This window comes from Stenotrophomonas riyadhensis, from assembly GCF_040256885.1.
Taxonomy (GTDB): Bacteria; Pseudomonadota; Gammaproteobacteria; order Xanthomonadales; family Xanthomonadaceae; genus Stenotrophomonas; species Stenotrophomonas riyadhensis.
Genome location: NZ_CP155568.1, coordinates 951,610 through 1,058,711 on the forward strand (window position 1 = coordinate 951,610; position 107,102 = coordinate 1,058,711).

The 107,102-nt window shown below is 66.8% G+C and carries 117 protein-coding genes and 2 tRNA genes (1 of these 119 running past the window's edge); 56 read left to right on the forward strand and 63 right to left on the reverse strand.

Features of this window, described 5'->3' with window-relative positions; translation table 11 throughout:
• Positions 1-21 precede the first annotated feature (21 nt).
• Positions 22-114: transfer RNA gene (locus SriyCCGPB3_RS04395), tRNA-Ser, on the reverse strand.
• A 144-nt stretch (positions 115-258) separates the two neighbouring features.
• On the opposite strand from SriyCCGPB3_RS04395, the gene dnaX reads away from it, so the two are divergent.
• From dnaX to SriyCCGPB3_RS04415, 4 genes are all read left to right on the forward strand, one after another.
• The gene (dnaX, locus tag SriyCCGPB3_RS04400) at positions 259-2,307 is read left to right on the forward strand and encodes a DNA polymerase III subunit gamma/tau (RefSeq protein ID WP_180854058.1); all 2,049 of its coding nucleotides are present in this window, start codon (positions 259-261) and stop codon (positions 2,305-2,307) included.
• A 6-nt stretch (positions 2,308-2,313) separates the two neighbouring features.
• Positions 2,314-2,634, forward strand: coding sequence for a YbaB/EbfC family nucleoid-associated protein (locus SriyCCGPB3_RS04405; protein WP_004154630.1), 321 nt, complete (start codon positions 2,314-2,316; stop codon positions 2,632-2,634).
• Between the two features lie 134 nt (positions 2,635-2,768).
• Positions 2,769-3,368, forward strand: a complete 600-nt coding sequence (gene recR, locus SriyCCGPB3_RS04410) for a recombination mediator RecR (protein ID WP_110711279.1) — start codon at positions 2,769-2,771, stop codon at positions 3,366-3,368.
• 67 nt (positions 3,369-3,435) lie between these two features.
• Positions 3,436-3,795: a histidine triad nucleotide-binding protein gene (locus tag SriyCCGPB3_RS04415; RefSeq protein ID WP_014036181.1), complete on the forward strand. Its 360-nt coding sequence runs from the start codon at positions 3,436-3,438 to the stop codon at positions 3,793-3,795.
• Positions 3,796-3,884: 89 nt separating this feature from the next.
• Here the strand turns inward: SriyCCGPB3_RS04415 and SriyCCGPB3_RS04420 are convergent, their stop codons facing one another.
• From SriyCCGPB3_RS04420 to SriyCCGPB3_RS04435, 4 genes are read right to left on the reverse strand one after another with little or no spacing between them, the layout of a single operon-like run.
• Positions 3,885-4,412 carry a Slp family lipoprotein gene (locus tag SriyCCGPB3_RS04420; RefSeq protein ID WP_088024728.1) on the reverse strand — a complete coding sequence of 176 codons (528 nt, stop codon included), beginning with the start codon at positions 4,410-4,412 and terminating at the stop codon, positions 3,885-3,887.
• A complete protein-coding gene (locus tag SriyCCGPB3_RS04425; protein WP_350259902.1) occupies positions 4,409-6,358 on the reverse strand; it encodes a transglutaminase TgpA family protein in 1,950 nt (649 codons plus the stop codon). Before SriyCCGPB3_RS04425 ends, SriyCCGPB3_RS04420 begins: the two co-directional genes overlap by 4 nt.
• Positions 6,351-7,265: a DUF58 domain-containing protein gene (locus tag SriyCCGPB3_RS04430; protein WP_350259903.1), complete on the reverse strand. Its 915-nt coding sequence runs from the start codon at positions 7,263-7,265 to the stop codon at positions 6,351-6,353. Before SriyCCGPB3_RS04430 ends, SriyCCGPB3_RS04425 begins: the two co-directional genes overlap by 8 nt.
• Positions 7,266-7,297: 32 nt before the next feature.
• Entirely contained in the window at positions 7,298-8,251 is a 954-nt protein-coding gene (locus SriyCCGPB3_RS04435) for an AAA family ATPase (RefSeq protein WP_350259904.1), read from the reverse strand.
• 42 nt (positions 8,252-8,293) lie between these two features.
• Here SriyCCGPB3_RS04435 and SriyCCGPB3_RS04440 point away from each other — a divergent pair, with 42 nt between their 5' ends.
• A complete protein-coding gene (locus tag SriyCCGPB3_RS04440; RefSeq protein WP_350259905.1) occupies positions 8,294-10,129 on the forward strand; it encodes a glycosyltransferase family 39 protein in 1,836 nt (611 codons plus the stop codon).
• Positions 10,130-10,247: 118 nt separating this feature from the next.
• On the opposite strand, the gene SriyCCGPB3_RS04445 is transcribed toward SriyCCGPB3_RS04440, so the two are convergent.
• Positions 10,248-10,817 carry a Maf family protein gene (locus SriyCCGPB3_RS04445; protein WP_110711288.1) on the reverse strand — a complete coding sequence of 190 codons (570 nt, stop codon included), beginning with the start codon at positions 10,815-10,817 and terminating at the stop codon, positions 10,248-10,250.
• A gap of 113 nt (positions 10,818-10,930) precedes the next feature.
• Here SriyCCGPB3_RS04445 and SriyCCGPB3_RS04450 point away from each other — a divergent pair, with 113 nt between their 5' ends.
• From SriyCCGPB3_RS04450 to SriyCCGPB3_RS04530, 17 genes are all read left to right on the forward strand, one after another.
• Positions 10,931-11,440, forward strand: a complete 510-nt coding sequence (locus SriyCCGPB3_RS04450) for a YceD family protein (RefSeq protein WP_094001990.1) — start codon at positions 10,931-10,933, stop codon at positions 11,438-11,440.
• 107 nt (positions 11,441-11,547) lie between these two features.
• Entirely contained in the window at positions 11,548-11,742 is a 195-nt protein-coding gene (gene rpmF / locus SriyCCGPB3_RS04455) for a 50S ribosomal protein L32 (protein ID WP_004154640.1), read from the forward strand.
• A 91-nt stretch (positions 11,743-11,833) separates the two neighbouring features.
• Complete coding sequence (locus SriyCCGPB3_RS04460) at positions 11,834-12,811, forward strand: beta-ketoacyl-ACP synthase III (RefSeq protein WP_049434317.1); 978 nt, start codon at positions 11,834-11,836, stop codon at positions 12,809-12,811.
• Positions 12,812-12,889: 78 nt separating this feature from the next.
• Positions 12,890-13,672, forward strand: a complete 783-nt coding sequence (locus SriyCCGPB3_RS04465; RefSeq protein WP_110711290.1) for a serine/threonine protein phosphatase — start codon at positions 12,890-12,892, stop codon at positions 13,670-13,672.
• A 160-nt stretch (positions 13,673-13,832) separates the two neighbouring features.
• Entirely contained in the window at positions 13,833-14,777 is a 945-nt protein-coding gene (gene fabD / locus SriyCCGPB3_RS04470; RefSeq protein WP_032127764.1) for an ACP S-malonyltransferase, read from the forward strand.
• Between the two features lie 82 nt (positions 14,778-14,859).
• Entirely contained in the window at positions 14,860-15,603 is a 744-nt protein-coding gene (gene fabG / locus SriyCCGPB3_RS04475; protein WP_110711292.1) for a 3-oxoacyl-ACP reductase FabG, read from the forward strand.
• A 152-nt stretch (positions 15,604-15,755) separates the two neighbouring features.
• Positions 15,756-15,995 (forward strand): acyl carrier protein, encoded by a 240-nt coding sequence (gene acpP, locus SriyCCGPB3_RS04480; protein WP_005408313.1) that lies wholly within the window; start codon positions 15,756-15,758, stop codon positions 15,993-15,995.
• A 143-nt stretch (positions 15,996-16,138) separates the two neighbouring features.
• Positions 16,139-17,401 (forward strand): beta-ketoacyl-ACP synthase II, encoded by a 1,263-nt coding sequence (gene fabF, locus SriyCCGPB3_RS04485; RefSeq protein ID WP_110711294.1) that lies wholly within the window; start codon positions 16,139-16,141, stop codon positions 17,399-17,401.
• A 134-nt stretch (positions 17,402-17,535) separates the two neighbouring features.
• Positions 17,536-18,900 (forward strand): aminodeoxychorismate synthase component I, encoded by a 1,365-nt coding sequence (locus SriyCCGPB3_RS04490; RefSeq protein ID WP_350259906.1) that lies wholly within the window; start codon positions 17,536-17,538, stop codon positions 18,898-18,900.
• A 155-nt stretch (positions 18,901-19,055) separates the two neighbouring features.
• Positions 19,056-20,117 carry an endolytic transglycosylase MltG gene (gene mltG / locus SriyCCGPB3_RS04495; protein WP_110711298.1) on the forward strand — a complete coding sequence of 354 codons (1,062 nt, stop codon included), beginning with the start codon at positions 19,056-19,058 and terminating at the stop codon, positions 20,115-20,117.
• Complete coding sequence (tmk, locus tag SriyCCGPB3_RS04500; protein ID WP_110711300.1) at positions 20,114-20,779, forward strand: dTMP kinase; 666 nt, start codon at positions 20,114-20,116, stop codon at positions 20,777-20,779. Before mltG ends, tmk begins: the two co-directional genes overlap by 4 nt.
• Positions 20,776-21,732 (forward strand): DNA polymerase III subunit delta', encoded by a 957-nt coding sequence (locus tag SriyCCGPB3_RS04505; RefSeq protein ID WP_350259907.1) that lies wholly within the window; start codon positions 20,776-20,778, stop codon positions 21,730-21,732. The genes tmk and SriyCCGPB3_RS04505 overlap by 4 nt, the downstream gene beginning before the upstream one ends.
• Complete coding sequence (locus SriyCCGPB3_RS04510; protein WP_004146965.1) at positions 21,729-22,082, forward strand: PilZ domain-containing protein; 354 nt, start codon at positions 21,729-21,731, stop codon at positions 22,080-22,082. The genes SriyCCGPB3_RS04505 and SriyCCGPB3_RS04510 overlap by 4 nt, the downstream gene beginning before the upstream one ends.
• A gap of 189 nt (positions 22,083-22,271) precedes the next feature.
• A tRNA-Val gene (locus SriyCCGPB3_RS04515) sits at positions 22,272-22,346 on the forward strand.
• An 86-nt stretch (positions 22,347-22,432) separates the two neighbouring features.
• Positions 22,433-22,651, forward strand: a complete 219-nt coding sequence (locus tag SriyCCGPB3_RS04520; RefSeq protein WP_350259908.1) for a hypothetical protein — start codon at positions 22,433-22,435, stop codon at positions 22,649-22,651.
• Between the two features lie 98 nt (positions 22,652-22,749).
• Entirely contained in the window at positions 22,750-23,028 is a 279-nt protein-coding gene (locus SriyCCGPB3_RS04525) for a hypothetical protein (protein WP_197639274.1), read from the forward strand.
• A 172-nt stretch (positions 23,029-23,200) separates the two neighbouring features.
• Positions 23,201-24,040 (forward strand): DUF3800 domain-containing protein, encoded by an 840-nt coding sequence (locus SriyCCGPB3_RS04530; protein WP_350259909.1) that lies wholly within the window; start codon positions 23,201-23,203, stop codon positions 24,038-24,040.
• A gap of 204 nt (positions 24,041-24,244) precedes the next feature.
• On the opposite strand, the gene SriyCCGPB3_RS04535 is transcribed toward SriyCCGPB3_RS04530, so the two are convergent.
• A complete protein-coding gene (locus SriyCCGPB3_RS04535) occupies positions 24,245-24,652 on the reverse strand; it encodes a hypothetical protein (RefSeq protein ID WP_350259910.1) in 408 nt (135 codons plus the stop codon).
• 565 nt (positions 24,653-25,217) lie between these two features.
• Between SriyCCGPB3_RS04535 and SriyCCGPB3_RS04540 the strand changes: the two genes are divergently transcribed.
• Both SriyCCGPB3_RS04540 and SriyCCGPB3_RS04545 read left to right on the forward strand, forming a co-directional pair.
• Complete coding sequence (locus SriyCCGPB3_RS04540) at positions 25,218-25,598, forward strand: tautomerase family protein (protein WP_350259911.1); 381 nt, start codon at positions 25,218-25,220, stop codon at positions 25,596-25,598.
• A 71-nt stretch (positions 25,599-25,669) separates the two neighbouring features.
• Positions 25,670-26,068, forward strand: coding sequence for a hypothetical protein (locus tag SriyCCGPB3_RS04545; protein WP_350259912.1), 399 nt, complete (start codon positions 25,670-25,672; stop codon positions 26,066-26,068).
• 67 nt (positions 26,069-26,135) lie between these two features.
• On the opposite strand, the gene SriyCCGPB3_RS04550 is transcribed toward SriyCCGPB3_RS04545, so the two are convergent.
• The 15 genes from SriyCCGPB3_RS04550 to SriyCCGPB3_RS04620 all read right to left on the reverse strand — a co-directional run bounded on the left by SriyCCGPB3_RS04550 (position 26,136) and on the right by SriyCCGPB3_RS04620 (position 38,925).
• A complete protein-coding gene (locus SriyCCGPB3_RS04550; protein WP_350259913.1) occupies positions 26,136-27,209 on the reverse strand; it encodes a phage late control D family protein in 1,074 nt (357 codons plus the stop codon).
• The gene (locus SriyCCGPB3_RS04555; RefSeq protein ID WP_153856505.1) at positions 27,200-27,415 is read right to left on the reverse strand and encodes a tail protein X; all 216 of its coding nucleotides are present in this window, start codon (positions 27,413-27,415) and stop codon (positions 27,200-27,202) included. Before SriyCCGPB3_RS04555 ends, SriyCCGPB3_RS04550 begins: the two co-directional genes overlap by 10 nt.
• On the reverse strand, positions 27,399-27,866 hold the full coding sequence (locus SriyCCGPB3_RS04560) for a phage tail protein (RefSeq protein WP_110711312.1): 468 nt from the start codon (positions 27,864-27,866) through the stop codon (positions 27,399-27,401). Before SriyCCGPB3_RS04560 ends, SriyCCGPB3_RS04555 begins: the two co-directional genes overlap by 17 nt.
• A gap of 2 nt (positions 27,867-27,868) precedes the next feature.
• Positions 27,869-30,316: a phage tail tape measure protein gene (locus SriyCCGPB3_RS04565; protein WP_110711314.1), complete on the reverse strand. Its 2,448-nt coding sequence runs from the start codon at positions 30,314-30,316 to the stop codon at positions 27,869-27,871.
• 120 nt (positions 30,317-30,436) lie between these two features.
• Positions 30,437-30,727: a phage tail assembly protein gene (locus tag SriyCCGPB3_RS04570; RefSeq protein ID WP_005412456.1), complete on the reverse strand. Its 291-nt coding sequence runs from the start codon at positions 30,725-30,727 to the stop codon at positions 30,437-30,439.
• 80 nt (positions 30,728-30,807) lie between these two features.
• Positions 30,808-31,311 carry a phage major tail tube protein gene (locus SriyCCGPB3_RS04575; protein ID WP_110711318.1) on the reverse strand — a complete coding sequence of 168 codons (504 nt, stop codon included), beginning with the start codon at positions 31,309-31,311 and terminating at the stop codon, positions 30,808-30,810.
• Between the two features lie 2 nt (positions 31,312-31,313).
• A complete protein-coding gene (locus SriyCCGPB3_RS04580) occupies positions 31,314-32,513 on the reverse strand; it encodes a phage tail sheath C-terminal domain-containing protein (protein WP_110711320.1) in 1,200 nt (399 codons plus the stop codon).
• 107 nt (positions 32,514-32,620) lie between these two features.
• Entirely contained in the window at positions 32,621-33,205 is a 585-nt protein-coding gene (locus tag SriyCCGPB3_RS04585) for a hypothetical protein (protein ID WP_350259914.1), read from the reverse strand.
• 4 nt (positions 33,206-33,209) lie between these two features.
• Positions 33,210-34,727: a tail fiber protein gene (locus SriyCCGPB3_RS04590; protein WP_350259915.1), complete on the reverse strand. Its 1,518-nt coding sequence runs from the start codon at positions 34,725-34,727 to the stop codon at positions 33,210-33,212.
• A 7-nt stretch (positions 34,728-34,734) separates the two neighbouring features.
• On the reverse strand, positions 34,735-36,036 hold the full coding sequence (locus tag SriyCCGPB3_RS04595) for a phage tail protein I (RefSeq protein WP_350259916.1): 1,302 nt from the start codon (positions 36,034-36,036) through the stop codon (positions 34,735-34,737).
• The gene (locus SriyCCGPB3_RS04600) at positions 36,029-36,925 is read right to left on the reverse strand and encodes a baseplate assembly protein (protein ID WP_350259917.1); all 897 of its coding nucleotides are present in this window, start codon (positions 36,923-36,925) and stop codon (positions 36,029-36,031) included. Before SriyCCGPB3_RS04600 ends, SriyCCGPB3_RS04595 begins: the two co-directional genes overlap by 8 nt.
• A gap of 2 nt (positions 36,926-36,927) precedes the next feature.
• Positions 36,928-37,266: a GPW/gp25 family protein gene (locus SriyCCGPB3_RS04605; RefSeq protein ID WP_005408332.1), complete on the reverse strand. Its 339-nt coding sequence runs from the start codon at positions 37,264-37,266 to the stop codon at positions 36,928-36,930.
• A gap of 52 nt (positions 37,267-37,318) precedes the next feature.
• On the reverse strand, positions 37,319-37,909 hold the full coding sequence (locus tag SriyCCGPB3_RS04610) for a phage baseplate assembly protein V (protein WP_153856503.1): 591 nt from the start codon (positions 37,907-37,909) through the stop codon (positions 37,319-37,321).
• Complete coding sequence (locus tag SriyCCGPB3_RS04615; protein WP_153856502.1) at positions 37,906-38,460, reverse strand: hypothetical protein; 555 nt, start codon at positions 38,458-38,460, stop codon at positions 37,906-37,908. The genes SriyCCGPB3_RS04610 and SriyCCGPB3_RS04615 overlap by 4 nt, the downstream gene beginning before the upstream one ends.
• A gap of 117 nt (positions 38,461-38,577) precedes the next feature.
• Positions 38,578-38,925 (reverse strand): hypothetical protein, encoded by a 348-nt coding sequence (locus SriyCCGPB3_RS04620; RefSeq protein WP_153856501.1) that lies wholly within the window; start codon positions 38,923-38,925, stop codon positions 38,578-38,580.
• Between SriyCCGPB3_RS04620 and SriyCCGPB3_RS04625 the strand changes: the two genes are divergently transcribed.
• Complete coding sequence (locus SriyCCGPB3_RS04625) at positions 38,924-39,124, forward strand: hypothetical protein (protein ID WP_153856500.1); 201 nt, start codon at positions 38,924-38,926, stop codon at positions 39,122-39,124. The genes SriyCCGPB3_RS04620 and SriyCCGPB3_RS04625 overlap by 2 nt on opposite strands.
• A gap of 80 nt (positions 39,125-39,204) precedes the next feature.
• On the opposite strand, the gene SriyCCGPB3_RS04630 is transcribed toward SriyCCGPB3_RS04625, so the two are convergent.
• The 7 genes from SriyCCGPB3_RS04630 to SriyCCGPB3_RS04660 form a co-directional block, all read right to left on the reverse strand.
• Positions 39,205-39,690, reverse strand: a complete 486-nt coding sequence (locus SriyCCGPB3_RS04630) for a glycoside hydrolase family 24 protein (RefSeq protein WP_180854069.1) — start codon at positions 39,688-39,690, stop codon at positions 39,205-39,207.
• Positions 39,687-40,037: a hypothetical protein gene (locus SriyCCGPB3_RS04635; RefSeq protein ID WP_110711331.1), complete on the reverse strand. Its 351-nt coding sequence runs from the start codon at positions 40,035-40,037 to the stop codon at positions 39,687-39,689. Before SriyCCGPB3_RS04635 ends, SriyCCGPB3_RS04630 begins: the two co-directional genes overlap by 4 nt.
• Positions 40,034-40,462, reverse strand: a complete 429-nt coding sequence (locus SriyCCGPB3_RS04640; protein WP_228756442.1) for a Mor transcription activator family protein — start codon at positions 40,460-40,462, stop codon at positions 40,034-40,036. The genes SriyCCGPB3_RS04635 and SriyCCGPB3_RS04640 overlap by 4 nt, the downstream gene beginning before the upstream one ends.
• Before the next feature lie 356 nt (positions 40,463-40,818).
• On the reverse strand, positions 40,819-41,202 hold the full coding sequence (locus SriyCCGPB3_RS04645; RefSeq protein WP_125428585.1) for a hypothetical protein: 384 nt from the start codon (positions 41,200-41,202) through the stop codon (positions 40,819-40,821).
• 154 nt (positions 41,203-41,356) lie between these two features.
• Positions 41,357-41,986 carry a hypothetical protein gene (locus tag SriyCCGPB3_RS04650; protein WP_180846504.1) on the reverse strand — a complete coding sequence of 210 codons (630 nt, stop codon included), beginning with the start codon at positions 41,984-41,986 and terminating at the stop codon, positions 41,357-41,359.
• A gap of 40 nt (positions 41,987-42,026) precedes the next feature.
• A complete protein-coding gene (locus tag SriyCCGPB3_RS04655) occupies positions 42,027-42,254 on the reverse strand; it encodes a hypothetical protein (RefSeq protein ID WP_180846503.1) in 228 nt (75 codons plus the stop codon).
• A 152-nt stretch (positions 42,255-42,406) separates the two neighbouring features.
• Positions 42,407-44,743: a VapE domain-containing protein gene (locus tag SriyCCGPB3_RS04660; protein ID WP_350259918.1), complete on the reverse strand. Its 2,337-nt coding sequence runs from the start codon at positions 44,741-44,743 to the stop codon at positions 42,407-42,409.
• Between the two features lie 724 nt (positions 44,744-45,467).
• Between SriyCCGPB3_RS04660 and SriyCCGPB3_RS04665 the strand changes: the two genes are divergently transcribed.
• From SriyCCGPB3_RS04665 to SriyCCGPB3_RS04680, 4 genes are all read left to right on the forward strand, one after another.
• Positions 45,468-45,722 (forward strand): hypothetical protein, encoded by a 255-nt coding sequence (locus tag SriyCCGPB3_RS04665; RefSeq protein ID WP_153856496.1) that lies wholly within the window; start codon positions 45,468-45,470, stop codon positions 45,720-45,722.
• 211 nt (positions 45,723-45,933) lie between these two features.
• On the forward strand, positions 45,934-46,320 hold the full coding sequence (locus SriyCCGPB3_RS04670) for a DUF2946 family protein (protein ID WP_153856590.1): 387 nt from the start codon (positions 45,934-45,936) through the stop codon (positions 46,318-46,320).
• Between the two features lie 130 nt (positions 46,321-46,450).
• A complete protein-coding gene (locus SriyCCGPB3_RS04675; RefSeq protein ID WP_153856495.1) occupies positions 46,451-48,589 on the forward strand; it encodes a TonB-dependent receptor in 2,139 nt (712 codons plus the stop codon).
• An 11-nt stretch (positions 48,590-48,600) separates the two neighbouring features.
• Positions 48,601-50,106, forward strand: coding sequence for a PepSY domain-containing protein (locus SriyCCGPB3_RS04680; protein WP_350259919.1), 1,506 nt, complete (start codon positions 48,601-48,603; stop codon positions 50,104-50,106).
• 9 nt (positions 50,107-50,115) lie between these two features.
• Here the strand turns inward: SriyCCGPB3_RS04680 and SriyCCGPB3_RS04685 are convergent, their stop codons facing one another.
• Positions 50,116-51,249: an MFS transporter gene (locus SriyCCGPB3_RS04685; protein ID WP_153856493.1), complete on the reverse strand. Its 1,134-nt coding sequence runs from the start codon at positions 51,247-51,249 to the stop codon at positions 50,116-50,118.
• 11 nt (positions 51,250-51,260) lie between these two features.
• Positions 51,261-52,037, reverse strand: a complete 777-nt coding sequence (locus SriyCCGPB3_RS04690) for a DeoR/GlpR family DNA-binding transcription regulator (RefSeq protein WP_153856492.1) — start codon at positions 52,035-52,037, stop codon at positions 51,261-51,263.
• A gap of 159 nt (positions 52,038-52,196) precedes the next feature.
• Here SriyCCGPB3_RS04690 and smqnr point away from each other — a divergent pair, with 159 nt between their 5' ends.
• Positions 52,197-52,844, forward strand: a complete 648-nt coding sequence (smqnr, locus tag SriyCCGPB3_RS04695; protein ID WP_121504026.1) for a SmQnr family pentapeptide repeat protein — start codon at positions 52,197-52,199, stop codon at positions 52,842-52,844.
• Positions 52,845-52,847: 3 nt separating this feature from the next.
• On the opposite strand, the gene SriyCCGPB3_RS04700 is transcribed toward smqnr, so the two are convergent.
• Both SriyCCGPB3_RS04700 and SriyCCGPB3_RS04705 read right to left on the reverse strand, forming a co-directional pair.
• Positions 52,848-53,522, reverse strand: coding sequence for a class I SAM-dependent methyltransferase (locus tag SriyCCGPB3_RS04700; protein WP_110711356.1), 675 nt, complete (start codon positions 53,520-53,522; stop codon positions 52,848-52,850).
• A gap of 87 nt (positions 53,523-53,609) precedes the next feature.
• Positions 53,610-54,308, reverse strand: a complete 699-nt coding sequence (locus SriyCCGPB3_RS04705; protein ID WP_153856491.1) for a glutathione S-transferase family protein — start codon at positions 54,306-54,308, stop codon at positions 53,610-53,612.
• Positions 54,309-54,408: 100 nt separating this feature from the next.
• Between SriyCCGPB3_RS04705 and SriyCCGPB3_RS04710 the strand changes: the two genes are divergently transcribed.
• A complete protein-coding gene (locus tag SriyCCGPB3_RS04710; RefSeq protein WP_329893387.1) occupies positions 54,409-55,368 on the forward strand; it encodes a LysR substrate-binding domain-containing protein in 960 nt (319 codons plus the stop codon).
• Here SriyCCGPB3_RS04710 and SriyCCGPB3_RS04715 read toward each other — a convergent pair.
• Positions 55,307-56,686, reverse strand: a complete 1,380-nt coding sequence (locus SriyCCGPB3_RS04715) for a PLP-dependent aminotransferase family protein (RefSeq protein WP_110711361.1) — start codon at positions 56,684-56,686, stop codon at positions 55,307-55,309. The genes SriyCCGPB3_RS04710 and SriyCCGPB3_RS04715 overlap by 62 nt on opposite strands.
• Before the next feature lie 130 nt (positions 56,687-56,816).
• On the opposite strand from SriyCCGPB3_RS04715, the gene SriyCCGPB3_RS04720 reads away from it, so the two are divergent.
• The 3 genes from SriyCCGPB3_RS04720 (at position 56,817) to SriyCCGPB3_RS04730 (ending at position 59,637) form a co-directional block, all read left to right on the forward strand.
• A complete protein-coding gene (locus tag SriyCCGPB3_RS04720; protein WP_101765038.1) occupies positions 56,817-57,680 on the forward strand; it encodes a DMT family transporter in 864 nt (287 codons plus the stop codon).
• A 158-nt stretch (positions 57,681-57,838) separates the two neighbouring features.
• Positions 57,839-58,720: an SDR family NAD(P)-dependent oxidoreductase gene (locus SriyCCGPB3_RS04725; RefSeq protein WP_350259920.1), complete on the forward strand. Its 882-nt coding sequence runs from the start codon at positions 57,839-57,841 to the stop codon at positions 58,718-58,720.
• A 38-nt stretch (positions 58,721-58,758) separates the two neighbouring features.
• Entirely contained in the window at positions 58,759-59,637 is an 879-nt protein-coding gene (locus SriyCCGPB3_RS04730; RefSeq protein WP_153856488.1) for a LysR family transcriptional regulator, read from the forward strand.
• 13 nt (positions 59,638-59,650) lie between these two features.
• Here SriyCCGPB3_RS04730 and SriyCCGPB3_RS04735 read toward each other — a convergent pair whose 3' ends face one another.
• A complete protein-coding gene (locus tag SriyCCGPB3_RS04735; protein WP_153856487.1) occupies positions 59,651-60,550 on the reverse strand; it encodes a LysR substrate-binding domain-containing protein in 900 nt (299 codons plus the stop codon).
• Between the two features lie 107 nt (positions 60,551-60,657).
• Between SriyCCGPB3_RS04735 and SriyCCGPB3_RS04740 the strand changes: the two genes are divergently transcribed.
• Positions 60,658-62,175: an MFS transporter gene (locus SriyCCGPB3_RS04740; RefSeq protein ID WP_153856486.1), complete on the forward strand. Its 1,518-nt coding sequence runs from the start codon at positions 60,658-60,660 to the stop codon at positions 62,173-62,175.
• A 97-nt stretch (positions 62,176-62,272) separates the two neighbouring features.
• On the opposite strand, the gene SriyCCGPB3_RS04745 is transcribed toward SriyCCGPB3_RS04740, so the two are convergent.
• Together SriyCCGPB3_RS04745 and SriyCCGPB3_RS04750 are read right to left on the reverse strand one after the other, a co-directional pair.
• Positions 62,273-63,658, reverse strand: coding sequence for a sensor histidine kinase (locus tag SriyCCGPB3_RS04745; RefSeq protein WP_153856485.1), 1,386 nt, complete (start codon positions 63,656-63,658; stop codon positions 62,273-62,275).
• Positions 63,636-64,319 carry a response regulator transcription factor gene (locus SriyCCGPB3_RS04750; RefSeq protein WP_153856484.1) on the reverse strand — a complete coding sequence of 228 codons (684 nt, stop codon included), beginning with the start codon at positions 64,317-64,319 and terminating at the stop codon, positions 63,636-63,638. Before SriyCCGPB3_RS04750 ends, SriyCCGPB3_RS04745 begins: the two co-directional genes overlap by 23 nt.
• Before the next feature lie 152 nt (positions 64,320-64,471).
• On the opposite strand from SriyCCGPB3_RS04750, the gene SriyCCGPB3_RS04755 reads away from it, so the two are divergent.
• Entirely contained in the window at positions 64,472-65,650 is a 1,179-nt protein-coding gene (locus SriyCCGPB3_RS04755) for an efflux RND transporter periplasmic adaptor subunit (protein WP_153856483.1), read from the forward strand.
• Positions 65,651-65,654: 4 nt separating this feature from the next.
• Positions 65,655-68,756 (forward strand): efflux RND transporter permease subunit, encoded by a 3,102-nt coding sequence (locus tag SriyCCGPB3_RS04760; RefSeq protein ID WP_350259921.1) that lies wholly within the window; start codon positions 65,655-65,657, stop codon positions 68,754-68,756.
• A 270-nt stretch (positions 68,757-69,026) separates the two neighbouring features.
• On the opposite strand, the gene SriyCCGPB3_RS04765 is transcribed toward SriyCCGPB3_RS04760, so the two are convergent.
• A complete protein-coding gene (locus tag SriyCCGPB3_RS04765) occupies positions 69,027-69,431 on the reverse strand; it encodes a GFA family protein (protein WP_153856481.1) in 405 nt (134 codons plus the stop codon).
• Positions 69,432-69,602: 171 nt separating this feature from the next.
• On the opposite strand from SriyCCGPB3_RS04765, the gene SriyCCGPB3_RS04770 reads away from it, so the two are divergent.
• Both SriyCCGPB3_RS04770 and SriyCCGPB3_RS04775 read left to right on the forward strand, forming a co-directional pair.
• On the forward strand, positions 69,603-70,577 hold the full coding sequence (locus SriyCCGPB3_RS04770) for an Lnb N-terminal periplasmic domain-containing protein (RefSeq protein WP_097048700.1): 975 nt from the start codon (positions 69,603-69,605) through the stop codon (positions 70,575-70,577).
• The gene (locus SriyCCGPB3_RS04775) at positions 70,577-72,598 is read left to right on the forward strand and encodes an esterase/lipase family protein (protein ID WP_153856480.1); all 2,022 of its coding nucleotides are present in this window, start codon (positions 70,577-70,579) and stop codon (positions 72,596-72,598) included. Before SriyCCGPB3_RS04770 ends, SriyCCGPB3_RS04775 begins: the two co-directional genes overlap by 1 nt.
• Positions 72,599-72,683: 85 nt before the next feature.
• On the opposite strand, the gene SriyCCGPB3_RS04780 is transcribed toward SriyCCGPB3_RS04775, so the two are convergent.
• The gene (locus tag SriyCCGPB3_RS04780) at positions 72,684-74,105 is read right to left on the reverse strand and encodes an MFS transporter (RefSeq protein WP_153856479.1); all 1,422 of its coding nucleotides are present in this window, start codon (positions 74,103-74,105) and stop codon (positions 72,684-72,686) included.
• A gap of 29 nt (positions 74,106-74,134) precedes the next feature.
• Between SriyCCGPB3_RS04780 and soxR the strand changes: the two genes are divergently transcribed.
• Positions 74,135-74,569, forward strand: coding sequence for a redox-sensitive transcriptional activator SoxR (gene soxR, locus SriyCCGPB3_RS04785; protein ID WP_094002028.1), 435 nt, complete (start codon positions 74,135-74,137; stop codon positions 74,567-74,569).
• A 73-nt stretch (positions 74,570-74,642) separates the two neighbouring features.
• Here soxR and SriyCCGPB3_RS04790 read toward each other — a convergent pair whose 3' ends face one another.
• Complete coding sequence (locus tag SriyCCGPB3_RS04790; RefSeq protein ID WP_094002029.1) at positions 74,643-75,245, reverse strand: short chain dehydrogenase; 603 nt, start codon at positions 75,243-75,245, stop codon at positions 74,643-74,645.
• A 100-nt stretch (positions 75,246-75,345) separates the two neighbouring features.
• Between SriyCCGPB3_RS04790 and SriyCCGPB3_RS04795 the strand changes: the two genes are divergently transcribed.
• Complete coding sequence (locus SriyCCGPB3_RS04795; protein ID WP_153856478.1) at positions 75,346-76,221, forward strand: LysR family transcriptional regulator; 876 nt, start codon at positions 75,346-75,348, stop codon at positions 76,219-76,221.
• Positions 76,222-76,281: 60 nt separating this feature from the next.
• Here SriyCCGPB3_RS04795 and proC read toward each other — a convergent pair whose 3' ends face one another.
• Both proC and SriyCCGPB3_RS04805 read right to left on the reverse strand, forming a co-directional pair.
• Positions 76,282-77,103, reverse strand: a complete 822-nt coding sequence (gene proC, locus SriyCCGPB3_RS04800) for a pyrroline-5-carboxylate reductase (protein WP_153856477.1) — start codon at positions 77,101-77,103, stop codon at positions 76,282-76,284.
• Between the two features lie 18 nt (positions 77,104-77,121).
• Positions 77,122-77,799, reverse strand: a complete 678-nt coding sequence (locus tag SriyCCGPB3_RS04805) for a YggS family pyridoxal phosphate-dependent enzyme (protein ID WP_324187345.1) — start codon at positions 77,797-77,799, stop codon at positions 77,122-77,124.
• 87 nt (positions 77,800-77,886) lie between these two features.
• Between SriyCCGPB3_RS04805 and SriyCCGPB3_RS04810 the strand changes: the two genes are divergently transcribed.
• The 4 genes from SriyCCGPB3_RS04810 (at position 77,887) to SriyCCGPB3_RS04825 (ending at position 82,025) form a co-directional block, all read left to right on the forward strand.
• Positions 77,887-78,924 carry a type IV pilus twitching motility protein PilT gene (locus SriyCCGPB3_RS04810; RefSeq protein WP_006422551.1) on the forward strand — a complete coding sequence of 346 codons (1,038 nt, stop codon included), beginning with the start codon at positions 77,887-77,889 and terminating at the stop codon, positions 78,922-78,924.
• Positions 78,925-79,002: 78 nt separating this feature from the next.
• A complete protein-coding gene (locus SriyCCGPB3_RS04815; protein WP_049400675.1) occupies positions 79,003-80,166 on the forward strand; it encodes a PilT/PilU family type 4a pilus ATPase in 1,164 nt (387 codons plus the stop codon).
• 122 nt (positions 80,167-80,288) lie between these two features.
• Positions 80,289-80,930, forward strand: coding sequence for a hypothetical protein (locus tag SriyCCGPB3_RS04820; RefSeq protein WP_153856476.1), 642 nt, complete (start codon positions 80,289-80,291; stop codon positions 80,928-80,930).
• 111 nt (positions 80,931-81,041) lie between these two features.
• Complete coding sequence (locus tag SriyCCGPB3_RS04825; RefSeq protein WP_153856475.1) at positions 81,042-82,025, forward strand: aldo/keto reductase; 984 nt, start codon at positions 81,042-81,044, stop codon at positions 82,023-82,025.
• A 66-nt stretch (positions 82,026-82,091) separates the two neighbouring features.
• Here the strand turns inward: SriyCCGPB3_RS04825 and SriyCCGPB3_RS04830 are convergent, their stop codons facing one another.
• Positions 82,092-82,991: a LysR family transcriptional regulator gene (locus SriyCCGPB3_RS04830; protein ID WP_110711393.1), complete on the reverse strand. Its 900-nt coding sequence runs from the start codon at positions 82,989-82,991 to the stop codon at positions 82,092-82,094.
• A gap of 302 nt (positions 82,992-83,293) precedes the next feature.
• On the opposite strand from SriyCCGPB3_RS04830, the gene SriyCCGPB3_RS04835 reads away from it, so the two are divergent.
• The 3 genes from SriyCCGPB3_RS04835 (at position 83,294) to SriyCCGPB3_RS04845 (ending at position 84,852) form a co-directional block, all read left to right on the forward strand.
• Positions 83,294-83,506, forward strand: coding sequence for a DUF4287 domain-containing protein (locus tag SriyCCGPB3_RS04835; RefSeq protein WP_005408372.1), 213 nt, complete (start codon positions 83,294-83,296; stop codon positions 83,504-83,506).
• 95 nt (positions 83,507-83,601) lie between these two features.
• Positions 83,602-84,051 (forward strand): GNAT family N-acetyltransferase, encoded by a 450-nt coding sequence (locus SriyCCGPB3_RS04840; RefSeq protein WP_153856474.1) that lies wholly within the window; start codon positions 83,602-83,604, stop codon positions 84,049-84,051.
• Positions 84,052-84,144: 93 nt separating this feature from the next.
• Positions 84,145-84,852, forward strand: coding sequence for a YitT family protein (locus SriyCCGPB3_RS04845; RefSeq protein WP_088028269.1), 708 nt, complete (start codon positions 84,145-84,147; stop codon positions 84,850-84,852).
• A gap of 73 nt (positions 84,853-84,925) precedes the next feature.
• Here the strand turns inward: SriyCCGPB3_RS04845 and SriyCCGPB3_RS04850 are convergent, their stop codons facing one another.
• Both SriyCCGPB3_RS04850 and SriyCCGPB3_RS04855 read right to left on the reverse strand, forming a co-directional pair.
• Complete coding sequence (locus SriyCCGPB3_RS04850; RefSeq protein ID WP_153856473.1) at positions 84,926-85,468, reverse strand: DNA-3-methyladenine glycosylase I; 543 nt, start codon at positions 85,466-85,468, stop codon at positions 84,926-84,928.
• Entirely contained in the window at positions 85,465-87,252 is a 1,788-nt protein-coding gene (locus tag SriyCCGPB3_RS04855) for a DUF4153 domain-containing protein (RefSeq protein WP_153856472.1), read from the reverse strand. Before SriyCCGPB3_RS04855 ends, SriyCCGPB3_RS04850 begins: the two co-directional genes overlap by 4 nt.
• A 91-nt stretch (positions 87,253-87,343) precedes the next feature.
• Here SriyCCGPB3_RS04855 and SriyCCGPB3_RS04860 point away from each other — a divergent pair, with 91 nt between their 5' ends.
• The 4 genes from SriyCCGPB3_RS04860 to SriyCCGPB3_RS04875 all read left to right on the forward strand — a co-directional run bounded on the left by SriyCCGPB3_RS04860 (position 87,344) and on the right by SriyCCGPB3_RS04875 (position 89,991).
• The gene (locus SriyCCGPB3_RS04860) at positions 87,344-87,910 is read left to right on the forward strand and encodes a YqgE/AlgH family protein (protein ID WP_014036231.1); all 567 of its coding nucleotides are present in this window, start codon (positions 87,344-87,346) and stop codon (positions 87,908-87,910) included.
• A gap of 19 nt (positions 87,911-87,929) precedes the next feature.
• Complete coding sequence (ruvX, locus tag SriyCCGPB3_RS04865; protein ID WP_180846525.1) at positions 87,930-88,397, forward strand: Holliday junction resolvase RuvX; 468 nt, start codon at positions 87,930-87,932, stop codon at positions 88,395-88,397.
• 16 nt (positions 88,398-88,413) lie between these two features.
• Positions 88,414-89,364: an aspartate carbamoyltransferase catalytic subunit gene (locus tag SriyCCGPB3_RS04870; protein ID WP_014036233.1), complete on the forward strand. Its 951-nt coding sequence runs from the start codon at positions 88,414-88,416 to the stop codon at positions 89,362-89,364.
• Between the two features lie 135 nt (positions 89,365-89,499).
• On the forward strand, positions 89,500-89,991 hold the full coding sequence (locus SriyCCGPB3_RS04875; RefSeq protein WP_153856471.1) for an REP-associated tyrosine transposase: 492 nt from the start codon (positions 89,500-89,502) through the stop codon (positions 89,989-89,991).
• A 102-nt stretch (positions 89,992-90,093) separates the two neighbouring features.
• Here SriyCCGPB3_RS04875 and SriyCCGPB3_RS04880 read toward each other — a convergent pair whose 3' ends face one another.
• A complete protein-coding gene (locus SriyCCGPB3_RS04880; RefSeq protein ID WP_153856470.1) occupies positions 90,094-90,909 on the reverse strand; it encodes a prolyl oligopeptidase family serine peptidase in 816 nt (271 codons plus the stop codon).
• A gap of 136 nt (positions 90,910-91,045) precedes the next feature.
• On the opposite strand from SriyCCGPB3_RS04880, the gene SriyCCGPB3_RS04885 reads away from it, so the two are divergent.
• On the forward strand, positions 91,046-91,954 hold the full coding sequence (locus SriyCCGPB3_RS04885; protein WP_162622010.1) for a hypothetical protein: 909 nt from the start codon (positions 91,046-91,048) through the stop codon (positions 91,952-91,954).
• Positions 91,955-91,964: 10 nt separating this feature from the next.
• Here the strand turns inward: SriyCCGPB3_RS04885 and SriyCCGPB3_RS04890 are convergent, their stop codons facing one another.
• From SriyCCGPB3_RS04890 to SriyCCGPB3_RS04960, 15 genes are all read right to left on the reverse strand, one after another.
• Positions 91,965-92,231: a hypothetical protein gene (locus SriyCCGPB3_RS04890; protein WP_110711404.1), complete on the reverse strand. Its 267-nt coding sequence runs from the start codon at positions 92,229-92,231 to the stop codon at positions 91,965-91,967.
• 63 nt (positions 92,232-92,294) lie between these two features.
• Positions 92,295-93,656 carry a magnesium transporter gene (mgtE, locus tag SriyCCGPB3_RS04895; RefSeq protein ID WP_110711405.1) on the reverse strand — a complete coding sequence of 454 codons (1,362 nt, stop codon included), beginning with the start codon at positions 93,654-93,656 and terminating at the stop codon, positions 92,295-92,297.
• Between the two features lie 187 nt (positions 93,657-93,843).
• Positions 93,844-95,613 (reverse strand): phosphoenolpyruvate--protein phosphotransferase, encoded by a 1,770-nt coding sequence (gene ptsP, locus SriyCCGPB3_RS04900; RefSeq protein WP_164162768.1) that lies wholly within the window; start codon positions 95,611-95,613, stop codon positions 93,844-93,846.
• Positions 95,614-95,615: 2 nt separating this feature from the next.
• On the reverse strand, positions 95,616-95,885 hold the full coding sequence (locus SriyCCGPB3_RS04905) for an HPr family phosphocarrier protein (RefSeq protein WP_046983647.1): 270 nt from the start codon (positions 95,883-95,885) through the stop codon (positions 95,616-95,618).
• Positions 95,878-96,270: a PTS sugar transporter subunit IIA gene (locus tag SriyCCGPB3_RS04910; protein WP_350259922.1), complete on the reverse strand. Its 393-nt coding sequence runs from the start codon at positions 96,268-96,270 to the stop codon at positions 95,878-95,880. The genes SriyCCGPB3_RS04905 and SriyCCGPB3_RS04910 overlap by 8 nt, the downstream gene beginning before the upstream one ends.
• A gap of 303 nt (positions 96,271-96,573) precedes the next feature.
• Positions 96,574-97,458, reverse strand: coding sequence for an RNase adapter RapZ (gene rapZ / locus SriyCCGPB3_RS04915; protein ID WP_153856467.1), 885 nt, complete (start codon positions 97,456-97,458; stop codon positions 96,574-96,576).
• Between the two features lie 27 nt (positions 97,459-97,485).
• Positions 97,486-98,436, reverse strand: a complete 951-nt coding sequence (gene hprK, locus SriyCCGPB3_RS04920; protein ID WP_005408388.1) for an HPr(Ser) kinase/phosphatase — start codon at positions 98,434-98,436, stop codon at positions 97,486-97,488.
• Entirely contained in the window at positions 98,433-98,885 is a 453-nt protein-coding gene (locus SriyCCGPB3_RS04925; RefSeq protein WP_110711411.1) for a PTS sugar transporter subunit IIA, read from the reverse strand. Before SriyCCGPB3_RS04925 ends, hprK begins: the two co-directional genes overlap by 4 nt.
• A gap of 21 nt (positions 98,886-98,906) precedes the next feature.
• Entirely contained in the window at positions 98,907-99,224 is a 318-nt protein-coding gene (hpf, locus tag SriyCCGPB3_RS04930) for a ribosome hibernation-promoting factor, HPF/YfiA family (RefSeq protein WP_004147311.1), read from the reverse strand.
• 58 nt (positions 99,225-99,282) lie between these two features.
• Positions 99,283-100,704 (reverse strand): RNA polymerase factor sigma-54, encoded by a 1,422-nt coding sequence (locus SriyCCGPB3_RS04935; RefSeq protein WP_350259923.1) that lies wholly within the window; start codon positions 100,702-100,704, stop codon positions 99,283-99,285.
• A gap of 39 nt (positions 100,705-100,743) precedes the next feature.
• On the reverse strand, positions 100,744-101,463 hold the full coding sequence (lptB, locus tag SriyCCGPB3_RS04940) for an LPS export ABC transporter ATP-binding protein (RefSeq protein WP_010483646.1): 720 nt from the start codon (positions 101,461-101,463) through the stop codon (positions 100,744-100,746).
• A complete protein-coding gene (gene lptA, locus SriyCCGPB3_RS04945) occupies positions 101,463-102,014 on the reverse strand; it encodes a lipopolysaccharide transport periplasmic protein LptA (protein WP_350259924.1) in 552 nt (183 codons plus the stop codon). The genes lptB and lptA overlap by 1 nt, the downstream gene beginning before the upstream one ends.
• A gap of 104 nt (positions 102,015-102,118) precedes the next feature.
• Positions 102,119-102,694 (reverse strand): LPS export ABC transporter periplasmic protein LptC, encoded by a 576-nt coding sequence (gene lptC / locus SriyCCGPB3_RS04950; RefSeq protein WP_164162975.1) that lies wholly within the window; start codon positions 102,692-102,694, stop codon positions 102,119-102,121.
• A complete protein-coding gene (locus SriyCCGPB3_RS04955; RefSeq protein WP_350259925.1) occupies positions 102,691-103,239 on the reverse strand; it encodes a KdsC family phosphatase in 549 nt (182 codons plus the stop codon). The genes lptC and SriyCCGPB3_RS04955 overlap by 4 nt, the downstream gene beginning before the upstream one ends.
• 66 nt (positions 103,240-103,305) lie before the next feature.
• The gene (locus SriyCCGPB3_RS04960) at positions 103,306-104,307 is read right to left on the reverse strand and encodes a KpsF/GutQ family sugar-phosphate isomerase (protein WP_110711422.1); all 1,002 of its coding nucleotides are present in this window, start codon (positions 104,305-104,307) and stop codon (positions 103,306-103,308) included.
• A gap of 54 nt (positions 104,308-104,361) precedes the next feature.
• On the opposite strand from SriyCCGPB3_RS04960, the gene SriyCCGPB3_RS04965 reads away from it, so the two are divergent.
• The 3 genes from SriyCCGPB3_RS04965 to SriyCCGPB3_RS04975 are packed head-to-tail and all read left to right on the forward strand — an operon-like array spanning position 104,362 to position 106,208.
• Positions 104,362-104,592, forward strand: a complete 231-nt coding sequence (locus SriyCCGPB3_RS04965; RefSeq protein WP_005408396.1) for a BolA family protein — start codon at positions 104,362-104,364, stop codon at positions 104,590-104,592.
• Positions 104,593-104,613: 21 nt separating this feature from the next.
• On the forward strand, positions 104,614-105,885 hold the full coding sequence (gene murA / locus SriyCCGPB3_RS04970; RefSeq protein ID WP_350259926.1) for a UDP-N-acetylglucosamine 1-carboxyvinyltransferase: 1,272 nt from the start codon (positions 104,614-104,616) through the stop codon (positions 105,883-105,885).
• On the forward strand, positions 105,882-106,208 hold the full coding sequence (locus tag SriyCCGPB3_RS04975; RefSeq protein ID WP_049459898.1) for a hypothetical protein: 327 nt from the start codon (positions 105,882-105,884) through the stop codon (positions 106,206-106,208). The genes murA and SriyCCGPB3_RS04975 overlap by 4 nt, the downstream gene beginning before the upstream one ends.
• A gap of 130 nt (positions 106,209-106,338) precedes the next feature.
• On the opposite strand, the gene SriyCCGPB3_RS04980 is transcribed toward SriyCCGPB3_RS04975, so the two are convergent.
• Positions 106,339-107,022 (reverse strand): DUF3108 domain-containing protein, encoded by a 684-nt coding sequence (locus SriyCCGPB3_RS04980; RefSeq protein WP_110711426.1) that lies wholly within the window; start codon positions 107,020-107,022, stop codon positions 106,339-106,341.
• Between the two features lie 2 nt (positions 107,023-107,024).
• On the reverse strand, positions 107,025-107,102 hold the end of the coding sequence (locus tag SriyCCGPB3_RS04985; protein WP_110711428.1) for a DUF3108 domain-containing protein. The gene runs 744 nt beyond the window's last position; the window shows 78 of its 822 coding nt (coding positions 745-822); its start codon lies beyond the right edge, outside the window — the gene reads right to left on this strand; its stop codon occupies positions 107,025-107,027.

A 107,102-nucleotide genomic window follows, 5' to 3' on the forward strand; every position in this document is an offset into this window, starting at 1 on the left:
TCAGGGGCTTAGTTCGCAACTTGGCGGAGAGAGGGGGATTCGAACCCCCGAAGCGCGGTTTAGACGCTTACACACTTTCCAGGCGTGCTCCTTCAACCACTCGGACACCTCTCCGGATCCCTGCCATCGGCAAACGCCTCAGCAGGGGCGCAGATTCTAGCGGGCTGCGCGGCACTTCACAAGCACCCCGGTCAGGAACCTGCGAAGGACGTGCCGGAGGCGAGGGGGCTGGACAGGCATGGCACAATGGAACATCCGATGGAAAACGGTGGCCTGATGTCCTATCTCGTCCTTGCCCGCAAGTGGCGTCCGAAGCGTTTTGCCGAGCTGGTGGGCCAGGAACACGTGGTCCGTGCGCTCAGCAACGCGCTGGACAGCGGCCGGGTCCACCATGCGTTCCTGTTCACCGGCACCCGCGGCGTGGGCAAGACCACCATCGCGCGCATCTTCGCCAAGTCGCTCAACTGCGAGCAGGGCACCAGCGCAGACCCATGCGGTCAGTGCGCGGCCTGCCTGGACATCGACGCCGGCCGCTACATCGACCTGCTGGAAATCGACGCCGCGTCCAACACCGGCGTGGATGACGTGCGCGAGGTGATCGAGAACGCGCAGTACATGCCCTCGCGCGGCAAGTACAAGGTCTACCTGATCGACGAAGTGCACATGCTGTCCAAGGCGGCGTTCAACGCGCTGCTGAAGACGCTGGAAGAACCGCCGGAACATGTGAAGTTCCTGCTGGCCACCACCGATCCGCAGAAGCTGCCGGTCACCGTGCTCAGCCGTTGCCTGCAGTTCAACCTCAAGCGACTGGACGAGGATCAGATCCAGGGCCAGATGACCCGCATCCTGGCGGCCGAAGAGATCGAGGCCGATGGCAGCGCGATCGTGCAGCTGGCCAAGGCCGCCGACGGCAGCCTGCGCGATGGCCTGTCGCTGCTGGACCAGGCGATCGCCTATGCCGGCGGCGCGCTGCGTGAGGACGTGGTGCGCACCATGCTGGGCACCGTCGACCGCACCCAGGTGTCGGCCATGCTCGATGCGCTGGCCGAGGGCGATGGTCCGCGCCTGTTACAGGTGGTGGCTGCGCTGGCCGAATTCTCGCCGGACTGGAGCGGCGTACTGGAAGCGCTGGCCGAAGGCCTGCATCGCATCCAGGTACAGCAGCTGGTGCCGGGTGCCGCAGCGGCTGCCGAAGGCCTGGACGCGACGGCGTTCGCCGAGCGCCTGCGTCCGGAAGTGGTGCAGCTCTGGTACCAGATGGCCTTGAATGGCCGCCGCGATCTGCCGCTGGCGCCGAGCCCGCGCGCCGGCTTTGAAATGGCCGTGCTGCGCATGCTGGCATTCCGTCCGGCCGCAGCGGTACCGCCGGTACCGAAGTCGGTGGAAGGTGCTGCGGGTGGCAACGTTGCCGGTGGTGGCAGTGGAATCGGTACCCAGGAGGCGCCGCCGGCTGCTGCCGCAGCGTCGGCCAGCCCCGCCGTGGCGCAGGTGGCCGCTCCGGTGCAGGCCGCGCCGCGCGAACCTGAACCCGAACCTGAGCCGGCTCCGCAACCCGAACCGGACCCGACGCCGGAGCCCGAGCCGGTTCCGGTGGAAGAGCCGGTGTCACCGCCACCGGTAAAAGCCGAAGCGCCGCCGCCGACCGCCAGCGCAGAGACCAACGACGACCTGCCGCCGTGGGCCACCGACGAAGCTGCGGCCCGCGACGAGGCGCTGGCGGCGGAGATGTCCGGCCCGGACGCCGCCATGGCTGCGCCCTGGCACGAGCCGCCGGCCCTGCCGGTAGCAGCGCCGGCCGAAGCGGCGCCTGCCGAGCTGGAGCGCCCGTTCCGTGCCGATGGCATCGCCATCGCGCCGGTCGAACCCGCGCCAGTGCAGGAGGCCGCGCCGCTGGAAGGTGTCAGTGATCTGGCCAGCGCCGAGGACTGGCTCGATCTGGTCGCCAACAGCGGCCTGAGCGGCCCGTCGCGGCAGTTGGCCGCCAACGCTGCTTTCATCAGCTGCCAGCACGGGACCTTGAAACTGGGCCTTTCGCCCGGATTTGAATACCTGCGTTCGGAGCGCGCGCTGGCCGCCTTGGGCGAGATGCTGGAGAAGGCCCTCGGCCAGGCGCCGAAGATCCTGGTCGAGACCGTGGAAATCGAACACGTTCCGGCTGAGACCCTGCACCAGCGTGCCGACCGCCAGCGTGGCGAGCGGCAACAGGTGGCAGAGGCTGTTTTCATGGACGATCCGGAAGTGCAGGTGCTGATCCAACAGCACGGTGCCCGGGTTGTTTCCGATTCCATCCGTTCTTTTGACGAGTAAGACACTATGCGCGGCAACATCGCCCAACTGATGCAGCAGGCCCAGAAGATGCAGGAAAACCTGCAGAAGGCCCAGGAAGAAATCGCCAAGATCGAAGTGACCGGCAGCGCCGGTGGCGGCATGGTCAGCGTGACCCTGACCGGCGCCAAGGAATGCCGCAAGGTGCGCATCGACCCCTCGCTGGCCAGCGACCCGGAGATGCTGGAAGACCTGATCGCCGCCGCCTTCAACGATGCGTCGAACAAGATCGATGCCGAGTCGAAGTCGAAGATGGGTTCGGCCACCGCCGGCATGCAGCTGCCGCCGGGCATGAAGCTGCCGTTCTGATTTCTGGCGGGGCGCCTGTCGCAGCAGGCGCCCCGTAGCGTCGAGCTTGCTCGACGGCTCCACCCCCCAGTCGAGCATGGCTCGACTCTACACGTAGCCGTCGAGCCTGCTCGGCGCCATCAAAGCATGCCGCCGTGTCCGCACCCCTGCTTGAACAATTGATCGACGCACTACGGGTGCTGCCTGGCGTAGGCCAGAAGACCGCGCAGCGCATGGCCTACCACCTGCTCGAGCGTGAGCGCGAAGGTGGCCAGCGCCTGGCCGAAACCCTGGCGCTGGCGGTGGAACGCATCGGTCACTGCGCGCAGTGCCGTGACTTCAGTGAAACCGAGCTGTGCCCGACCTGCGCCAACAGCAGCCGCGAACGCAGCCAGCTGTGCGTGGTTGAATCGCCGGCCGACCGCCTGGCCATCGAGAACGCCACCGGCTTCCGCGGTGTCTACTTCGTGTTGCAGGGGCGTCTGTCGCCGCTCGATGGCATCGGCCCGCGCGAACTGGGCCTGGAACAGCTGGAACAGCGCCTGGCCGAAGGTGAGGTGCAGGAGTTGATCATCGCCACCAGCGCCACCGTCGAAGGTGAAGCCACCGCGCACTACCTGGCGCAGCTGGCACGCGCACGCAGGGTGCAGCCCAGCCGCCTGGCGCAGGGCCTGCCGCTGGGCGGTGAGCTGGAGTACGTCGATCGCGGCACGCTGTCGCACGCGTTCGGGACGCGCAGCGAATTCCGCGATTGAGCGAAGGCCAGGCATGGCCTGGCGCGGGCGGCCTACAATGCGGACGACATTCCCGCCGAGGCCGACCATGAGCAACGAAACCCTCTTCAGCAAGATCATCCGTCGCGAGATCCCGGCCACCATCGTCTACGAGGATGACGAGGTGCTGGGCTTCAAGGACATCGCACCGCAGGCGCCGGTGCACGTGCTGTTCATTCCGAAGAACGAGATCATCCCGACCCTGGATGACCTGCAGCCATCGCAGGCGCACCTGATCGGCAAGCTGGCGCTGGCTGCCGCCGAGTACGCGCGCCGCGAGGGCTTCGCTCAGGACGGCTACCGCATCGTGATGAACTGCCGCGAGCATGCCGGGCAGACCGTGTTCCATATCCACATGCATCTGCTGGCCGGTGCGCCGCTGGGGCATTTCGGTACCCCGGGGCGTTGAGCGCCCGGCATCCACGCGCGGTGTGAACCCACTGGATGAAAAAAGGCCGCCCGAGGGCGGCCTTTTCCGTCATGCCTGTGCGGTGGCGATCACCACCAGCCCCAACGGCCGTAGCCGCCCCAGTACGGGCCGTACGGACCCGGGCCCCACGGGCCATAGGGGTAGGGCACCACGTCAACCTGGCGCTGTTCCGGCCACAGGTAGATCACGTCGGCCGACAGCTTCGGCAGGCGGTAGTCGTAATCACCGATGCGGGTGTTCTGGTAGCCGTCGATCTTGCCGATGAAGGTCACGTCGCGGCCGGCCTCGAACACAGCCGGGTCGTAGAAGCCGGCACGGCAGGCGATGAAGCGGCCGTCGCTGGCGTCGGATGAAGTGGTATTCGGGCGGCCACTGCCATTGAGCGGGCGCGAGATGATCTGGAAGCAGGTCTCGCCCTGGCCGGGCTTGGTTTCGATGATGCGGCCGCCCCAACGGACCGGCGTGCCGACCTGCTGGGTGGCGACCGAGTCGCGCGGGGAGACCAGGCTGAACTGTCCCTGCAGCGGCTTGGGGGCCGTGGCGCAGGCCGACAGGGCCAGCGTGGCCACAGCGGTAAGAAGGAACTTGGTGTTCATGGGGAGGCTCCGGAAGTCGGGCGATGCCTGCGCAGGTCCCGCAATAATGAAGCGAGGTCGGTGCAAGTTCCAGCGTAACGCGCATCAGCGAAACGCTGGCTGAGCGCGAGCAGGGCGGGATCGGGGTGCTGGGCGTGCACCCGACGCGCCCAGTCCCCCGCGGTTTCATGGGGGTGCCGGGCCCGCCCAAGGCGGGCATAGCGTCGGCCCAGTCCATGCCAGGCACGCAGCAGGGGATCACGTTCGCGCTCGCCGCGGGCCAGCAGCCAGGCCATCCACGCCAGTGCCAGCAACGCAGCGACCACGAAGCCGGTGACCAGCTGTCCCGGCCCGAGCTCGTCCAGCCCGAATGGCTTGAGCAGTTGCTGCTGGCGGCGTGCATCGAAGGACAGTACCAGGTCGTTCCAGCCGCGGCGCAGCCAGTCGCCCATCTGCCCCAGCTGCAGCCAGCGCTGCTGCAACGGGCTGTCAGTGCCGGCCTGCAGGCGGTCGTCGAGGGTGTCGAGGATGCGTTCCGGTGCCACGGCGGCGGTGGGATCGATGCGCACCCAGCCACGCTGGGGCAGCCAGACCTCGGCCCAGGCGTGGGCGTCCATCCGGCGTACGACCCAGTAGTCGCCAAGGCGGTTGCGGGTGCCGCCGGCAAAGCCGGTCACCACGCGTGCCGGAATGCCGGCGTTGCGCATCAGCACCACGAAGGCGGCGCTGAAGTGTTCACAGAAGCCGGCCTTGTAGCCGAACAGGAACTCGTCGACCGGATCGCGTCCCGCCGGCGGCGTTTCCAGCGTGTAGGAGAAATCGGTGGTGATCCATTGCAGCGCGCGGCGGACGATGGCCTCGTCATCGCTGCCCGCGTCCTGCCGCCACTGATGGGCCAGGGTCGCCGTACGTGGATTGAAGCCGGCGGGCAGCTGCAGTGTGGCGCGGCGCAGGTAGGGCGACAGTGAGCTGTCGAAGCGTTGCGGTGGCGCCGAATGCAGTCGCCAGCGACTGAGCGAGGCCAGCGAACGTTCACTGCTCAGGCTCATGTCCGCGTCCAGCGTGCTGCCTGCAGGGGCACGGCTGGGCAGGTCCAGCGCCACCAGCTGGCGGCGGTCGGTGGGCTCGTAGTCGATCTGGTAGTCCCAGCCCTGCGCACCAGCATCGACCACTGCCGCGGGCCGTCGCGCGCTGGCCCGGTCGCGCGTCCAGCGCCGGCCATCGAAGGCGGTCAGTACCGGCCCGCGCCAATAGCGCTGCGCCGGCTCGGGCACGGCACCGAAGAACTGCACGCGCAGCGCCGGGGTGTCATCGGCCATCAGGTCCAGCCATTGGCCGGGTTCCATGCTGTCGGACAGCCCCGGTGTGCCGACGGCGCGCTCGGGAACGCCCCACAGCGGCGTTGCCAGGCGCGGGAACAGCCAGAAGCAGGCGAGTGCCAGTGGCAGGCCGATCGCCAGCAGGCGGCCGACCCCGCGCAGCTGCCCGCGCAGTGGCAGGCGGCCGGCATGGCCTTCATCCTGGGCCAGGCGTTGCAGGGCGAGCAGCGCGCTGACCCCGGCCAGCGCAGCCAGCGCCGTGGTCAGCGGCCCCTGATCAAGCAGGAATGCCGCAAACGGCGAGAACAGCGCGAAGCCGAGCAGGCTGCGCGCATCGCGCAGGCTGCGCAGTTCGCTGGATTTGATCGCCAGCATCGCCGCCAGCAGGGCGCAGCCGGTATCACGGCCGGGGCGCACCATGCCCATCTGCCAGATGATGGCGGCGAGCATGGCCAGCACCAGCAGCAGGCGCACCGGCATCGGCAACAGCGTTCGCCATGACAGGACCGCCGTGACGATTGCCGCCGCTGCGATCACGCCCGCCAACAGCGGTGGCAGCTGCAGCAGCAACGGCAGCAGCGCCAGCGCCGCGCTGGCCAGGGTCCAGTTGCGGGTCGTGCGGTCGAGCAGGAGAGTGGGTTCAGTCATGCGGCATCAACGCCAGCGCACGCAGGCACAGGTGGTGGTGGCTGGCGCCCTGGCCGGGGCCGAAAGGAGGATGTGCTGGCAGCAGCAGGGTGTAGCGGCGGCCTTCGCGCTCGGCCATGTCCACCCAGCGTGCCAACCGCGCGATGCGTGCTTCATGGCCCAGCGGCGCCAGCGTGCGCCAGTCCAGAAGGACTTCGATGCCGATCGGCTTTTCATATTCGCGAACCAGCAGGCTGTCGCGGCGCGCCGAATGCTTCCAGGAAATGCTGCGCGGGGCATCGCCCGCGCGGTACGGCCGCAGCTGGTACAGCTCTTCGCCGCTGGCATGGGCGCGGGTGTGCAGCGGATCGCTGCCGCTCTCCGGTAGCGCGGGGCTCAGTGCTTCGGCCAGTGGATAGACCAGCAGTGGCTGTTCCGGCCAGACCCACGACCATGCCCGCACCAGGCCCAGCGGCTGTGTGGTGGACAGGCGGATGCGCGGCAGCTCCAGCCAGCCGCGGCGCTCGCTGGGTACCTGCAGTTCCACTTCGCCGCGGCCGTGGGCAGGCAGTGAGGTCCAGGCCTCGCTGTCGCCCAGTTGCAGGTGCAGGCCGTGACGTGCACGGGGATCGCGCAGTGACAGGTCCACGCGCAGGCGCAGCGGCTGCCCGGCTGGAACCGGTTCGGCGGAGATCGCGTCGATCTGCACGCCGGACAGCTGCAGGTGCGCGGCGATGGCACTGGCGATCGCTGCGGCTGCCAGCAGCAGGGCCAGCAGCAGCGCCGGGTTGTTGTTGTAGTTCAACGCGCCCAGCAGCATTGCTGCCAACAGGGTGGCGACGAACAGGCCGAAGCGGGTGGGCAGTACGTAAATGCGGTGGCGGTCCAGCCGCTGCGGCAGCGCTTCGGGCCTGCGCGGTCGAGCCATCAGCTGCAGTCGTGCCCAGCGCGTGGCCACGCTCAGTCGACCGCAACGGTCTGCAGGATCGCGCGTGCCAGTGCCGGTCCCGAGCTGGACTCGGCTTCCGCCACCAGTCGGTGACCGGCCACCGCCACGAACAGGGTCTGCACGTCTTCGGGCACCACATGGCCGCGCCCCAGCAGCAGTGCATGTGCCTTGGCTGCGCGCAGCAGCGCCAGGCCCGCACGTGGTGACAGGCCCACGCGCACACCGGCATGCTGGCGGCTGCGGGTCAGCAGCGCCTGCACATAGTCGATCAGCGCGTCGCTGGCATGCACCTGGTTCACTGCGTCGCGCAGCGCGCGCACCTGGGTGTCATCCAGTTTCGGTACGGCACGCGCGATCAGGTCGCGGCGATCGGTGCCGCGCAGCAGCTCGCGCTCGGCCTGCGTGCTGGGGTAACCCATCGCCAGTCGCAGCAGGAAGCGGTCCAGCTGCGAATCCGGCAGCGGGAACGTGCCGGACAGATCCACCGGGTTCTGCGTAGCGATCACGAAGAAAGGATCGGGCAGGGCGTGGGTCTGTCCATCCAGGGTGACCTGTTGTTCGGCCATCGCCTCCAGCAGTGCGCTCTGCGTGCGTGGCGGCGCACGGTTGATCTCGTCGGCCAGCAGCACATGGGTGAACACCGGGCCCGGGTGGAACTGGAACTGGCGGCTGCCTGCTTCATACACCGAGACGCCGAGCACATCGGCGGGCAGCAGGTCGGAGGTGAACTGCACGCGCTGGAAGCCGAGGCCGAGGCTGCTGGCCAGTGCATGCGCCAGTGTGGTCTTGCCCAGGCCGGGCAGATCTTCGATCAGCAGATGGCCGCCGGAAAGCAGGGCGACGAAAGCCAGCCTGACTTCCGGCACCTTGCCCAGTACCAGTGCATTCACCTGATCCTGTGCCTCCCGCAGGGCCTGACGCAGTTGATCGGTTAGCATGCTGGGATTGGGGGACGAAGCTGTCATGATCGTCTCAGATCTGGAATCCACACGATTATCCATAGAGCAATGCAAGGCGAACAGCGCGCACGAACGATATTTCTCTGGTTATGGACGCTGGTCACAGCGGCCAAGCTGGTGGTCGCTGCGCGCCTGCCGCTGTTCGTCGATGAAGCGTTCTACTGGCAGGAAGGCCAGCACCTGGCGGCCGCGTATTCGGATCTGCCCGGGCTGACCGCATGGCTGGCACGGCTGGGCGTGGAGATCGGTGGCCATCATGTGCTTGCCCTGCGCCTGCCGTTCCTGGCCATCGGCGCGCTGCTGCCATTGCTGGTGGTGCGCACGGCCACGCGCTGGTTCGGCAATGTGGCCGGATGGCAGGCGGGCAGCCTCACGCTGCTGATGCCGTTGTCGGCGACGCTGGGCCTGCTGGCAGTGCCGGATGTGCCGATGGCGCTGGCGGCAGTGATCTGTCTGCACGCCGGCGCGCGGCTGCTGCACAACGTCGACGCATCGTCGGCGATGAAGCTCGCGCTGGGCCTGGCGATCGGTGCGCTCAGCCACTATCGCTTCATTGGTGTCATCGGCGTCGGCTTCATCGCACTGCTGGCGCTGCCGCAGGGGCGGCGCATGCTGGGTGATCCACGCGTGTGGGTGGCACTGGCGGTGGGCGTGCTGGCATGGCTGCCGCTGCTGGCGTGGAATGCAGACAATCACGATGCCGGCCTGAAGTTCCAGGTGGTCGAGCGCCATCCCTGGACATTCGAGTGGGGTGGGCTGTGGTTCCTGGTGATCCAGCCGATGCTGGTCACCCCGATCCTGTGCATGGCGATGTGGAAGGTGGCGCTGGCCGGTACCCGCAGCGGCGGTGGCGCGCGCGTGCAGTGGCGCTACTTCGGGCTGGTGGGGGGCGTTTCCACGCTGGGCATCTTCCTGCTGGGTTTCTTCACCGACGTCGAGCGCATCAGTTTCCACTGGCCGCTGCCGGGCTACCTGGCGTTGCTGGTGGCTGTGCCGGTGGTGCTCAACGGCTGGCCGCGCTGGCTGCGGCGCACCGGCTGGTGGCTGGCAGGCGCAGGCATGGTGCTCGCGTTCGGCTACTACCTGATGGCGTCCACGCCTTCGTTGCGCGAAGAGTTGGCGGGCAGCAAGTACTACCCGCGCAATTTCGCCGGCTGGCAGCCGTTGGCGGTCGCCGTGCACGACGAGTTGCGCCAGATGCCGGAGGGAGCGCGCGTGCTGGCGGGCAACTTCAAGGTTGGTGCCGAACTTGGGTTCCAGCTTGGCAACGGGAATATTGAAGTGTTGCCGCATCCGCTCAATGACAAGCATGGACGCACCGCGCAGCTCGCGCAGTGGGGCTTGTTGCATGAAGGCGAGCGCACGGTGCCGATGCTGTTGGTCCTGTCGCCCAGCGATCAGCGCTATCGCGAACTGCTAGAGCGCTATCACGCCATCTGCGAGCAGGTGGGGCCATTGCCCGCGCCGCGGGTGGTCAGCAGCGACCATGGGTTCCAGCGTTTCCTGCTGTTCCGGTTGCCGGTGCAGCGGGCAACCGGGCCGTGTGTGACCCCGGCGATGGCCTGGCTGGATGCACCCGCCAATGGCGAGACGGTGTCCGGCATGTTCGCGGTCAAGGGCTGGGCGTTCAAGGACGGTGTCGGTCTGGCACGGGTTGAAGTGCTGGTGGATGGCCGCTCGATCGGTGATGCGCGCTATGGACGCGCCTTCGATGTGCGCCAGACCTGGCCGGACAGCACCGACCCGCAGCATCCCGCAGTCGGCTTCGATGCCTCATTGGACACGACGACGCTGGCACCAGGGCGGCATTGGCTGGGCCTGCGCCTGTACGGCCGCGATGGCAGCGTGGAGGCGTGGCAGGAGCAGCCGTTCGAGGTTCGTTGACGCCTGCTTTTGTGGAGTCGAGCCATGCTCGACTGCTTTTCCCGGGCCGCCTGCCATCTACAGCAGAAGCAGTCGAGCATGGCTCGACTCTACAGTTCAAGGTGGTGCACCCCGCAGTTCAGGGCACCGCGAAACCTGCCTTGCGCAGCAGTCCGCACACCGCGATCAACGGCAGGCCGACCAGCGCGGTCGGGTCGCGGTTGTCGATCGCTTCGAACAGGCTGATGCCCAGGCCCTCGCATTTGAAGCTGCCAGCGCAGTCCAGCGGCTGTTCGGCGGCGACATAACGGGCGATCTCATCCCGTTCCAGCGCGCGGAAGCGCACTTCGGTCAGGTCGATGGCCGTGAACGAATCTCCATCGCGGCTGAGACAGACGGCCGTATGGAAGCGCACGGTCTGCCCGGCCATCGCCGCCAGCTGAGCATGGGCGGCCTCGACCGTGCCGGGCTTGCCCAGCGACTGCCCGTTCAGGTCGGCCACCTGGTCCGAGCCGATCACCCAGGCGCCCGGATGGCGGGCAGCCACCTCGGCGGCCTTGGCCGCAGCCAGGCGCGTGGCCAGAGCCTGCGGGGCCTCGCCGTTCAACGGGGTTTCATCCACCTCCGGGCGGGCGCAGTCGAACGGCAGGCCCAGCCGTTGCAGCAGTTCGCGGCGGTAGCGGGAGGTGGAGGCCAGGACCAGTGACATGCGACAATACCGGGGCAGGGCGCGGCAGTCTGGCCCGTCCGCAGTGCCAGCGGCAAGTCCTGTATGGCGGGCATTTGACAGCCGCCGCCCCGATCCTTAGTATTCAGCGGCTTATGTCCGCGAACGTGCCCGAAACGCTGGATGCCTGGCGGATGGTTGTAGCGCGAAGGCGCTTCGACGGTCAGGTCTCCCTGGCTGAATTGACCCGCCTGCAGGGGTTGGTCGCAGATACCGACGGCGAGTGTGCCTACTCGCTTGAATTCGGTCGCGACGACGTCTTGCGGGTATCCTATGTGGAACTGACCATCGACACCGCGTTGCCGCTGACCTGTCAGCGCAGCATGCAGCGATTCCTGTTGCCGGTGAAGGTGACCCAGAGGCTTGGCCTGATCCGCGACGAGGACGAGGAATCGTCCTTGCCGGAGGAATACGAGGCGTTGCTGGTGCCGGAAGACGGCCAGCTGCGTCCGTTGGACCTGGTCGAGGATGAGTTGGTGCTGGCAGTGCCGGTTGTACCGCTGTCGCCCGATGGCGAAGCAGTCGACAAGGACTGGGCGCCGAGCGAAGAAGAAACGAAGAAGGCCAACCCGTTTGCGGCGTTGGCGGCACTGAAGAAACAATAGCAGCCGGATTGTCGTCGGCGGCTGCGGCGAAAGCGAAAGTGTGCTGGGCGCTGGCGTCCTGCGCGACGATACGACGAAGCAAATCGAACCGAGTTTGGAGCAATCCCATGGCTGTGCAGAAATCCCGTGTCACCCCGTCCCGCCGCGGCATGCGTCGTGCCCATGACGCCCTGAGCGCCAAGCAGCTGTCGACCGACCCGACCACCGGCGAAGTGCACCTGCGTCACCACATCACTGCCGATGGTTTCTACCGCGGCAAGAAGGTCATCCAGACCAAGACCTCGGCCGTCGAAGAAGATTGATGTGCCGGGAAGGCCGCTGCCTCCGGGCAGCGGCCTTTGCCTTCTTTCCCGGGCGTGCCGGTGATCGGCGGCCCGCGCAACAGGAAACATGATGAGCAAGCGGATCTACTCGAGGATCGCGGGCACCGGTAGCTATTTGCCGGAAAAAGTCCTGACCAACGCCGACCTGGAAAAAATGGTCGAAACCTCGGATGAGTGGATCCAGTCGCGCACCGGAATTCGTGAACGGCACATTGCGGCCGAAGGCGAAACCACCAGCGACCTTGGCTACAACGCCGCCCTGCGCGCGCTTGAAGCCGCAGGCATCGATGCCTCGCAGCTCGACATGATCGTGGTCGGTACGACCACGCCTGACCTCATTTTCCCGTCCACCGCGTGCCTGATCCAGGCAAAGCTCGGTGTGGCCGGATGCCCCGCCTTCGACGTCAACGCCGCCTGCTCGGGTTTCGTGTTCGCGCTGGGCGTGGCCGACAAGTTCATCCGTTCCGGCGACTGCAAGCACGTGCTGGTGATCGGCACTGAAACGCTGACCCGCATGGTCGACTGGAACGATCGCACCACCTGCGTGCTGTTCGGCGATGGTGCCGGCGCTGTCGTGCTCAAGGCCGACGAAGAAACCGGCATCCTCAGCACCCACCTGCATGCCGATGGCAGCAAGAAGGAGCTGTTGTGGAACCCGGTCGGTGTCTCGACCGGCTTCAAGGATGGCGCCAACGGTGGCGGCACCATCAACATGAAGGGCAACGACGTGTTCAAGTACGCCGTCAAGGCGCTGGACTCGGTCGTGGACGAGACCCTGGCCGCCAATGGCCTGGACAAGTCCGACCTGGATTGGCTGATTCCGCACCAGGCCAACCTGCGCATCATCGAAGCCACCGCCAAGCGCCTGGACATGTCGATGGACCAGGTCGTGGTCACCGTCGACAAGCACGGCAACACCTCGTCGGGCTCGGTGCCGCTGGCGCTGGATGCCGCCGTGCGTTCCGGCAAGGTCGAGCGCGGCCAGCTGCTGCTGCTGGAAGCCTTCGGTGGCGGCTTCACGTGGGGTTCGGCCCTGTTGCGCTATTGATAGTGCAAGTTACGACAACGTGAAGCTTTGTCGTTACGGCCCCTCTGGGGCCGTAACGCGTTTTAAGGAGGACCTGTCATGGTTGAGCCCATCGTCATCGAAGGGCAACGTGCCTGGCTGAAGCAGTACGGCAAGGGAAGCCGAGCAGTGGCCCTGGGCCTGCTCAATTTTGTTGCCCGCCGTTTCCATCTCGATGCCCTGCGCCCGCCACCGCACCGCGGCGGTGATGCAGCGCGCGAAACCGAAGCCCGTCGCCTGGGGGAACTGCAGGCGCAGGGCGTGAACGTGCCCGACGTGCTGGGCACCGGCCATGCCGCGCTGGTGATCGGCGACAACGGCAATTCGTTCAATACCTGCCTGCGCCAGGCCGATGAGGCCGGTCGCGACCGGCTGGTGATGGCGGCGATGCAGGCCATTGCCGAGGCTCATGGACGCGGCGCTTATTTCGGCCAGCCGCTGCCGCGCAACCTCACCTGGGATGGGCAGCAGGTGGGCTTCATCGACTTCGAGGAAGATCCGCTGGAAGTGATGGATCTGTCCGAAGCCCAGGCCCGCGACTGGCTGATGTTCGGCTATGGCGTGGCCAAGTACTACGCCGATCGCCCCGAGCACCTGCAGGCGATGATGGCCGAGGCGATGGGCGACGTTCAGGCGCCGGTACGCGAGCACGTGCACGCGGTCAGCGGCCGCCTGCGCAGCCTCGCCCGGGTCTGCATGAAGCTGGGTCGTTCAGCGCGTGCGCTGGCCCATTCGATCTTCATCACCCATGGCGCCAGCACCACCGGCGTGTTGATGCTGGTGGGCCTGTGCGTGGATTTCCTCGCCGACGGCGATCTGGACGTCCTGCAGCTGTTCTGCTGATGGCTGATAGGGGTCAGATCCCTTTTCCGCAGGAAAAGGGATCTGACCCCGTTGGGCTTGCCCGGCCACCCACCATACGCGTGCATACGCGCACGTACAGACGACACGGCATGTTCCCCCTTATCATGGCCCGCTTCGATTGCAACAAGCGGATGACCGCGTGACCGTATCCACCCTCGCTTTTGTCTTCCCCGGCCAGGGCTCGCAGTCTGTGGGAATGGTGGCCGAGCTGGCCGAACTGCACCCGCAGGTGCGTGAAGCCTTCACCGAGGCATCCGATGGTGCCGGCGTCGACCTGTGGGCGCTGTCCCAGGGCGGCCCGGAGGAAATGCTGAACCGTACCGAATACACCCAGCCGGCCCTGCTGGCCGCAAGCATCGGCGTGTGGCGCGCCTGGAACGCCGTGGGCGGTCCGCGCCCGTCGGTGCTGGCCGGTCACAGCCTGGGCGAGTACACCGCGCTGGTCGCGGCTGGCGCGCTGAGCCTGCATGACGGTGCGCACCTGGTGCGCCTGCGTGGCCAGCTGATGCAGGAAGCCGCACCGGCCGGTGTCGGCGCCATGGCCGCCGTGCTCGGCGCCGAAGACCAGCTGGTGCTGGACGTCTGCGCTGAAGCGGCAGGCAGCCAGGTGGTGGTGCCGGCCAACTTCAACTCGCCGGGCCAGATCGTGATCGGTGGCGACGCCGATGCGGTTGACCGTGCGCTGGCACTGCTGGCTGAGAAGGGCGTGCGCAAGGCGGTCAAGCTGGCCGTCAGCGTGCCCTCGCACACCCCGCTCATGCGCGAAGCCGCCAACCGCCTGGCTGAAGTGATGGCCGGCCTGGCCTGGCAGGCGCCGCAGCTGCCGGTGGTGCAGAACGTTGACGCCAAGGTGCATGACGGCATCGACGCGATCCGTACCGCGCTGGTCCAGCAGCTGTACCAGCCGGTGCAGTGGACCGGGTGCGTGCAGGCACTGGCCGGCCGTGGCGTCACCCGGATCGCCGAGTGCGGCCCTGGCAAGGTGCTGACCGGCCTGGTCAAGCGCATCGACAAGGCCATCGACGGCCGTTCGCTGGCCACGCCGGGCGACTTTGAAGCTGCCCGCGAGGCATGGTCGGCCTGATCCCCCTTGTTCCTGCCGACCGTACCGGTGGCCGCTGCACGCGGCACGGGTGCGGCGGCCGCCCCAGCCTGAGGAAAACATCATGAGCAAGCCCCTGCAGGGTGAAATCGCACTGGTCACCGGTGCCAGCCGTGGCATTGGTGCCGCCATCGCCGATCTGCTGGCCGCCCAGGGCGCCACCGTCATCGGCACCGCCACCACCGAATCCGGCGCCGCTGCGATCGGTGAGCGCCTGGCTGCCCACGGCGGCCACGGCCGCGCGCTGAACGTCACCGACGTGGCTGCGCTGGACAGCGTGCTGGACGGCATCGCCAAGGAATTCGGCCCGATCTCGATCCTGGTCAACAATGCCGGCATCACCCGCGACAACCTGCTGATGCGCATGAAGGACGAGGACTGGGCGTCGATCATCGACACCAACCTGACCAGCGTGTTCCGCACCAGCAAGGCGGTGATGCGCGGCATGATGAAGGCGCGCAAGGGCCGCATCATCAACATCGCTTCGGTGGTGGGCGTGACCGGCAATGCCGGCCAGGCCAACTACGCGGCCGCCAAGGCCGGCATCATCGGCTTCAGCAAGTCGCTGGCCAAGGAAATCGGTTCGCGCGGTGTCACCGTCAATGTTGTCGCACCTGGCTTCATCGACACCGACATGACCAAGGCGTTGCCGGAAGAAGCGCGTACCGCGCTGATCAACGACATCGCCCTCGAACGCCTGGGTTCGCCGGAAGACATCGCCCATGCGGTGGCGTTCCTGGCCAGCCCGGCTGCCGGTTACATCACCGGTGAAACCCTCCATGTGAACGGCGGCATGTACATGCCGTAAGCAAGGGGCGCAGGGATTGCGCCGCAAGTGGTTGATCTGCCGGGTTTTTTGCTGCGATGCAAGGCCGCGCCGGTTTCCACTACACTATCCCACGGCCATCGCCTTTGATGGCGACCACTTTTGAACCACAACTCCATCTGGAGCGAGATCCCATGAGCACCATCGAAGAACGCGTCAAGAAAATCGTCGTCGAACAGCTTGGCGTCAAGGAAGAAGAAGTCACCAACAGCGCATCGTTCGTCGATGACCTGGGCGCTGACTCGCTGGACACCGTCGAGCTGGTGATGGCCCTGGAAGAAGAATTCGAGTGCGAGATCCCGGACGAAGAAGCCGAGAAGATCAGCACCGTGCAGGCCGCCATCGACTACGTCAAGGCCCACGTCAAGGCCTGATGTCAGACGGCAGTGCGCGTGCGGGTTGATCCTCGCCGCGCACCGCACCCCATGGGGCCGCTGTTGCGGCCCCGTGTGTTTGGGCATCACATCGAAGCAAACCGAGTTACCCGTAGAAATCATCCGGGTCAGGAGAAACAGCAATGAAGCGTCGCGTCGTCGTAACCGGCCTGGGTATCGTCTCGCCGTTGGGCAATGATCTGGCCAGCAGCTGGGAAGGCATCACCCATGGTCGTTCGGGCATCGGTCCGCTGACCAACGTTTCTGATGCCTACCTGGATCGGTTCACCACCAAGATTGCAGGTGAGGTCAAGGGATTCGACATCACCGCCGACAATGAACTGTTCGGCAGATTCCGGGTCAGCGGCAAGGATGCCAAGAAGATGGACCCGTTCATCCATTACGGCCTCGGTGCCTCGTTCATGGCCCTGCACGACTCGGGCCTGGAGATCACCGACGCCAATGCCGAGCGCATCGGTGCCATCGTCGGCGCCGGCATCGGCGGCCTGCTCGGCATCGAAGAGCAGACCATCGAGTTCCACGAGGGCAAGAAGATCTCGCCCTTCTACGTGCCCAAGACCATCATCAACATGCTGCCGGGCCAGCTGAGCATCATCACCGGCCTGAAGGGCCCGTCGTTCTCGGCGGTGTCGGCATGCGCGACCTCGAACCATTCGATCGGTACCGCGATGCGCATGATCCAGTACGGCGATGCCGACGTGATGGTGGTCGGTGGTGCCGAACGTGGCTCTTCGCCGACCGCCGTGGGCGGCTTCTGCGCGATGAAGGCCATGAGCACCCGCAACGATGCCCCGGAACAGGCCTCGCGCCCGTGGGACAAGGACCGTGACGGCTTCGTGCTGGGCGACGGTGCCGGCATCCTGATCCTGGAAGAGTACGAGCACGCCAAGGCACGTGGCGCGAAGATCTACTGCGAACTGGCCGGCTTCGGCGCCAGCTCCGACGCGTACCACATGACCGCACCCAGCGAGAACGGCGAAGGCGCCGCACGCTGCATGGTCATGGCCATGAAGGACGCCGGCGTGACCCCGGAACAGGTCGGTTACCTCAACGCGCACGGCACCTCCACGCCGCTGGGCGACCTGGGCGAGACCATGGCGATGAAGACCGCCTTCGGCGACCACGCCTACAAGATGATGGTCAGCTCCACCAAGTCGATGACCGGCCACCTGCTGGGCGCTGCCGGCGGCGTGGAAGCGATCTTCTCGGTGATGGCGCTGCAGGACAACGTGATCCCGCCGACCATCAATCTGCAGCAGCCGGGCGAAGGCTGCGACCTGGACTACGTGCCCAACGAAGCACGCCAGGCCAAGGTCGACGTGGTGATGTCCAATGGCTTCGGCTTTGGCGGCACCAACGGCACGCTGATCTTCAAGCGCGTCTGACCGAGTTGTAGAGTCGAGCCATGCTCGACTCCGCCGTTGTGTAGAGTCGAGCCATGCTCGACTGAACGTGCGTCACGCACGAGGAGGCCGCCGCAAGGCGGCTTCCGTGCATCTGAATCCCCGAACTGGCTGCCATGACCCACGCACCGCTGATCCACCTGCTGCCGCACCCGATCGATCTGCTGGCCCTGCAGCAGCACGATCCGGCGCGCTTCCCGCTGCTGATGGAATCCACCGCCTCGGGCACCGCCCAGGGCCGCTGGAGCCTGCTGCTGGCCGCGCAGGGCGATAGCCTGCGGCTGGATGCCGATGGCCAGGTGCGCGACCAGCACGACGTGGTACACGCCGGCAGCTTCCTGCAGGTGCTGGACCGCGCCTGGCAGCACGAACGCCTGCCGCATGACGGCAGCCACAGCCTGCCGTTCCGCGGTGGCTGGGCGTTGATGCTGGATTACGAAGTGGCCAGCCAGATCGAACCAGTGCTGCCGGCGCGCGCACGCGAGGACGGCCGCCCGACCGCGCTGGCGCTGCGCTGCCCGGCGGCGGTGCTGCACGACCACCACAACGACGCCAGCTTCGTCATCGCCGAAGCCGGCGAGCAGGCATTGCTGGATGCGCTGGTGGCGATGGCCTCGGCCACGCTGCCCGAAGCCGGGCTGGGCTGGCAACCGCCGCAGTCGGTCGGCGAGGACGCGCCGCAACGTTTCACCGACGGCGTGCGCCGGGTGATCGAGTACCTGCGAGCCGGCGACGTGTTCCAGGTGAACCTGTCGCGGCGCTGGAGTGCGCAGTTTGCCGCACCGGTCAGCCCGCAGGCGCTGTACGCACAGCTGCGCCGCGCCAACCCGGCACCGTTCGCCGGATTGTTCAGCGCGCACGGCCGCCACGTGGTCAGCTCCTCGCCGGAACGGCTGGTGTCGGTGCATGCCGGTCATGCGCAGACCCGGCCGATTGCCGGTACCCGTCCACGCTTCGAAGGCGACGACGATGCCGCGCGCATCCAGGAGCTGGTCGGTCACCCGAAGGAGCGCGCCGAGCACGTGATGCTGATCGACCTGGAGCGCAACGACCTGGGCCGCATCTGCCTGCCCGGTACCGTGGTGGTCGATGAGCTGATGACCGTGGAAAGCTACGCGCACGTGCATCACATCGTCAGCAACGTCAGCGGCCATCTGCGCCCGGAGGTCACGCCCGGCGAGGTGATTGCCGCGACCTTCCCCGGCGGCACCATCACCGGCTGCCCGAAGGTGCGCTGCATGCAGATCATCAGCGAGCTGGAGCAGGTGCCGCGTGGTGCCTACACCGGTGCGTTCGGCTGGCTGAACCGCGATGGCGACCTGGACCTGAACATCCTGATCCGTACCGCCGAAGTGGACGGGCATGAGGTGAGCTTCCGCACCGGCGCCGGCATCGTGGTCGACTCGGACCCGGACAAGGAACTGGACGAGACCCGCGCCAAGGCCCGCGGCCTGCTGCGCGCACTCGGCCAGCAAGGGTAGTGCCGGCCGCTGGCCGGCAACCTCATTCATCCGGGGCCGCGGTTCTGGTGGGTGCCGACCTTGGTCGGCACGGATGCGGGCATCTGCCACCCGGTCATGACCCCAATCCACCGGCACGGTATCCTGCACGACGGAATCGAGTTCAGAGGTAGTCCATGGCGGGAGCCAAGCGCGGGTGTCTGTTCGTGGTAACGCTGGTGGTGGTGCTGGCCGCTGTCGTGGCCGGCGCGGGCGCGTGGTTCTTCTACCAGCAGACCCGGTTCGCCGACGCCCCGATCACCCCGACCGCCGAGAGTATGGTCATCGCCAGTGGCGATGGCATGAACAGCGTGCTGCGCAAGCTGCGCGATGCCGGTGTGGATGAAGGCCAGGACGCGCAATGGCAGCTGCTGGCGCGCCAGCTCGATGCCGCCGGCAAGCTGAAAGTGGGCGAGTACGCGCTCAACGCCGACCTGACCCCGCGCGAACTGCTGCTGCGCATGCGCGCGGGCAAGGTGCTGCAGCACCGCGTCACGATCGTCGAGGGCTGGAACATCCGCCAGCTGCGTGCTGCGCTCAAGCGCGCCGAGCCGCTGCTGCACACCACCGACACCCTGGATGACGCCGCGCTGATGCAGCGTCTCGGTTTCGGTGGCCAGCATCCGGAAGGCCGCTTCCTGCCGGAGACCTATGTCTACCAGCGCGGCGACAGCGATCTGGACGTGCTCAAGCGTGCCCACGCTGCGATGGAGAAGGCGCTGGACGAAGCGTGGGAAAGCCGCGCGCCGGACCTGCCGATCAACACGCCGTACGAACTGCTGACGATGGCCTCGATCATCGAGAAGGAAACCGCGCTGGCCAGCGAACGCCCGCAGATCGCCGGCGTGTTCATGCGCCGCCTGAAGATCGGCATGCGCCTGCAGACCGACCCGACCGTGATCTACGGCATCGGTGCCGCGTATGACGGCAACATCCGCCGTCGCGACCTGACCACCGATACGCCCTACAACACCTATACCCGTGCCGGCCTGACCCCGACCCCGATCGCCATGCCCAGCCGCGACGCGCTGATGGCCGCCGCGCAGCCGCTGTCGGGCGACGCGCTGTACTTCGTTGCCGTCGGCGATGGCAGTGGTGCGCACGTGTTCTCGCCCAGCCTGGACCAGCACAACGCCGCAGTGGCCCGCTACCTGCAGCAGCTGCGCCAGCAACGTACCAAGGAGACCCCGGCGCAATGAGTCCCGCGCTGCTTCGCCACCCGCGTTTCGTCAGCCTGGAAGGCGGCGAGGGCGCGGGCAAGACCACCGCCATCAATGCCATCCGTGACTGCCTGCGCAGCCACGGCCACGAGGTGGTGCTGACCCGCGAGCCGGGCGGTACGCCGCTGGCCGAGCGCATCCGTGGCCTGGTGCTGAAACCCGATGCCGAGATCGCCGCCGAGCCGCTCAGCGCCGAAGCCGAGCTGCTGCTGGTGTTCGCTGCACGTGCGCAGCATGTGCGCCAGGTGATCCGGCCGGCACTGCAGCGCGGCGCCTATGTGCTGAGCGATCGCTTCACCGATTCCAGCTATGCCTATCAGGGCGGTGGCCGCGGCCTCGATCCGCAGTGGATTGCCGATCTGGAACGACGCGCGGTGGGCCTGCTGCCGGGCCTGACCCTGCTGCTGGATGTGGATGTGGCCGTGGGCCGTGCACGCGCCAATGGCCGCGACCTGTGGCCGGACCGCATCGAAAGCGAACAGGATGATTTCTTCCAGCGCGTGCGCGAAGTGTTCCGCAGCCGCGCGCAGCAGGACCCGCAGCGCTTCGCGCTGATCGACGCCGGCCAAGTACAGGAGCGTGTGGCGGCCGATGTGGTTGCATGCGTCGAGCGTTGGCTGCAGGGCGGGGAGGGCGCATGAGTACGTTCTCGCCGTGGCAGCAGCGCGCGTTCGATCAGACGGTGGCCGCGCTCGATGCCGACCGGCTCGGCCATGGCCTGTTGATCTGCGGCCCGGCTGGGCTGGGCAAGCGCGAGGTGGCGTTGGCGTTGGCCGACCACGTGCTGGCGCGCGGTGATGCCGCGCATGCCACGCGCACGCGCCAGCTGATCGCCGCCGGTACCCATCCGGACCTGCAGCTGGTCAGCTTCATTCCGAACAAGAGCGGCGACAAGCTGCGTACCGAGATCGTCATCGAGCAGGTGCGTGAGATCACCGACAAGCTGGCGCTGACCCCGCAGTACGGCGTGGCGCAGGTGGTGATCGTGGACCCTGCCGATGCGATCAACCGTTCGGCGGCCAACGCGCTGCTGAAAACCCTGGAAGAGCCGCAGCCCGGCCGCTACCTGTGGCTGATCAGCAGCGACCCGGCGCGCCTGCCGCAGACCATCCGCAGCCGTTGCCAGCGCCTGGAATTCAAGCTGCCGCCGCAGCACGAAGCGCTGGCCTGGCTGCAACAGCAGGGCCATGGCGAAGCATCTGCGCGCGAAGCGCTGGAGGCTGCGCGTGGCCATCCCGGCCAGGCCGACAACTGGCTGCGCGAAGATGGCCTGAGCCTGCGCCGCGAGGTAGGCCGTGAGCTGGAACAGCTGGCGGCCGGCAAGACCGGCGCGGTAGAGCTGGCGCAGAAGTGGTGCGGTGACGACAACGCGGCGCTGCGCCTGCGCTTTGCCGCCGACCTGGCGCTGGCCCAGGCCAGCACCGATGCCTTGACCACGCCGGAGCGATTGCACAAGCTTGCAGCCTGGTTCGACGCTGCCAACCGCACCCGCGACCTGCTGCGCACCACGGTGCGTGCAGACCTTGCCGTGGTCGAGTTGCTGCTGGCCTGGAACAAGGTGAACGAGCGGCCTGCCGCAAGGGGAAATCGATGAGTGCCAGCAACGCCCGCCAGGGCATCCTGTCCCTGGCCGTGAAGGACAAAGCCGCGCTGTACAGCGCGTACATGCCGTTCGTGAAGAACGGCGGCATCTTCGTGCCCACACCCAAGCGCTACTTCCTGGGCGACGAAGTGTTCCTGCTGCTGACCCTGCCCGATTCCAGCGAGCGCCTGCCGGTGGCCGGCAAGGTGATCTGGGTGACCCCGGCCGGCGCGCAGGGCAACCGCACCGCCGGCATCGGCGTGCAGCTGGCCGATGGCGCCGAGGGCGAGGGCGTGCGCCACAAGATCGAGACCCTGCTGGCCGGCCTGACCAGCTCGGACAAGCCGACCCATACGATGTGAGGCCGCGCCGGGCGGTCCTGTAGAGCCGAGCCATGCTCGGCTGCATGCCCCGAAACGCCTGTGACCCCGCTCCTCTGTAGAGTCGAGCCATGCTCGACTGCAGTCCCCGAAAACGCCCGTGAACACCTATGTGAAAAAGTGTTGACGGCCTCTGAAAAGCCCCTATAATGAGCGGCTCAGCAACACACCGGGCGGTTAGCTCAGCGGTAGAGCATTGCCTTCACACGGCAAGGGTCACAGGTTCGATCCCTGTACCGCCCACCAAATAAAACCCTGATTTCCAAGGGTTAACGTCGAAGCCGGCCTTGAGCCGGCTTTTTCGTAAGTGCAGGATAAGTGCTGGAGCTCTCATGGATGCGAAGACGCTTCACGACTTGAAACTCATTGCTGCGGCGGCCGTGTTCGTTGCCACCGCGCTGCAAATGATCGCCGATAGATTTGGGCATACCTACCTCGTCTTAGAGCAGAAGCCCAAGGTGCCTGAATGGGTAAAGACTGTCGGGTCATGGATCACCTTGACTGCCGCTGGCGGCATGGTGGTGCTTGAGCTACTAACGCCGATATCCTGAGCGGTTACACCGGAATTACACCGAGTTGCGGTAGTCATCACGTTTTTGTATGAATACGTCGCGCAATGACGCGCATGGTCATGCATTAAGGAGTGGCTGTGGCTGTCTACCTCATTGGTTACGACCTCAATAAGACGGGCAAGAACTACGACGGCCTCATCGAGAAGATCAAGGGCATAAGTGCTGGAAACTGGTGGCATCACCTGGATTCGACTTGGTTGATTAATCACCCTGGGAATTGCGTAGTAATTCGAAATGCTCTTCAGCCATTCCTTGATGCGGACGATGAGCTCTTGGTCGTGCTACTCACTCGCGGGGAGTGGGCGACCTATGGCATCAAAGAGTCTGGTGTGACGTGGCTCAGGAATAATCTCTAGACAGAATCGCCACCACCAGCATTCGCGCTGGTGGGGGCCTAATCACCGTCATCCCGGTGATTTACGCCAGTACCTCATATCCGGTTTGTGATCGCCCACAACAGGCAACGGGCCTGGACTGTGCGTGACCACCCGCCGGCCATCTCGTTGAAGCAGTCGTAGGCTTGCTCCCATGGTCGCCTCGTCGCGGGAAAGATATCCACAGGCTTGTCTATGGCCGACGTTACTCCGGCAGTACTATTATCCGGCCAACCTCAGTTTGGGTCTGGCAATGCTGGCTGTGTACGTAGACGAAAGCTGCGCGGATGGTAGGAACCGTTACCTCATCCATGGAGCGTTGTTTCTTTGCGGGCAGCAGATCGGTGATCTGCGCGCTGCTATCGAAGCTACGGTCGCGGCTAGCGGCCTGTCAGATGAAGTGAAGTGGAGCGGTATCACTAGGGCCAAGCGAGCACGCGAGCTCGCGATCGCTGATCAGTATTTTGATGGAACCACTGATCAAGAACTTGCGGATGGCCGTTGGTTTCAGTCGATGGTGGTCGATCAGCATCAGTTGGACGTCCGGGGGTATCACGGCGGCGATAGAGACGTCTGCTTCTACAAGTGTTTGTATAACCTTCTTGTAAAGCGCATCGCTCAGTACGCGTTACCTGATGAAGACGTGCACGTCGTTCTAGATCAGCGCACGACGCTCAGATACGACCTGGAAGATCTCCGGGCAGTGTTGAACAACGCGCTAAGGCGAGACCTCGTTGATCGATCTCCTCACGTTCGCACGGTGATTTACAGAGACTCGCGCACCTGCCGACTTCTTCAGCTTTCGGACCTTCTGACTGGTGCTGTCGGCTTCCATCAGAACCGTATGCACTTGGTGCCAACTGCATCTCCGCACAAGCGTGCTGTAGCAGAGCATGTTGCCAGGCGGGCCAATTTGGAGTCGTTGCAGATCGCCAACAGTTGGTCGCCGCATATGGGCATCTGGACGCTGCGGATGGGCGAGCGCCGCGCATAAAAAAGGCCAAGCGATCTAACGGTTTCCCGTATCCACGTCCGTGGCACTCGGATCTCCGAGGGATTCGATCGACTGGGCCTCAAAGCGAGTGTGGCATGTCCTTCCCCCAATGCAAACGGGCCCCGTTCAGCATTGCTGGGAGCTTTCTCTGCCGAGGATAGCCGGGGACATCCCTAGCTCGTGTCCATGTTCGCGGCCGGGCGCTCAGGCGGTTTCAGCTTCCAGGCAATGGCTTGCTTCGCGCACCAGTTGTCGCGCGGCCACGATCAGTCCATCAGTGTGGAAGGCGCCCAACTGCTGGTCCGGGCCACCCTCGGCGCGCGCTCGATCGCCCGCCTGCAGCAGATCGAGCAATGCACTGAGCCCGGACAGCGAGCGGCGCAGCGAGGCGTGATTGCTGGCGCCGAGGGTGAGGCTGCGGCACGGCTGTCCGTCGTCGCCATCGGCTTGGCTGATGGCATTGAGGCAGGCGAAGAAGGCAGGCGACTGCGCGGGCAGGTTCTGTTCCTGCAGGGCGCATTCGATCTCGCGTGCGAGGTCTTCAGGCACGTCGGCGGCGATGTTGCCGATCAGGGCGTGCAGGCGGGGACGGTCGGCGGTGCGATTGGTCATGGCGAAACCCTCACTGGCGTAGAGCCACCTTCCGGAGTGAAGGTGGCGGACGGTGCGGGTTGGCGTACCAAGGCAAACGAACTCCCATCGAGAAGAAGGCCTGGCGGATCTGTCGATCCCCACGCACCGGCCGCCATTGAAGGCAATCGGTGCATTCTCTCTGCTGCGGCGTAAATCGCAGCGATGGGTGTTCATTCGTTTATTCGAGACGCCAATCCCGGCCCAGGCAATCTGCCTCGGCGCGGTGATCATGGGATCGCGCAATCACGGTGGTCTGTAAGGAAAGTTCTCAACTCCACGCAGGCACACCAAGCGTTTCCGGTTATGTGCCCTCCGGCACCCGCCCGCTGTGCGGGCCGTCACTGATGGCGCACATCGCCGCCCACGCCAACCGTGCACATGACGACTCCAGAGCGGCGCCGCCATGGCAATTCCGTCACCCGGCGCACGCGGTCGGGAATGTGTCACGGATGAAGGCAGAGGGTTCCATCCCTGCGCTGTCCCACCGGCCCGGGCAGGCGTAGTCTCAGCCTATTGCTGTGCCCATCCACCCTGGAGCCCCACCATGCCGCTCGCCCGCATCGATCTTCGCAAAGGTAAATCCGCCGACTACCTGCAGCGCGTCGGTGAAGCCATCTACCAGGCCATGCGTGCGGTTGGCGTGCCGGAAAATGATCGCTTCCAGATCTTCCAGGAACACGAGCCCGGCACGTTGATCTACGATCCCGGCTACCTGGGCGTGGACCGCACCGACGATTTCATCTGCATCCAGATCACCTGGAACGAAGGGCGCACGCTGGAGCAGAAGAAGGCGCTGTACGCCGGCATCGCCGAGGGCCTGCACGCGGCGGTGGGCATCCGCCGCGAGGACGTGTTCATCAACCTGGTGGAAGTGAAGAAGGAGAACTGGTCGTTCGGGAACGGCCAGGCGCAGTATGTGATCTGATACCGTGCCTGGGCGCATGGGCCCGTCAAGCCAGCAGGGAGTGTCACATGGGGAGCAGGATCTTCCGGACGTTGGGCATTGCCTTGGTCCTGTGGGGCGTGCTGGCGCCCGGCAGAGGCTCGGCAGCCGACCCCATGCGAACCGCGCTGCCCATCGTGACGTTACAGATGAAGGCCGAGCAGATGCTGGACAGCATTCACAGGATGCCGCCGCCGGAGGGTGCTCAGAAGCAGGACATCAGTGGCTTTGTGAAACAGCAGCTGCCGCCCCGGATGGGCCTGTTGAACGTCAAGTCAGCCTTCGAAGATGTTCCCACCGCGCGGATATCCCGACCGGCTGAAGGTGTGCTGGTTGTGCGCGACGAAAGAAGACGCTGGCTGTGGTCCCGTACCCATGTCGTGGTGATGACCTATCGCTTCACCTACATGCCTGAGCAAGCCAAAGTGCACGCAGTGCGATACACGGAGTAGCGCCGGCAGGTCGTAGCAGTGTTACAGCAACTGGATCGGGAGAACCGCATCCGCGCCCCACCTGGATCTACACCTCGCTGCCGATCTGCTCGCCTTCGGTCGCTGGTGCGCTGCTGGCCGCCTTCACTGCGTCGGCACTGTTGGGTTGTTCGCACTCGATGCTGGTCACGTAGCCCTCGTGGCTGATGTTGTGCTCGGCGCGCTTGACCAGCCACCGCCCATCCACGCCGTCGCGGAAGCCCCGCATCACCACCGTGGCTTCGGCCATCAGCGTCTCGCGGCCGGGCAGGGAGTAGCTGAGCGTGCGCGTCTGCCGGGCTTGTTCCTGGTGCTTGGCGCGTGCTGCGGCTTCGGCGGTTTCGCGGTCGGCGTAGGCCATGCGCAGGCGCACGATCGGTTCACCGCTGCCCAACTTCACCTCCTGGCGCGTGGCACCGCGTACATCGCGATAGTAGGCAATGGTGGTGCCGGTTTTCTCGCGTGAGACGATGCTCACTTTGTAGCTGCTACCATCGGCGGGGGTCAGGGTGACGTCGGGAATGCGCTCACCGCTTGCACTGGTGGAGTCGCCCCGTTTGACGAACATCAGGCGGCCGCCGCCCGGCTTGGCGATGGCATCGTGCTGCTTGGCCAGGCGCAGCAGCAGGTTCATGTCCGATTCTTGCGACTGCACCGTCAGCGGCAGCACGATCGATGCCAGCGATCCACTCACGGCGGCGCTCAGTCCGTGTTCGGCGGCCATGCGCTGCACCATGCCACCGATCGTCGTACCCTTCTTCCAGGTGCGCGTCTTCTGTGTCTGCAGTTCGTTCTTGCCGCCCTTGCTGGCCTCGAACGGTGCGGCGCGCGCGCGCAGGGTCATGCTGCCCGGGTAGCCGGAAATCTCCACCTCGTCGCAGATGTACAGGCCCATGCGCCGCACTTCGCCGTCATAGCCGATGAAGGCTTCCAGCTCCGCGCCTGCCGGCGGTAGCTGGATCGGATCGGACGGATCATGGTCGGCCAGCTGCAGCTCCAGCATGTCCGAGCTGTTGTCGGTCTCGTCGGTGATGCGCAGTGATTTGAAGCGCGACATGATTTTGTCGGTGATGTCCTGGCTGTTGGCCACCACGCGGAATGCCGGTGCGATGTTCAATCCCACAGGGCCACTCCCTTGCGTTCGCCGGCAGGGCGCTGCACGTCCGGCAGGGTGATCGCCAGGCCCGCAGGCAGTATCGCGCCGCGCGCGGCCAGGCCCGGGTTGGCATCGAACACCGCGCGCAGGATGGCCGGTGATTGTTCGCCATAGTGCGCGTACGCGATGCGGTCGACGACGTCGCCGTCGCGGGTGTTATACGTTCGTGCCATCGCTGTGCTTCCGCAGGGAGAGGGTGAATTCGTGCCGCTGGATTCCCGCATCGACGGTGAAACCGGAGGCGGTGGCGTCGATCTTGTCGATGACCCACAGCCCCAGGTTCCCGCCCTTGCCGGTCAGCAGCCGCTGTGGCTTGCCCTGCGCTGCCAGCTTGCGCAGCTGCGAGAGCTCATTGCCGGCGCCCCGGAACTGATAGTGGATGACGCCGGGCAGCGTCATGCTGGCCTTGCCGGGGCCGGTGTACTGCAGGGCGGCCATCTGCCCGATGCGCTCCTGCGCAGCCCAGCCATACTCGTTGCTCTGCTGGATGTTCTGGAACACGGCGGTGTTGAGGCTGAACTTGAAGCCCCCCAGCATCAGCAGCACCGGGGCATTGCCGGAGTCGTTGCTCTGGAAACGGGACAACAGCTTGTCGATGGATGCGGTTACGAACTCGCGCTTCATGCTTAGTTCCTGTCTGCCAGGCTGCCACGGGCGGCGAGCGCGTTGCGACGCTGCAGCTCGTCTGCAGTGCGACGTGCCACCGATTCGCTGGATTCACCGGGTTGCTGGTGGATGGTGATGTTGTTGGTCTGTTGCTGCTGCACGGTGGTCGGTGCACGCATCGTGGGCGAGGGCATGTCCGGCGCACGGCGTCCCTGCGCGCCGCTCAGCTCGGCCATGCGGCGGTTCAGGCCATCGTTGTCGTTGGTGCCGACCGCGTACGCCACGCGTGCCATGTCACCGATGCCACCACCACCGCGCGCCTTCATGCCGCTGTAGATGTTGGCGGCGCCCACCGCGGTCTGCAGCCCGCCCTCGGCGACCTCCAGCGCTTTGTCCTTGGCAGCCCCTACGCCACCACCAAGCTTGTCCATGAACCAGCCGACGCCTTCGATGACTGGCTTGAGCTTTTCCAGGATGCGGTCGAACGCTGCGGTTGCCTTCTGGCTGATCGACTCCCAGATGTTGCCAAGGGTCTCGTTGATGAAGCCGGCGACGGTGCCGAGCATCTCGCCCAGCCACACCACCGCCCCCACCACGCCGCCAATGACCTGGATCACCAGCCGGAAGTTGGTCAGCAGCGCCTCACCCACCAGCGAGCCGATCTGGGCGACGCGTGACAATTCATTGCCGGTGTACTGCGCCGGTTCCAGCATCTTCGACAGCCAGTCCCAGGCCTGGCCGATCAGCCCGCTCATGACTTCCCAGGCGGGGCGCAGTGGTTCAACCGCGCGCATCAGTTCACCCATCGCCGCGGTGCCTGCACCACTCAGGCCTTCCCATACGCCGCCCAGGAATGCCTTGATCGGTTCCCAGTACTTGCGCACCAGCAGGGCGCCGGCGGTGATGGCGGCGACCGCAACGGCGATGGGGCCACCGCCGATGGCACCCACGGCAGTGGCGACGATGCGGAAGCCCGATGCCAGGCGCATGGCCATCGGCCCGAAGCGCCCCAGCTGTGCCAGCAGGCTGCCGCCACGGAACAGCTCGAAGGCCTTCTGCACGCCCAGGATCGGGCCCTGCAGGAACGTCCAGGCGTAGCGTGCGCCGAGCACCGCCGTGCGCATGCCCAGCATGCCGACCACGATCTGCGTGGTGTTGGCGATCAGCTTCGGGTTTTCCTGCACGAACGAGGTGACCCCGTTCAGCAGTTCGGTCAGCTTGACCGCGGCCTCGCCCACCGCCGGCAGCAGCGCCGCACCGAACGCCTTGGACAGGTTGTCCACGGCGATCTTCGCGCCTTCGATCTTCTGCGGATCGGTCTGCATCGCATCGGCATAGGCGGCATCGGTGGTACCCGCCGATCCGTTCAGTGCCTTGTCGCGGACGCGGATGTAGGTATCCCAGTTCTCGATCATCGGCTGGACGAAGTCCTTCGCCTGCGCATCGCTGAACAGGGTGCCGATCTTCTTCTGGTCGCCCGCTGTGGCCTTGATGATCCCCTGCATCGCGGCATCGAAGGGATTGCCACCACTCGTCTGTGCCTCGCCGATGATCTTGCGCAGATCCAGGTTCAGGCTCTTCTTGGCCTTCGCCTGCAGGTCCGGGGACAGTACGGCCGACATGAAACTCTTCATGTTGCTGGCGGCCTTGTCGGCACCGCCGGCCGAATCCAGCGTGGCCTCAAGTGCCGCACCCAGCGTGGCGGCCGCTGACGTGCCCTGCAGCTTCATCGCTTCGAACGACGAGCCCAGTGTGGGCAGCACCTCGGCCATGTCCTTCAGGCCCAGGCTGCCCTGCTGGCTGTTCACCACCAGCACGTCCAGCGCGCTCTGCATGCGCGAGGGATCGATGTCGAACGAGCGCTGCAGGCTGGCGGCCGCCTTGGCAACGTCATCGATGCTGGCACCGGTGACGGTGGTGGTCCGTCCAACGGCGCCGAGGCTGGCCTGCGCGGACTGTGCATCCATGCCGGCCGCGACCATCAGCTTGATCGACCGCTGCAGATCGTCGGCGCCCTGGTTGGTTGCGCGCGACTGCTGCAGGATCGCCTGGCCGAGCGCACTCACCTGCGCGCGGCTGAGGTTGGCTGCCACGCCGATCTGCTGGTTCTGGCGGGCGAAGCCGGAGGCGTTCTCGACCGGCTTGGCCAGTGCGGTGACGGCGGTGCCGAGTGTGCCGCGCGCTGCCTTGAACGAGGCGCCGAGTTTCTCGCGCTTCTCCAGGTTGGCAGTGCGCTTGGCTTCGACGCGCTCCAGCGCTTCCTGTGAGGCGCGCAGCGCATCGGCCTGCGCGCGCATGCGGGTGTAGGCGGCGCCCGACTTCTTCATCGCGGCAAGCTTGAGCTCCAGCTTGCCGGCTTCATCGCCGAGGCGCTTCACGCCATCATTGGCGAAGGACAATGCGTCCTTCAGCGATTTGGACACCGAGCCGCCGATCGTGATCGTTGTCGTTTGAACGTTATTGGCCATGTACCGGCAACCCCTGAATCCACCAGATGAACTTCGACACCCGCAGCGTCATGATCTCGCGCAGGCCCCAGCCGGTATGACCGGCCAGGGCGAGCACTCCCTGCCTGATCTGCGGCAGGGTCAGGTGGTAAAAAGCGCCACGCCTGCCTGCAGTCGGGCGTAGTCGCGCAGCGGCATCTTGCGCACGTCGTCCGGCGAGATCTCGCACAGGTTGGCGATCATCCGTACCTCGCGCTGTGCATCACTGCCCTTGTCGTCCTGGTAGCGCTCCATGTCTTCCACGGTCGGTTCGCGCATGCGCAGCACGGCGGTTTCCATGCCGTTGACCTGGCGCGGACGGGTGAGGGTGATCTCGGCAAAGCCATCGCGCTCGATGACGGTGTCGGTGGGGGTCTTGGTCTTGCTGGACATGAAAGCGTTCCTGGAATGCGATGCGGTGCGATGGATGCGGGGGCGCGAGGCGCCCCCGTGTTTCTCGGTGCGGTGCCGGCTCAGATGCCCAGCGCGCCGCGGATGCCGGCCAGCACGTCCACGCCACCCTGGCGCGCGATCATGTTGACCACGTCGATCTCCTGCACGACCTGGGCACCATGGGTCAGCTTGTAGTAGCTCAGCGCCAGGTTGACCTTGATCGTGCCCTTCTCACCAACCTTGGTTTCGCCGCGGTCCAGCAGCTTCACCTTGCCGCGCATGTTGTGCACGACCTGGGTCACCTCGCCGTCGTCGCCTTCCAGCGCCTCGCGGGCGGTGAAGCCGTACTCCTTGCTTTCGATGACGTGGAACTTGCTCATGATCTCCGCGTCGTCGGAAGCGAACTCGACATCGGCGGTGAGCTTTTCATGGCCGAGCACGATCTCGGTCGGGGCGAGCATGCCGCCGGCCTGGAAGTCCTCGGTCTTCAGCGACAGCTTCGGTGCAGTGAAGGACATCACGCTGCCGGCATAGCCCTTGCCGTCGACGTAGAAGTTGAAGTTTTTGCGGATCTTGCGCGCCATGCTTAGAAGATCTCCGAGACGTAGTTGTTGTTCATGTGCATGCGGAAGGTCAGCTGCTCACCCGGGTAGGTCGGCGTGAAGTCGAAGTCCCAGAAGAAGCGGCCCTGGGCCACGCTGTCCGCTGCGTTCAGTTCCGGGTCGATCCAGCAGTTGCCGCCGAGGATCGCGCCCTGGGTCTTCAGGCCGCGCAGGAAGGCGTTGACGCCCTCGCGCACGTCGTCGACGTAGGTCTTGCTGATGCCGCGATCGACGGCCCACAGATGGGCAGCCTCGAGGCTGTCGGCAATGATGTCGGCAGTGCGCACCACGCACAGGAACTGCCACTTCTGGTCGCTGCTGGCGGTACGGTTGCCCCACAGGCGGAAGCCACCTTCGCGGATGATGGTCGCCACGTTCGACTGGTTCAGCAGGTTGGCGCGGCTGGTCGCGTCGGACAGGCCGAAGTCGATCGCACGCGCGGTACCGACCACGCCGTTGAGTTCCAGGTTCGACGGCGATGCCCACCAGCCGCGTTCGTTGTCGCTGCGGGCGATGGCGCCGGCCACGGCACCGGAGGCGTAGCGGGTGACGATGGCATCACCGGACTGCACCAGCAGCGCCGGGTCGACCACGTAGACGCGCTTGGAGCCGGTCAGGGCGGTGGTGCTCTTGGCAGCGTCGTCGGTGCTGTTCGGGCCATCCTTGATGATCACCGCGCGCAGCTTGTCGGCGATGCCGAGCAGTTCCGCTACGACCGGGTTGGCCAGCAGTTCGGTGTCGCGCTTTTCGTGGGTGTGGGTGAAGCCCGGCACCGCCAGGATGCGTGGCTTGATGCCCACGACCGACTTTGCCGCCAGCAGTGCATGCACGCCGGTGTAGGCACCGGTCTGCGCGTTCACGCCGCCCAGCACGTTGGCCAGGGTGTCGTTCTCGGTGGCGCCCTTCTCGACGCGGACAACGACGACGACCGCGTTGGACTGGTCGAAGATGGCGTCGAGCTGGCCCGGGAGGGTGCCCTCATCGACTTCGGTGGCGGTGCCGGCGAGCAGTTTGGCTGCCTGCGAACGCGAGGTCACCAGGACCGGGGTGTTGTACGGGAAGGCGATCTTGTCGGCGCGGGGCGCGGTGCCCACGATGCCGATGACGCTGGTCGAGGCAACAGCGATCGAGCGGGAACCACCATCGATGTTGACGACCTGCACGCCATGCAGAAATTCGGCCATGCGTTGTTTTTTCCTTGGTTGGGTGGGTGCTGCGGTCGCGATCTGCGCCGCATGGGTACATGTTCGTATCTGGCCGCGGCTGGCTTAATTGCAGCCGTGGCCCGATGTCACGGCTGCGGCGGCGTGCCCGCTTCGGGATCGGGCGCACTCACCCTTGCCCAGGCGGCGCTGGCTTCATCGAAGGTGACCGGATAGCTGCGATCGCCGGGTGGTGCCAGGTCGGTGACCGTGGACGGCAGCGCCACGCCGCGGGGCAGGGGAGCGGCGAAGCTGGCATCGTGCTTGTTCCACAGGGGGCGCGTGCTGTAGTCCGGCAGCAGCGTCCATTCGCGGCGGCTGGCATTCCACGCGTTGTACTGCGCGGTGGTGCCATCCAGCTTGAACGGTTCGGACAGGGTCACGTCCTTGGGCAACGGCTCGCCCAGCGCGAGGCGATTGGGTACTGCCATCGCGGTGCGCGTGTCCCACAGCATGCAGTTGCGGAAATCGGCCACCAGTTCCCAGCGTGAGCCATCCTCGGCCAGGCGCAGTGACTGGTATTCGCCTGCGGCCTGGCGGGGGGCGACGTCCACAGTGAAGTCAGGCAGGTTCCATGCGCCATCGGGCGAGGGTTGCAGACGGACCTTGCCCATGTAGGCACGGGTGTGGGGATCGTAGGAGTGCGCGAAGCGCGGTTCAGTAGGCAAGGTCATGTCCTCAGTACGCGATGCAATAGATCATCCGCAGGCCCGCCGGCAGGTTGCGGTCGCCACCGGCGGCCTCCACCACGATGGCGTGGCTGTGTGCACCGGCGTCCGCCGCCGAGGCGGCATGGCCGTGGTCGCCGACCTGGGCGATGGAAATGGTGTGCGAGTGACCACCGGCGCCGTTCATGCCGATGTTGTGACCATGGCCACCCGCGCCGTCGGTGGTGAAGCTGTGGGCGTGGCCACCGGCAGGGCTGGTGTTCGGCCAAGGATTGTCATAGTCGATGTTGCCGCGGGAGCCCATGTGGTTCCCGTAGTCGGCACCCCATGGATAGGCGGCCCCAACTTCCGCATAGGCGGTGAGATGCTGGTGGTCGCCCACCCAGGAGGTTCCGCCGGTGTGCGCGTGATGGCCCTGCGAGTCGGTCCATGCACCGTGCGCGTGATCGCCGACCGCGCTTGCGCTGGCGCCATGCGAGTGCGCGCCACCTGCGCCCACGGAAATGGCATGGCTGTGGTTGCCTGCCGTTGCCGCGCTTGCGCTGTGGGCATGGCGGATCACTTCACCCTGGGTGAAGCTTCCGACCGCGTCCGGGTTCAGCGTGTGCGTGACCACCGTGCCTTCCTGCATGGCCGGCAGGTTGAAGGTGGCTGCGCCATCGCCGGCGCCATAGCGGGTGCCGATAGCGGCGAACAGGGCCGGATAGCTGGCACGCGGAACAGCGGCGCCATTGCACAGCAGCATGCCGTTGGGCGCGGTGGCACCGGCGAACAGGATGACCTGGCCGGGAACGTGCACGCTGGACGGCACGCCGGTCATGTTGCGCCAATCCAGGTAGTGCGTGCCATGACGGCCATCGAGCAGGTCCGCGTCCAGTCCCTTGTCGGCGCCTTCATCCTTCAGCGCCGCTGATTTCAGGCCCAGCGCGGAACGGAATGCGGCATCGGTAGCGATCGACAGCAGCGTGCGCACGAACTGGGTGGGGGCGCTGGCACCGAATCGCTTGTCGATGAAGGCACGCAGGCCACGCGGCGTTACCGCACGCTGGGTGTCTGCGCCATCTTCGGTCTCGGTCGTAGTGGCCAGCTCGACCACACCCTGCACCTCGGTGGTGGAGGGAGGGTAGATGAACTCGGCATTGCCGAATTCGATCAGCGCGGTATCGACTTCACTGAAGCGGGTATCGGTGGAGAGCAGCAGCATCGAGGCTGCGGTCTTCTCCATGATGGGATCGGCCTGGCCGAATGTGGCGAACAGCGTGCCGTCGCCCAGGTACAGGCCGAAGCCACGCAGGCTGTAGGCGGTGGCGCTGTCGTCGCGGATCGTGACGTGCAGCGTGTCATCGCCCACTGCCTTGCCGCCGAATGTCGAGACACGCTTGATCTCGCCGGGTAGCGTGGTCAGCCCCGCCGACGGCGTGAATGCCGTGGAGGTCAGGCCGATCTCGGTGATCAGCACGGCACTGGTGCCGGTATTGGGTGGGTTGACCAGCCTGGCGAAGCCGGCGTCGGTGATTTTCAAGCGCATGCGGGGTTTACTCTCCGATCAGTTGGATACGGCGGAAGGTGGTGCCCTGGGCACCGGCGAGCGCACCGATACCGGCGTTGGCCTGCATGCCCTGGGTGAAGGTGAAGTGCGATCGCACCGGCTTGGTCCGGCTGATCTCGCCGATCACGTCGTCGACGAACTTGGCAGTGGCGGTCTCGCCGCCCTGGTTGGCAATGGTCATCACCGCTTCGAAGGTGTGCGGTGCGCCTTGCGGCTGCATCTCCCACCATTCGCGGATCAGGATCGAGCCACCAAAAGCGGCGACCACGTCGCGCACGCTGCCCCAGGTACCCTTGCGGCGCTGGATGGCGATCGCGGTACGCACGCGCGCACGCTTCACCGTCTCCGGCCAGTAGGCCTTCCATTCGTCCACGGACAAGGCCCAGGCCAGCCAGGGCAGCAGGGTGGCCGGACAGCGGTCGGCGTCCCACAGCGCGGTGATGTCCACCGGCAATGGGCGGGTGACCGCAGCGCGGGCCAGGGCCCGCTCCGCGTGGGTGGCGTTGGGCGGCAGCAGGGTGCCTGCCATCGGCACCCTGATCAGCGCATCGCCGTCGATGATCGAGCCGGGAGCGGGTGCCTGGCTGAGCGTGATCACGTTGTTGAGCACGCTGTAATCAATCACGCCCACAGGCTGGGGCATGGTGCGGATGTAGCTGGTTGCTTCGCGGCCTTCCTCCACCTGCACGCCCCAGAGATGGATGCGGCTGTCCGGCCTCAGGCCGGTGTTTCCGGCTGCCCGTCGATCCAGCACGATACTCACGCCCCGGCGGGCGTCATCTGCGGTTGCGGCATAGGTGTAGCTGTAGCGCTTCCACTCGGTGCTCACCTGCAGACGTGTCCTGCCTGCGCCGGTGGTGCGCATGCCGAGGTCGATGGCACATGGCTCGGTTGCGCGCAGCCAGATGCTGAGGGTACGCACGGCACCATCGGGAAACGCGCTTCCATCCTCGTCCACCAGACCGGTGAAGTTCTGATTCGGTCCCCCGATCGCATCGGAGACAGGAAAGGAGCAGGCACTGGAACTGCCATCTGGAGCGGGGTGATTGAACGACAGGTTCGCTGGCTTGGTGTAGAAGCCCTTCCACCAGGTGTTACTGAACGCTGCCGAGAAGCGCTGCAGGTTGCGCCGCAGCGTATCCGACAGCTTCAGCCGCCCCTGCCAATCGGTGCGGTACACCCCCTGCAGGGTGGACAGTGCGCCACCCGGATGGCGGAACTGCAGGTTGTGGCCATCGACCGCGCCGCGCAGGCGCGCATTGATCAGGCGAGTGGTGGAGTCACTCATCGTTGCCGCCATGGGTCAGGGTCACGGCAGTGCAGTAGGTGGCCTGTGTACGGTCGACCACCACGTCCGCTGCCGGGCTGGAAATCTCCACGCGCTGCACACCCTCGGCATGCAGTGCGGCGAACAGGCCCGAGCGGGTGACATCGCGGCCGAGCCGATGCGATTCGGCGATGTAGCGGTCCAGGCGTGTGTGCGCTTCCGCCAGCACGACCTGCGAGTCTGGACCGGCAAAGGTAAACAGCGTGGCGCTGACCGAGAAGTTGACGATTGCCGCGGTACGCACCAGGACATGATCGGTCAGCGGTCGCACATCATCCGCGCTCAGTTTTGCTTCTACGACGTCGAGCAGGCCCTGGGTGGCGGTTCCATCCGCCTCGCGCGACAGCACCGACACCACCACTTCGCCCGGTGCGGGGCTGGTGGCACTCGCATCCAGTACCCGCGAGTCGGCGCTCAGCGCATGGAATACATAGGCACCTTCCGGCCCTGCCACGCTGAATCCTTCCGGGCCCAGCTGGATGCGGCGGCGGAAGTCCTCATCGCTTTCATATCGAGGAGGAATGCCCTGCTGCGGCTTGCCCGGGTCGAGCACCTGACGGACGATGCCGAAGATCGCGGCCAGCTGGTCGAGGTCGCTGCCAACCGCATAGGCCAACATCACGCCACGCGCGGCATCATTGACACGCTGGCGATCGAGCAGGCGCAGGTAGGTGCAGACCTCCAGGATCTTGAAGGCCGGGTCCGACGGCAGCAGCGCGTCGAAGGTGGGATCCAGGGCCTGCAGCGCGGTCAGCGATTCATCGAACATGGCTTCGAAATCGAGCACTTCGATGACCGCCGGGGCAGGCAGCTGGGACAGATTGACACTGGTGAACGAGCCGGATGCCACGGTTAGCGAACCTCGATTCCTTCGATGGTGATGGCCTCGCCGTCCGGCAGGTGGATCCCGGTCACTGCCAGGATCATCACGCCGGGGGCGGGGAGGGAGACGTCGACGTTCTCGACGTGGAGACGCGGTTCCCATCGCGCGAGCGCGTCGACGGTGGCCGCGATCAGGTCCATGCGCAGCGAGCGGTTGGTCGGCGCATCGATCAGTTCGAACACGCGCGAGCCGTATTCGCGGCGCAGTACGCGGGAGCCAAGGGGCGTGGTGAGAATGTCACGCACGGACTGGTGCAGATGGGCGAGCCCATCCAGTGATTTGCCGGTGTTGGCGTCGATTCCTCGCATGGCCTCTATCGTCGTGGAGTGCGGGTTTTCAGGGCATTGCAGGCGTGGCCGCTCAGGCCTGGGCCGGCGTGGTCGGGGCGGTTGGGCCCTGTGCGGTGTGCGTGTGTGCCTTCAGGCCGATGGCACCGGCCTTGATCTCGCCGGGTGTGCTGATGTCCTTGCCGGCGCTGATCGCACCGGTGACATCCAGGTTGCCGGTCGCCTTGATCGACGGCGTATCGAGCACGATCGATTCGCTGGCGATCACCTGCGCATTCGCGCAGGTGACGATGACCTTGCCGCTGCCGACATGGACGTTGAGCGTGGTGGTTTCCTGGTCGTACTCGACGCTGCTGCCGTCGGCGAACGCGGTGCGTTGCCGCAGGCGCGAGTTGGCCGGCGGCGGAAAGCGGTCCTGGTACAGGCTGCCGAGTACCAGCGCCTGGCCGGGGTCGCCATAGGGGCACGCCAGCACGACCTGCTCGCCGGGTTCGGGTGCGCACCAGCTGCGTACGCCCGGTCCCGCCCGGCGTTCCAGCCAGGGAATCCAGTCGGTGAGCATGCCATCGGCATCCACGCGCACGCGGCTGCCCGCTTCGTCCAGCTCGCGCACCACGCCGATCATCAGCAGGTTGCCGATCAAGCGTGCGTGTTCGGCGCTCATGGCGCGCGCTCCGGCAGCGGCTGGTAGCGTGCCTCATGGGCACGGCCGATCTCTGGCGCGAAGCTGTAGGACGCTTGCGGCACCACGCCTCCCACCTCTTCCCAGGCGTTGTCGCCCAGCGCGACCGGCAGTGACCATTCGACGACCCAGCTGCGCAGGCCGGCCTGTGCGGTTGCGGCGTCTTCGGGCAGGGCGGCGATCACGTCGATTGCGCCGCTGCAGGCACCATGGAAGCGGCCGAGCTGGTGCAGCCAGGTGGCCAGTGCAATGGCGGCATTGCGTAGTTGCAGCGCGCCAGCGGTACTGCCCGCTGCTACGACGACGCGTGCTTCGAAACGCAGTACGGCCTGCAGCAGACCAGTGCCGTCGTTGCCTTCGCGGGCGCGGTCACAGCGGGTCATTTCCAGCAGGCAGGCCGGCGTGGGCATGCCTTCGGTGCCGGCGTCGCGATAGAACTGGACGGTTGCGAAGTCCGGAAAGCGTGCGCGGATGGCGCTTTCGATGGCGCCGTGGAGCGTGTCGAGTGTCGGAGAGGGGGAGTCAGTCGCCATGTCAGCTCATGCGGTGAATGAAGAATGGGTGTGGCCCGTGTGGCGCACGCGGTCGGCAGCCAGTGTTGCCATCACCGGAAGGGCGCGGCATTGCAGGCGTGGCCGCCCGCACCGGAATCAGAAGGCAGGCGTTGCGTCGTGGCGGTTGCCGGTGGCGATCTCACAACCCGGAGGTGTCACCGGTGCCGAGCCGTTGAGGGTGATGCCGCGTTGGCTGCCGAGGCTGCACAGCAGCGCGCGCAGCTGGTCGGCCAGCGCGTGGTACTGCTGTGCGACTGCAACGTGATTGCGCAGCAGTGCATCATCAGTAGCTGCCTGCAGGTCTGGCAGCTCGTCCGGCGCACGCAACTGCGCCGGTGCGATGCTGAGATCAACGAGGCAGGGCGCGGCCGGTGTTGGCTTCGCGCCAGATGCGCACGAACTCAGCATCAGCGTCGCCGCGATCACGGCCAGGCGTCTTGGCATGGGTCTCGATGTCCTGTTGCAGGGTGTTGAACTGCCGGGTGCGCTGGGCCTGCGTGGCCAAGCGCTGCGATTCGGCCCGAGCACCGGCGCGGGCGTTGGCGAGGTCCCGCTGATGGGCGGCCTGCGCCGTATCAGCGCGCGATGCCTGCTGTGCGGCCTGGGCGCTGGTAACGGCAAGGTCTGCGCTGCGGTCCCGTAGCGTCCACCCCAGCCAGGCGCAGCCTGCGTGACTTCCGGCTAGGACCAGCAGGCCGATTCGGAACCGCAGGGCGAGGGGCGTCATTGCAGGGCTCCGCCGGCGGCGCGGTAGGCCACGCGCAGTGTTTCCAGCGCATGTTCCTTCTGCCCATAGCCGGCACCGGGCAGCGACGCCCAGATGCGCCGGGCCGCGGTGACGGCGGCATCGAAGCGTCCCAGCCGGATCAGCTCGTAGGCACCGCACTGTTTCAGCAGGGCGACTGCTGCACGGTCCTGCGAGACGGGGCCGAAATCGGGCAGGCCGAGTCGCGCGCGCAGGTCGTCCCAGGTGCTGCGAAGAAACTGGTAGCGGCCGGCGGCGCTGGATTTGATGCCATAGCGTGGCAGCGACACCAGCACGCGGGGATGGTCGCGGTAGTCGTTGAACAGCTGGCCTCCGACAATCACGTCGTAGCCACGGTCACGCGACCGCTGGCTGGGGATGTCGGTGCCTTCGGACACGGCCAGCATGTCGAGGAATGCGGCGACATTGGCGCCGCCGAGGGCGCTGGCTGCGGCGGCGGTCATGCGGCGGCTCCCGGCTGCTTGCGCACCAGCGCGAGCAGCGCGTCTATCTGCACGCTCTGCTGGGCAACCTGCGCACGCAGGGCGCTGACTTCGCCGCGCAGCTGCCCGATTTCCTGTGCCATTGCCTCGCGTTCGTGCATCAGGCCGTCGGCGCGGGTGCGCTCGGCGGCGAGCTGTTCCTGCAGGGTGCGCAGGGTATTGCTGGTGGCTTCGTCGGCGGTACGGTCGACCTTGGCCGACGACAGCCATTGACGCAGCCACAGCGATACCGCGATCAGCACGCCCGAGGTTCCCCCCAGGTACTTGGCCCAGTCCGGTACACCGGCCAGCAGGTCGCTTTCGTTCATGCGCGCGCGTACCCCTTGAGCAGGGCCGGATGAACCGCCGGCGGTGGTGCGGAGCGGGCTCCGCGCAGGGCGCGCTTGATGGTGGTCTGCGAGACGCCGAACTCACGTGCCACGTGTTCGCGCGGCATGCCACTGGCGATGGCATGCGCGATCCGCTCGCGACGTTCGTGCGCGCCGGCGGCGAAGCAGGACGCCAGGAACAGCAGTTCGCCACCGAAGTGCGTGACCAGCCGCTGGGCAACGTCGTGGCCGAGGATGTCGATCAGGCGATGCTGGTCGGGCAGGGTGGAGGGAACGTAGACGATGACGCGATGGCGGCCGGTGGTGCTGGAGGTGGTCGGCGGCCATGCGCGTACCAGCGTGAGGGCTGCGGATTCGCCGATGACCTCGGCCAGGGTCTGGATGCTGTCGGGCAGGGCGTTCATGAAAGGTGTCGTCAGTGGCATTGATCTCCACTGTTGCCATCCCGTCCCTTTGGTCAACACCTTTCATCTACTTTCGGTTGTGTGTGCTGAAGACATTCATCGGCGCCGCGAGGACGGGTGAGGAGTGCTGCAGGGCGCGGTGTGATGCCTTGCAACCGCTGGCTGTTGCCACCGATGTTTTCCCCTCCTTTCGTACTCGTGGTCCTCACAAGGCGGAAGGAAGAGCAGATCAAGGAGATGCGGCAGGTACAGGGTGAGGACGACGCCCCGTGGGCCGTCCTCATGCAGGCGAGCGGGCCCTGAAACGAAAAAGCCCCGGACGATGCCGGGGCTTCAGGACTGCAGGTGGGGCTGGATCAAAGGTCGAACACCAGGTTGCCGCCGGTCTTGCGCGGGATGTAGCCCGCGTCGCGCAGCCAGCGGGCGGCATTGACCTGGTCCATGCGCTTGACCGGGAAGCGGTTGGCGAACATCAGGAATCGCGCGACGGTGATCGACTCGCCCTTGCCCTTCAAGGCAGCGAGGGTTTCGGTGAACCACGGCGCGGGCGGCTGCTGGCTGCCGGGGCGTGCGGCGGTCCGTGCCTGCCTGGCGCTGCCGGCGTCGCCCTGGGCGTTGGCCTGCGAGCACAGCGAGATGAAGATCGCGTCCAGGCTCACGGTGTCCTTGCTGCCCTTGGGCTGGGACTTGAACAACTCGATGGCCTTCAGGCGCGTCGACGTGAACTGTTCGACCTCCATGGCATTTCCTCTTTGCGAACGGGGTTGGGGATGCAGGGTGACGACAGGTGTCGTCGGTGATGGGGGACGACCTTACATCATTTTCGCCGACGATGGGTCGGAACCTGCGGGCGGGACAGGGCACGCGGCAGGGCAACACGGCCTTGCACAAGGCTCAGATCACGCCGCGCGACAGCAGCTGATCCAGCGTCCTGCGTACCAGGTCGGCCTGGGTACCGTCGTTGTTCACCTCGATGTCGACCAGGTCATCAGGCAGTGGCTGCTCGCTGTCATGGCCGCCATGGCCGGGACGGCTGACGCGGATCACGACACCGCCACGGCGGCGGATCGCGTGGGCTTCATTGGCGAAGCGGACGTCGGGTACCAGTCCGCCCGCAGGCAGGCGGGCAAACAGCGAGCGTACCCACAGCTCGGGATGGACGCGATCACGCCCCCATTCGGTACCAGCGGTCTGCATCAGGTGGCGCGGAGTGAATTCGGCCAGCCAGTCGATGGCTTCCTCCTTGCGGCCGTCCAGTTCACGCAGGGACAGCCCAAGAAGAGAGGCGACAAACTGCCGAAGCGGGGCGGCGAAGCTGTCGCAGGGCAGCACCAGCGCCGAGGCCAGCCCGTTGGCGAGGGTGTCCTTGCCCGCACGCTTGCCGCCGGCGATGCCGATGTAGAGCGGAGGACGCGCCTGCGGCGCCGCCCGCAGCGCGATGCTGCCCAGAGCGGGGCTGGCGCGGAACGCAGCCAGCGTGTCGGCAATCATGCGATGGCCGCTGTCGAGGGAGGCGGGAATCATGCGGAATCTACTCCTGGAGGAATTCGGCAGTGCGGGCGGGTCAGGAATCGCGACCGGCCGTGCTGCGCGCGCGCAGGATGCGCTGGGTGATGCGGCCACCGCGCGCAGCCGCTGCGATCGGGTCGAAGCACAACATGGCGGAACGTGTACGGCGGCCAGCTGCGAGGTGATCGCGGATGGTGCGTTCCGAAAGCACCGGCACCCGCTGATGGATCTGCTGCACGGTCAGCTGCTCATCTTCAAAAGCGTGCAGTCGGGGACGGGGCATGGCGGAAGCGCTCCTGGAAGGCGGCGGGGCCGATACAGGCATCTTGCCTTTGTGGACTGTTCCAGTCAACACCTTTCATCTACTTGCATCCTGGTCAGGGGCAAGGCGTCAGCTGTCGCGGTCGATCCGTGCACGCTCACGGGCAGGTGGCATCAGAACGGACCCGCCGAGTGCCCTGGGAGGTTGAGCTTTCGCGGTGGCATCAACCAGACCTTGGCCCGCTCCTTGCCGACCACTTTCGTGCGCACATCATGTCGCTTGACCACATAGGCGGCGGCCTCGTTGACCTCGCGGCGGTTCGGCTTGTCGATGCCCACCGCGATGACGATCTCGGTGGCACGGTACTGTGCGCTCCACTGTGCAGTGGGGATGGACCAGTCGAAGTGGCGGTCGATCAGTTCGGCGATCGGCGAGATCGGTTCGTGCTCGCTGTTGGTGGCGTTCAGCGCATCCAGTTCCTCGCTGGACAGATGCCAGGTCTCGCCGTCGCAGTAGAGCGCATGGGCCTCGGCCCACACCTGCTGCATGTCGATCCGTGCCGGTTCGCCCAGGCCCACGGCATGTATGGTCCACCAGCGGGTGTTGCCGGTGGCGTCGCGCAGGAAGCGCTCGTCATTGACACTGGCGAACAGGATGGTGCGTCGCGCATAGCGGGATTCCGTGCGCGCATACGGGCGGCGGATCTCATCGTGGCTGCGCGAGATGAACGACTTCAGCGCAGCGATGTCGGTGCGACGGAACGTGGCGTCGACTTCGCCCAGTTCCACGATCCACTTGGAGATGACCTGTTTGACGCTGTCCTTGTTGGCTGGATCGAGCACTACGCCATCGGCGATCAACTGCAGCTCGGCCGGTGCCAGCTGCCGTGCCCAGCGCGTCTTGCCCAGGTTCTGCTTCGAAACGAAGGTCAGTACACCACGCGCCACCACGCCGTCCGGCTCAAACGCCGCGGCCACGCCGGAGATCAGCCAGCGCCGCATCAGCACTTCCTTCAGGATGCGGCCGTCGGCCATGCGCGTGGGTTGGGCTTCCTGCACGGTGTCGAAGAACGCCTGCAGGCGGGACTGGCCATCCCAGGGCCGTGAGCTGATCCAGCTGGCGACAGGATTGTACGGATTGGCCTCGGCGACCTGGCACAGGTTGGTCTCGAAGCTGGCGATGGCCATGCCGGCGCGGTGCATGCAGTCCATCACTTCGCCGGCGGCCACCTCCTTGGCGTTGTCGACCGTGCTCTGCAGCCCCGGGACCAGGATCTCCAGATCCTTGCGGATGACGTTGTAGCGCACGGTGACGCCGGTGCGCCGGCACAGCTCGGCCAGATTGCGCGCGGTCGGCAACGGCCGGCCACGCGCGCTGGTATCGGGAAACGGGGTAAAGGCATCGAATGCGGACAGGTTGCCGGGTACCTGGTAGCGCGCGTTGGACGGCGATGGCGCGTCCTCCTCCCCAGTGCCTTCTTCGGTTGTGGCAGGCGGCAGAGGGAACAGTTGGGTGCGTACTGCCTCCAGTCCTTCGCGCAGGTGCAGATCGTTGAAGTCGGTCGGGCGGTCATCGTCGCCGTGCAGCGTGGTGAACTCGGGCCACACCACGCGTGCATCGATCTCCGCGGCGGCGCGCGTGGCGTGGGTGACACCGGGATTGTCCAGCGGCTGCCGGGTCCATTGGTCGTTGTCGGCACAGATGACGAAGGAGCCATCGGGAACCGCGCTGCGCCAGGCACGGGCGACCGCCGCGAGGTTGCCGGCGTCCCATGCCACCACCGCGCAGCCGCCCGTGGCCTGGTGGATCGATGCCGCCGTGGCATAGCCCTCGGCGATGGCGATCGGCTCGCCAGAAAGCGGCTTGCCGATGACGTGGAAGCAGCCCTGCTTGCGGCCTCCGCAGAGAAAGTCCTTGTCGCGGCCGAGTGCCGGGTCCGCGCGCGGAAAGATCGCCTGCAGCGAGACGATCCGGCCCGCGGCGTTCATCACCGGCACCAGCAGGGCATTGTCGATGTAGCGGAAGACCAGGCCGTCGCTGTTGCGCACGGGCCATGCCGCCACACGCAGCCCATGTGCGTGGATGCCCTTGCGCACCAGGTAGGGATGGTGCGCGTCTGCAGGAAGGGCACGGTTCCACAACACGTTGGCGGCCTTGGCTGCGGCCTCCTCACGTTCGCGCTGCTGCCGTTCCCGTTCGGCACGGGCGGCTTCCTGGCGTTGCCGGATCGCGCGCTGTTCGGCGGCGTTCAGCGTGGTTTCCGACTTCGCACACCATGCATGGCGGCTGCCGGTGCGCCAGCTGCCGAACTCACCGGCCGGCACGTGGTCTCCGAACAGTACGGCCCAGCCATTGCGGGTGCCACGGCGGTCGCCTTCCACATGGAAGCGCACCAGTGTGCCATCGGCGTTGAGTGCGTCGCGGCCGCGCGCATCCGGCACGATGCCGTGCGCGTGCATGGCCTGCAGGAACGCGGGAACGATGTCCTGCGCTGGGTGCGGTGTGTGCATTCGACGGGGCCCCTTGGAACGTGGATCGGTCCACAGCAGCCGATGGTGGCCAATGCGCTGTGCAATGCCTGCCGGATGCAGGCCACGCGGCGGCGGACCGACGCGGCGAGGTCAGGATGAGGTGGAAGGTGATGACCTGATCATGGTGTCGGAAAGGACTTTCTTTTGCAACACCTTCCAGTACCTTGCATCCCCGGTGCCCGATGAGGGCGATCCGTCTGCGATGGATCTGCGATGGACTTCGCAGATCGTCGCCTGCGCGACGTTGCGTCGCAGTTGGCGAGAACCGTTTTCCCGATGATGCGATCACCGTCAGAGACGGCCCTTCGTTTCAATCCACCGCCCCTCGGGGCACCCATGCACAAGGAGCCTGCATGCCTGAAATCCATTGCAACTGCGAACGCCGATCCGATGCCGAGCCCGCGTCGTCCACTGTCGTGGCGGCGTTCTCAATCGGTGCGACCACCCCCCGATAAAATACAGCTGGCATGACGGACACCATCGACGAAGCGCAGGAACTGGAAGCGCGCCATCTGCAACGCGCATTGGCCCGGCACGCAACGCGGGCCAGCAGCGTTGCGCCTCTCATACCCATTGGGGAATGCCACAACCCGGACTGCAGCGAAGACTTCGACAACCATCCGGCCAGGCTGTTCTGTGGGCCTGCCTGTGCCGAGCGTTTCGAAGCCATCCATCAACACCGCAACGCATAGGAACAGGGGACATGTCTCTGAACAGCAACGACGCTGGCTTCACCGAACGCATCGCCGGATTGTCGGCCGAGCTTGCCGTGCTGGTGGGCCTGGTGGAGAACCACATCCATCTGCAGTTGGCCGACCTGGCCGATTCGGGTGACGTGGATGCGCAGGAGCGATTCGCGGTGGCCGATCCGGAGCGCTGGTTGGAGAACGCCCGCAACAGCCTGCAGGCGGGCGTCATGTTCCTGGAGCGTGCGGTGCAGCAGCCCGTGCGGTTCTAGCACTACGACGCGGGGACGGAAGGGGCCGTACGGTCGCCTTCCGTCCCCCCTCGGGAGCAGGGCAACCGCGTGCATCAGACGCTGCGTCATAACGTCGCACCACCTTTCCGGAAACCCTGAACGGGGTCCAAGGTTGGTCAGGGCCCCGTAGAATGGCGGCGTGCGCCGTTCTTTCCTCCACCGCCGGTTCCAGGCCCTGGCATGGCTCGCCATGCTGCTGGTGCTGCTCGCCCCGCTGGTGAGCCGCTGGCTGGCGCATGGGCACGTGGCTGCTGCAGTGCCCGTGGCGGCGATGGACCATGCCACCCACACCCAGCACGCGATGGAAGGCCATCACGACCACCACGCGATGGCGATGCCGCATGGCGAGGCCGCAAAGACGCCGCCCGCTGATCCACATGCCGATCATGAAATGGGCGTGGACTGCGACTACTGCCTGATCGCTGCACGGCTGATCACGCTGTTGGTGGCGGCAGTACTGCTGTTGGTACCGACGGCACCGGTGTGCCGCGCGCTGCGCGGTGCGGTGCGGGCGCTGCCGCATCGGATCAGCGGCACATTGGGAGCGCGTGGGCCGCCGGCCTTCATGGCTGCCTGAGCCGCACGCGCGTTGCATTGAACGTTTTTCCATGAGGTTGCCGGCCACGGCCGGCGCCCGCACGCGCGTGTTTGTCCCTTTCTGATTGCTGCCCTGCCATTGCGGGGTGGCCTTGCATGCCGTGAAAAAAATGAAAACGAACCCCAGCTCCGCGCGCCTGCGCAGGGCGGCGCTGCCTGTCCTGTGCGCGTTGCTCCTGCACACCGCCCCCGTACTTGCCGCCGATGCGGCCCCACCGACCACGCTGGATACCGTGCGGGTAATCGATACCCGCAGTGGTGAGCTGTCGTCCACCGCCAACGCCGGTTCCGCGCTGGGCCTGAGCGTGCTGCAGACACCGGCCAGCCTGACCGTCATTTCGCGCGAACAACTGGAGCAGCGCGGCGACAGCAACCTCAACGATGCGATCAGCCGGGCGGGTGCGATCAGTGCGATGCCGCATCCGGGCAATGGGCTGAGTGCGCTGTCCAGCCGCGGCTTCACCGACGGCGCTTCGGTGATGCGGCTGTACGACGGGCTGCGCCAGTACGGCGGCGTGGGCATCACGTTCCCGTTCGATACCTGGTCGATCGAGCGCATCGAAGTGTTGCGCGGACCGGCGTCGGTGATCCATGGCGACGGTGCGATCGGCGGCGTGATCAACATCGTGCCGAAGAAGCCCACGCGCGGTGCGATCGAGAACGAGATCAGCGTGACCGTGGGCAGCGAGGACACCGCGCGCCTGGGCTTCGGCAGCGGCGGCGCGCTGACGCCCGAGCTGGCCTACCGGCTGGATATGAGCGGCAACTACAGCGGTGGCTGGGTCGATCGCGGGCGTAACAGTGACGCGACGTTCTCCGGCGCGCTGCTGTGGCAGCCGCGCGCGGACCTGCAGCTGACCCTCACCCATGCGCAGGGCTACCAGCAACCGATGCGTTACTTCGGCACGCCGCTGGTCGAGGGCCGCCAGCTGGAGGCGCTGCGCCAACGGAACTACAACGTGGAAGACAGCCAGATCCGCTATCGCGACCGCTGGACCCAGCTCGATGCGCTGTGGACGCCGAACGCAAACGTCGAATGGCGCACGCGTCTCTACCAGATCGACAGCCAGCGCGATTGGCGCAATGCAGAGGCCTATGTCTACAACCCCGCCACCGGCCTGATCGATCGCTCCGGCAACACCGAGATCACCCACAACCAGGACCAGACCGGACTGACCTCGACGCTGCGCGTGCAGGGGACCGCAGGTGGCCTGCAGAACAGCTTCGCGGTGGGCCTGGATGCCAACCGCGCGCACTTCAAGCACACCAACAACACCTATGCCGGCAGCTCGGGTCCGGTGGATCCGTTCGACCCGGTGCCGGGCCAGTTCGCCAGCGAAGCGCCGAACCTGCCGCGCTACCGTAATCGCGCCGAGCAGTACGCGCTGTTCGTGGAAGACCGCTTGGCGCTGAGCGAGCGCTGGTCGGTGCTGGGTGGGCTGCGCCACGACCGCGCGCGCATCGACCGTACCGATCTGATCAGCGGCCAGAACGCGTTCTCGAAGACCTACCGCAGCACCGGCTGGCGTGCAGGCACGGTGTTCGCGTTGCAGCCGACGCTGAGCCTGTATGCACAGTACTCGCAGGCAGCAGACCCGGTCAGTGGCCTGCTGATGATCAGCCCGGCCAACGGCGCCTTCGACCTGGCCAAGGGCCGGCAGATCGAGGTGGGCCTGAAGCAGGCGTTCGATGGTGGCGAGTGGACGCTGGCGGCGTACCGCATCCGCAAGACCGGATTGCTCAGCCGCGATCCCGTGCAGCCGGACCGCCGCGTGCAGGTGGGCGCGCAGACCTCACGCGGTATCGAGGCGTCGTTGAACTGGAACGTCGCGCCGCACTGGACGCTGGATGCCAACGCCACGGTGCTGAAGGCCGAGTTCGAGGACTTCCTGGAGACCACCGGTTCGCCGCCGATGCTGGTGTCGCGCGATGGCAACGTGCCGCCGAACGTGGCCGAACGCCTGGCCAATGTGTGGTTGAGCTGGCAGTTCGCACCGGACTGGAGCGCGGCGGGTGGCGTGCGTTATGTCGGCAAGCGCTACGCCGACAACGGCAACACGTTGGAGCTGCCCGGCTACAGCACCACCGACCTCGCGCTGACCTGGCAGGCGGCACCGCGTACGCGACTGTCTGCACGCCTGTTCAACGTATTCGACAAGGCGTACTACGCCACCGCGTACTACACCAGCACGCAGTGGCTGCTGGGCGCGGACCGTCGCGTCGAGTTCACCGTCGACCATCGCTTCTGAGGACGCGCACCATGTCGCTGCGATCCACTGGCAAGCGTTGGACCTATCTGGTGCATCGCTGGCTGGGCATTGGTGGGTGCCTGCTGATGCTGCTGTGGTTCGTCAGCGGCATGGTGATGCTGTTCATCGGCTACCCGAAGCTGACGCCGGGTGAGCGTCTGGCGGCGTTGCCGGTGCTGGCTGATGCCCGCGATCTGCAAGGGCTGTCGGTACTGCCGGCGGCGGTGCAGGCCGAGCCGGAAAGTGTGGCCCTGACCACGCTGCGTGGCGAGCCTGCGTATGTTGTGCGCAATGGTCGCAACGTGGGTGCCTGGTCGGCGTATACCGGCCAGGCCCTGCTGCCGGTGTCGGCACAGCGTGCCGAAGCATCCGCCGCACAGTTCGCGGGCGGCCCAGCCTTCGTCGGCGCGACGCGCGTGGACGAGGACCGCTGGACGCATTCGCGTGCGCTGGACGCGCATCGGCCGCTGTACCGGGTGGAGGTGGGGGGCGCGAAGCCCGGTGACCTGTATGTGTCTTCGCACACTGGCGAAGTGGTGCTGGACGCGCCGCATGTACAGCAGCGCTGGAACTATGTGGGCGCCTGGCTGCATTGGCTGTACTTCCTGCGCATGCAGTCGGTGGACCCGGTGTGGACGTGGGTCGTGATCGTGTTGTCCGCGCTGTGCACGGTGGCGGCGGTCAGCGGCATCGTGGTCGGTGTGTGGCGCTGGCGTTTCCGTGGGCGCTACCGATCCGGTGCGAAGACACCGTACGTGGAACCGTGGATGCGCTGGCACCATCTGATTGGGCTGATGGCTGCGGCCTTCGTGTTCACCTGGATCTTCAGCGGGCTGATGTCGATGAATCCGTTGGGGGTCTTCAGCAGCACGCGTGAAGCGATTGACAGCGGACGCTATCGTGGCGGTACGGTGGCGGTGGATGGCGCACTGGGCGAGCCGGCGACACTTCTGGCCGCCGCCGATGCCGAGCGCTTCCTGCCGGTGGAAATCCAGTGGCGACGGATCGGTGGCGAGCTGTTCGCGGTGCTGCTGGATGGGAAAGGCGATACCCGCATCGTGTCCGGCAACGATGGGCATCTGCAGGTTGCGCGATTGCTGTCGGCCGCGTGGCTGCAGCAGAAGGTGCGGGCGCTGTCCGATGCGCCGATGCAGGGTTTCGTGGTGCAGCGTGCAGCGGACGCCTACTTCTATCCGCGTGCACCGGAAGCCATGAACGGGGCGGCAGTACGGCGCTTCCCGGTGGCGGTGGCGGATTTCGGCGATGCCGAGGCCACGCGCGTCTACCTCGACTTGGCCACCGGCGATCCGTTGCTGACAATGGGGCACCGTGAGCGCGTGGGGCGCTGGCTGTTCTACTTCCTGCACAGCTGGGACCTGCCGGCGATGCTGCGCCAGGAAGGTGCCCGGCTGGCTGTGTTGCTGCTGCTGAGCGCTGCTGGCACCGCGCTGTGTGCCACGGCGACGGTGATCGGCTATCGGCGATTGCAGATGAAGCTGAGACGCCGGCGGCGCTGAGGTCCTGGACTACACCCGCAGCCAACGCGTGGACACCGCCACCAGCAACAGGGCCGTGGCCACGCCGATGAACGCAGCGATCAGGCCGAAATGGTTGGCGGCGAAGCCGATCAAGGCCGGCCCGGCAAGGATGCCGGCAAAGCCCAGTGTGGACACCGCGGTGATCGCCAGCGCACCCGGCATGCGGGTCTGGTGGCCAGCCAGTGAGAACAGTGCCGGTGCGATGTTGGCGCAGCCGAGGCCGACCAGCACATAGCCCACCAACGACGCCTGCCACGGCGTGACCAGGGTCAGCACCAGCACGCCCGCGGCGGCGAGCAGCCCGCCGAACACGATTGCGCGCTGTCGTCCCACGCGCGCCACCAGTGCGTCGCCGAACAGGCGCGCCACGGTCATGGTCAGGGTGAAGGTCACATAGCCGATGCCGGCAAGGCTGGCATCGACGCGACGCACATCGCTGAGGAACACCGCACTCCAGTCCAGCATCGCACCTTCACCGAGGAAGGCGACGAAGGCGAGTACGCCGATGAACAGCACGATGCCGTGGGGCAGGGCCAGCATCGGTGTGCCGTGAGGCATGCGTTCGCTGTGCCAGTACGGCGCCGACAGCAGCATCACCAGCAGCATGGCGCCAACGCCGATCAGCACCGATGCCAGTGGCGGCAGCTGTGCGGACAACAGCACGGTCATGGTGGCCGCGCCGAGGAAGCCACCGATGCTGAAGAAGGCATGGAAGCCGGACATCATCACCCGCCGTGCTTCGCGCTCGACGATGACCGCCTGCACGTTCATCGTGCAGTCCATCGCGCCCACGGCCGCACCGAACGCGAACAGCACCAGGCCCAGCGTCCACGCCGAACCGGCCAGGGCCAGGCCGGGCACGCTCAGGCAGATCAGCAGGCTGCTGGCCACCATCACCCGCCGGCAGCCGAGGCGCGCGGCCAGTACGCCGGATAACGGCATCGCCAGCAGTGAACCGGCACCGAGGCAGAGCAGCACCAGCCCCAGCGTGGCGTCATTGATCCCGGTGCGCGCTTTGGCGAATGGCACCAGGGTGGCCCACAACGCAGTGGCGAAGCCGGGAATGAAGAACGCAGCGCGGGTCGCGTGCTGTTCGGCACGCGCGCGGTTGGCAAGGGACATGAGCGGTACGGTCAGGGCGGAGTGGGGTGCACCGAGATACCGGCGGCGCGGAAGCGAGCCGCCAGTGCGGGCGGTGCGGTGGTGGTCAGCACCAGGTCGTCGATCTCGTCCAAGCTGGCGATCTGCCAGTTGCCGCGCGCACCGAGTTTTTCGGTGGTCGCGGCGACGATGACGCGGCTGCTGCAGGCCACCATTGCGCGCTTCAGCGTGGCTTCTTCCGCATCCATCGCCCACACGCCGGTGTCGCCGTCCACTGCACATGGGCCGGGCAGGTATACGTCGGCGCGCAGGCGCTGCACCTGCGCCAACGCTTCAGCGCCGACCGCGCCGCCACCGCTGGCCAGGCGGCCGCCGATCAGCTGTACTGAAGTGCCTTCGAGCATGCTGGCTGCGGTGGCGATCTGCGGGGCATTGGTGATCACCGTCAGCCCGAGAGCGGCCGGCAGCTGCTGGGCGATCGCCAGGTTGGTTGATCCAGCATCAAGCAGCACCACCTGCCCGGGTTGCAGCAGCGCGCAGACGCGGGCGGCCAGTTCTGCCTTGTCGCCGCGGTCGCGGGTCAGGCGCTCGCGCAGCGGGCGCTCCTTGGGCGGCGGCAGCACGGCGCCGCCGTAGACACGCTGGCACAGGCCTTGCGCGGCCAGTTCGCGCAGGTCACGGCGGATCGAATCTTCGGAGACGGCATAGCGGCGCGCCAGTTCGGCGGCGACCACGCGACCCTGCTGGCGCAGTTCCTCGAGGATCTGCTGGGTCCGCTGGGCGGGGAGGGGGCTGGGATCGGAGCTCATGACGCAAGTCTGCACATTCGTGCATTAACGTGCAACAACGTGCATTTGGCGGGCGTGGCCACAGACCGGCTGGACTGCCGGTGAACCCGACCGCGCCAGCGTCTATGGATCGCCCTCGCGGCCCGGCATCATGGCGGGGCCCCTGGCATGGAATCCACGATGTCCCCCACCGTTCACCGCAAGCTGCGCATCGGCGCAGACCAGTACACCGGCCAGAAGGTGGTCGACCAGCAGTTCCACGAATGCGATTTCTCCGGCGCGGACCTGACCGCCACCGAGTTCATCAACTGCAGCTTCTACGACGCTGAAAACCGCGCCGGTTGCCGCTTCAACGGCGCCACATTGAAGGAAGCCAGCTTCCGTAGTTGCGACATCAGCATGTGCCACTTCAGTTTCATCAAGGCGCTGGGCCTGGAGATCAGCGAGTGCCGTGCGCAGGGCGCGGACTTCAGCAACGCCAGCTTCATGAATCAGATCACCACGCGCAGCTGGTTCTGCAGTGCCTTCATCAAGAAGTCGAACCTGCGCTACGCGAACTTCTCGCGGGTCACGCTGGAGAAGTGCGAGCTGTGGGAGAACCGCTGGGATGGCGCGAATGTGAGCGGTGCCAGTTTCGCCGGCTCGGATCTGTCCGGTGGCCAGTTCGAGGGGATCGACTGGAACAGCGCCAACTTCACCGACTGCAACCTGACCAACTCCGAGCTGGGCGAGCTGGACCTGCGCAGCACCAACCTGCGTGGCGCCACGCTGGACGTGCAGCAGGTGGCGCTGTTGATGCAGCGCATCGGCATCACGGTGGTGCCGTAGGCATCAACCGGCGTACGCCACCCAGCCCTTGAAGCTGAAGCCGGCATAGAACAGCTCCACACCATCGAAGCCGGCCTCCTGCAGCAGTGCGACCTCCTGCTCGGGTGCCAGCAGCGGCAACCTCTCGGCAATGGCGTTGATCGCGCGCTGCGCATCGGCGTGGGCAACCCCCGAGGCTTCGGCGAACGCCGCGTAGCGCTGCAACCAGCGCAGCTTGCCGGCCGGGTCCTGTGGCACGCTGTGGTGCGCCACCACCAGCGGCGCGCCGGGTTGCAGGCGCCGGTGCAGTCCGCGCAGCGTGTGCAGGCGCTGCCCGGCATCGAGGAAGTGCAGGGTCAGCAGGCAGCTGGCGCCGTCGAAGCGCGCATCGGGTGCATCGTCGATATAGCCTTCCAGCAACTGCACGCGCGACATCAGCGGACCCAGTGTCTGCTCGGCCAGGGCCAGCATCGGCGCAGCCGGGTCCACGCCCAGCAACTGCCAGCCCGGCTGCGCCTCGGCGAAGGCCTTCAGCTCCAGCCCACCACCGGCACCCAGCACCAGCACGCGGCCCTGCGCGGGAACACGTTCGGCCAGCAGCAGCCGGCTCATCTGCTGCAGGGCGAGGAAACCCGGCACCTGGCGCAGCGGCGCTTCGGCATAGCGGGCCACGGCCTGCGGATCGGAGAACGTGGACATGCGCGGATTCCTGCGGCGGGCGACATACCACTGTAGCGCGGCGCGCAAGAGGCATTGCGCGCCGCTGCCTCACGGGCAGGACAGGGCTCAGTCCGCTGCGGCCTCAAGCACGTCTTCCAGCCGCACTTCGCCGAGGAATCCACCGCTGCTGGTTGCCGGCTGCTGCGCTTCGATGGCGTGGGCGAACTGCACGCCGGCGTCGTCCTGCAGGCGCTCGAACAACTGCTGCACCCTTGGGAACCCGCGACGATCGACCACCTGGTGATAGTCGTTCCAGCGCGCGATGCCTGCGAAGTAGGCATCGGCAAAGCTGCGCTGTTCGCCCAGCAGCCACGGGCCCGTGCCGATCATCTGCTCCAGCGCCTGATGGGCGTGGCGCACCTTGGTCGTGCCATAGGCACGCAGCGCCTCGCCTTCATCGCCTTCCGCATGCTCCAGTGCGTGCCAGAGCGGCGCGTAGGCACCGAAGAAACTGGTGTTGAGATAGGCCAGCCGATGGTTGAGGCGATCGAAGCCGGAGGTGCCCTGTGTGAAGCCCAGCCCCTGTGCGATGCCCTTCGCGGCCAGGTGGTTGAGGATGGCCAGGCTTTCGCTGAGCAGCTCGCCCTGCGCGGTTCGCAGCGTCGGGGTTTCGCCCAGTGGATTGAGGCGGCGGTAGTCTTCGCCCTGCACCTGGCCGGGCATGTCGATGCGGCACAGGTGATACGGCTGGCGCAGCCACTCCAGCGCAACGATGGAGCCGAACGAGCAGCCCGAGGGCACGCCGTAGAAGAGGGTCGGGGGCATGGCAGGTTTCCGGTTCGAGCCGCGACGCGGCGGGTGAGGAAAGCGTGCCAGCATGGACATTGCGGCTGAAGCCGTCCAAATGGCATCCTGAAGTCCACAAATGTGGACGTTGCGCATGCTCAACCTCAACGATCTGGCCCTGTTCGTGACTGCGGTGGAGCAGGGCGGTTTCGCCGCAGGCGGGCGCCATCTGGGCCTGCCGCGCTCGACCCTGAGCAAGCGCGTGGCGCTGCTGGAAGAACAGCTCCAGGTGCGGCTGCTGCAACGCAGTTCGCGCCGCTTCGCATTGACCGAGGTCGGTCAGGAGTTCTTTGAGCGCGCACGCGCAGCGTTGTCCGAGGTCGAGGCCGCCGAGGCCATCGTCCGCGACCGCCAGGCCGAACCCAGCGGCACCGTACGCATCAGCGCTTCGATTCCGGTGGTACAGGGCGAGCTCGCCGCGTGCCTGCCTGCACTGGCCCGCCGCTATCCACGGCTGCGCATCGAAGTTGAAGTAAGTGATCGCTTCATCGATCTGGCTCAGGAGGGCATCGACATCGCCCTGCGCAGCCACTTCGGTCCGCTGCCGGATTCCGGGTTGGTGCAGCGCTCGCTGGGTAGCGAGCGCATCGTGCTGGTGGCGTCCCCTGGCTATCTGGCAGCCGCGCCGGCAGTGGATACGCCCGAGCAGCTACGTGCGCATGCCGGCCTGCTGACCGCGCGCCATGCAACGCGCTGGACGCTGCACGGCCCCGACGCCCGCACCGTGCAGGTGGAGCCGCAGGTGGCGCTGGTCGGCAATGAATCGCAGCTGCTGATCGCGGCGGCCGAAGCGGGTCTTGGCATCACCGTGTTGCCACACAGCCTGTGTGCCGCAGCCCTTGCCGCCGGCCGCCTGCAGCAGGTGCTGCCGGCGTGGCATGCCGGCGAAGTGACCACCAGCGTGCTGCTGCCGCATCGTCGCGGCCAGTTGCCTGGCGTGCGCGTGGTGGTGGATGCGCTGGTCGCGCATTACCAGCTCAACGCAGCGCGCGCGCCAGTACCTGCCAGATCCTCGGGTCCTGGCACTGCGAAACGTTGAAACGTACATAGTCGGCCGCGCGCTGCGATTGGCTGAACGCGTTGCCCGGCGCCAGCACGATGCCCTCGCGCAGGCATTGCCGCGCCAGTGCAGCGGCATCGCGGCCATCGGGTAGCTGGCACCACAGGAACAGCCCGGCTTCCGGCTGCAGCCACGGCGTGATGCCCAGCGTCTGCAGCTTGCGCAGCGTGTGCCGGCGCGCATCGGCCAGGCGCGAACGTACCGACTGCATGTGGCGGCGGTAGCCACTGTCGGTCAGCGCGATGTGCATCAACTGCATCGCCAGATGGCCGCCGCCGAAACTGGTGGCCAGCTTCAGATCGGTCAGCGCCTCGATCCACTCAGGGCGAGCGGCCACGTAGCCACAGCGCGAAGCCGCCGACAGCGTCTTGGAGAAACTGCCGACGTGGATCACCCGCGACAGCCCATCGAGCGCGGCCAGCCGCGGCGCTGGCTGCAGTTCGAAGTCGGCGAAGATGTCGTCCTCGACGATGATCAGTTCGCTGCGTTCGGCCAGGCCCAGCAGGCGGTGTGCGGTGCTCGCGGAAAGCACCGCGCCGGTCGGGTTGTGCAGGCCGGAGTTGGTGATGTACAGCCGTGGCGAATGCGCTTGCAGGGCCTGGGCGAAGGCGTCCAGGTCGGGACCGGTGTGTGTGTACGGCACGCCCACTGCCTGCACCTGGTGTGCCTTCAGCAACGCGTGGTAGTTGAAGTAACTGGGGTCGTCCACCAGCACGCAGTCGCCGGGTTTGAGCAGGAAGCGGCAGATCAGGTCGACCGCGTGCGTCCCGGATTCGGTCAGCAGGATCTGCTCCATCGGCGCATCGATGCCCAGCGCGGCAGCGCGTCGCTGCAGCAGCTGGCGTAGCGGCGGCAGGCCCAGCGGGCCGGCATAGTCGACCAGATGCGCGGCGTCGACGCGTGCCAGCCGACGCAGGCCCCGGCGCATGCCGTCCTGGTACAGCCAGTCGCTGGGCATCCAGCCGCAGCCCGGCTTGAGATGGCCGGCCGGTGTTTCCAGCGATTGCCGCGACACCCACAGCGGGTCCACGGCGCGATCCAGCCGGGGTTCCATTTCAGCCAGCGCGAGCGGTGCGACCGGCCCGCTGACGTAGAAGCCCGAGCCCGCGCGCGCGCTGATCACACCCTCGGCGGCCAGGCGCTCGTAGGCCTCGACCACGGTGGAGACCGATACCCCCATTGCCGCCGCCTGCGCCCGTACCGAAGGCAGGCGCGAGCCGGGGCCATCGACCCGCGCGTTGATGCGGGTGCGTACCGCCTGGATGACGGATTCGATGCGGGTCAGGGGGCGTGGCATGGCGGACTGTATTGGAAGTGTGGGCAGTACAGTTACTTGGGACTGTACTGGATTGTAGCTGGGGTGACGGGGGCACAGGTGCTCTCATGGAAATCCCGCCGGGACCGCCCGGCATTGCAGGAGTACAGGCGTGGAACGGTCGGCGAGTGGTTGGATCAATGGCTTCATCGGTGTGGTGATTTTCGCGGGCTCGTTGCCGGCCACCCGCCTGGCGGTGCTTGAACTGGATGCCGGGTTCGTCACCGCCGCACGCGCCACCATCGCCGCTGTGCTCGGCCTGGGGCTGCTGTTGCTGCTGCGCCAGCCGTGGCCGCGCCGCAGTGACCTGCCAGGCCTGGTGGTGGTCAGCCTCGGCGTGGTGGTCGGCTTTCCACTGCTGACCGCGCTCGCCCTGCGCCACGCCTCATCCGCACACACCATCGTGTTTGTCGGCCTGCTGCCACTGAGCACCGCGATATTCGGCGTGCTGCGCGGCGGCGAGCGGCCGCGTCCTGCCTTCTGGCTGTTCTCGTTGCTGGGCAGTGCCTGCGTGGTCGGCTATGCGGTGCGCAACGGCATCGAGGCCTCGCTGCAGGCCGACCTGCTGATGCTGGCGGCGATCGTGGCGTGCGGGCTGGGCTATGCCGAGGGCGGTCGGCTCGCCCGTCATCTTGGCGGTTGGCAGGTGATCAGCTGGGCGCTGCTGCTGGCGTTGCCGGTGATGCTGCCGCTGACAGTGCTGATGCGCCCGGCCTCGTTCGCCGCCGTCGGTGCGTCGGCGTGGTGGGCACTGGGCTACGTGGCAGTGTTCAGCATGCTGGTCGGCTTCCTGTTCTGGTACCGCGGCCTGGCGCAGGGCGGCATCGCCGCCGTCGGCCAGCTGCAGCTGCTGCAACCGTTCTTTGGCCTGGCCCTGGCTGCGCTGCTGCTGCACGAATCGGTCAGCCTCAGCATGGTGCTGGTGACCGTGGTCGCGGTGATCTGCGTCGCCGGCGCACGCCGCTTCAGCCGCTGAACGAAAAAGGGGACGGAGGGGATTAAGTCGTAACTGGCCACACTGTGCCTGAAACGACTTAATCCCCTCCGTCCCCTTTTCGGCGATAGCGTGGGCGTATCGTGGTGGGCGGCGAACGGTATTGGCCGCCGTCGCGGCGCGTGGCGGAAGCTGTGCGCATGAAGCCGATCTCGCGTATTTCCTTCGAAGGCCAGGTGGGCCTGGTGACCGGTGCTGCCGGTGGTCTGGGCCTGGCCTACAGCCGCTTGCTGGCCGAGCGTGGTGCGCACGTGATGATGCATGACATCGGTGCTGGCACCGACGGCCGTGGTGCCGATCCGCTGCGCATTGTGCGCAGCGTCGAGGCGCTGCAGATGCAGGGCCTGTCAGTGCAGGCCGCGAGCAGCCCGATTGACCATCGTGCAGGTTGCCATGCGCTGGTACAGGAGCTGCTGCACCAACATGGCCGCATCGACTTCCTGATCCATAACGCCGGCTGGGTCGGGTACCAGGCACTGGAAGCGATCGAGGACGACGCGCTGGAGCAGATGCTGTGCCTGGCCGCGAAGACGCCCTTGTGGTTGGCACAGGCGGCGTGGCCGGCGATGCGCGCGGCGGGCGGAGGGCGCATCGTCATCACCACGTCCGATCGCGCGCTGTATCCGCAGTACGCACAGCGCGGGCTGTCTGCGTACGCGATGGCCAAACTGGCCGCGCTCGGTCTGGTCAATGTGCTGGCACTGGAAGGTGCCGAGCATGGCATCGTGGTCAATGCGGTTTCGCCGGTGGCGAAGACGCGGATGTGGGGCATCGAGGGTGAGCCGGATGAACTTCATCCGGATGCGGTCGCACAGGGCGTGGCCTTCCTGGCGTCCACGCGCTGCCAGCACGGCGGCTGGGTGCTGCGCGCAAGCAACGGCCAGTTCCACGCGCTGCGCCTGCAGGAGGCCGAGCATGTGGCGTACCCAAGGGATCTGCGCGCGGTCAGTGCCGACAGCATCGAGTCGGTGGCCCTGCAATGGCCGGCCATCGCCCGCGCCAGCGTGGACGTGCGCGGCTGAGGGCGTACCCTAGGCAGGTTTCCACTGCCTGCTTCGAGATGATCGACCTGCGCCTGCTTCGCCAGTATGTGGCCGTGGCCGAAGAACTGCATTTCCACCGCGCCGCAGCCCGCCTGCACATGTCGCAGCCACCGCTGACGGCGGCAATCCGACGGCTGGAAGATGAACTGGGCAGTGAACTGATCGTGCGCGGCAACCGCACCCTGGGCCTGACCGTGGCCGGGCAGACCTTGCTGGTGGAGGCGCGGGCAACGCTGCAGCAGGCCGAGCAGGCATTGCAGCGCACGCGCGAAGCCGCCGCCGGACAGTCCGGCAGCCTGCGCGTAGGCTATGTGGGCAGTGCCCTGTATGGTCGCCTGCCGGGCTTGATCCGCCGCTTCCGCCAGATCTACCCGCACGTTCAGCTGCATCTGCAGGAAGCCACATCACGCCAGCAGCAGCTGTGGTTGCGTGAGCAGCGCATCGACGTCGGCGTGCTGATCCCACCGATTCCCGCCGCTGAGCTGGTGCTGCACGACTTCGATTACGACCGCCTGGCGATTGCGCTGCCGCGTGCGCATGCGCTGGCCGATGCGGCGGAGGTCAGTGTGGCGATGCTGGTTGACGAGTCGTTCGTGTCGTGGCCGGCGGGTGAGGGCATCGGCTTCCACGCGCAGGTGCTGGGCCTGTGCACTGCGGCAGGATTCACCCCGCGCGTCGTGCAGGAAGCGCGGGGCATGCATGCGGTGCTGTCGCTGGTGGCGGTGGATGCTGGCGTGGCGATCGTGCCAGCCAGCATGGCCAGCTTCCGTTCGCAGGAAATCGCTTATCGCCTGCTGGCCGATGAAGCAACGCGCTTCGCGCTGCAGTTCTGCACGCGCCCGGAAGCTCCGGCGCCGGTGCTGCGCAATTTCCTGGACGTTGCCAGCGCAAGCTGATCCCGTGTATCCGCTACGCCTTGCTGCCCTGGAACAGATGCGCAACGGCGTAGTCGATGAACACCCGCAGGCGCGCGCTGGGGTGGCGCCCGCCGGGCCATAGCAGCGAGAACTGCCCCTGGTGCGTGGGCAGCGCGGGCAGTACCCGTTGCAGGCGGCCATCGGCCAGCGCATCGGCCGCGAGGAAGTCCGGCATCCAAGCCAGGCCCATGCAACCGATCGCAGCGGCCAGTACGGCTTCCATGTTGTTGCAGGTCATCGCCGTGGGAAGGCGCGCGCCGACATCGCCTTCGATACCCGGCAGCTGCCACGGGTGCAGCTTTCCGGTGGTGGGGTAACGGAAGCGCAGTGCGGTATGCAGGCGCAGCTCGCCCACATCGGCAGGCGTGCCATGCGCCTGCAGATAGCCCGGCGCTGCACAGAGCATGAAGCGAAACCCGCCCAGCCGCCGTGCGGTGAGGCTGGAATCGGCCAGTTCACCGCTGCGTATCACCGCGTCGAGGCCTTCGCTGACTACATCAACGATGCGGTCGTTGAAGTCCAGTTCCAGCTGCACCTGCGGGTAGCGCTGCTGGAACCCGGGCAGTACCGGCAAGAGGAAGCGGTAGCCGATGGTGGGCAGGCCGATACGCAGCAGTCCACTGGGTGCGTGCTGGCGCTGTGCCAGGTCCGCCTGTGCTTCGGAAAGCTCGTCCAGCGCACGCCGGCAGCGCTGCAGCAGCAGTTCGCCTTCGTCGGTGAGGTGCACGCGGCGGGTGGTGCGCTGGAACAGGCGGGTGCCGAGCTCCTGTTCAAGGCGGGCGATGCGCTTGCCTACCGCCGACGCGGAGAGGCCGAGCACGCGGGCGGCACCGACGATGCTGCCCGCCTCCGCGGTGCGGACAAAGGCGAGCAGGGCAGAGATGGAGTCCATGAGGGGCATGATTGCGGAACATCTGGCCGTAATCAACATCCATCAAGCCTGTTTTTCAGGAATAGCGTCCTGTCCATCATCAATGCCCCTGATGGATGGAGGCCCGCATGGCCCCGGTTTCGATGCTCCCCGTACTTTCCCGCACACATCAGCGCTGGACGCTGCTCGCGGTCTGCCTGGCCGCGCTGGCGTTGCCGTTGTCCTTCTCGGCCGGTGCGGTGGCGGTGCCGGCGCTGGCCCGTTCCGCGGCGTCGTCGCCGACCGCGCTGGCGTGGGTGACCAACGCGTTCATGCTCACCTTCGGCAGCCTGCTGCTTGCTGCCGGTGGCCTGGCCGACCGCTATGGCCGACGGCGGCTGTTCCTGCTGGGCACGGCAGGCTTCACCGTCGCCACGATCGTCGTCTGCCTCGCGCCCACGCTGCTGTGGCTGGATCTGGCGCGCGGGCTGCAGGGCGTTGCCGCTGCAGCGGCGTTGGCATCCGGCACCGCCGCGCTGGCGCATGCCTGGCAGGGGCCGGTGCGTGCCCGTGTGTTCGCCCTGCTGGGCACCACGTTCGGTGCAGGGTTGGCACTGGGGCCGCTGCTCGCGGGCCTGCTGCTGCAGGCTCTGGGATGGCGCAGTGTGTTCGCCGCGGGCGGTGTACTGACGCTGGCGGCGTTCGCCGTGGGCGCGCGCGCGTTGTCCGAAAGCCATGGCGAACGCGGGCGGCTGGATGTTGGCGGCATGCTGGGCTTCAGCCTGATGCTGGCGGCGTTGACCCTGGCCCTGTTGTGGCTGGGTGAATTCGGCCTGCATGCCATGCGCGTGCAACTGACGCTGCTGGCGACGCTGTTGCTGGGCGGGGTATTCATCTGCATCGAACGGCTGCACCGCTCACCGTTGCTGGACCTCTCGCTGTTCTCGCAACCGGCGTTCCTCGGTGTCCAGCTGCTGCCGGTCGCAACCTGCTTCGGCTACGTGGTGCTGCTGGTGGTACTGCCGCTGCAGTTGCTGGGCGTGCACGCACAGAGCACGACATTGGTCGGGCTGCAGATGCTGGCCTTGTCTGCGCCGATGCTGGTGCTGCCGATGCTGGCCGCGCGCTGGGCGGAGCGCGTTGGAAGTGCGCGGCTGTGCACGTTGGGCCTGCTGGTCTGTGCCTCTGGCCTGTACCTGTTGTCGCGCCATGCATCGCATCCGTCGCCCTCGCAGTGGGTGCCGTTGCTGATGCTGGTCGGTGCAGGAACGGCCTTGCCGTGGGGCCTGATGGATGGGCTGTCGGTCAGCGTGGTGCCGGTACAGCGTGCGGGCATGGCCGCCGGCATCTTCGGAACCGTGCGGGTGGCCGGTGAAGGCATCGCATTGGCCGCAGTCACTGCCTTGCTTGCGCTGCTGATCGGCCACCAGCTGCAGGGAGCATCGCCCGCATCGCTGGCGCGCGCCGGTGCCTATCTGGCCACGGGGGCGCAGGCACAGGCGCAGGCACTGCTTCCGGCGATGAGCGGCGCACAACTGCAGCAGGCCAGTGCCGAGGCGCTGGCGATACTGCTGCGTGTCCTGGCGCTGCTGACCGCCGCATGCGCTGTGCTGTTGCACCTGCTGCTGCGGCGGCCCAGGCTGGCTGTGATCAGAACCGAGGGCTGAAGGCGTCGGCCACCCCGCGCGGGCAGCAGGGGGTGTGTCGGTTGCCAGCTGGTTTTCCTTTCCTGCGGGTGCTGCGCATTGGCTCGAAGGCCGTTGCTCAGGGCAGGCCGTCCGTCGCGCCGCGGATGCTCATCCAGGCGCCGCCGCCGGGGGCGCTGCCGGCGCGGACACGGAAGCCGTGCAGGCCGGCAATGGCGGCTACGATCGACAGGCCCAGGCCGAATCCCGGTCCCTGGCCGGCGCTGCTGCTGCCGCGGAAGAAGCGCTGGTAGATCAGCGAGCGGTCCTGCGGTGGGATGCCCGGCCCGTTGTCGATCACATCGATCCTGGGAACGCCTTGATCGTCCACTGCGCGCAGCAGGATGTGGCCCTGCGCTGGCGTGAACTGCAGGGCATTGGACAGCAGGTTGGCCAGCGCTTCGAACAGCAGCTCGCGGTCGCCACGCAGCGGGCCCACCTTCGGATCCACCTGCAGCTCCAGCAACTGCTGCTTTTCTTCGGCCAGGGGCAGGTAGAACTGGTGAAGTTCCTGCAGCAGCTCGGAGACGTCCACCGCGTCGAAGGCCGAACGCCGCTGGTGGCTCTCCAGTTCCGACACCCGCAGCAGCGCGGCGAAGCGCGCCATCAGCATGTCAGTCTCGGCCAGCGCCTTGTCCAGTGGATCGGCGTGCGGGTCCCGTTCGTCCAGGCCCACGCGCATGCGGTACAGGTGGGCACGCAGGCGGGTCAGCGGGGTGCGCAGATCGTGGGCGATACTGTCGCACACGCCTTTGACCTCGGTCATCAACTGTTCGATGCGTTCCAGCATGGCATTGACGATGCTCGACAGCCGATCGATCTCGTCGCGGCGGCTGGAGACCGGCAGGCGCTGGCCGAGGTCGCCGGCAACAATTCGATTGGTGGCCGCTTCGATCTGCTGGATACGTTTCAACGGGCGCCGACGCAGCAGATGCCAGCCCACCAGGCCGGGAATGACGGTCAGCGACACGCCCCACAGCAGTGCATCGAGGATGATGCTGTTGACCGCCATGAGCTTGCCATTCTGGCGTACGAATACCAGCGTGCGGCCATCGCGGGTCACCACGCCGAGCGCACTGCCACCGTTGTCGTGCGGCCCATCGGCCAGCGTCCAACCCTCGACCGGATGCGAGCTGCCATCCAGCGGCAGTCCCTCGGGGATCGCTGTCAGCGGGCCCGCCATCGGCATGCCGGCCTTGTCGAACAACCCATAGGTATAGACCTGGTGCAGATCGAAGCGCTGGCTGTCGCGCAACGCTTCATCCAGTGCCGGGCCGTCGAAGCTCATGAACAGGTGCGCGCGCTGCTGCAGGCCCGATTCGGTCAGGTCACTCAGGTAATCCGAGATGCGCCAGTACATCACGCCCAGCAGCAGGCTCGACCACGCCACGAACAGGATGCAGTACAGGCCCAGCAGTCTGCTGCTGGAGGAGCGCCAGTGGTCAGGATTGCGCGTCGAAGACATAGCCGGTTCCACGGACGGTCATGATCGGCTGGGGCCGGCCGGGTTGTTCGATGCGTTTGCGCACGCGACCGATATGCACGTCGATCAGGTTGGTGCCCGGATCGAAGTGGTAGCCCCAGACTTCCTGGAACAGCATGCTGCGGGTGACCACCTGGCCGGCATTGCGGACCAGGAATTCGAGCAGCTTGAACTCTGTGGGCAGCAGTGCAATCTCGTGGCCACCGCGTCGCGCCGAACGGGTCATCAGGTCCAGTTCCAGGTCGCCGGCACGCAGTACGTTGTCGATGGCCGGGGCCTGGCCCTGGCGCCGGATCAGCACTTCCACGCGTGCGGCCATCTCGTCCGAAGCGAAGGGCTTGGTCAGGTAGTCATCGCCGCCGGCGCGCAGGCCGCGCACGCGCTCATCCACGTCAGACAGTGCGCTGATCATCAGCACCGGCGTGGTGATGCCTTCACGGCGCAACGTGGTGACCAGGGCCAGCCCGTCGATGCCGGGCAGCATGCGGTCCAGGGTGATCACCGCGTAGTCGCCTGCACGTGCCAGCGCCAGGCCGTTGCTGCCGTCGCTGGCCAGGTCCACGTCGAAGCCGTGGCTGCGCAGTTCGGTGGCGATCTCCTCGGCGGTGACAAGATCGTCCTCGATGGTGAGTACGCGCGGCATGGGCCAGTGTGCAGAGTGGGACAGGGGCATCCTCGCAATCGTGGGCAGCGACTGCAAATGAAAAATGTTTCATGCGCCATTTAGCAGGATCGTGCCGCCACGTCTTCTATATTCGGCGCCGAACGCTCCCCCACGCGTGGAACCTGCAGCCGATGATCCTTCCGAATCCCTCCCGTCCGTACCGTGCCTGGCGGTTGCCGCGAACCGCGGCCCTGCCGCTGCTGGCGCTTGCCCTGGCCGGGCTGCTCAGCGCCTGCGGCAAGGACGCGCCCAAGCCCGGCGCGACGACGCCTGAGGTGACGGTACTGACCCTGCGCAGCCAGCCGCTGGCACTGCAGCAGGAACTGCCTGGGCGCAGCGTCGCCTCGCAGGAATCGGACGTGCGCCCGCAGGTGGATGGCGTGCTGGTGAAGCGGTTGTTCGAGCAGGGCCAGTGGGTGAAGGCCGGGCAGCCGTTGTTCCAGATCGAGCCCGCGCTGTACCAGGCCGCGCTGAACGAGGCGCAGGCCAACCTGAAGACGGCCGAGGCCGCTGCGGTGACCGCGCGCCTGCGGGCGCAGCGCATGCGGGCGCTGGGCAAGGACCAGCTGGCCGCGCGCCAGGATGTGGACGATGCGATCGCGAGCGACCAGCAGGCTGCCGCCGCGGCGCAGGCCGCACAGGCCGCACGTGACACGGCCAGCACGCGGCTGGGGTTTGCCACGGTGACCTCGCCGATTGCCGGGCGCATCGGCCGCGCGCTGTTCACGCCGGGGGCGCTGGTCACCTCGGGCCAGGCCGAACCGCTGGCACGGGTGCAGCAGATGGACCCGATGAACGTGGACATCACCCAGTCCAGCAATGAGTACCTGGCACTGCGCCGCGCCATCGCCGACGGTGGCGTGCAGGTCGATACAGCGCCAGTGCGGCTGCGGCTGTCCGATGGCACCGACTACCCGCTGCCCGGCACGCTTGAATTTGCCGACGTGGACGTGCAGCAGGAGACCGGCAGCATCACCCTGCGGGCGCGTTTCCCCAACCCGGATGGGCAGCTGCTGCCCGGCATGTACGTGCGCGCGCTGGTGGGGCAGGGCACCCGCCAGCAGGCGCTGCTGGTGCCACAGGCTGCGGTCGATCGCAGCCCCAAGGGCGAGGCACAGGCGTGGCTGGTGGACAAGGACGGCAAGGCGCGGCTGCGCCTGTTCCGCACCGCGCGTGCGGTGGGCGACCAGTGGCTGGTGCTCGATGGCCTGGTCGCCGGTGAACAGGTGGTGGTGGCGGGCGCGCAGGGCCTGGCCGATGGCATGACGGTACGGGTGAAGCCTGTGCCGGCACCGGCCGGGAAGGACTGAGCAGATGCTGCCGCGCTTCTTCATCCATCGCCCGGTATTCGCCTGGGTCCTGGCGATCTGCATCATGGCCTTCGGCACCATCGCGGTGACCCAGCTGCCGGTGGAGCAGTACCCGGACATCGCGCCGCCGCAGGTCAACATCACCGCGAACTACACCGGCGCCTCGGCGCAGACGGTGGAAGACAGCGTCACCCAGGTGATCGAACAGCAGATCAAGGGCATCGATCACCTGTTGTATTTCTCGTCGACCAGTTCGTCATCGGGGCAGGCGCGCATCACGGTCACCTTCGACCAGAGCGCCAACCCGGATATCGCCCAGGTGCAGGTGCAGAACAGCGTCAACCAGGCCATCAACCGGCTGCCGCAGGAAGTGCAGCAGCAGGGCGTGACGGTCGCCAAGTCGCAGGGCGATTCGCTGATGGTGGTCTCGCTGTACGACACCAGCCGGCGCATGGAACGCGTGGACGTCTCCGATTTCCTGGTCAGCAACGTACAGGACCCGATCAGCCGCATTCCCGGTGTCGGCGAGATCAACGTGTTCGGCTCGGCTTACGCAATGCGTGTGTGGCTGGACCCGCACAAGCTGCGCGCCTATGACCTGATGCCCTCGGACGTGCGCGCCGCGATCCAGGCGCAGAACACCCAGGTGACGGCGGGTGAGCTGGGCGCGATGCCGTCCGGCCCGACGCAGAGCCTCAACGCCACGGTGACCGCGCAGTCACGCCTGCAGACCCCCGAACAGTTCCGCGCGATCATCCTGCGCACCCTGCCCAATGGCGCGGCGGTGTTGCTGGGCGACGTCGCGCGGGTCGAGATCGGCGCGGAGAACTACCAGACCAGCAGCTATCTCAACGGCTATCCGGCGGCTGGCTTCTCGGTCACCCTGGCCTCCGGTGCCAACGCATTGGCCACCGCCGATGCGGTCCGCGCGGAGATCGAACGGCTGCGGCCGACCTTCCCGCCGGGGCTGCAGGTGGCCTATCCGCGTGACAGCACACCGTTCGTGCGGGTCTCGATCGAGGGGGTCATCCATACCCTCATCGAAGCCATCGTGCTGGTGGTGGTGGTGATGTTCCTGTTCCTGCAGAACCTGCGTGCCACCTTGATCCCGGCGATTACGGTACCGGTGGTGCTGCTGGGCACCTTCGGCGTACTGGCGGTTGCCGGATTCACCATCAATACGCTGACCTTGTTCGCGATGGTGCTGGCGATCGGCCTGCTGGTCGACGATGCGATCGTGGTGGTGGAAAACGTGGAGCGCATCATCCACGACGAGCATCTGCCGCCGCGCGAAGCGACCGAAAAGTCGATGGGCGAGATCACCGGCGCATTGATCGGCATTACCGTGGTGCTGGGCGCAGTGTTCCTGCCGATGGCGCTGTTCGGTGGTTCCACCGGCATCATCTACCGGCAGTTCTCGATCACGATTGCATCTGCCATGGCATTGTCGGCGTTGGTGGCGCTGACGCTGACCCCGGCGCTGTGCGCGACCCTGCTCAAGCCGTCTTCGGCGCAGAAGCCACAGGGTCGTTTCTTCCGGGCGTTCAACCGGGGCGTCGAGCGCAGCCAGCTGGCCTACCAGGGAAAGCTCGGTGGCGTCGTTACCCGGCCGCGGCGCTGGATGGCGTTCTACCTGCTGCTGGTGGTCGCCATGGTCGCGCTGTACGCACGCATGCCGACCGGTTTCCTGCCGGTGGAAGACCAGGGCCAGGTCACCTTCCAGTTCTCCACGCCGGAAGGCACGCCGATGGCACGTACCGAAGCGCTGGGCGAGCAGATCAGCCGCTACTTCATGGAGCACGAAAAGCAGAACCTGGACGTGGTGTTCGTGGTGGTCGGCCGCAACAATGCCGGCACCGGCCAGAACGCCGGGCAGGGCTTCCTCGCACTGAAACCCTGGGATGAGCGCACGGGCGACAACACCGCTGCGGCGATCATCACGCGAGCCAATGCCTACTTCCGCAGCTTGCCGGATGCCAAGGTCAATGTACTGGCACCGCCGGCGGTGCGTGGACTGGGCCAGTCCAGTGGCTTCGAACTGTGGCTGCAGGACACCAGCGCGGCCGGGCGCGTGGCCCTGCAGTCAGCGCAGGAACAGGTGGTGCGTGCGGCCGGCGAAGACGATGGGCTCACCTCGGTGCGCCTGAACGGTCTGGGCGACAAGGCCGAGCTGCGGCTGGACATCGACCATGCCCAGGCCAGCGCGCTGGGCCTGGCACAGACCGACATCAATTCCACGCTGTCGGCGGCCTGGGGCGGCAGTTACATCAACGATTTCCTCGATCGTGGCCGGGTCAAGCGGGTCTACATGCAGGGCGACCAGCCCTACCGCAGCGTGCCCGACGACATCGGCCAGTGGTATGTGCGCGGTGGCAACGGCCAGATGGCGTCGTTCGCCAGTTTCGCCAGCAGCCACTGGGCACGCGGGCCGCAGCTGCAGCAGCGTTTCAATGGCCTGCCGGCAATGCAGATCCAGGGCAGCGCAGCTGAAGGGCGCAGCTCGGGCGAAGCGATGCAGCGCATGCAGGCGCTGGTTGCCGATCAACCCGGGTTCGACCTGCAGTGGAGTGGCCTGTCCTACCAGGAACAACTGGCCAGCAACCAGACGTTGTGGCTGTACACCGCCTCCATTGCTTTCATCTTCCTGTGCCTGGCGGCGCTCTATGAGAGCTGGACGGTGCCGGTGGCGGTGGTGCTGGTGATCCCGCTGGGCGTGATTGGTACGGTGCTGGCGACCACCGCGGCCGGGTTCGTCAACGACATCTACTTCCAGGTCGGTCTGCTGACGACCATCGGCCTGTCGGCCAAGAACGCGATCCTGATCGTGGAGTTTGCCGAGGCCCGCTATCGTGCCGGCAGTTCAGCGGTGGAAGCGGCCCTGCAGGGCGCACGCCTGCGCCTGCGCCCGATCGTGATGACGTCGTTGGCCTTCGTGGCTGGTGTGATCCCGTTGGCGTTGGCGACCGGTGCAGGCGCGGTCAGCCGCCGTGAAATCGGCATGAGCGTGATCGGCGGCATGGTCTCCGGTACGGTGCTGGCGGTGGTGCTGGTGCCGTTGTTCTTCGTGCTGGTGCGCCGCCTGGGCCGGTCACGGCCGCAGGACTGAGGGGGGACGCGGCTGTCATCTGGCTGCCGCAGCACCCTCACCCGTTCTTTGCCCAGGTGTCGCTAGCGTAGGTCGTCCCCGTCCCCCACGGAGACCTGCCATGTGGCTGCTCGATCATCTCTGGCCCGGCCGCAGACCCGTACCTCCCCCGGTCGCGGTCGAGCCGCAGGCGTCGCCCCGCCGGCCCTGGCTGAAACGCCCGGTGCGGGCCGGTCGCAGCGGCATGGCCCCCTGGCAGAAGGTTGCCGCACCGCCACGACGCACGCGCCACTAACCGGTGCGGTCGGCGGGGTGGTTGACCCCGTCATTGACCGGGATCACGCCCAGCGCGAACGGGTCGATGCCTTCCAGGCAGGCCACGTTGTAACCGTACTGCTCCGGGTTGGAGCGGCGCCGGTGATGGGTGTAGATGCCGCATACGCCACAGAAGTAGTGCTCGGCCACATGGGTGTTGAACTGGTACAGCTGCAGGTGGTTCTGCCCGCGCACCACCTGCAGTCCCGCGCGGGTGACGCTGGCGGCAATGGCCCCCCGACGTCGGCACATCGAGCAGTCGCAGCGGCGGGGTTCGACAATACCGTCCGGCAGGTCCAGCAGCAGTTCGACCGTGCCGCAATGGCAGGTGGCGCGGTGCCGGGGTTGGACCGGAACGCCGGCCACGGAAGTGATGCCCATCGTTGCTCCTGTGAAGTGAACCTGGCCGCAGAGGCCGCCGCCGACGGTGCGCCGGCCTGCCTGAACGGTCCGTAGATGCCACGGTGAACCCGCTTGTGGCTAACTATGCGGCTTCAAGACCGCGACAGGATGCCAGTGAACGCCGCAGGACGATGGATGACAGGAAGTGCCATGGCGCTGCTGGCGCTGTGGGTGACCGGGCTGCTGACCTATCAGTTGCCGGGGCCGGGCTGGCTGGCCACCGGCGTCGCCGGGCTGTGGCTGCTGGTGGCGCTGTGGGCGTCGTGGCGGGTCGCGCGGGGCCGTGCCTCGCGCCGACTGGGCCTGGCCTTCGGGGCATCGCTGGCACTGGCCGGCCTGTGGTGGCTGCTGCTGACCCCACGCCAGGACCGGCTGTGGGCCGATGACGTGGCCCAGCGTTTGCACGTGGTGTCCTTCGATGGCCGCCACGTCGTGCTGGACAACGTGCGCGACTTCCGCTGGCGCACCGAAACCGACTACGACGCACACTGGGTGCGCCGCGAGTACGACCTGGACCAGCTGCGCTCGGCCGACCTGGTGCTGTCGTACTGGATGGGCCCGGCGATCGCCCACACCCTGATCTCGTTTGGTTTCGAGGACGGTCGCCACGTGGTGTTCTCGCTGGAGATCCGCAAGGAGCGCGGTGAGTCGTTCTCGGCGCTGGGCGGCTTCTTCCGCAAGTTCGAGATGACCTTGGTGGCTTCGGAGGAGACCGACATCATCCGCACCCGCACCAACGCGCGCGGCGAAGATGTCTACCTGTACCGCCTGCACGGCATGGATCGCGCGCAGCTGAAGGAACTGTTCGCTGCGTACATCGAACAGGCGCGTGAACTGGATGCCAAGCCGGGCTTCTACAACACGCTGACCAGCAACTGCACGACCATCGTCTTCGACCTGGCCCGCCACATCGCACCGCGCCTGCCGCTGGACTATCGGCTGCTGCTGTCCGGCTATCTGGCCGAGTACGCGCAGGAGGTCGGTGCGCTGACGCCGGGCGTGCCGTACGCCGAGCTGCACGACAAGGGCCGCATCACCCAGCGCGCACTGGACCTGGGTGATGGCGAGCATTTCTCCACCGTGATCCGCCAGGGCGTGCCCGGCACCGAGCAGGACCCGCAGTAATGACCCAACTCTTTCTGACCCGCTGGCAGCGCCTGCTGCCGGTGTTGTTCGCCGCCTTCCTGCTGCTGGGCAGCAGCGGCTGCGCGATGGTCACCGTCAAGCAGGTCAAATCCAGTGATTCGCTGGTCAACAAGCGTGCCGATGTGCTCAACACCGGCAAGCTCAGCCCGGCCGCGCGTGAAACGCTCAGCGCAGCGGGCCTGGACGAATCGCAGTGCGAGAAGGACTTCCTGGTCTGCCGCAGCACGCTGCTGATGACCGACGACCTCAATGTCGAGCAGCGGCTGTCGGCGCTGTCCGAGCTGTGGGTGAAGGCGGCATTGGCGATGACGCCGAAGAAGACCGCCGCAGGCGATCCGCCGATGAGCGATGCGGCATTGGATGCCTGGCTGGAAGCCGCGCGCTATGCCTATGCCTACCTGTTCTACAGCGGCCGCTCACCGTCCGACCGGGCCTTCGAGGACCGGCAGACGCAGGTGCGCGACTACTACAACTATGCGGCCGAGAAGGCGGCAGTGGTGCTGTTCGTGCGCGCACGCGCCGCTGCGCTGGCCGGCGAGGACTATACGAAGCCGCTCACGGTCGGTAGCTGGTCGCTGGCCTCCAACTACCAGCAGCTGGGCCTGAAGAGCATTCCGGCGCAGCTGGTGCCGGCGGGAACGGTCAGCTTCGTCGGCCTGCGCAGCACCTATCGCCGCGATGGCTTCGGTGCCGAGCTGGTGATGGTGATGGACCCGCCCAAACTGGTCGCGCCAGTGATCGCGCCGGACGGCCCAAAGGCTGAAACCGCGCAGGACGACGAGGACGACGAGCGTCGTGGCCGCCGCCACCGCCATGACGATTCGGTGCCCGAGTTCAGTGAGATGTCCTCGATCAACGTCACCGCACTGCTGCGGTTCGAGGGCAGCAGCCTGGACGACGTGATGCGCACACGCCGGGTCGAGCTGGATGCCTATTCGCCGGAAGCGACCGAGCGCATCACCTTGCACGGCGAGCAGGTGCCGCTGGCCGGCAATTTCACCGCCGCCTACGGCCTGTGGCTGGCGCAGAGTGGCTTCGCCCGGCAGTCGCTGCGCACCCTGTTCGGGATGAGCGAGGGCATCGGCGAGCCGCACATCTACCTGATGCAGCCGTGGGACCCGAACCGCCGCATCATCTTCATGCTGCACGGCCTGGCCAGCAGCCCGGAAGCCTGGGTGAACCTGGCCAACGAGATCATGGGTGACCCCGAGCTGCGCCAGCAGTTCCAGGTGTGGCAGGTCTATTACCCGACCAATGCGCCGATCGCGCTGAACCGCTACGAGATCGCCAATGCGTTCAACGACACGCTGAAGCATTTCGACCCCAACGGCAGCACGCGTGCGTCGAAGGACATGGTCTACATCGGCCACAGCATGGGTGGCGTGCTGGCGCGCCTGCTGGTGAGCGATTCCGGCGATGTACTGTGGAACGACCTGCTGGCCAACTACGATCTGAAGGGCGAGCGCCTGAAACGGGTGCAGACCAAACTGGGTCCGTTGCTGCACTTCAAGGCACAGCCGAACGTGGAGCGTGCGATCTTCATCGCTGCCCCACACCAGGGCACCGACATCGCAGGCAACAAGGTCGGTCGCCTGATCGGTCGCCTGGTGCGCCTGCCGCTGACCATCCTCGGCAAGTTCGAGGACGTGTTCATGGCACTCGCACAGGCCGAGCAGCAGGAGGACGGCACCGCCAAGCCGAAGATTCCCAACAGCATCGACAACCTCAAGGCCAGCGATCCGTTCGTGAAGGCCGCTGCGCAGCTGCCGATCGAAGCGGGCCTGAAGTACCACTCGATCATCGCCCAGCGCAAACCGGAACTGCCGGTGGAAAAGTCCGATGACGGGCTGGTGCCGTACTGGAGTGCGCACCTGCCGGGTGCGTTGTCGGAGAAGGTGATCATTTCCGGTCACAGCGTGCAGGAGACCCCGCAGGCCGTGCTGGAAGTGCGGCGCATCCTGCACCGGGATATCGATGACATGGGGACGGGTACCCGGTAGTGCCGGCCGCTGGCCGGCATTATCTGGACATTCCAGCGTTCGTGAGGTTGCCAGCCAGCGGCCGGCACTACCGCAATGCGGCTGCCTACACCCGCCGCGCGATCACTGTGGACAGCAGCGCCAGGCCGAAGGTGATCGCCAGGCACAGCAGGTAGCCGGTGTGTGGCGCGGCTTCCACGAACAGCGCGAACAGTGCACCGGAAACCGCCAGCGCGGTGGTCACCGACAGCGCCTCGCTCAACTGCAGCGCCGAGGTGTTGGCGCCCTGCTCATGCGGCGCGGACAACGACAGCGTCAGCACCGACAGGCTGGCGTAGATCATGCCCATGCCGAAGCCGGTCACCGCCCAGCCGACCAGCGCCACGGGCAGCGGCACCGCATTGAACAACACGGCCAGTGTGGCGGCGATGCCGACCGTCATCAGCGGTGTACCCACGCGGAGCAGCTGCTGGCGTGACCAGCCGCGCTGCTGATGGCCCTGCAGCCAGGAGCCGGCGAACCAGCCCAGTGCACCAAGACTGAGCACGGCACCGGCCCAGCTGGGCGAGAGCCCGCGTTCGCGCTGCAACAGCAGTGGCAGGTAGGCCTCACAGGCGAAGAAGGCCGCAGCGGCGATGCCGCGCAGCGCGATCACGCTGGGCAATCCGCGGCGCAGCAGCAGCGTGCCGGCTGGCAACAGGCGGTGCACGCAGAACAGCAGCGCAAGCATGGCCACGCCGATGCAGAGCAGCGCAGGCAGGCCCTGCTGCTGGCCGCCGAAGTAGAGCAGCAGCGCCGCCAGCGAAGCACCGCCGGCCCAGCGCACCACGCTGCCGCGTCCATCGTCGCTGCTGGCAGCATGAGTGGGCTGCATGCGTGCCAGCGCCGGGCGCAGCAGCAGCGCGGCCGGGACCGCCAGCAGCGGTACCGCCAGGAACACCCAGCGCCAGCCGAGATGCTGCACGATCAACCCGCTCAGCGCGGGGCCGATCATCGACGGCACCACCCAGCCGGCCGAGAACGCGGCGAATACCTTCGGGCGCAGGTGTTCGGGATAGCTGCGCCCGACCATCACGTACAGTGAAACCGAGATCGCGCCCGCACCCAGGCCCTGCAGCAGGCGCCCGGCCACCAGCATGCCCATCCGCATCGCAAAGCCGGCCAGCAGCAGGCCCAGCACGAAGCAGGCCAGGCCGTACCACAGTGGCCTGGCGGGGCCATGGCGGTCGGCCCAGCGTCCGGCCAGGGTCATGCCGATCACACTGGTGGCCAGGGTACCGCCGAAGGCCAGCGCATACAGGCGCAGACCATCCAGCGCCTCGGCCACGGTGGGCATGGCGGCGGCCACCGCCAGGGCCTCGAAGGCATGCAGCGCCACCAGCGCCACCATGCCGATGGTGGTGGCGCGGTAGCGCGAGGACAGGATCGACGTATCGGACGGCGCGATGGCGTCGGCGGTCGAGAGGGTCGGGGTCATACGGGTCAGATGCGGGCCGCGCTTGTCAACTGGCGGCGAAGATAGCAGCATGACACCTCAACAGCAGTTGAGGTCAAGCAATGGTGTCCCAGGAACTGAGCGTGGGCGAAGTCGCCCAGCGCAGTGGCGTGGCGGTTTCCGCGCTGCATTTCTACGAGCGCAAGGGGCTGATCAGCAGCCTGCGCACCTCGGGCAACCAGCGCCGCTACAGCCGCGACGTGCTGCGCCGGCTGGCGGTGATCCGCGTCGCGCAGCGCGTGGGCATGCCGCTGGAAGCGGTCGGCCGTGCCTTCGAAAGCCTGCCCGAGGGGCGCGCACCGACCAAGGCCGACTGGGCCAAGCTGTCCGCGCGTTGGCGCACCGAGCTGGAGGAACGCATCCACATGCTGCAACTGCTGCGCGACGAACTGACCGGCTGCATCGGCTGCGGCTGCCTGTCGCTGCAGCGCTGCCGCCTGGCCAACCCGGGGGATGTGCTCGGCGAGCGCGGCGACGGCCCGATGCGCTGGGAGTGACCCGCGAAAAGGGGACGGAGGGGATTAAGTCGTTTGTGCATTAACGACTTAATCCCCTCCGTCCCCTTTTTTCTTACCAGACCGTGATCGTCTCGCCGCTCTGGATACCTTCCACCGCGCGCTGGAAAGCCAGCGCCGCACGCTGCGCGCTCACCGCTTCAAAGCCAGGGAAGTAGGGGCCGTAGGCCGCCATTGATTCGATCAGCACGTTCGGGCTGACTACGTTGATGCGCAGGCCGCGCGGCAGCAGCTCGAGTGCGGCGGCGCGCACGAAGCCCTCCAGTGCGGCATTCACCGAGGTGGCGTTGACGCCATCGCGGATCGGCTGTGCGCTGACGATGCCGCTGGTCAGGGTGATCGAACCGCCGGCGTTGAGGTGGTGCTGCGCGGCCAGTGCCAGTCGCACCTGGCCCAGCAGCTTGTCCTGCAGGCCGAGGTTGAACTGCTCGGGCGTCATCTCCTGCAGCGGGCCGAAGTGCAGCTTGCCAGCGGTTGAGATCACCGCATCGACCGGGCCGGTACGCGCGAACAGTTCGGCAACGCTGGCGTCGTCGGTCAGGTCGACGCGCAGCTCACCGCTGTTGCGGCCGGCGGCGAGGATCTGATGCTGCTGGCCGAGCTGGTGGGCGACTGCCTGGCCGAGGGTGCCGCTGGCACCGACGAGGAGGATCTTCATGGCCGTTCCTTGCGAGAGGGGGAATGGGCGCAGTCTGCGCCCTCACAGCGGGGTTAGGTAAGCGGCGTATGCTTCGCAGATTCCTAACTCTGGATTAGCAATGGATACCCTTCGCTGCATGCAGGCCTTCGTGGCGGTGGCCGAGCGTGGCAGCTTCGCCGGCGCCGCCGAACAGCTGCAGGTCTCAGCGGTGATGGTCGGCAAGTACATCCAGCAGCTGGAGGCGCACCTGGGCACTGCGTTGCTGCAACGGAACACCCGCCGCCAGCGCCTGACTGAAGCCGGCAGCGCCTACCTGGCCGGGTGCCGGCAGGTGCTGGAGCAGGTGCAGCAGGCCGAGGCCGACGTGGCCGGCTTGCAGGTTCAACCTCGCGGACTGCTGCGGGTCAGCGCGCCAACCACCTGGGGCAGTTGCGTGCTGGCGCCACAACTGGCCGGCCTGCTGCGCGCGCAGCCGCAGTTGAACATCGAGCTGGACCTGAGCAACCGTCGCGTGGACCTGATCGAGGACGGCTTCGACGTGGCGATCCGGGTCGGGCCGCTGCCATCGCAGGAGGTGGTGGCGCGGCCGCTGCCCCCCTATGCGATGAGCCTGTGTGCGGCGCCGTCGTACCTGCGCCGGCGCGGCACGCCGCGCACGCCTGCGGATCTGCAGGGGCATGATTGCCTCAGCCACCTGGCCTGGCGCGGCGGCCATGGTTGGCAGCTGGCCAACGGCGAACAGGTGGATTGGGAGGCGCGGTTGACCTGCAACGATGGAGTCGCGTTGCGCGAGGCCGCCGTGGCCGGGGCGGGACTGGTGCTGCAGCCGACCGCGCTGCTGGCCGGCGAGATCGCGGCCGGGCGGTTGAAGCCGCTGCTGCGCGACTACCTGCCCGAGCCGCGGCCGATGCATCTGATCTACCTGCCGGATCGACGGCCGCGCCCGCGGTTGCAGTGCTTCGTCGATTTCGTCATGGCCACATTGGGGCGGTGATCGTCGGGCGAGCCGGGGTCAGATCCCTTTGCCTCGGCAAAGAGATCTGACCCCAGGAGATCAATCATTCGCCGCAGACAACTCCTGCCCGCGCACCTGCGCGGCGCGCAACGCGGTGTCCACCAGCGCCTCGAAACCACCGGCCTGGAAGCTCTCGATCGCGGCCTGGGTGGTACCGTTCGGCGAGGTCACGCGACGGCGCAGCTCGGCCGGGCTTTCACCGGCCTCATCAAGCATGCGCGAGGCTCCCAGCAGGGTCTGCACCACCAGCGCACGCGCAGCGTCGGCCGGCAGGCCCTGGGCGATCCCCGCCGCTTCCATCGCTTCTGCCAGCAGGAATACGTAGGCGGGGCCGCTGCCGGACACCGCAGTGACCGAATCCATCAGCGATTCGCTGTCGATCCACACCGTGCGCCCGGCACTGGCCAGCACCTGTTCGGCGCGCGCGTGCTGCTGTGCATCCACCGATGGCGTGGCATACAGGCCGGTCACGCCGGCGCCAAGCAGGGCGGGGGTGTTGGGCATCGCGCGCACCACCGCCAGGCTGCCACCCAGCCAGCGTTCCAGCTGCGCGCTGGTGATGCCGGCGGCGATCGACACCACCAGTGGCCGGTTCGCCTGCGCCAGCGCCTGCAGCGACTGGCACACATCGCGCAGCACCTGCGGCTTCACCGCCAGCAGCCAGGTGCGGCCCTGTGCGGCCGCATCGGTTGCGTTGTCGTGCACCTGCACGCCGAAGTCCGCCGCCAGTGACTCGCGCAGTGCTGCGACCGGTTCGGCCACGTGGATGTGTGCGGCAGGCACGCCCTGGCGGATCAGGCCGGCGATCAGGCTGCGGGCCATGTTGCCGCCGCCGATGAAGGTGATGGAATCAGCTGCCATGGAAGTCTCCTTGGAAAGTCAGGCCGGGCGCGGGCGGGCGCCGAACAGGGCGGTGCCGATGCGCACCAGGGTGGCACCCTCGCCGATGGCTTCGGCGTAGTCGCTGCTCATGCCCATCGACAGCGTGTCGATCTGCGCGTGCTGGGCAGCCAGCGACTGGAAAAGTGTGCGCATGCGCACGAATGCATCCCGACGGCGCTCCGCTTCCGGCCACGGTGCGGGAATCGCCATCAGGCCACGCAGGCGCAGGCCGGGTTCGGCGGCAATCGCGGTGGCCAGTGCATCCACGTCTTCCGGTGCACAGCCATGCTTGCTGGATTCGTCGTCGATGTTGACCTGGATCAGTACGTTCAGCGGGCCGCGCGTGGCCGGGCGATGGCGTGCCAGCGCGGTCACCAGCTTGGGACGGTCCACGCTCTGCACCCAGTCGAAATGGCTGGCCACGGCCTCGGCCTTGTTCGACTGCAGGTGGCCGATCAGGTGCCATTCCAGCGCCAGGTGCTGCAGCGCCTGCATCTTGGCGAGTGCTTCCTGCACGTAGTTCTCGCCGAAGGCGTGCTGGCCCTGCGCTGCCAGCGCCGCCACGGCCTCGGCCGGCTGGGTCTTGGACACCGCCAGCAGGCGTGGGTCGGGCCTGCCAGCGGCCTCGGCGGCGGCGTGCAGGTTGCTCAGGATCTGGGGCAGGGGAGTGGCCACGTAACGCGTTCCGTTGAATCAGGAGGCTATACTGCCGCCCGGGGAAAGATCCTTCCAGTCGAAGCCGTTATTGGGGAGTAGCCGCTCATGGATATCGCCGAGCTGTTGGCGTTTTCCGTAAAGAACAAAGCGTCCGACCTGCATCTGTCCGCAGGCCTGCCGCCGATGATCCGCGTGGACGGCGACGTGCGCCGGATCAACATCCCAGCCCTGGACCACAAGCAGGTCCACGCGCTGGTGTACGACATCATGTCCGACAAGCAGCGCCGCGATTACGAGGAATTCCTCGAAGTGGACTTCTCCTTCGAGATCCCGTCGCTGGCGCGCTTCCGTGTCAACGCGTTCAACCAGAACCGCGGCGCCGGTGCGGTGTTCCGTACCATTCCGTCCGAGGTGCTCACCCTCGAGGACCTGGCCTGCCCGCCGTTGTTCCGCGAAGTGATCCAGCAGCCGCAGGGCCTGATCCTGGTGACCGGTCCGACCGGTTCGGGCAAGTCGACCACGCTGGCGGCGATGATCGACTACATCAACAAGAACGAATACGGCCACATCCTCACCGTCGAGGATCCGATCGAATTCGTGCACACCTCGCAGAAGTGCCTGATCAACCAGCGCGAAGTGCACCGCGACACGCATGGCTTCAACGAAGCGCTGCGCTCGGCGCTGCGTGAGGATCCGGACATCATCCTGGTCGGCGAGTTGCGCGACCTGGAAACCATCCGCCTGGCGCTGACCGCCGCGGAGACCGGCCACCTGGTGTTCGGCACCCTGCACACCAGCTCGGCGGCCAAGACCATCGACCGTATCATCGACGTGTTCCCGGCCGGCGAAAAGCCGATGGTGCGTTCGATGCTGTCCGAATCGCTGCGTGCGGTGATCTCGCAGGCGCTGCTGAAGAAGGTCGGTGGTGGTCGTACCGCTGCGTGGGAAATCATGGTCGGCACCCCGGCCATCCGCAACCTGATCCGCGAGGACAAGGTGGCGCAGATGTACTCGGCCATCCAGACCGGCCAGCAGTACGGCATGATGACCCTGGACCAGCACCTGCAGGACCTGGTCAAGCGCAGCCTGATCACCCGCAACCAGGCCCGCGACTACGCCAAGGACAAGCGCCTGTTCGAGTAAGGCGGGCAGCCACGGGGCGGCGTGCGCCAGTGCGCCGCCGTTCCCGCGCCGTTTCCGCCTCCGACCGTTTCCTGGTACATGCCCCATTGGGAGCCCGCCGTGAACACCACCGCGACCACCATCGATTTCACTTCGTTCCTCAAGCTGATGGCGCACCAGCGCGCCTCCGACCTGTTCATCACCGCAGGCATGCCGCCGGCGATGAAAGTCAACGGCAAGATCTCGCCGATCACGCAGACCCCGCTCACGCCGCAGCAGAGCCGCGACCTGGTCCTCAACGTGATGACCCCGGCGCAGCGCGAGGAATTCGAGAAGACCCACGAATGCAACTTCGCCATCGGCCTGTCCGGTGTCGGCCGCTTCCGCGTGAGCTGCTTCTACCAGCGCAACCAGGTCGGCATGGTGCTGCGTCGCATCGAGACGCGCATTCCGACCGTGGAAGAGCTGAGCCTGCCGCCGATCATCAAGACGCTGGCGATGACCAAGCGCGGCATCATCCTGTTCGTCGGCGCCACCGGTACCGGTAAGTCGACCTCGCTGGCAGCGATGATCGGCTACCGCAACCAGAACTCGACCGGCCACATCATCACCATCGAAGACCCGATCGAGTTCGTGCACAAGCACGAGGGCTGCATCATCACCCAGCGCGAAGTCGGCATCGATACCGACAGTTGGGAAGCGGCCCTGAAGAACACCCTGCGCCAGGCGCCGGACGTGATCATGATCGGCGAGGTGCGTACCCGCGAAGGCATGGACCACGCCATCGCGTTCGCCGAAACCGGCCACCTGGTGCTGTGCACCCTGCATGCCAACAACGCCAACCAGGCGATGGACCGCATCGTCAACTTCTTCCCGGAAGACCGCCGCAACCAGCTGCTGATGGACCTGTCGCTGAACCTCAAGGGCGTGGTCGCGCAGCAGCTGGTGCCGTCGCCCGATGGCCGCTCGCGCAAGGTGGCGATGGAGATCCTGCTGGGCACGCCGCTGGTGCAGGACTACATCCGCGACGGCGAGATCCACAAGCTGAAGGAAGTGATGAAGGACTCGGTCCAGCTGGGCATGAAGACCTTCGACCAGAGCCTGTTCGAGCTGTACCAGGCGGGCGAGATCAGCTACGAGGACGCGCTGCGCTACGCCGATTCGCAGAACGAAGTGCGCCTGCGCATCAAGCTCAGCCAGGGCGGCGACGCGCGCACCCTGTCGCAGGGGCTGGACGGGGTGGAGATCTCCGAGATCCGATGACCGGACGGGCGCCTGCGGGTGCCCTCTGCTCCGGGATGACTGCAGCGCCGGATGCACGCCGGCGTGAACCTGCCAGGGAGGCCTGCATGCGTGCGACTGTGAGCGTGATACTGGCCATCGCCGTGCTGCTGCAGGCCGGCTGTGCCCGTACCCCCGAACCGGCTGCCCCGGCCGAGGGCTGCGACGATCCGCAGGCGCATGCGTGGTATCTGCTGCCGCCGCCTGCACAGAGGCGTAGCAGGGGCCCGCTTCCGTTCCTCGATTTCACCGGGTTTGCGAGGGCATCCTACAGAGACGCGCTGCGGGATCTCGATGGCTTGCCGGAGCCGTCGTTCCGCTGTGGCAGCGTACCGATCCAGGCGTATCGCTTCGTCTGGCATACCCCATTCTTCCCGGGCGTGGTAGTACGCGCGCAGCGCAACGCAGCGGGCCAGGCGTGGATCGTCGGGCGCAGTGCACGCGATTTCGAGATTCCCGGATCGTTGCCCGGGCGTCCATCCACCGTCATCAAGGGCGGCACGTGCGCTCCACCGCGCGCGCTGAGTGCGCAGGAATGGAAGGCCGTCGCGGCCGCGTTTTCGCTGTTGCAGGGCGAAGACTCGAGCGCTGGGCTTGATGGCTCATCGTGGATTTTCGAGTCCGTGGTGGACGGCGAACAGCGTTGGTTCGCGCGATGGGTGCCACGGGATCCGGCGTTCCGCAACACTGGCAGGATGATGGTGGAACTGGCGGGTTGCACTGACACCCTGCGGGCCATGGAATGACGGGCGGCTGCGCGTATTGATGAATACCAGTCATGACCAACTGCAACGCCGCCCATTCAATCGGCTGCCCTTGCAGGCGTATCGTCAGCGCTCCCTCTCTGGAGCACGACGATGCAGACACGTGAACTGGGCCGCAGTGGCCTGAAGGTTTCCGCCCTGGGCCTGGGCTGCATGGGCCTGAGCCATGGCTACGGCCAACCAGTGCAGCAGGACCAGGGCATTGCCCTGCTGCACGCGGCGGTCGAACGCGGCGTGACCTTCTTCGATACCGCCGAGGTGTACGGGCCGTACACCAACGAAGACCTGCTCGGCCAGGCGCTGGTCCCGTATCGCGACAGACTGGTGATCGCCACCAAGTTCGGCTTCAAGGATGCGCGCGTCGATACCGGCCTGGACAGCCGCCCGGAGAACATCCGTGCGGTGGCCGAAGCCAGCCTCAAGCGCCTGCGCACCGACCATATCGACCTGTTCTACCAGCACCGCGTCGACCCGAACGTGCCGATCGAGGACGTGGCCGGCACCGTGCGCGATCTGATCGCCGAAGGCAAGGTCGGCCACTTCGGCCTGTCCGAGGCCAGCGCCGCCACCGTGCGCCGTGCGCACGCGGTGCAGCCGGTTGCTGCCGTGCAGAGCGAGTACTCGCTGTGGTGGCGCGAGCCCGAGCGCGAGCTGCTGCCGACTCTGCAGGAACTGGGCATCGGCTTCGTGCCGTTCAGTCCGCTCGGCCGCGGCTTCCTGACCGGCGCGATCAACGCCGACACCACCTTCGACGCCAACGATTTCCGCAACAGCGTACCGCGCTTCGAAGTGGAAGCCCGCCGCGCCAACCAGGCGCTGGTTGATCGCATCGCCACGATTGCTGCAGCACGCGGCGCGACGCCGGCGCAGGTGGCGCTGGCCTGGCTGCTGGCGCAGGCGCCGTGGATCGTGCCGATTCCGGGCACCACCAAGGTCCACCGCCTGGAAGAGAACCTGGGCGCGGCTGACCTGCAGCTCGCACCGGAAGAGCTGCAGCGCATCGCGCAGACGTTGGAAGAAATCTCCATCGTCGGCGAGCGCTACAACGCGCAGCGCGCCGCGCAGGCCAAGGGCTGACCGCCGGGCCACCCTGCCTCTGGCGGGTGCAGACCGGGGTGGGTGCGGACCGTTGGTCCGCACACCTCATCCCGCCATCGGCCCGCGCAGCGCATCAAGCACCGTGCGCATCGCTACGGTGACGTGGCGGCGCGACGGGTAATACGCGTAGTAGCCATCGAAGTGCGGGCACCAGTCGTCCAGCACCGACTGCAGGCGGCCATCGTCCAGCATCGGCTGCACCTGGTCCTCCGGCAGCCAGGCCAGCCCGCTGCCGGCCAGCGCGGCAGCACGGGTCATGCCCATGGTGTTGAAGGTCCATTGTCCGGTCACGCGCAGGCTCAGTTCGTTGCCGTCCTGGCCGAAATCCCACGGCATCAGCCCACCATGCGTAGGCAGGCGCAGGGTGATGCAGTTGTGGTTGGCCAGGTCGTGCGGATGCCGTGGCACCACATGCTGGCGGAAGTAGCTGGGTGCACCGACCACGCGCATGCGCAGCGGCGGGCTGATCGGCACGGCGATCATGTCGCGGGCCAGGCGTTCGCCGAGGCGGATGCCGATGTCGTAGCGCTCGGCGACGATATCGGCCAGGCCGTAGTCGGTGGTCAGTTCCACCTTCAGGTCCGGATACTGCTGCAGCAATGGCGCCAGCCGCGGCCAGGCAAGGTACTCGGCGGCATGGCCGGTGGCGTTGATGCGGATGGTGCCGGCCGGGCGTTCGCGATACTCCGTCAGCGCGGCCAGCTCATCCTCGATCTCTGCCAGGCGTGGAGCGAGGGTCTTGAGCAGGCGGGCGCCGGCCTCGGTGGTGGACACGCTGCGGGTGGTCCGGGTCAGCAGGCGCACGCCCAGGCGCTCTTCCAGGCCACGCAGGGCATGGCTGAGCGCGGACTGGGAGACACCCAGCTGGGCGGCCGCCCTGGTGAAGCTGCCTTCGCGGGCGACGTGGACGAAGGCCTGCAGGTCGTTGAGGTTTTCACGGGGCATGGCGGGATGATACGGCCGGGCTGCGCCCGGCACCTGCCGAAACAACGTCAATGGCAACGTCAAAAGCTGGCTTCCCGTGGGAGACGGGGTGGCTCAGGTTGCGGGGGACGGCGCAAGTACGTCCATGTAGCCTCGGTCGCGCCATCCATGGCGCTCACGCCCCCGCAACCTGAGCCGCCCCGCCTTCGACAATTTCCCGCGAGCTGTTGGAACGGCTCCGACCCCATTCTGTGTAGGCGTGTGGGGATGTCGATTTCAGGGACTGTGGTTCGTCGAATGAATGACTTCAACGGGAGCTGCACATGAGCACTGACACCAAGCCGAAAGGCCCGGCCTCGTACTTCCCCTCCATCGAGAAGACCTACGGGCAGCCGGTGACGCACTGGTTCGGGCTGCTGGCGGGGAAGAAGGGCCTGAAACACATGGAACTGGTCAGCTTCCTGAAAAGCGAGCATGGGCTGGGCCACGGCCATGCCAACGCGCTGGTGGCGCATCACCTGGCCGGCAAGGGTTGAGCAGGCAACGCTGCGCTGAACGGCCGTGTGGGGCCTCGCCACACGGCCTTCAGGGTCGGGCAGACTGGGCGTCCATCCCGAGGCAGGACGCCCTCATGCAGGTCACGCTGGAAGCGATCACCCCCGACAACTACGAAGCGGTATGCGATCTCGACGTCAGCGAGGCGCAGCAGGACTTCGTCGCTGGGAATACCTGGTCGCTGGTGCAGGCAGCATTCCATCCCGGCTACCAGACCCGCGCCATCCAGGCCGATGGCGAGCTGGTCGGGTTCTTCATGTGGGTGCCGGAGACGCCGCAGCGGACGTCGATCTGGCGCTTCATGGTCGATCAGCGCTGGCAGGGGCGTGGCATCGGGCGGCGCGCGCTGGAACTGGCGCTGGCGCAGATCCGGGATACGCCCGGCCTGGCCGAGGTCGAGATCTGCTACAACCCGCACAATCCGGTGGCGGGCGCCTTCTATGGCAGCTTCGGTTTCGTCGAGATCGGCATGGACGACGATGGCGAGGACATGCTGGCCGTGCTGCCGGTGACGCCTCCGGAATAACCTGAATGGGCGAGCGCAGCTGAACGATTTCATCTGCAACTGTCATGCAGATCGTGTCTAATATCGCTCCCCACCTGCTGTTCCCCCACCCGTATGTCCCTTCCCGCCCATGGCCCCGCGCCGTGCGACGACGCTGACGGCCACCTGGTCACCGCCGGTCCGCTGACCCCGCCGCCCGACAGTGCCGGCACCACCGCCGACGAAAAAGCGCTGCGCCACTCGATCGCCGAGGACGTGCAGGGCATGGTGCTGGCCACGATGGTGGCCTCGCTGGGCCTGGCCATCTTCGCCAAGGGTGGGCTGATGATCGGCGGCATGGCCGGCATGGCGTTCCTGCTGCACTACGCGATGGGCTGGAACTTCGGCCTGGTGTTCGTGCTGGTCAACCTGCCGTTCTACTGGGTGGCGCTGCGTCGCATGGGCTGGGAATTCACCCTGAAGACCTTCGCTGCGGTCACCGCCTGTGGCGTGCTGACCGACCTGCTGCCGCGCTGGATCGACTTCTCGCACATCAACCCGCTGTATTCGGCGATCGTGGGCGGTGCGTTGTCCGGCCTGGGCATCCTGTTCTTCATCCGGCACCGTGCCAGCCTCGGTGGTATCGGTATCCTGGCGGTGTACCTGCAGCGCACCCGCGGCTGGAGCGCGGGCAAGGTGCAGATGTCCTACGACGCCTGCCTGATGGTGGCCGCCTTCTTCGTGTTGTCGCCGTCGAAGGTGCTGTACTCGGCAATCGGCGCGGTGGTGCTCAGCCTGGTGCTGATGTTCAATCACCGCCCGGGCCGCTACATGGGCGTGTGACGATTCGACGGTAGTGCCGGCCGCTGGCCGGCAACACCTGAGGCGTCCCGAGGCTGCCGGCCAGCGGCCAGCACTACCGGGAGGCCTGTAACCACGGCGGCGACAGCGTCAGCAGCCGCGCATGCACCGGGCAGTCCTCGGCATGCGCACCGGGCAGGTAGCCCAGGCTCATCAGGAACTCGCCGGTGATCTCGCCGCCGGTGAAGCGGAAGGTCTTCTTGAACAGCTTCACCCAGTCGGCCTTGCTGCACGGGTGGTGCGCGTCCAGCCACGCCGCGAAGCTGCCATGGTTGGCCCGCAGCTGCTGGATCACCTGCGCGTTGTGGATTGCCGCCAGCACCTTCAGCCGGTTGCGGATGATGCCTGCGTCCGACAGCAGGCGTTCGATGTCCTGCTCGGCATACGCCGCCACGCGGTCCACATCGAAACCGTCATAGGTAGCGCGGAAGCCCTCGCGCTTCTTCAGGATCGTTTCCCAGCTCAGCCCGGCCTGGTTGATTTCCAGCACCAGCCGCTCGAACAGCTCGCGCTCGTCACGCTGCGGAAAGCCGTACTCGTTGGCGTGGTAGTAGTCGTGCACCGGATGGCCCGGGGCGATGAGGCAGTAACCGCTCATGGGGAAGACTCGTTGGATTCGGGTTCGGGATCGATGGCCAGCGCGGGGCGTCCGCCGATGGACAGCATCGGCCAACGCGGTGGCACAAGAGTGAGTTCGCCATCACGCAGGGCCTGGTTGATCGCCTCGGCCTGGCCGCTGACGGTGCCGAACAGCGAACCGGCCCGGCGCCAGTGGGCATCCCTGCCACGTGCGTACAGCACGCAGTCCGGGCCACGGTGGGTGTACAGCTCGCACAGCAGCACTTCGCCGGTGCCATCGCCGTCCAGGTCGCGATGCACGATCAGGCAGTCGCGCTCGCTCTGGGCGCAGGATTCGCCATTGATCGAACGTGTGGCCAGTGCCTGCCACCAATCGTCCGGCGGCGAGCTGGATCCCTTGGCCAGCTTCAACGTGCGCTGCAGGGCGACGATGTCCTGCGGCCCCTTGTCGAGGCGCTGTCCGTCGTCCCAGCGCGTGGTACGTGCCAGCGCGGCAGCGATCACCTGTGGCGCGTTGGCATCGGCGGTGATGGCTGGATCACGCTGCAGCTCGCGCAGCGCCTGCACGCCACGGCGCCCAAGATCGAAGCGCAGCACGTTGACGTCGCTGCTGGTGATCGCCGGCGGGTCCGCGCGCAGCCGCTCCAGCTGGCTGGACAGGGTCAGCCGCACCGGGTCCAGCAGCGGCGAGTTGCCCAGCAAGGCCAGTGCCAGCACCGCCCAGCACATCCATCGGTTGACCGGCTCCAGCATCTGCAACCAGCGGCTCTGCCGGCGCAGCACCGCCAGCGCGTAGCCCACGGCATAGCCGGCCACGGCCAACGCGACGAGTACTGCCCAGAACCGGTCCATGGTCCAGCCGTACTGCACCACGCGCAGGCCCAGTGCGTACAGCGCCAGTGCGGCGTAGACCGGCAGTGCCAGCAGGCTGGCTTCAACCAGCCGGCGCAGCAGCAGGGGGTAGGGAGCGCTGTCTTCTCCCTGCTGGTAGACCGCATTGGTGAACGTCACCAGCAGCAGCGACAGCACCAGCAGCAGGCTGGCGGCCGAGCGGGTCTTCCACAGCGGTTCCAGCCCGGTCAGCGGCAGGCTCAGCACGAACAGCACGGCGATGAACGACAGCAGCGGCAGCAGTCCGCGGCAGATCGCGAACAGCACCTGGCGGGTGATCTGGATCGCGCGGTGCTGGGTGCGCCCGATCAGCACGCCGAACCCGGCCAGGCTGCCGGTGGCCAGTGCGATGAACGCGTCCTGCCGGAACAGGTCACGGAAGACGGTCACGTCGAGCAGCTGGAACAGCGCCGCCCACAGCCACAACAGCAGCCAGGTCAGCCCGGTGAACAGCGCCGCCAGGGCCAGGGTCAGGCCGTTCTGCCAGGCGCGCTCGAACAGCTCCGGATAGCTGGCGCGCCAATGCCCGTGCTGCAACTGGAACTGCCACCAGGGCAGGGCCACGAACACTGCTACGGCCATGCCCACGGTCAGCGGGAACTGCAGCGCGCCCGATTCCAGTGCGGTCTCGCCGTTGAGGTTCCAGCCGATCCAGGCGGCCAGCGCCAGCACCACCACCGAGCCGAGCACCGCCTGCAGCCACAGGCGGCGCTGGCCCAGCTCGACCAGGCTCAATGCCACCGCGCTGGGAATGGCCAGCACCCAGGCGTACCAGCAGTAGCGCCAGCCGATATCGCGGAACGGCCACGCATCGGACAGTTCCTGCGCGGCATACAGCATCAGACCCTGCAGCAGGGCGATCAGGACGATGGCGCTGCGTGCCGGCAGGGTCAGGGGCGATGAAGACTGCATCGATGACCTTCCATGGCAAAGCACCATCCTAGCCCATCGCGGTTCGGCGCCATCGCGCGACCATCCCGCCCCCAGCAGGTAGAATGGGCCCATGCCTGTAACGCCGACCTCCCTTGCCGATCACCTGCTCGTCGCGCTGCCGTCGCTGCTCGACGCGACCTTTGCCCGCAGCGTCGCGCTGATCTGCCAGCACGACGAGAACGGCGCAATGGGCGTGCTGGTCAACCAGCCTTCCGAGTACACGCTGGGTGAAGTGCTTGCACAGATGGACATCACCACCGGTGATGGCGACCTGCAGGCGCGCATGGTGCTCAATGGCGGCCCGGTGCATCCCGAACGCGGCTTCGTCATCCATGACGACGCGCGCGCGTGGGATTCCAGCCTGACCGTGGGCGAGGGCCTGTACCTCACCACCTCGCGCGACATCCTCGAAGCGATGGCGCGCGGCGAAGGCCCGGCCAATGCCGTGGTCACCCTCGGCTGTGCCGGTTGGGGTGCAGGGCAGCTGGAAAGCGAGCTGTCCGAGAACAGCTGGCTGACCGTGCCGGCCGATGCCGAGCTGGTGTTCCAGCTGCCGCTGGAGCAGCGCTGGCAGGGTGCGGCCTCGCGCATCGGCGTGGACTTGTTCCGTCTGACCGATTACAGCGGCCATGTCTGAGCCGACCGCGCCCGCACCGGTGTCTGCTGCCCCGGCGATCCGCCGTGACGGCACCGTTCTGGGGTTCGACGTCGGCTCTCGCCGCATCGGCGTGGCCATCGGCAGTGCCTTCGCTGCGCATGCGCGCGCGGTGGCGGTGGTCGACGTGCACGGCAATGGCCCGGACTGGACCGCGATCGAACGCCTGCTCAAGGAATGGAAACCCGACGGCCTGGTGGTCGGCGACCCGCTGACCCTGGATGGCCAGGACCAGCCCAACCGCAAGCGTGCGCAGGGCTTCGCCCGCCAGCTGCGGGAACGCTTCAAGCTGCCGGTGGTGATGATCGACGAGCGTTCCAGCTCGGTCGAAGCCGCACGCCGCTTTGCCGTCGAGCGCGCCGAAGGGCGCAAGCGCCGCCGTGATGCGGCCGCTCTCGACGCCGTCGCCGCCGCGGTGATCATCGACCGCTGGCTGTCGTCCCCCGACGACGCCACCCCCATTCCCTGACTGCACGACTCCCGCCATGACTGCCCAGCAAATCGATGCCTCCGGACGCCTGCGCCACCTGTTGACCCTCGAGGGCCTGCCGCGCGAAACCCTGCTGCAGTTGCTCGACCGGGCAGGGCAGATCCGCGATGCCGCGGTCGGTCGTGTCGGCAACAAGCGCCACGTGCTGGCCGGTTCGGCGGTGTGCACGCTGTTCTTCGAACCGTCCACGCGCACCCGCAGCTCGTTCCAGCTGGCTGCGCAGCGCCTGGGCGCCGATGTGCTGAACTTCGATGCCTCGACCTCGTCCACGCGCAAGGGCGAAACCGCCTGTGACACGCTGCGCAACCTGGAAGCGATGGGCGTACGCGGCTTCGTGGTGCGCCACCCCGATGATGGCGCCGTGGCCGCGCTGGCCGAAGCGGCCGGCGAGGGCACCGCGCTGATCAATGCCGGTGACGGCCGCAGCTCGCACCCGACCCAGGGCCTGCTGGACATGCTGACCCTGCGCCAGGCCAAGGGCCCGGATTTCTCGAAGCTGAAGGTGGTGATCGTCGGCGACGTAAAGCACTCGCGCGTGGCCCGCACCGACCTGCATGCGCTGCGCACGCTGGGCGTGGGCGAGATCCGCGTGTGTGGCCCGCAGTCGCTGCTGCCCGACGACGAGACCCTGAAGGGCTGCGTGGTCGGCGATGATTTCGACGCGATGCTGGAAGGCGTCGACGCGCTGATGATGCTGCGCCTGCAGCGCGAGCGCATGGAAGAAGGCCTGGTGCCGTCGCTGGAGCAGTACCACGCGCAGTACGGCCTGACCAACGAACGCCTGGCGCGCGCGGGCAAGGATGCCGCGGTGCTGCACCCGGGCCCGATCAACCGCGGCGTGGAAGTGACCGACGAGGTGGCCGACGGCCCGCAGTCGTGGGTGCTGCGCCAGGTCGCCAACGGCGTCGCGGTGCGCATGGCCGTGCTGGAAACGCTGCTGGGCTGATCGCCACTCTGGTAGGTGTCAACCTTGGTTGACACTGCTGGTGTGGTGGGTGCCAACCTTGGTTGGCACTGGCCTACCCGGACCAAGGTGATTTCCCGATGTTCAGGGAACATGCGCCCGCCCATGCTCTTCTGCATGAACAGCACCCGACTCCTGCTAGGCCGTCATTCCAGTATCGGCCAGAGCTACATCCTCACGACGAACGTGCATGGCCGGGCGGCTCTGTTCGCCAATGAAGCCGTTGCGGCTACCGCCATGCAGGAGTTCCAGCGTCTGGATCTGGAAGGTCTGACCCATTCGATCGCCTACGTGGTCATGCCGGATCACGTCCACTGGTTGATGCAGCTGCGCGCGGCATCGCTCGACGTTGTCATGAAGCGCTTCAAGTCGCGTACGGCGGTGTACGCAAACAGGGTACTGGGCAGGGTAGGGCGCTTCTGGCAGTCCTGCTATCACGATCACGCGATCCGCTCTGATGAATCGCTGTTCCGGCACGCAATGTATGTGATGGCGAAGCCGATCAGGGCGGGGCTGGCAACGCAGCTTGGCGAATACCCGCATGCGTGGTGTGAGTGGGAACTCGAAGGTTACTGTGCCAAGGCGGAGTTCATGGGGGCGGACAGATAGTGCCAACCAAGGTTGGCACCCACCGAAAGCAGGTTCCAACCTTAGTTGGTACCTACCCAAACCAGGCTCCAACCAAGGTTGGCAGCTACCAGAAGCTGCGGTTCAGCGCTTCTGCGCGAACAGCCACGCCCACATCGCCGGGTCGGCGTAGGTGGCGTCCCAGGCATTGTGATTGCCTTCCGGGTACTCGGTGTAGCGCACGTCGCGTGCGTGGGTGCCCTGGAATGCGCTGTGCAGCCTGCGGTCGTCATCCGGCGGAACCACGTCATCCTGCGCGCCGTGGAAGATCCAGATGGGGGTGTGTTGCAGTCGCCTGGCGATCACGGCATAGGGATCGGATTCCTGGGCCACCTGTTCAACGAACAGGGTCGGCCGCTTCGCGCGCGGTACGAACACGGCACCGCATACCGGCACGATCGCGGCAAAGCGGTGCGGGTCATCCAGCGCAATGTTCCAGCTGCCGTAGCCGCCCATCGACATGCCGGTCAGGTACTGGCGCGCCGGATCGGCGCCGAATTCGGCGATGGTCGCGTCCAGCGCAGCCACGGCCATGCGGTTGTTGCGGCCGCTCCATTCCGAGTGCTTCGCTGCCTGCGGGAAGACGACCAGGGCCGGGAAGTCGGCGTGCTCGCGCAGATACGGCCCCAGTCCCGAATACGTCTGCTTGACGCCGTCCCGGCCGCGTTCGCCCGAGCCGTGCAGGAACAGGATCACCGGGATGCCCATGCTGTTGCCGGAGTGTGCGGGGCCTCCCGTCCGCACTCCGGCCGGAATGAAGACCTGGTAGTAGGCGGTCTCTCCGTCCACCTTCACGGCGCGGCCTTCGAAGTGGCCGCGCGCGCTGTGGGGTGTGCTGGCGCAACCGGCCAACATCATCAGCGACAGCAGTGGCAGCCAGCGGGGAAGCGATCGCAGCATGACGGAGCCCCAGTACATGGAATCCCTTTCATGCTATCCCCGCTCGTGCGCCAATGCCTTCTGCAGCGCAATAGGCCCCATCGGCAATCGTTTGCGCAGTGGGCACACGCGGAGCAGAATGCGGAGAGCTATCGGAGTGGCGCAGCCGCACATCATGGAACGAGGCAAAGGGATTATGGTCTGCGCGGCGCTGCTGGTGCTGGTCGCGGGATTGACATGGAAGGGGCTGCAGGCAGGCACGCATTCCGTGCCGGAAGCTTCCGACAGCCAGAGTGAGCCTGGCAGAGCGCCACCTTCGCAGTCTCCGCACCCGGCGGCGCGGCTGAACCGGGCCGATGCAGACTATCAGACCGCAGTCTGGTTGCTTCCGCGGGCGCAGGAACTGGCCAGTCGTTCCGACGCAGGTGATGCCGAGGCGAGCTATGAGCTCAGCCTCATCTATGGGGAATGCGTCTCGTTCTTCGATCCAACCCAGGACGAACCCACGGGCATGCCGCCCGATCGCAGGCCGGCGTTGTATCGCAGTGGTGCCTGGCTGTCCCAGCGTTGCGACGGCATCGATCGACAGGACGCGGGTGAAGCGTCGTTCCGCTACCGCCGACGGGCCGCCGAGCAGGGGCACTTTGCCGCGCAGATCATCGAGCGCTACTTTGGCGGCATGCTGCAGGGCGCATCGAGGCCTTCCACGGATGAACAGGTGTCGATCATCGAGAAGGCGCTTGCCCGCAACGATGGCCAGGCCTATCTCGCCTTGTCGGAAGGCCTGTCCTACGACCCGGGTGGCGTGCATGAGGCGCTGGCGCCCTATCCGGCCGGCACCGACGTGGATGCTGCTGCGTGGATGCTTGCTGCCTGCGATGCCGGTGTGCCGTGTGGCGCGGATTCGGTGCTGCTGCACGAGCTGTGTGGCACTGCAAGCCTGTGTGGCGAGGATTCGGTCGAGGCCGCACTCGGATTGAAACTGTCTCCGGAGGAGCTCGTCGTGGCGCGGCAGCAGGCCGATGCGCTGGCCATCCGGTCACGTGACCTGCGCGGGCGCCGCTGAGCGCAGGCCGTCAGTCCGCGCGCGGGAAACTGGCGATGATGTCCAACTGCTCCTTCGCCTCCGCATTGCCTTCGGCCGCCGCCGCCTGCACCTGCGCCATGTCCGGGTGCAGGACCACCAGCAGTGGATTCTCACAGACCGGGCAGTCGTACTCGGTGGCGTCCTCGTCCAGCTCCATCACCATGGCGCGCGAGCTGCCCTTCCATTCGCAGGCCGGGCAGGTGTGCTGCTGGTCGCGCCAGCCGGGCTGGAAATAGTTCTCGATCGTTGTTGCCATGGGATGTTCCGGGAAGGGAAGGGGGCCGGAGCCCTGCGTCGCAGGGCTCCGCGCCCGCAGGGATCAGTGCAGCAGCACCAGCGTGGCCAGGCCGAGGAAGGTGAAGAAGCCCATCGAGTCGGTCACGGCCGTCAGGAAGATGCCACTGGCCAACGCCGGATCGAAGCCGAAGCGTTTCAGGGTGAGTGGCACCAGCACGCCGGCCAGCGCCGCGAACAGCAGGTTGCAGGTCAGTGCAATGGCGATCACTGCCGACAGCCCTGGCGAGTGGAACCAGGCCAGCACGATCAGGCCCAGGATCGAGCCGAGCAGCAGGCCGTTCAGCGCGGCGACCCGCACTTCCTTCCACAGCAGCGTGCGCGCGTTGGAGGCACCGACCTGGCCCAGCGCCAGGCCGCGCACCATCAGCGCGAGCACCTGGGTGCCGGCATTGCCGCCGAGGCCGGCCACGATCGGCATCAGCACTGCCAGCGCGACCAGCTTGTCGATCGTGCCCTCGAAGTGGCCGACCACGCTGGAAGCCAGGAAAGCCGTGCACAGGTTGACCGACAGCCACATCAGGCGGCGGCGCATCGCACGCCAGACTGGACTGAACAGATCCTCGTCCTCGTCCAGACCGGCGGCGCCCAGCGCCTGGTGCTCGGCCTGGCCGCGGATGATGTCGACCACGTCATCGATGGTGATGCGGCCAACGAGGATGTTGTTCTCGTCCACCACCGGCGCGGAGATCCAGTCATGGTCGGAGAACTGCCGCGCGACCTCCTGGTCGCTCTCGCCGACGTCGATGGCCGGCTGCTCGTCGTCGATCAGGCGGTTGATCGGCGTGGTGTCCTCATGGGTCACCAGTGCTGCCAGCGACACACGGCCGAGGTACTGATGGCGCCGGCTGACCACGAACAGGTGATCGGTGTGGTCGGGCAGCTCGCCGCGCAGGCGCAGGTAGCGCAGCACCACGTCGACGTTGACGTCGGCGCGGACCGTCACTACGTCCGGATTCATCAGGCGGCCGGCGCTGTCCTCGGGGTAGGACAGCACCTGTTCCAGCCGCTCGCGGTTCTCGCGGTCCATCGACTTGAGGACTTCGTCGATGACCGTGTCTGGCAGGTCTTCGACCAGGTCGGCCAGATCGTCGATGTCCAGGTCTTCGACCGCGGCGATGATCTCGTCCGGGTCCATGTCTGCGAGCAGGCTTTCGCGCACGTCTTCGCCGACGTGGACCAGGACCTCGCCATCGTCTTCCGGATCGACCAGGCCCCACACCACCTCGCGCTTGCCGGGCGGCAACGACTCGAGCAGGTTGCCGATCTCGGCCGGGGCCAGGGTGTTGACCAGGCGACGCACCGGGCCCAGCCGTCCGCTGTCCAGTGCATCGGACAGCATCCGCAGTTGGCGCGCAGTCTTGTCGTGGCGTACAGCTTCAGCCATCGCAGCTCCCGCGGGATAAGAAAAGCCGCGATCCCGGCAAGGATGCGGCAACAGGGGTGTTCAGCGCGTCATTATCGCAAGGGGATGTTTCAACGCATACCCCGACGGGAGGCTGGGGTCAGATCCCTTTTCCACAGGAAAAGGGATCTGACCCCGCGCGTGCATGCCCGGCGAATCAGCAGGGCGCTCAGGGCGTATCCGCCACCAGCGCCAGCCAGCGTTCGATGGCGCGGCGGTCGCGCGCGGACAGCAGCTTCGGCGCACGGGCGCGCAGTGTCCCCAGGTCGGCTTCGCGGATCGCACGGCGTACCTCCAGCAGCGTGCCCGGGTGCAGGCTGAATTCGGTCAGGCCCAGCGCCAGCAGCAGTGGGGTCATCCGCGCATCGCCTGCCATCTCGCCGCAGACCGCCACCGGAATGCGATGCCGCGCGCCGGTCTCGATCACCATCTGCAGCAGCCGCAGCACGGCCGGATGCAGCGGTGAATACAGCTCGCCCAGTGCCTCGTTGTTGCGGTCGGCGGCGAGCAGGTACTGCACCAGGTCGTTGGTGCCGATCGACAGGAAGTCGACCAGGTCGATGAAGCTCTCCAGTGCCAGCGCCGCGGCCGGCACCTCGATCATCGCACCCAACGGCACATGGTCGGACACCATGTGGCCTTCGCCGCGCAGCTGTTCGGTCAGCTTGAGCATGCGTCGGCGCACCGCCAGCAGCTCCTCGCGGGTGCTGACCATCGGCACCAGCACCCGCAGCTTGCCGTAGGCCGAGGCACGCAGGATCGCGCGCAGCTGGGTATCGGCCACCTTCGGCCGTGCCAGCGACAGGCGTACCCCGCGCAGTCCCAGGGCCGGGTTCTCTTCATTGCTCAGGGTCAGGCCGGTGCGGTCGGCCTTGTCCGCGCCCAGGTCGAGCGTGCGGATGGTGACCGGTCGCCCGCTCATGCCCAACGCGGCATCGCGGTAGGTCTGGAACTGTTCTTCTTCGTCCGGCAGCTCGTTGCGCTGCAGGAACAGGAACTCGGTGCGGTACAGGCCCAGCCCCTGCGCACCCAGCGCGTGCGCCTGGGTCACATCCTCCAGCGATTCGGCATTGGCCAGCAGGGCGATGTCGACCTGGTCGCGGGTACGGCTGGGCTTGCTGCGCAGGCGGCCGAGCTCGCGCTGCTCGCGCGCATGTTCTTTCAGCCGGGCGCGGTAGTCCCGCAGATTGTCGGCCTGCGGGTTGGCGGTGATGCTGCCGTCGGCGCCGTCGATGATCAGCACATCGCCATCGGCGATGCGGCTGAGCAGCTGCGGCACGTTGACGATCAGTGGCAGGTGCAGGCTGCGTGCCAGGATCGCGCTGTGCGACAGCGCGCTGCCGGCGGCAGTGACGATGCCGACCACGCCCTGGGCCTGCAGTTGCGCCAGCTCGGACGGGGCGATGTTGTCGCAGACCAGGATCTCGCCGGCCAGGCCCTTCACCGCCGGTGGCCGTTCGGGCTGCAGGAAGGCGTGGATGCGGCCGATCACGTGGTCGAGATCGTCCATGCGGCTCTTCAGGTAGGCATCGTCCATGCCATCGAAGACCTTGGCCAGGCGGTCGCGCTGCAGGCGCAAGGCATAGCCGGCGCTGTACGGGCCGCTGCGGATCAGCTCATCCAGCCCGAACAGCAGCTCGGGGTCATCCAGCAGCAGGGCATGCAGGTCGAGGAACTCGCCTGCCTCCTGGTTCAATGCACCCTGCAGGCGCTGCCGCAGTTCGTGCATTTCCACGCGTGCGGCGTCCACCGCCCGGTGCAGGCGGGCCAGTTCGGCCTCGACCTGGCTGGTTGCGACACGTTGTTCAGCGACTTCCAGTGCATGCGGCAGGCGTACGCGGGCCCGGCCCATCGCAGTGCCACGGGCCGCACCATGACCGGCCAGCAGCTGTACCGGCCGCTGGCCGGAACCGAGCTGCCCGGCGCGTGCGCGTGGCACGCTCAGTTGTCCTCGTCGAAGCGGCGTTCGAACAGGCCGACCACCGCCTCCATCGCGGCGGCTTCGTCCTCGCCGTTGATCCGCACCGTGACCGGAGTGCCCTGGCCAGCGGCCAGCAGCATTACGCCCATGATGCTCTTGGCGTTGATCTCACGGCCCTTGGCGGCCATGGTCACGTTGCAGCGGAACGGCGCCAGGGTCTGCACCAGCTTGGCGGTGGCCCGGGCGTGCAGGCCCAGGCGGTTGCTGACGGTGAGTTCTCGTTCAAGCATCGTCGACTATCGCTCCATTACGGGTACCCGCCGCGGCTGTGGCGGGCAGTTGATCCAGTCCCTGTTCCGGATAATTCATCACCCGCAGCAACATCGGCAGGCTCAGCGCCGACACCCGGCGAACCGGGGTCCCCAGCCGGGCCAGCTGCCCGGCAAGGTTGGCGGGGCTGGCGCCGTACAGGTCGGTCAGGATCAGCACGCCTTCCCCCCCATCGACCCGCCGCAGGGCGGCCGAGGCGAGCGGGAGCAGGGCGTCCAGGTCTGCGTCGAACGGTACTTCGAAAGCTTCGGTTTTCAGCGGCAACTGCCGCAGGAGCCGGGTCGCCACGTCAAGCAGGCCGGTCCCGACCCCGGGATGTGTTACGAGGAGAATGCCACAGGTCATTACTGCACGTTAACAGGTCAAGGTGAATCGGCGATAGCAGCAGATGAGGGGCACTGTGTCCCGTATTCAGCGTTACCGGGGTCAGAGCCCTTTTCCCCTGGAAAAGGGATCCGACCCCATGCGTTTTTCGATGCCTGACCGGGATTCATCCACGCATGGCGTGGATCTACCGTGTCGACCAAGGTCGACACCTACCAACAGCACACCGCCTCGCCATCCCACGGAATGCCGCTTTTGCTTTTGCTGTTGCCGGCCAGCGGCCGGCACTACCAGCGGGTGCCGGGTGCAGCCCGGCCGACCCCCTCAATCCTGTTCGCGGTGATACGTCGCCACGTCTTCCCAGCCCATCTCGCGGGCATGCCGCGCCATGCGCTCGGCCAGGAACACCGAGCGGTGCTTGCCGCCGGTGCAGCCGAACGCCACGGTCACATAGCTGCGGGTGCCATCGCCCAGCTTCGGCAGCCAGGTATCGAGGAAATCCATCAGCTGGGTCAGGTAACGCTGCACGTCCGGCTGCGCTTCCAGGTAGTCGCGCACGCCGGGCTCACGACCGCTGAGCGCACGCAGATCCGGATCCCAGTGCGGATTGGGCAGCACCCGCGCATCGAACACGAAGTCCGCCTCGGCCGGTACGCCGCGCTTGTAGGCGAACGATTCGAACAGCAGCGACAGGCGCGTGGCGTGGTCCAGCGCGAACTCGGTGATGATGCGCCGCCGCAGCTGGTGCACATTGAGGTTGCTGGTGTCGATCACCGCATCGGCCTCGCGGCGCAGCGGCGCGGTCAATTCACGCTCGCGGGCGATCGCTTCGGGCAGTGACAGGCCCAGCTGGCTCAACGGATGGCGGCGGCGGGTGTCGGCGTAGCGCTTGAGCACCGCCTCGTCGCTGGCTTCGAAGAACAGCACCTTCACTTCCACGCCGGCGTCGGTGGCGAGCTGCCGCCAATCGCCCAGTTGGCTCAGGTCGGCCTGGCCGCGCACGTCGATGCCCACCGCCAGCCGGCGCGGCGCGCTGCCGTCATGGTTGGCCAGCAGGCTGCGCACGAAGTCCGGCAGCAGGTGGATCGGGAGGTTGTCCGAGCAGTAGTAGTCCTGGTCCTCGAAGGTCTTCAGGGCGACGGATTTACCCGAGCCGGACAGGCCGCTGACGATGATCAGGGTCGGGGCGGTGGGGGTTGCGGTGCTCATGGACAGGCTCTTCGAAGGGCAGGGGAATCAGGGTGTTCGCCGTTCCAGCAGGTTGCTGTGACGGGCGATGAACATCGCCGCCGGGTCGATGCCCTTGGTGCGCAGGATGTGCAGGCGGGTGGCGGCCTCGGTCAGCACGGCCAGGTTGCGGCCAGGCATCACCGGCAGCGTGATCAGCGGTACATCCAGGTCCAGCACATGGCGGGTGCCCGAATCGCCGGTCAGGCGCTCGTAGCCATGCGGGGTGGGTTCGGTCATCGGCTTGGTCAAGTGGACGATCAGCCGAAGGTACTTGTTCTTCTTTACAGCCGTGTCGCCGAACATCTCGCGCACGTTCAGCACGCCCAGGCCGCGCACTTCCAGCAGGTCCTGCAGCAGTTCGGGGCAGGTGCCATCGAGCACGTCCGGGGCGATCTGGGTGAATTCGGGGGCATCGTCGGCGACCAGGCGGTGGCCGCGGCTGAGCAGCTCCAGTGCCAGCTCGCTTTTACCCGACCCGGCCTCGCCGGTGATCAGCACGCCGATGGAGTAGATCTCCATGAACACGCCATGCAGGATCACCCGCGGCGCCAGCGTGCGGGCCAAGTGGTAGGACAGGTGGTTGAGCAGTTCGTGGCCGCGCTTGGGCGACAGCCACAGCGGCGTGCCGGATTCGTCAGCGGCGGCACGCAGGTCTTCCGGGCAGGCCTGGTTGCGGGTCAGCACCAGCGCCAGCGGGTGCGACTGCATGATCTTTTCGATGGTCTCCCAACGCTGGCGCGGTTCCAGTGCATCCAGCCAGGACAGTTCCTCGGTGCCCAGGATCTGCACCTTGTTGGGGTAGATCGCATTGAGATAACCAGCCAGCGATGGACGCCGCGAGACCGTGTTGCCGGCCTCCAGTTCGCGCTTCTCGCCGGACTTGCCGGCAGCCCAGCGCAGCCCCAGCCGCTCGCGCTGCTGTTCGAACAGTTCACGGGCGGTGATGCTGGTATTCATGCGGCACTCGCAGGTGGGGTCATGTCCAGCGCCTCGCGCAGCGCCCGGGCATCGCCCGCTTCGCGCAGGGCCTGGCGGATCTCCGGCGCCGAGAACAGCTCGGCCAGCTCGGACAGCAGCATCAGGTGCTGGTGGGTGTAGTGGGCGGGGACGGCCATGGCGAACACCAGGTCCACCGGCTCGTCGCCGCCGAAGTCGACCGGGGAGGCCAACCGCAGCAGGGCGCCGCGGGGGCGGTCCAGGGTTGGCGCGCGGCCGTGGGGAATGGCGATGCCGTGACCGATCGCGGTGCTGCCCAGCGCTTCGCGCTGGCACAGGTTCAGATAGATCTGTTCGGCGTTGGCCTGGCGGCAGGCCAGCAACCCGGCGGCGGCCTGCAGGACGCTGTCGCGGTCGGTGGCCGTGCAGAGCTGGGTCTGCACGGCCGCCAGGAGGTCAGTCAGGGGCATGTCTGCGGGGAACGGTGGCGATCAGCCACCATTGTCGCCCACCGGCAGCGGTGCGTGCTGCTGTTTTTTCTCCTTGTGCTTGATCACCAGACGGTCAAGCTTGTCCGCAAGCAGGTCGATCGCGGCATACATGGTCTGGGCATTGGCCTCAGCGTGCAGGGTCTGGCCGGGAATGTTGAGGCTGGCGTCGACGTGGTGTTCGGTCTTCTGCAGCTTGAGGGTCACCCGCGCTTCGCAGTGCTGGTCGAAGTGTTTGCCGATCCGGGCCAGCTTCTCCTCTACATAGGACTGCAGGGCCGGGGTGACTTCGACATCTTTGCCAAACGTTTCGATGCGCATCGGGTTTCTCCTGTGTTCGGATGTGCCAATGAACCTCTCCGCCGGGCGCGGCGGCGCGTCAAGCGATTCTGACCCTTTCGTGCGAGGCGGAAATGTTCATGGCTTCACGATACTTCGCCACGGTGCGTCGCGCTACTGGAATTCCCGACGATTTGAGCAGGTCAGCCAGCTTGGCGTCAGAAAGCGGCTTGCGCGGGTTCTCGTCGTCGATCAGGCGCCGGATCATCGCCTGGATGGCCGTGCTGGACGCCTCGCCACCGCCCTCGGTATCGATGCCCGAGGCGAAGAAGGCGCGCAGCGGCAGGGTGCCGCGCGGGGTACGCACGTGCTTGCGGGCGATCGCGCGCGAGACCGTGGATTCGTGCAGGCCGAGCTCGGCGGCGATCTCGCGCAGGGTCAGTGGACGCAGTGCCTGCTCGCCGAATTCAAGGAAACCGGCCTGCTGCTGGATCAGGCTGCGCACGACGCGCAGCAGGGTTTCGCCGCGCTGCTGCAGTCCTTTCAGCAGCCAGCGCGCTTCCTGCAGCTGGGTACGCAGGTAGCCGGCATCGGCATCGCCACAACGTCGGATCAGCTGTTCGTAGCCGCGGTGGATCACCACCTTCGGACCGGCGTGCGCGGCCAGCGCTGCGCGCCACACGCCGTTCTGCCGCCACACCACCACATCCGGCACCACGTAGGTGTCCGGCGACAGCGGTGCGATCTGCGTGCCCGGGCGCGGGTCCAGCGAACGCAGCAGGGTGACCGCCGTCTCGACCTCGTCCAAGGGCTGTTTCAGTTCATGGGCCAGCCCGGCGACGCCACTGCGCGGCAGCCGTTCCAGCGGGCCTGCGGCAATCTGTCGCGCCAGCACCAGGCCGGGTGTATCGTCGGCCAGCACATCCAGCTGCAGCTGCAGGCATTCGCCGAGCGTGCGTGCAGCCACGCCGACCGGGTCGAAACGCTGGATGCGATGCAGCACAGCGAGGATCTCATCCTCGTCGGCGTGGATCGCCGGCAACAGGGTTTCGGCGATGGTGGCCAGCGGTTCGCGCAGGTAGCCGTCGTCGTCCAGCGCATCGATCAGTGCAGCGCCGATGCTGCGGTCATGCGTGGAAAGATGCGACAGGTGCAACTGCCACAGCAGGTGGTCGGCCAGCGTTTCGGTTTCGGCCACGCGTTCGGCGGCGCTGCCGATATCGTCGTCATCGTCGAAGCTGCCTCCGCTACCGGACGCGCTCCAGTCCAGTTCGGCCGGTGCCCAGTCGTCGCCGGCATCGGTGCGTTCTGCGGGAGCTTCGCTGTCGTTGCCATCGCCGGCTTCGCTGGCGGTGCTGCCGTCGTTGCTGTCGGCCCAGTCCAGCAGCGGATTGCTCTCCACCGCCTGTGCGATTTCCAGCTCCAGCTCGGTGCTCGACATCTGCAGCAGCTTGATCGCCTGCTGCAGCTGGGGCGTCAGCACCAGCTGCTGTCCCAACGATGTCTGCAGCCGAGTCTTCATGCCTGTGCCGAAAGGAAGGAGAGGGACCCGGCGACTGCTTCACAGCTTGAAGGAATCCCCGAGGTAGACGCGACGCACATCGGCGTTGTCCAGGATCGCTTCCGGCGAACCCTGGGCCAGCACGCTGCCCTCGGCGAGGATATACGCGCGGTCGCAGATACCCAAGGTCTCGCGCACGTTGTGGTCGGTGATCAGCACGCCGATGCCACGTTGCTTGAGATGGGTGACGATGCGCTGGATCTCGCCGACCGAAATCGGGTCGACACCGGCGAACGGTTCGTCGAGCAGGATCAGGCGCGGCTGCGCGGCCAGGGCACGGGCGATCTCGCAGCGGCGGCGCTCGCCACCGGACAGGCTGGCGCCGAGCTGGTCGGCGACGTGGCCCAGCTGCAGTTCGTCGAGCAGGCTGTTCAATTCGCGCTCGCGGCCCTTCGAGTCAAGGTCCTCGCGCAGCTCCAGTACCAGGCGGATGTTGTCGGCCACGGTCAGCTTGCGGAACACCGACGGCTCCTGCGGCAGGTAACCCACGCCCTGCTTGGCCCGGGTATACATCGGGTCGCCGGTGATGTCCTTGCCGTCGAGCACGATGCTGCCGGCGTCAGCGGCAACCAGGCCGACGATCATGTAGAAGCAGGTGGTCTTGCCGGCGCCGTTGGGGCCGAGCAGGCCGACCACTTCACCGGCGTCGAGGGTCAGCCCGAAGTCCTTGACGACTTCGCGTTGCTTGTACTTCTTGCGCAGGCCCTTGGCGACGAGCATTACTTCTTGCTCCCGGCCGGCGGTGCCGGCGTAGTGGCCTTGGGCTGTGCCGCAGGTGCGGCCGGGGTCTTGTTCTTCGGCGGGATGACGGTGCGCACGCGGCTGCCGTCGCCACCGGAGTTCATTTCGCCGGTGCGGGTGTTGTAGACCATGCGCTGGCCGGCATTGGTGCCGCGCGCGCTGGTGACCTTGTAGTTGCCGGTCAGGGTAATGATCTCGGTCTTGATGTCGTAGTCGATGCGATCGGCCAGCGCGTCCATCCAGGTGCCATCATCGAGCTGCTGCTTCATCTTGGCCTGTTTGCCGGTGAACACCGCACGCACGGGCTCGCCGTCCTTGAGGTAGATCTCGGCCTCGGACGAGCGCAGGTCCAGCGTGCCCTGGGTGATGATCACGCCCTGCGACAGCACGGTCTTGCCGTCGCCGGTGAGCATGCCCGACTGGGCGCCGGAATCGATGTGCATGTCTTCGTTGCGGTCGGTGGACTTGGCGAAGGCGGCGCTGGGGACAAGAAGACCGAGCGCGAGTACGGCGGCAAAGGGAATCTTCATCGGGGTCCGTTCTACCGGTAGGGGCCGCCCGGGCGGGCCGGGGGCGGGAGGGTGGGGCTGCCGGCCTTGCGCCTGTCCGGAGACGTCGCAGGCTGGCGGCGGAATCAGCGTTTGGGCGTGTAGCGGCCCTTGGACTGGCTGAGGAAATGATACGTGTTGTTCTTCGAATCCACTTCGAAGCCGACGCCGGACTGTTCCATGCCCGGGCGGGTCATGGTCACCAGGGCGTCGGTGCGGGCGCGATTCTCCCTCGGGAACACGTCCAGGTGGTCGGTGCGGAAGGTGGTCGGCACCGTGCCAGGGCCGGCCGGGCTGTCGCCCGCCACATTGCCGCGCAGCTTCATCTCGTCGCCCTTGGCGCTGAGCCAGCCGGTCTCGGCACGCAGGGTCCAGTGCTTGCCATCCTTGTCCGGCATCTCGAACAGCGGGGTGGCGATGTTGATGGTCTGGTCGCCGCGCTGGCGTTCCAGCAGCGGCGCGCGCAGGGTGGTCGATTCCTTGCCGTGCTCATCCAGGGCGACAATCTGGAAGTCGTGCAGGATGTAGTCCACGCCGACCTCCTGGCCGCCGTTGGCTGGCCCCTTGTCGCGGTTGCGCAGTGCGGCCCAGCTGCTGAGCAGGGCCGCCAGCAGCAGGCCGATGCCGAGCAGGGTGCGCCAGTTCACGGTGGGCAGGTTCATGCGCCGAACCTCGCCAGCACCGCATCCACATGACCCTGCGCGGCCAGCAGGATGTCGCACAGCTCACGTGCGGCGCCCTGTCCGCCCTCGGTACGGGTCTGCCAATGCACGCGCTCTGCAATCCATGGGTGGGCATTGGCCGGAGCGACGGCCAGGCCGACCGCGCCCAGCGGTGCCAGGTCGGGCAGGTCATCGCCGATGAACGCCACCTGTTCCAGGCCGATGCCGTGCTGTGCGCACAGGGCCTGCACGCTGGCCAGCTTGTCGCCCACGGCAATCTGGGTGTCGATGCCGAGGTCGGCGCCGCGCTTGAGCGCCGACTGGCTGTTGCGCGCGGTGATCAGTACGGGGTGGATACCGTGCTGCTGCAGCAGTTTCAGGCCCAGACCGTCCTGCACGAAGTACGCCTTGCTCTCGTTGCCGTCCTTGTCGTAGTACAGCCGACCGTCGGTGAGGGTGCCGTCCACGTCGAAGCAGGCCAGGCGGATACGGGCCGCGGCGGCATGCAGGTGGGCGGGGAAGGCGGGCAGGGGGGACCAGGGCATCAGGGCGGCAGGCTCGTTGGGGGCGGGTGCGGCGTTACAGACTGAATGGGGTCTATGGACTGTCGGTTAAACCACCCGGGCCCGCAACAGGTCATGAATGTTCAGGGCACCGACTGCGCGGCCCTGGCCATCGACCACGATCAGGCCGGTGATCTTGTGGGTCTCCATCAGCCGGGCCGCCTCGACGGCCAGCTGGTCGGCGCCGATGGTGCGCGGGTTGCGCGTCATCACATCGGCGATCTTGGCGGTGCGCACGTCCAGCGCACTGTCCAGCGCGCGGCGCAGGTCGCCGTCGGTGAACAGGCCGATCAGCACGCCGTCGGCATCGACCACGGCGGTCATGCCCAGCCGTTTGCGGCTCATCTCCATCAGCGCTTCACTGAGGCTGGCGTCCGCGCCCACGCTGGGCAGGTCGTCGCCGGTGTGCATCACGTCGGTGATGTGCAGCAGCAGGCGGCGGCCGAGGCTGCCGGCCGGGTGTGAACGGGCGAAATCGTCGGCGGTGAAGCCGCGTGCGTCGAGCAGGGCCACGGCCAGCGCATCACCCATCGCCAGCGAGGCGGTGGTGCTGGAGGTCGGCGCCAGCGCCAGCGGGCAGGCCTCGGCCGGCACGCTCACATCCAGATGGATGTCGGCGGCGGTGGCCAGGCTGGACTGTGGGCGGCCAGTCATGGAAATCAGCACGTTGCCCTGGCGCTTGAGCACCGGCAGCAGCATCAGAACCTCGTCCGATTCGCCCGAATAGGACAGGGCCAGCACCACATCGTCCTCGGTGATCATGCCCAGGTCGCCGTGGCCGGCTTCGCCCGGGTGCACATAGAAGGCGGGTGTGCCGGTCGAGGCCAGGGTGGCGGCGATCTTGCGGGCGATGTGGCCGGACTTGCCCATGCCGGTCGCAACCACGCGCCCACGGCTGGCCAGGATCGCCTGGCAGGCCTGCTGGAAGGCCTCGCCGAGGCGGTCGGCCACGGCATCCAGCGCCTGCCGTTCGATCTCGAACACGCGGCGGCCACTGGCGACCAGGCCGGCAGGGTCGACGGAACGGGGGGGCAACAGGGATTCGGCCATGCGGACGCCACGCAGCGGAAGTAGAATGGAGGCACATTTTATTAGGAAAGCCCGTTGGACGCCGACACCATCCGCAATCTGATCGAAACCGGCCTGCCCGGCGCCCGCGCCGACGTGCAGGGCGACGATGGCGTGCATTTCGAAGCGACCGTGGTCTGCGAGGCCTTCGCCGGCAAGATGCCGCTGGCCCGCCACCGCATGGTGTATGCCACGCTGGGCGACCTGATGGGCGGCGCGATCCACGCGCTGGCGCTGAAAACCGTGACCCCGGCCGAAGCCGGCTGAACCGCAGAAGATCCCGAATACATGGCCAAGATCGTTGTGACCGGCGGCGCTGCGCTGCACGGTGAAGTGAGCATCTCCGGCGCCAAGAACGCCGTCCTCCCCATTCTCTGCGCGACCCTGCTGGCCGATGCGCCGGTGGAGATCACCAACGTGCCGCACCTGCACGACGTGGTCACCACGGTGAAGCTGCTGGGCGAGCTGGGCGCCAAGGTCACCATCGACCAGGGCACGCTGTCGCGTGGCAGTGCGATCGTGGTCGACCCGCGTTCGGTCAACCAGCACGTGGCACCGTACGAGCTGGTCAAGACCATGCGCGCCTCGATCCTGGTGCTGGGCCCGCTGCTGGCCCGCTTCGGTGCGGCGGAAGTATCGCTGCCGGGCGGCTGCGCGATCGGTTCGCGTCCGGTCGACCAGCACATCAAGGGCCTGCAGGCGCTGGGCGCCGAGATCGTGGTCGAGAACGGCTTCATCAAGGCCACCGCCAAGCGTCTGAAGGGCGGCCACTTCACCTTCGACATGGTCAGCGTCACCGGCACCGAGAACGTGCTGATGGGCGCGGTGCTGGCCGAAGGCACCACCATCCTCGACAACTGCGCGATGGAACCGGAAGTGACCGATCTGGCGCACTGCCTGATCGCGCTGGGCGCGAAGATCGAAGGCCTCGGCACCGCGCGCCTGGTGATCGAAGGCGTCGAGCGCCTGTCCGGTGGCCGCCACGAAGTGCTGCCCGACCGCATCGAGACCGGCACCTTCCTGGTGGCCGCAGCAATGACCGGCGGCAAGGTCACGGTCAACCGCGCACGCCCGAACACCATGGACGCGGTGCTGTCCAAGCTGGTCGAGGGCGGCGCGAAGATCGAGACCACCGACGACACCATCACCCTGGACATGCAGGGCAAGCGGCCGAAGGCGGTCAACCTCACCACCGCGCCGTACCCGGCGTTCCCGACCGACATGCAGGCGCAGTTCATGGCGCTCAACTGCGTGGCCGACGGCGTGGGCGTGATCAATGAAACGATCTTCGAGAACCGGTTCATGCACGTCAACGAACTGCTGCGTCTGGGCGCGGACATCCAGGTCGAAGGGCATACCGCCATCGTGCGTGGCAACGAACACCTGAGTGGTGCGCCGGTGATGGCCACCGACCTGCGTGCATCGGCCTCGCTGATCCTGGCCGGCCTGATGGCCAGCGGCGAGACCACCATCGACCGCATCTACCACCTTGATCGTGGCTACGAGAACATCGAAGAGAAGCTGTCTTCGCTCGGTGCCACCATCCGGCGCGTGCCATGATCCTGCGCGGCAAGTTCAGCCCGCGCCGCAAGGCGCTGCTGGCCCTGGTGCTGATCGTGCTGGCGTGGCTGGGCTATGCCTGGTACGCCAACATCGCCATCACCCAGGGCATCGAGCAGAAGGACATGGACTGGAACGGCGACGGCACGGTCTCGCGTGATGAGATCATCGAGTCGTTCTATGCGGTTGCGGTGAATGACAGCCAGGACGGCAACCGCCATTGCCGCACCTTCGTCTGGCGCAGCACCGGCGAGCAGATCCGCGTGGACTGCCGCACCGAGTTCAAGGCGGCCGAAGAGAAACCGGCCGAAGCGAAGAAATAAGAAAACGCCCGCGGAAGCGGGCGTTTTCTTTCGCGGGGTCGGATCCCTTTCCGACGGAAAGGGCTCTGACCCAGCCATGTCGCAACCGGGGTCAGAGCCCTTCCCGGGGGAAGGGATCCGACCCCAACAATCAGTTCATCGCCTTGATGGTCAGGTCCAGCGCATCGCGGCCGCTCTCACGTTGCAGCATGCGCGCCGGCACCGGGAATTCCGGCACGATCCACGCGATCAGTTCCTTGTTGCCATCGGCACGCGAGACCTTGGTGGCCTCGTAGCTCTTGCCACCCACGGTGATCGATTCCTTGCCGACCACGCGGTAGGTCATGTTCTTGATGCGGCCCTCGTCGACCATGCGATAGGTCAGCGGCTTGCCCGCGGCCAGGTCACGGGCGATCGCCAGGTTGATCAGCAGCGCATCCATGTCACCGGCTTTCAGCGCAATCGGTCCAGCGCGATCCGGCTTGATGTCGCCGGTCCAGGTGGCCTGGTTGCTGGTCCAGTTGTAGTTGGCCTGCACGTTGCGCTTCTTCACCAGCAGCGCCGAACGGTCCTGGCTGCTGAGCGGGCGCAGCTGGCCACGCACTTCCTCGAACACTGTGCTCTGGCTGAGGTCGGCCAGCTGGTTCTTCACCTGCAGGCTGTAGCGCCACTTGTTGCTGCCTTCGCTGGCCAGGGTCATGGTGCCGTTGGCCTGCATGCCCATGTAGCTGGCCAGGTAATCGGCCTTGAACGGTTCCAGCGCCATGGCCGGCAGGCTGGCCACGGTCAATGCCGCAGCCGCGATCCAGGTGAGGGGGCGGGTCAGGGTGCTCATGCTCAGACTCCTTGGTATTCGATCAGGCGCAGGTCGACGCGGTCTTCGCCGTCTTCGCGTTGCAGGATGCGCACCGGGGT

Bases quoted from the DNA above. Each gene is read 5' to 3' on its own strand.
- SriyCCGPB3_RS04975 (WP_049459898.1), top strand. From the start codon at position 105,882: ATGATCCTGCGCGGCAAGTTCAGCCCGCGCCGCAAGGCGCTGCTGGCC.
- SriyCCGPB3_RS04935 (WP_350259923.1), bottom strand. From the start codon at position 100,704: ATGAAGACTCGGCTGCAGACATCGTTGGGACAGCAGCTGGTGCTGACG.
- SriyCCGPB3_RS04745 (WP_153856485.1), bottom strand. From the start codon at position 63,658: ATGTCTTCGACGCGCAATCCTGACCACTGGCGCTCCTCCAGCAGCAGA.
- SriyCCGPB3_RS04825 (WP_153856475.1), top strand. From the start codon at position 81,042: ATGCAGACACGTGAACTGGGCCGCAGTGGCCTGAAGGTTTCCGCCCTG.
- soxR (WP_094002028.1), top strand. From the start codon at position 74,135: ATGGTGTCCCAGGAACTGAGCGTGGGCGAAGTCGCCCAGCGCAGTGGC.
- SriyCCGPB3_RS04590 (WP_350259915.1), bottom strand. From the start codon at position 34,727: ATGCGCTTGAAAATCACCGACGCCGGCTTCGCCAGGCTGGTCAACCCA.
- SriyCCGPB3_RS04405 (WP_004154630.1), top strand. From the start codon at position 2,314: ATGCGCGGCAACATCGCCCAACTGATGCAGCAGGCCCAGAAGATGCAG.
- SriyCCGPB3_RS04555 (WP_153856505.1), bottom strand. From the start codon at position 27,415: ATGGCACGAACGTATAACACCCGCGACGGCGACGTCGTCGACCGCATC.
- SriyCCGPB3_RS04960 (WP_110711422.1), bottom strand. From the start codon at position 104,307: ATGGCCGAATCCCTGTTGCCCCCCCGTTCCGTCGACCCTGCCGGCCTG.
- SriyCCGPB3_RS04620 (WP_153856501.1), bottom strand. From the start codon at position 38,925: ATGCCAAGACGCCTGGCCGTGATCGCGGCGACGCTGATGCTGAGTTCG.
- SriyCCGPB3_RS04425 (WP_350259902.1), bottom strand. From the start codon at position 6,358: ATGACTGAACCCACTCTCCTGCTCGACCGCACGACCCGCAACTGGACC.
- hprK (WP_005408388.1), bottom strand. From the start codon at position 98,436: ATGAATACCAGCATCACCGCCCGTGAACTGTTCGAACAGCAGCGCGAG.
- smqnr (WP_121504026.1), top strand. From the start codon at position 52,197: ATGTCCCCCACCGTTCACCGCAAGCTGCGCATCGGCGCAGACCAGTAC.
- SriyCCGPB3_RS04795 (WP_153856478.1), top strand. From the start codon at position 75,346: ATGGATACCCTTCGCTGCATGCAGGCCTTCGTGGCGGTGGCCGAGCGT.
- SriyCCGPB3_RS04910 (WP_350259922.1), bottom strand. From the start codon at position 96,270: ATGACCTGTGGCATTCTCCTCGTAACACATCCCGGGGTCGGGACCGGC.
- SriyCCGPB3_RS04870 (WP_014036233.1), top strand. From the start codon at position 88,414: ATGACTGCCCAGCAAATCGATGCCTCCGGACGCCTGCGCCACCTGTTG.
- SriyCCGPB3_RS04905 (WP_046983647.1), bottom strand. From the start codon at position 95,885: ATGCTTGAACGAGAACTCACCGTCAGCAACCGCCTGGGCCTGCACGCC.
- SriyCCGPB3_RS04740 (WP_153856486.1), top strand. From the start codon at position 60,658: ATGGCCCCGGTTTCGATGCTCCCCGTACTTTCCCGCACACATCAGCGC.
- SriyCCGPB3_RS04520 (WP_350259908.1), top strand. From the start codon at position 22,433: ATGGATGCGAAGACGCTTCACGACTTGAAACTCATTGCTGCGGCGGCC.
- SriyCCGPB3_RS04490 (WP_350259906.1), top strand. From the start codon at position 17,536: ATGACCCACGCACCGCTGATCCACCTGCTGCCGCACCCGATCGATCTG.
- tmk (WP_110711300.1), top strand. From the start codon at position 20,114: ATGAGTCCCGCGCTGCTTCGCCACCCGCGTTTCGTCAGCCTGGAAGGC.
- SriyCCGPB3_RS04980 (WP_110711426.1), bottom strand. From the start codon at position 107,022: ATGAGCACCCTGACCCGCCCCCTCACCTGGATCGCGGCTGCGGCATTG.
- SriyCCGPB3_RS04875 (WP_153856471.1), top strand. From the start codon at position 89,500: ATGAACAGCACCCGACTCCTGCTAGGCCGTCATTCCAGTATCGGCCAG.
- lptC (WP_164162975.1), bottom strand. From the start codon at position 102,694: ATGAACCTGCCCACCGTGAACTGGCGCACCCTGCTCGGCATCGGCCTG.
- SriyCCGPB3_RS04670 (WP_153856590.1), top strand. From the start codon at position 45,934: ATGCTGCTGGTGCTGCTCGCCCCGCTGGTGAGCCGCTGGCTGGCGCAT.
- SriyCCGPB3_RS04955 (WP_350259925.1), bottom strand. From the start codon at position 103,239: ATGCCCTGGTCCCCCCTGCCCGCCTTCCCCGCCCACCTGCATGCCGCC.
- SriyCCGPB3_RS04540 (WP_350259911.1), top strand. From the start codon at position 25,218: ATGCCGCTCGCCCGCATCGATCTTCGCAAAGGTAAATCCGCCGACTAC.
- SriyCCGPB3_RS04735 (WP_153856487.1), bottom strand. From the start codon at position 60,550: ATGGACTCCATCTCTGCCCTGCTCGCCTTTGTCCGCACCGCGGAGGCG.
- SriyCCGPB3_RS04535 (WP_350259910.1), bottom strand. From the start codon at position 24,652: ATGACCAATCGCACCGCCGACCGTCCCCGCCTGCACGCCCTGATCGGC.
- mgtE (WP_110711405.1), bottom strand. From the start codon at position 93,656: ATGGCTGAAGCTGTACGCCACGACAAGACTGCGCGCCAACTGCGGATG.
- SriyCCGPB3_RS04675 (WP_153856495.1), top strand. From the start codon at position 46,451: ATGAAAACGAACCCCAGCTCCGCGCGCCTGCGCAGGGCGGCGCTGCCT.
- SriyCCGPB3_RS04505 (WP_350259907.1), top strand. From the start codon at position 20,776: ATGAGTACGTTCTCGCCGTGGCAGCAGCGCGCGTTCGATCAGACGGTG.
- SriyCCGPB3_RS04560 (WP_110711312.1), bottom strand. From the start codon at position 27,866: ATGAAGCGCGAGTTCGTAACCGCATCCATCGACAAGCTGTTGTCCCGT.
- SriyCCGPB3_RS04685 (WP_153856493.1), bottom strand. From the start codon at position 51,249: ATGTCCCTTGCCAACCGCGCGCGTGCCGAACAGCACGCGACCCGCGCT.
- SriyCCGPB3_RS04750 (WP_153856484.1), bottom strand. From the start codon at position 64,319: ATGCCGCGCGTACTCACCATCGAGGACGATCTTGTCACCGCCGAGGAG.
- SriyCCGPB3_RS04880 (WP_153856470.1), bottom strand. From the start codon at position 90,909: ATGCTGCGATCGCTTCCCCGCTGGCTGCCACTGCTGTCGCTGATGATG.
- SriyCCGPB3_RS04770 (WP_097048700.1), top strand. From the start codon at position 69,603: ATGGCGCTGCTGGCGCTGTGGGTGACCGGGCTGCTGACCTATCAGTTG.
- SriyCCGPB3_RS04420 (WP_088024728.1), bottom strand. From the start codon at position 4,412: ATGAACACCAAGTTCCTTCTTACCGCTGTGGCCACGCTGGCCCTGTCG.
- SriyCCGPB3_RS04430 (WP_350259903.1), bottom strand. From the start codon at position 7,265: ATGGCTCGACCGCGCAGGCCCGAAGCGCTGCCGCAGCGGCTGGACCGC.
- SriyCCGPB3_RS04690 (WP_153856492.1), bottom strand. From the start codon at position 52,037: ATGAGCTCCGATCCCAGCCCCCTCCCCGCCCAGCGGACCCAGCAGATC.
- SriyCCGPB3_RS04610 (WP_153856503.1), bottom strand. From the start codon at position 37,909: ATGAGCGCCGAACACGCACGCTTGATCGGCAACCTGCTGATGATCGGC.
- SriyCCGPB3_RS04830 (WP_110711393.1), bottom strand. From the start codon at position 82,991: ATGCCCCGTGAAAACCTCAACGACCTGCAGGCCTTCGTCCACGTCGCC.
- SriyCCGPB3_RS04925 (WP_110711411.1), bottom strand. From the start codon at position 98,885: ATGCCCCTGACTGACCTCCTGGCGGCCGTGCAGACCCAGCTCTGCACG.
- SriyCCGPB3_RS04890 (WP_110711404.1), bottom strand. From the start codon at position 92,231: ATGGCAACAACGATCGAGAACTATTTCCAGCCCGGCTGGCGCGACCAG.
- lptB (WP_010483646.1), bottom strand. From the start codon at position 101,463: ATGCTCGTCGCCAAGGGCCTGCGCAAGAAGTACAAGCAACGCGAAGTC.
- SriyCCGPB3_RS04660 (WP_350259918.1), bottom strand. From the start codon at position 44,743: ATGCACACACCGCACCCAGCGCAGGACATCGTTCCCGCGTTCCTGCAG.
- SriyCCGPB3_RS04710 (WP_329893387.1), top strand. From the start codon at position 54,409: ATGTGGACGTTGCGCATGCTCAACCTCAACGATCTGGCCCTGTTCGTG.
- SriyCCGPB3_RS04680 (WP_350259919.1), top strand. From the start codon at position 48,601: ATGTCGCTGCGATCCACTGGCAAGCGTTGGACCTATCTGGTGCATCGC.
- fabF (WP_110711294.1), top strand. From the start codon at position 16,139: ATGAAGCGTCGCGTCGTCGTAACCGGCCTGGGTATCGTCTCGCCGTTG.
- SriyCCGPB3_RS04715 (WP_110711361.1), bottom strand. From the start codon at position 56,686: ATGCCACGCCCCCTGACCCGCATCGAATCCGTCATCCAGGCGGTACGC.
- SriyCCGPB3_RS04855 (WP_153856472.1), bottom strand. From the start codon at position 87,252: ATGCAGTCTTCATCGCCCCTGACCCTGCCGGCACGCAGCGCCATCGTC.
- SriyCCGPB3_RS04570 (WP_005412456.1), bottom strand. From the start codon at position 30,727: ATGTCCAGCAAGACCAAGACCCCCACCGACACCGTCATCGAGCGCGAT.
- SriyCCGPB3_RS04845 (WP_088028269.1), top strand. From the start codon at position 84,145: ATGTCCCTTCCCGCCCATGGCCCCGCGCCGTGCGACGACGCTGACGGC.
- lptA (WP_350259924.1), bottom strand. From the start codon at position 102,014: ATGAAGATTCCCTTTGCCGCCGTACTCGCGCTCGGTCTTCTTGTCCCC.
- SriyCCGPB3_RS04565 (WP_110711314.1), bottom strand. From the start codon at position 30,316: ATGGCCAATAACGTTCAAACGACAACGATCACGATCGGCGGCTCGGTG.
- SriyCCGPB3_RS04460 (WP_049434317.1), top strand. From the start codon at position 11,834: ATGAGCAAGCGGATCTACTCGAGGATCGCGGGCACCGGTAGCTATTTG.
- acpP (WP_005408313.1), top strand. From the start codon at position 15,756: ATGAGCACCATCGAAGAACGCGTCAAGAAAATCGTCGTCGAACAGCTT.
- SriyCCGPB3_RS04765 (WP_153856481.1), bottom strand. From the start codon at position 69,431: ATGGGCATCACTTCCGTGGCCGGCGTTCCGGTCCAACCCCGGCACCGC.
- SriyCCGPB3_RS04465 (WP_110711290.1), top strand. From the start codon at position 12,890: ATGGTTGAGCCCATCGTCATCGAAGGGCAACGTGCCTGGCTGAAGCAG.
- SriyCCGPB3_RS04755 (WP_153856483.1), top strand. From the start codon at position 64,472: ATGATCCTTCCGAATCCCTCCCGTCCGTACCGTGCCTGGCGGTTGCCG.
- SriyCCGPB3_RS04665 (WP_153856496.1), top strand. From the start codon at position 45,468: ATGTCTCTGAACAGCAACGACGCTGGCTTCACCGAACGCATCGCCGGA.
- SriyCCGPB3_RS04415 (WP_014036181.1), top strand. From the start codon at position 3,436: ATGAGCAACGAAACCCTCTTCAGCAAGATCATCCGTCGCGAGATCCCG.
- hpf (WP_004147311.1), bottom strand. From the start codon at position 99,224: ATGCGCATCGAAACGTTTGGCAAAGATGTCGAAGTCACCCCGGCCCTG.
- SriyCCGPB3_RS04585 (WP_350259914.1), bottom strand. From the start codon at position 33,205: ATGACCTTGCCTACTGAACCGCGCTTCGCGCACTCCTACGATCCCCAC.
- SriyCCGPB3_RS04635 (WP_110711331.1), bottom strand. From the start codon at position 40,037: ATGAACGAAAGCGACCTGCTGGCCGGTGTACCGGACTGGGCCAAGTAC.
- SriyCCGPB3_RS04835 (WP_005408372.1), top strand. From the start codon at position 83,294: ATGAGCACTGACACCAAGCCGAAAGGCCCGGCCTCGTACTTCCCCTCC.
- SriyCCGPB3_RS04810 (WP_006422551.1), top strand. From the start codon at position 77,887: ATGGATATCGCCGAGCTGTTGGCGTTTTCCGTAAAGAACAAAGCGTCC.
- SriyCCGPB3_RS04530 (WP_350259909.1), top strand. From the start codon at position 23,201: ATGGTCGCCTCGTCGCGGGAAAGATATCCACAGGCTTGTCTATGGCCG.
- SriyCCGPB3_RS04840 (WP_153856474.1), top strand. From the start codon at position 83,602: ATGCAGGTCACGCTGGAAGCGATCACCCCCGACAACTACGAAGCGGTA.
- SriyCCGPB3_RS04615 (WP_153856502.1), bottom strand. From the start codon at position 38,460: ATGGCGACTGACTCCCCCTCTCCGACACTCGACACGCTCCACGGCGCC.
- murA (WP_350259926.1), top strand. From the start codon at position 104,614: ATGGCCAAGATCGTTGTGACCGGCGGCGCTGCGCTGCACGGTGAAGTG.
- SriyCCGPB3_RS04650 (WP_180846504.1), bottom strand. From the start codon at position 41,986: ATGATTCCCGCCTCCCTCGACAGCGGCCATCGCATGATTGCCGACACG.
- SriyCCGPB3_RS04450 (WP_094001990.1), top strand. From the start codon at position 10,931: ATGTCCGCGAACGTGCCCGAAACGCTGGATGCCTGGCGGATGGTTGTA.
- SriyCCGPB3_RS04510 (WP_004146965.1), top strand. From the start codon at position 21,729: ATGAGTGCCAGCAACGCCCGCCAGGGCATCCTGTCCCTGGCCGTGAAG.
- proC (WP_153856477.1), bottom strand. From the start codon at position 77,103: ATGGCAGCTGATTCCATCACCTTCATCGGCGGCGGCAACATGGCCCGC.
- SriyCCGPB3_RS04645 (WP_125428585.1), bottom strand. From the start codon at position 41,202: ATGGAGGTCGAACAGTTCACGTCGACGCGCCTGAAGGCCATCGAGTTG.
- mltG (WP_110711298.1), top strand. From the start codon at position 19,056: ATGGCGGGAGCCAAGCGCGGGTGTCTGTTCGTGGTAACGCTGGTGGTG.
- rapZ (WP_153856467.1), bottom strand. From the start codon at position 97,458: ATGAGCACCGCAACCCCCACCGCCCCGACCCTGATCATCGTCAGCGGC.
- SriyCCGPB3_RS04655 (WP_180846503.1), bottom strand. From the start codon at position 42,254: ATGCCCCGTCCCCGACTGCACGCTTTTGAAGATGAGCAGCTGACCGTG.
- SriyCCGPB3_RS04815 (WP_049400675.1), top strand. From the start codon at position 79,003: ATGCCCCATTGGGAGCCCGCCGTGAACACCACCGCGACCACCATCGAT.
- SriyCCGPB3_RS04780 (WP_153856479.1), bottom strand. From the start codon at position 74,105: ATGCTGCTATCTTCGCCGCCAGTTGACAAGCGCGGCCCGCATCTGACC.
- SriyCCGPB3_RS04435 (WP_350259904.1), bottom strand. From the start codon at position 8,251: ATGACAGCTTCGTCCCCCAATCCCAGCATGCTAACCGATCAACTGCGT.
- fabG (WP_110711292.1), top strand. From the start codon at position 14,860: ATGAGCAAGCCCCTGCAGGGTGAAATCGCACTGGTCACCGGTGCCAGC.
- SriyCCGPB3_RS04575 (WP_110711318.1), bottom strand. From the start codon at position 31,311: ATGGCGCGCAAGATCCGCAAAAACTTCAACTTCTACGTCGACGGCAAG.
- SriyCCGPB3_RS04760 (WP_350259921.1), top strand. From the start codon at position 65,655: ATGCTGCCGCGCTTCTTCATCCATCGCCCGGTATTCGCCTGGGTCCTG.
- SriyCCGPB3_RS04630 (WP_180854069.1), bottom strand. From the start codon at position 39,690: ATGACCGCCGCCGCAGCCAGCGCCCTCGGCGGCGCCAATGTCGCCGCA.
- SriyCCGPB3_RS04605 (WP_005408332.1), bottom strand. From the start codon at position 37,266: ATGCGAGGAATCGACGCCAACACCGGCAAATCACTGGATGGGCTCGCC.
- SriyCCGPB3_RS04775 (WP_153856480.1), top strand. From the start codon at position 70,577: ATGACCCAACTCTTTCTGACCCGCTGGCAGCGCCTGCTGCCGGTGTTG.
- SriyCCGPB3_RS04730 (WP_153856488.1), top strand. From the start codon at position 58,759: ATGATCGACCTGCGCCTGCTTCGCCAGTATGTGGCCGTGGCCGAAGAA.
- SriyCCGPB3_RS04445 (WP_110711288.1), bottom strand. From the start codon at position 10,817: ATGTCACTGGTCCTGGCCTCCACCTCCCGCTACCGCCGCGAACTGCTG.
- SriyCCGPB3_RS04440 (WP_350259905.1), top strand. From the start codon at position 8,294: ATGCAAGGCGAACAGCGCGCACGAACGATATTTCTCTGGTTATGGACG.
- SriyCCGPB3_RS04595 (WP_350259916.1), bottom strand. From the start codon at position 36,036: ATGAGTGACTCCACCACTCGCCTGATCAATGCGCGCCTGCGCGGCGCG.
- SriyCCGPB3_RS04860 (WP_014036231.1), top strand. From the start codon at position 87,344: ATGCCTGTAACGCCGACCTCCCTTGCCGATCACCTGCTCGTCGCGCTG.
- SriyCCGPB3_RS04705 (WP_153856491.1), bottom strand. From the start codon at position 54,308: ATGCCCCCGACCCTCTTCTACGGCGTGCCCTCGGGCTGCTCGTTCGGC.
- SriyCCGPB3_RS04700 (WP_110711356.1), bottom strand. From the start codon at position 53,522: ATGTCCACGTTCTCCGATCCGCAGGCCGTGGCCCGCTATGCCGAAGCG.
- SriyCCGPB3_RS04790 (WP_094002029.1), bottom strand. From the start codon at position 75,245: ATGAAGATCCTCCTCGTCGGTGCCAGCGGCACCCTCGGCCAGGCAGTC.
- SriyCCGPB3_RS04850 (WP_153856473.1), bottom strand. From the start codon at position 85,468: ATGAGCGGTTACTGCCTCATCGCCCCGGGCCATCCGGTGCACGACTAC.
- dnaX (WP_180854058.1), top strand. From the start codon at position 259: ATGGAAAACGGTGGCCTGATGTCCTATCTCGTCCTTGCCCGCAAGTGG.
- SriyCCGPB3_RS04580 (WP_110711320.1), bottom strand. From the start codon at position 32,513: ATGGCCGAATTTCTGCATGGCGTGCAGGTCGTCAACATCGATGGTGGT.
- SriyCCGPB3_RS04625 (WP_153856500.1), top strand. From the start codon at position 38,924: ATGGGTCTCGATGTCCTGTTGCAGGGTGTTGAACTGCCGGGTGCGCTG.
- SriyCCGPB3_RS04725 (WP_350259920.1), top strand. From the start codon at position 57,839: ATGAAGCCGATCTCGCGTATTTCCTTCGAAGGCCAGGTGGGCCTGGTG.
- rpmF (WP_004154640.1), top strand. From the start codon at position 11,548: ATGGCTGTGCAGAAATCCCGTGTCACCCCGTCCCGCCGCGGCATGCGT.
- SriyCCGPB3_RS04640 (WP_228756442.1), bottom strand. From the start codon at position 40,462: ATGAACGCCCTGCCCGACAGCATCCAGACCCTGGCCGAGGTCATCGGC.